103 protein-coding genes and 2 tRNA genes (2 of these 105 running past the window's edge) are annotated in these 113,002 nt (G+C 72.7%); 39 read left to right on the top strand and 66 right to left on the bottom strand.

The annotated features are described in order from the left end of the window. The 6 genes from OVA32_RS10535 to OVA32_RS10560 all read left to right on the top strand — a co-directional run. On the top strand, positions 1 to 536 hold the 3' portion of the coding sequence (locus OVA32_RS10535; RefSeq protein ID WP_020625510.1) for an acyl-CoA carboxylase subunit beta. 1,048 nt of this gene lie to the left of the window's left edge; the window shows 536 of its 1,584 coding nt (coding positions 1,049-1,584); its start codon lies off the left edge, out of view; the stop codon is at positions 534 to 536. Continuing rightward, positions 533 to 826 (top strand): hypothetical protein, encoded by a 294-nt coding sequence (locus tag OVA32_RS10540; protein ID WP_235187762.1) that lies wholly within the window; start codon positions 533 to 535, stop codon positions 824 to 826. Before OVA32_RS10535 ends, OVA32_RS10540 begins: the two co-directional genes overlap by 4 nt. 35 nt (positions 827 to 861) lie before the next feature. Beyond that, positions 862 to 2,550, top strand: coding sequence for a DUF885 domain-containing protein (locus OVA32_RS10545; protein ID WP_217564777.1), 1,689 nt, complete (start codon positions 862 to 864; stop codon positions 2,548 to 2,550). Beyond that, the gene (locus OVA32_RS10550; RefSeq protein WP_247298190.1) at positions 2,547 to 3,242 is read left to right on the top strand and encodes a Maf family protein; all 696 of its coding nucleotides are present in this window, start codon (positions 2,547 to 2,549) and stop codon (positions 3,240 to 3,242) included. The genes OVA32_RS10545 and OVA32_RS10550 overlap by 4 nt, the downstream gene beginning before the upstream one ends. 164 nt (positions 3,243 to 3,406) lie before the next feature. Then, entirely contained in the window at positions 3,407 to 5,263 is a 1,857-nt protein-coding gene (locus OVA32_RS10555; protein ID WP_267714381.1) for an acetyl/propionyl/methylcrotonyl-CoA carboxylase subunit alpha, read from the top strand. 171 nt (positions 5,264 to 5,434) lie between these two features. After that, positions 5,435 to 6,871 carry an MFS transporter gene (locus OVA32_RS10560; RefSeq protein WP_203552588.1) on the top strand — a complete coding sequence of 479 codons (1,437 nt, stop codon included), beginning with the start codon at positions 5,435 to 5,437 and terminating at the stop codon, positions 6,869 to 6,871. 116 nt (positions 6,872 to 6,987) lie between these two features. On the opposite strand, the gene OVA32_RS10565 is transcribed toward OVA32_RS10560, so the two are convergent. After that, positions 6,988 to 8,427 carry an NAD(P)H-quinone dehydrogenase gene (locus tag OVA32_RS10565; RefSeq protein WP_044659713.1) on the bottom strand — a complete coding sequence of 480 codons (1,440 nt, stop codon included), beginning with the start codon at positions 8,425 to 8,427 and terminating at the stop codon, positions 6,988 to 6,990. Positions 8,428 to 8,491: 64 nt separating this feature from the next. On the opposite strand from OVA32_RS10565, the gene OVA32_RS10570 reads away from it, so the two are divergent. The 6 genes from OVA32_RS10570 (at position 8,492) to OVA32_RS10595 (ending at position 14,222) form a co-directional block, all read left to right on the top strand. Continuing rightward, positions 8,492 to 9,337, top strand: coding sequence for a purine-nucleoside phosphorylase (locus tag OVA32_RS10570; RefSeq protein WP_044659714.1), 846 nt, complete (start codon positions 8,492 to 8,494; stop codon positions 9,335 to 9,337). Continuing rightward, complete coding sequence (locus OVA32_RS10575; RefSeq protein ID WP_044659715.1) at positions 9,337 to 11,067, top strand: phospho-sugar mutase; 1,731 nt, start codon at positions 9,337 to 9,339, stop codon at positions 11,065 to 11,067. Before OVA32_RS10570 ends, OVA32_RS10575 begins: the two co-directional genes overlap by 1 nt. Positions 11,068 to 11,087: 20 nt before the next feature. Next, a complete protein-coding gene (gene deoC / locus OVA32_RS10580) occupies positions 11,088 to 11,777 on the top strand; it encodes a deoxyribose-phosphate aldolase (RefSeq protein WP_036317356.1) in 690 nt (229 codons plus the stop codon). 58 nt (positions 11,778 to 11,835) lie between these two features. After that, a complete protein-coding gene (locus OVA32_RS10585) occupies positions 11,836 to 12,141 on the top strand; it encodes a hypothetical protein (protein WP_170747772.1) in 306 nt (101 codons plus the stop codon). 78 nt (positions 12,142 to 12,219) lie between these two features. Next, positions 12,220 to 13,287, top strand: coding sequence for an acyltransferase family protein (locus OVA32_RS10590; RefSeq protein WP_267714388.1), 1,068 nt, complete (start codon positions 12,220 to 12,222; stop codon positions 13,285 to 13,287). After that, on the top strand, positions 13,284 to 14,222 hold the full coding sequence (locus tag OVA32_RS10595; protein ID WP_210079204.1) for a low molecular weight phosphatase family protein: 939 nt from the start codon (positions 13,284 to 13,286) through the stop codon (positions 14,220 to 14,222). The genes OVA32_RS10590 and OVA32_RS10595 overlap by 4 nt, the downstream gene beginning before the upstream one ends. Positions 14,223 to 14,232: 10 nt before the next feature. Here OVA32_RS10595 and OVA32_RS10600 read toward each other — a convergent pair whose 3' ends face one another. Then, complete coding sequence (locus tag OVA32_RS10600) at positions 14,233 to 15,567, bottom strand: O-antigen ligase family protein (RefSeq protein ID WP_267714392.1); 1,335 nt, start codon at positions 15,565 to 15,567, stop codon at positions 14,233 to 14,235. A gap of 126 nt (positions 15,568 to 15,693) precedes the next feature. Between OVA32_RS10600 and OVA32_RS10605 the strand changes: the two genes are divergently transcribed. Next, a complete protein-coding gene (locus OVA32_RS10605) occupies positions 15,694 to 17,085 on the top strand; it encodes a polysaccharide biosynthesis tyrosine autokinase (RefSeq protein WP_267714394.1) in 1,392 nt (463 codons plus the stop codon). 108 nt (positions 17,086 to 17,193) lie between these two features. Here OVA32_RS10605 and OVA32_RS10610 read toward each other — a convergent pair whose 3' ends face one another. Beyond that, positions 17,194 to 17,754 carry a hypothetical protein gene (locus OVA32_RS10610; RefSeq protein ID WP_267714398.1) on the bottom strand — a complete coding sequence of 187 codons (561 nt, stop codon included), beginning with the start codon at positions 17,752 to 17,754 and terminating at the stop codon, positions 17,194 to 17,196. 304 nt (positions 17,755 to 18,058) lie between these two features. Here OVA32_RS10610 and OVA32_RS10615 point away from each other — a divergent pair, with 304 nt between their 5' ends. Together OVA32_RS10615 and OVA32_RS10620 are read left to right on the top strand one after the other, a co-directional pair. After that, positions 18,059 to 18,946 carry a nucleotidyltransferase family protein gene (locus OVA32_RS10615; RefSeq protein ID WP_101965783.1) on the top strand — a complete coding sequence of 296 codons (888 nt, stop codon included), beginning with the start codon at positions 18,059 to 18,061 and terminating at the stop codon, positions 18,944 to 18,946. Beyond that, entirely contained in the window at positions 18,936 to 19,268 is a 333-nt protein-coding gene (locus tag OVA32_RS10620; RefSeq protein WP_267714404.1) for a PqqD family protein, read from the top strand. The genes OVA32_RS10615 and OVA32_RS10620 overlap by 11 nt, the downstream gene beginning before the upstream one ends. 6 nt (positions 19,269 to 19,274) lie before the next feature. Here the strand turns inward: OVA32_RS10620 and mfd are convergent, their stop codons facing one another. Both mfd and OVA32_RS10630 read right to left on the bottom strand, forming a co-directional pair. Continuing rightward, positions 19,275 to 22,931, bottom strand: coding sequence for a transcription-repair coupling factor (gene mfd / locus OVA32_RS10625; protein ID WP_267714406.1), 3,657 nt, complete (start codon positions 22,929 to 22,931; stop codon positions 19,275 to 19,277). Then, positions 22,928 to 23,986 (bottom strand): MauE/DoxX family redox-associated membrane protein, encoded by a 1,059-nt coding sequence (locus OVA32_RS10630; protein WP_267714408.1) that lies wholly within the window; start codon positions 23,984 to 23,986, stop codon positions 22,928 to 22,930. The genes mfd and OVA32_RS10630 overlap by 4 nt, the downstream gene beginning before the upstream one ends. Positions 23,987 to 24,170: 184 nt before the next feature. Here OVA32_RS10630 and OVA32_RS10635 point away from each other — a divergent pair, with 184 nt between their 5' ends. After that, a complete protein-coding gene (locus OVA32_RS10635) occupies positions 24,171 to 24,698 on the top strand; it encodes a DUF2505 domain-containing protein (RefSeq protein ID WP_267714410.1) in 528 nt (175 codons plus the stop codon). An 83-nt stretch (positions 24,699 to 24,781) separates the two neighbouring features. Continuing rightward, positions 24,782 to 25,357: a low molecular weight phosphatase family protein gene (locus OVA32_RS10640; protein WP_267714412.1), complete on the top strand. Its 576-nt coding sequence runs from the start codon at positions 24,782 to 24,784 to the stop codon at positions 25,355 to 25,357. Positions 25,358 to 25,400: 43 nt separating this feature from the next. On the opposite strand, the gene pth is transcribed toward OVA32_RS10640, so the two are convergent. From pth to OVA32_RS10655, 3 genes are all read right to left on the bottom strand, one after another. Further along, positions 25,401 to 25,976: an aminoacyl-tRNA hydrolase gene (gene pth, locus OVA32_RS10645; RefSeq protein WP_127435006.1), complete on the bottom strand. Its 576-nt coding sequence runs from the start codon at positions 25,974 to 25,976 to the stop codon at positions 25,401 to 25,403. Positions 25,977 to 25,983: 7 nt separating this feature from the next. Next, entirely contained in the window at positions 25,984 to 26,622 is a 639-nt protein-coding gene (locus tag OVA32_RS10650) for a 50S ribosomal protein L25/general stress protein Ctc (RefSeq protein WP_267714415.1), read from the bottom strand. 185 nt (positions 26,623 to 26,807) lie between these two features. Further along, entirely contained in the window at positions 26,808 to 27,971 is a 1,164-nt protein-coding gene (locus OVA32_RS10655; RefSeq protein ID WP_267714417.1) for an O-antigen ligase family protein, read from the bottom strand. 315 nt (positions 27,972 to 28,286) lie between these two features. On the opposite strand from OVA32_RS10655, the gene OVA32_RS10660 reads away from it, so the two are divergent. Continuing rightward, positions 28,287 to 29,684: a polysaccharide biosynthesis tyrosine autokinase gene (locus tag OVA32_RS10660; RefSeq protein ID WP_020626568.1), complete on the top strand. Its 1,398-nt coding sequence runs from the start codon at positions 28,287 to 28,289 to the stop codon at positions 29,682 to 29,684. Positions 29,685 to 29,855: 171 nt separating this feature from the next. Here the strand turns inward: OVA32_RS10660 and OVA32_RS10665 are convergent, their stop codons facing one another. The 3 genes from OVA32_RS10665 to rfbB form a co-directional block, all read right to left on the bottom strand. Then, positions 29,856 to 30,614: a hypothetical protein gene (locus OVA32_RS10665; protein WP_267714419.1), complete on the bottom strand. Its 759-nt coding sequence runs from the start codon at positions 30,612 to 30,614 to the stop codon at positions 29,856 to 29,858. 70 nt (positions 30,615 to 30,684) lie between these two features. Further along, positions 30,685 to 32,118, bottom strand: a complete 1,434-nt coding sequence (locus tag OVA32_RS10670) for a bifunctional dTDP-4-dehydrorhamnose 3,5-epimerase family protein/NAD(P)-dependent oxidoreductase (RefSeq protein ID WP_267714420.1) — start codon at positions 32,116 to 32,118, stop codon at positions 30,685 to 30,687. A gap of 13 nt (positions 32,119 to 32,131) precedes the next feature. Beyond that, positions 32,132 to 33,127 (bottom strand): dTDP-glucose 4,6-dehydratase, encoded by a 996-nt coding sequence (gene rfbB / locus OVA32_RS10675; RefSeq protein ID WP_101967319.1) that lies wholly within the window; start codon positions 33,125 to 33,127, stop codon positions 32,132 to 32,134. Positions 33,128 to 33,295: 168 nt separating this feature from the next. On the opposite strand from rfbB, the gene OVA32_RS10680 reads away from it, so the two are divergent. After that, entirely contained in the window at positions 33,296 to 34,057 is a 762-nt protein-coding gene (locus OVA32_RS10680) for a capsular polysaccharide synthesis protein (protein ID WP_158183574.1), read from the top strand. A 37-nt stretch (positions 34,058 to 34,094) separates the two neighbouring features. Here OVA32_RS10680 and OVA32_RS10685 read toward each other — a convergent pair whose 3' ends face one another. Both OVA32_RS10685 and OVA32_RS10690 read right to left on the bottom strand, forming a co-directional pair. After that, positions 34,095 to 34,961: a capsular polysaccharide synthesis protein gene (locus OVA32_RS10685; RefSeq protein ID WP_158183573.1), complete on the bottom strand. Its 867-nt coding sequence runs from the start codon at positions 34,959 to 34,961 to the stop codon at positions 34,095 to 34,097. 36 nt (positions 34,962 to 34,997) lie between these two features. Then, a complete protein-coding gene (locus OVA32_RS10690) occupies positions 34,998 to 35,897 on the bottom strand; it encodes an alpha-1,2-fucosyltransferase (RefSeq protein ID WP_267714429.1) in 900 nt (299 codons plus the stop codon). A 103-nt stretch (positions 35,898 to 36,000) separates the two neighbouring features. Between OVA32_RS10690 and OVA32_RS10695 the strand changes: the two genes are divergently transcribed. Further along, on the top strand, positions 36,001 to 36,990 hold the full coding sequence (locus OVA32_RS10695) for a glycosyltransferase family 1 protein (protein ID WP_267714431.1): 990 nt from the start codon (positions 36,001 to 36,003) through the stop codon (positions 36,988 to 36,990). 70 nt (positions 36,991 to 37,060) lie between these two features. Next, positions 37,061 to 37,999, top strand: coding sequence for a glycosyltransferase family 2 protein (locus OVA32_RS10700; protein WP_267714433.1), 939 nt, complete (start codon positions 37,061 to 37,063; stop codon positions 37,997 to 37,999). Positions 38,000 to 38,002: 3 nt separating this feature from the next. Here the strand turns inward: OVA32_RS10700 and galE are convergent, their stop codons facing one another. Genes galE through OVA32_RS10725 form a run of 5 tightly spaced genes read right to left on the bottom strand, consistent with a single transcriptional unit; the run spans position 38,003 to position 42,513 of the window. Then, complete coding sequence (gene galE, locus OVA32_RS10705; RefSeq protein ID WP_170747896.1) at positions 38,003 to 38,971, bottom strand: UDP-glucose 4-epimerase GalE; 969 nt, start codon at positions 38,969 to 38,971, stop codon at positions 38,003 to 38,005. After that, positions 38,968 to 39,951, bottom strand: coding sequence for a glycosyltransferase family 2 protein (locus tag OVA32_RS10710; protein WP_267714437.1), 984 nt, complete (start codon positions 39,949 to 39,951; stop codon positions 38,968 to 38,970). Before OVA32_RS10710 ends, galE begins: the two co-directional genes overlap by 4 nt. Continuing rightward, positions 39,948 to 40,460 carry an acyltransferase gene (locus OVA32_RS10715; protein WP_267714439.1) on the bottom strand — a complete coding sequence of 171 codons (513 nt, stop codon included), beginning with the start codon at positions 40,458 to 40,460 and terminating at the stop codon, positions 39,948 to 39,950. The genes OVA32_RS10710 and OVA32_RS10715 overlap by 4 nt, the downstream gene beginning before the upstream one ends. Then, positions 40,457 to 41,434 carry a glycosyltransferase gene (locus tag OVA32_RS10720; RefSeq protein WP_267714441.1) on the bottom strand — a complete coding sequence of 326 codons (978 nt, stop codon included), beginning with the start codon at positions 41,432 to 41,434 and terminating at the stop codon, positions 40,457 to 40,459. Before OVA32_RS10720 ends, OVA32_RS10715 begins: the two co-directional genes overlap by 4 nt. Next, a complete protein-coding gene (locus tag OVA32_RS10725; RefSeq protein WP_267714443.1) occupies positions 41,431 to 42,513 on the bottom strand; it encodes a glycosyltransferase in 1,083 nt (360 codons plus the stop codon). Before OVA32_RS10725 ends, OVA32_RS10720 begins: the two co-directional genes overlap by 4 nt. A gap of 213 nt (positions 42,514 to 42,726) precedes the next feature. Here OVA32_RS10725 and rfbA point away from each other — a divergent pair, with 213 nt between their 5' ends. Further along, positions 42,727 to 43,596: a glucose-1-phosphate thymidylyltransferase RfbA gene (gene rfbA / locus OVA32_RS10730; RefSeq protein WP_095347406.1), complete on the top strand. Its 870-nt coding sequence runs from the start codon at positions 42,727 to 42,729 to the stop codon at positions 43,594 to 43,596. 104 nt (positions 43,597 to 43,700) lie between these two features. On the opposite strand, the gene OVA32_RS10735 is transcribed toward rfbA, so the two are convergent. The 13 genes from OVA32_RS10735 to OVA32_RS10795 all read right to left on the bottom strand — a co-directional run bounded on the left by OVA32_RS10735 (position 43,701) and on the right by OVA32_RS10795 (position 57,682). Next, entirely contained in the window at positions 43,701 to 44,564 is an 864-nt protein-coding gene (locus OVA32_RS10735; RefSeq protein WP_170747892.1) for a hypothetical protein, read from the bottom strand. A 42-nt stretch (positions 44,565 to 44,606) separates the two neighbouring features. After that, positions 44,607 to 45,749, bottom strand: a complete 1,143-nt coding sequence (locus OVA32_RS10740; protein ID WP_267714448.1) for a glycosyltransferase — start codon at positions 45,747 to 45,749, stop codon at positions 44,607 to 44,609. Positions 45,750 to 45,759: 10 nt separating this feature from the next. Next, positions 45,760 to 46,722: a glycosyltransferase family 2 protein gene (locus OVA32_RS10745; protein ID WP_267714449.1), complete on the bottom strand. Its 963-nt coding sequence runs from the start codon at positions 46,720 to 46,722 to the stop codon at positions 45,760 to 45,762. A gap of 16 nt (positions 46,723 to 46,738) precedes the next feature. Then, positions 46,739 to 47,776 carry a glycosyltransferase family 4 protein gene (locus OVA32_RS10750; protein WP_267714451.1) on the bottom strand — a complete coding sequence of 346 codons (1,038 nt, stop codon included), beginning with the start codon at positions 47,774 to 47,776 and terminating at the stop codon, positions 46,739 to 46,741. After that, on the bottom strand, positions 47,773 to 48,918 hold the full coding sequence (locus OVA32_RS10755) for an acyltransferase family protein (protein ID WP_267714453.1): 1,146 nt from the start codon (positions 48,916 to 48,918) through the stop codon (positions 47,773 to 47,775). The genes OVA32_RS10750 and OVA32_RS10755 overlap by 4 nt, the downstream gene beginning before the upstream one ends. Further along, positions 48,915 to 50,054, bottom strand: coding sequence for a glycosyltransferase (locus tag OVA32_RS10760; RefSeq protein ID WP_267714455.1), 1,140 nt, complete (start codon positions 50,052 to 50,054; stop codon positions 48,915 to 48,917). The genes OVA32_RS10755 and OVA32_RS10760 overlap by 4 nt, the downstream gene beginning before the upstream one ends. Beyond that, positions 50,045 to 52,288, bottom strand: coding sequence for an N-acetylneuraminate synthase family protein (locus tag OVA32_RS10765; protein WP_267714457.1), 2,244 nt, complete (start codon positions 52,286 to 52,288; stop codon positions 50,045 to 50,047). The genes OVA32_RS10760 and OVA32_RS10765 overlap by 10 nt, the downstream gene beginning before the upstream one ends. Next, positions 52,285 to 53,076, bottom strand: coding sequence for a cytidylyltransferase domain-containing protein (locus OVA32_RS10770; protein WP_230277890.1), 792 nt, complete (start codon positions 53,074 to 53,076; stop codon positions 52,285 to 52,287). Before OVA32_RS10770 ends, OVA32_RS10765 begins: the two co-directional genes overlap by 4 nt. After that, entirely contained in the window at positions 53,073 to 53,870 is a 798-nt protein-coding gene (locus OVA32_RS10775; RefSeq protein ID WP_145992803.1) for a hypothetical protein, read from the bottom strand. The genes OVA32_RS10770 and OVA32_RS10775 overlap by 4 nt, the downstream gene beginning before the upstream one ends. Before the next feature lie 263 nt (positions 53,871 to 54,133). Continuing rightward, positions 54,134 to 55,120, bottom strand: coding sequence for a CgeB family protein (locus tag OVA32_RS10780; RefSeq protein ID WP_134416356.1), 987 nt, complete (start codon positions 55,118 to 55,120; stop codon positions 54,134 to 54,136). Positions 55,121 to 55,122: 2 nt separating this feature from the next. Beyond that, the gene (locus OVA32_RS10785) at positions 55,123 to 56,184 is read right to left on the bottom strand and encodes an NAD-dependent epimerase/dehydratase family protein (RefSeq protein ID WP_134416354.1); all 1,062 of its coding nucleotides are present in this window, start codon (positions 56,182 to 56,184) and stop codon (positions 55,123 to 55,125) included. After that, positions 56,181 to 56,762, bottom strand: a complete 582-nt coding sequence (locus tag OVA32_RS11660; protein ID WP_134416352.1) for an acyltransferase — start codon at positions 56,760 to 56,762, stop codon at positions 56,181 to 56,183. Before OVA32_RS11660 ends, OVA32_RS10785 begins: the two co-directional genes overlap by 4 nt. Further along, a complete protein-coding gene (locus OVA32_RS10795) occupies positions 56,759 to 57,682 on the bottom strand; it encodes a glycosyltransferase family 2 protein (RefSeq protein WP_267714464.1) in 924 nt (307 codons plus the stop codon). The genes OVA32_RS11660 and OVA32_RS10795 overlap by 4 nt, the downstream gene beginning before the upstream one ends. 200 nt (positions 57,683 to 57,882) lie before the next feature. Here OVA32_RS10795 and OVA32_RS10800 point away from each other — a divergent pair, with 200 nt between their 5' ends. Beyond that, a complete protein-coding gene (locus OVA32_RS10800) occupies positions 57,883 to 58,977 on the top strand; it encodes a PqqD family peptide modification chaperone (RefSeq protein ID WP_267714466.1) in 1,095 nt (364 codons plus the stop codon). Between the two features lie 51 nt (positions 58,978 to 59,028). Here OVA32_RS10800 and lepB read toward each other — a convergent pair whose 3' ends face one another. The 13 genes from lepB to OVA32_RS10865 all read right to left on the bottom strand — a co-directional run bounded on the left by lepB (position 59,029) and on the right by OVA32_RS10865 (position 74,400). Next, complete coding sequence (lepB, locus tag OVA32_RS10805) at positions 59,029 to 59,781, bottom strand: signal peptidase I (protein WP_101967335.1); 753 nt, start codon at positions 59,779 to 59,781, stop codon at positions 59,029 to 59,031. Between the two features lie 2 nt (positions 59,782 to 59,783). Next, complete coding sequence (locus OVA32_RS10810) at positions 59,784 to 60,764, bottom strand: ribose-phosphate diphosphokinase (RefSeq protein WP_020627447.1); 981 nt, start codon at positions 60,762 to 60,764, stop codon at positions 59,784 to 59,786. Between the two features lie 118 nt (positions 60,765 to 60,882). Then, on the bottom strand, positions 60,883 to 62,376 hold the full coding sequence (glmU, locus tag OVA32_RS10815) for a bifunctional UDP-N-acetylglucosamine diphosphorylase/glucosamine-1-phosphate N-acetyltransferase GlmU (protein WP_101967336.1): 1,494 nt from the start codon (positions 62,374 to 62,376) through the stop codon (positions 60,883 to 60,885). 37 nt (positions 62,377 to 62,413) lie between these two features. Continuing rightward, a tRNA-Gln gene (locus OVA32_RS10820) sits at positions 62,414 to 62,485 on the bottom strand. A 64-nt stretch (positions 62,486 to 62,549) separates the two neighbouring features. Then, entirely contained in the window at positions 62,550 to 64,085 is a 1,536-nt protein-coding gene (locus tag OVA32_RS10825; RefSeq protein WP_257966157.1) for a sugar transferase, read from the bottom strand. 98 nt (positions 64,086 to 64,183) lie between these two features. Continuing rightward, the gene (locus tag OVA32_RS10830; RefSeq protein WP_185194666.1) at positions 64,184 to 66,025 is read right to left on the bottom strand and encodes an ABC-F family ATP-binding cassette domain-containing protein; all 1,842 of its coding nucleotides are present in this window, start codon (positions 66,023 to 66,025) and stop codon (positions 64,184 to 64,186) included. A 65-nt stretch (positions 66,026 to 66,090) separates the two neighbouring features. Then, a complete protein-coding gene (locus OVA32_RS10835) occupies positions 66,091 to 67,059 on the bottom strand; it encodes a 4-(cytidine 5'-diphospho)-2-C-methyl-D-erythritol kinase (protein ID WP_185194665.1) in 969 nt (322 codons plus the stop codon). Beyond that, on the bottom strand, positions 67,056 to 67,979 hold the full coding sequence (gene rsmA / locus OVA32_RS10840) for a 16S rRNA (adenine(1518)-N(6)/adenine(1519)-N(6))-dimethyltransferase RsmA (protein WP_144826170.1): 924 nt from the start codon (positions 67,977 to 67,979) through the stop codon (positions 67,056 to 67,058). The genes OVA32_RS10835 and rsmA overlap by 4 nt, the downstream gene beginning before the upstream one ends. A 60-nt stretch (positions 67,980 to 68,039) precedes the next feature. Beyond that, entirely contained in the window at positions 68,040 to 69,851 is a 1,812-nt protein-coding gene (locus OVA32_RS10845; protein ID WP_185194664.1) for an ABC transporter ATP-binding protein, read from the bottom strand. 33 nt (positions 69,852 to 69,884) lie between these two features. Then, positions 69,885 to 70,838, bottom strand: coding sequence for a TatD family hydrolase (locus OVA32_RS10850; protein ID WP_041104581.1), 954 nt, complete (start codon positions 70,836 to 70,838; stop codon positions 69,885 to 69,887). 119 nt (positions 70,839 to 70,957) lie between these two features. Continuing rightward, positions 70,958 to 72,445 carry an NAD-dependent succinate-semialdehyde dehydrogenase gene (locus OVA32_RS10855; protein ID WP_185194663.1) on the bottom strand — a complete coding sequence of 496 codons (1,488 nt, stop codon included), beginning with the start codon at positions 72,443 to 72,445 and terminating at the stop codon, positions 70,958 to 70,960. A 183-nt stretch (positions 72,446 to 72,628) separates the two neighbouring features. Then, complete coding sequence (gene rsmI, locus OVA32_RS10860) at positions 72,629 to 73,483, bottom strand: 16S rRNA (cytidine(1402)-2'-O)-methyltransferase (RefSeq protein ID WP_140764764.1); 855 nt, start codon at positions 73,481 to 73,483, stop codon at positions 72,629 to 72,631. Further along, positions 73,480 to 74,400, bottom strand: coding sequence for a glycosyltransferase family 2 protein (locus OVA32_RS10865; RefSeq protein ID WP_267714481.1), 921 nt, complete (start codon positions 74,398 to 74,400; stop codon positions 73,480 to 73,482). The genes rsmI and OVA32_RS10865 overlap by 4 nt, the downstream gene beginning before the upstream one ends. Before the next feature lie 44 nt (positions 74,401 to 74,444). On the opposite strand from OVA32_RS10865, the gene OVA32_RS10870 reads away from it, so the two are divergent. Both OVA32_RS10870 and OVA32_RS10875 read left to right on the top strand, forming a co-directional pair. Further along, positions 74,445 to 76,058: a dolichyl-phosphate-mannose--protein mannosyltransferase gene (locus OVA32_RS10870; protein WP_185194661.1), complete on the top strand. Its 1,614-nt coding sequence runs from the start codon at positions 74,445 to 74,447 to the stop codon at positions 76,056 to 76,058. 69 nt (positions 76,059 to 76,127) lie between these two features. Beyond that, a complete protein-coding gene (locus tag OVA32_RS10875) occupies positions 76,128 to 77,966 on the top strand; it encodes an AMP-dependent synthetase/ligase (RefSeq protein WP_185194660.1) in 1,839 nt (612 codons plus the stop codon). 77 nt (positions 77,967 to 78,043) lie between these two features. Here OVA32_RS10875 and OVA32_RS10880 read toward each other — a convergent pair whose 3' ends face one another. The 3 genes from OVA32_RS10880 to OVA32_RS10890 are packed head-to-tail and all read right to left on the bottom strand — an operon-like array spanning position 78,044 to position 81,219. Beyond that, positions 78,044 to 79,264, bottom strand: coding sequence for a TIGR01906 family membrane protein (locus tag OVA32_RS10880; protein ID WP_185194659.1), 1,221 nt, complete (start codon positions 79,262 to 79,264; stop codon positions 78,044 to 78,046). 47 nt (positions 79,265 to 79,311) lie between these two features. Next, a complete protein-coding gene (gene ahcY, locus OVA32_RS10885; RefSeq protein WP_225348319.1) occupies positions 79,312 to 80,871 on the bottom strand; it encodes an adenosylhomocysteinase in 1,560 nt (519 codons plus the stop codon). A gap of 45 nt (positions 80,872 to 80,916) precedes the next feature. After that, complete coding sequence (locus tag OVA32_RS10890; protein WP_020628239.1) at positions 80,917 to 81,219, bottom strand: DUF3499 family protein; 303 nt, start codon at positions 81,217 to 81,219, stop codon at positions 80,917 to 80,919. Between the two features lie 62 nt (positions 81,220 to 81,281). Between OVA32_RS10890 and OVA32_RS10895 the strand changes: the two genes are divergently transcribed. Next, positions 81,282 to 81,827, top strand: a complete 546-nt coding sequence (locus OVA32_RS10895) for a hypothetical protein (protein ID WP_227717921.1) — start codon at positions 81,282 to 81,284, stop codon at positions 81,825 to 81,827. A gap of 55 nt (positions 81,828 to 81,882) precedes the next feature. Here the strand turns inward: OVA32_RS10895 and OVA32_RS10900 are convergent, their stop codons facing one another. After that, complete coding sequence (locus tag OVA32_RS10900) at positions 81,883 to 82,410, bottom strand: WhiB family transcriptional regulator (RefSeq protein WP_144825396.1); 528 nt, start codon at positions 82,408 to 82,410, stop codon at positions 81,883 to 81,885. Between the two features lie 170 nt (positions 82,411 to 82,580). On the opposite strand from OVA32_RS10900, the gene OVA32_RS10905 reads away from it, so the two are divergent. Next, entirely contained in the window at positions 82,581 to 83,204 is a 624-nt protein-coding gene (locus tag OVA32_RS10905; RefSeq protein WP_020628242.1) for a hypothetical protein, read from the top strand. A gap of 27 nt (positions 83,205 to 83,231) precedes the next feature. On the opposite strand, the gene OVA32_RS10910 is transcribed toward OVA32_RS10905, so the two are convergent. Further along, positions 83,232 to 83,792: a GtrA family protein gene (locus OVA32_RS10910; RefSeq protein WP_078025753.1), complete on the bottom strand. Its 561-nt coding sequence runs from the start codon at positions 83,790 to 83,792 to the stop codon at positions 83,232 to 83,234. A 163-nt stretch (positions 83,793 to 83,955) separates the two neighbouring features. Between OVA32_RS10910 and OVA32_RS10915 the strand changes: the two genes are divergently transcribed. The 4 genes from OVA32_RS10915 to manA are packed head-to-tail and all read left to right on the top strand — an operon-like array spanning position 83,956 to position 88,615. Further along, complete coding sequence (locus OVA32_RS10915) at positions 83,956 to 85,161, top strand: 5-(carboxyamino)imidazole ribonucleotide synthase (protein WP_078025754.1); 1,206 nt, start codon at positions 83,956 to 83,958, stop codon at positions 85,159 to 85,161. Next, a complete protein-coding gene (gene purE, locus OVA32_RS10920; protein WP_002854497.1) occupies positions 85,158 to 85,715 on the top strand; it encodes a 5-(carboxyamino)imidazole ribonucleotide mutase in 558 nt (185 codons plus the stop codon). Before OVA32_RS10915 ends, purE begins: the two co-directional genes overlap by 4 nt. After that, positions 85,715 to 87,328 carry an LCP family protein gene (locus OVA32_RS10925; RefSeq protein ID WP_078025755.1) on the top strand — a complete coding sequence of 538 codons (1,614 nt, stop codon included), beginning with the start codon at positions 85,715 to 85,717 and terminating at the stop codon, positions 87,326 to 87,328. Before purE ends, OVA32_RS10925 begins: the two co-directional genes overlap by 1 nt. A 42-nt stretch (positions 87,329 to 87,370) precedes the next feature. Next, positions 87,371 to 88,615 carry a mannose-6-phosphate isomerase, class I gene (manA, locus tag OVA32_RS10930; protein ID WP_144825397.1) on the top strand — a complete coding sequence of 415 codons (1,245 nt, stop codon included), beginning with the start codon at positions 87,371 to 87,373 and terminating at the stop codon, positions 88,613 to 88,615. A 23-nt stretch (positions 88,616 to 88,638) separates the two neighbouring features. On the opposite strand, the gene glpX is transcribed toward manA, so the two are convergent. After that, positions 88,639 to 89,661, bottom strand: coding sequence for a class II fructose-bisphosphatase (gene glpX, locus OVA32_RS10935; RefSeq protein WP_144825398.1), 1,023 nt, complete (start codon positions 89,659 to 89,661; stop codon positions 88,639 to 88,641). A gap of 107 nt (positions 89,662 to 89,768) precedes the next feature. On the opposite strand from glpX, the gene OVA32_RS10940 reads away from it, so the two are divergent. From OVA32_RS10940 to OVA32_RS10950, 3 genes are read left to right on the top strand one after another with little or no spacing between them, the layout of a single operon-like run. Then, positions 89,769 to 90,359, top strand: coding sequence for a DUF4245 domain-containing protein (locus tag OVA32_RS10940; RefSeq protein ID WP_144825399.1), 591 nt, complete (start codon positions 89,769 to 89,771; stop codon positions 90,357 to 90,359). Beyond that, a complete protein-coding gene (locus tag OVA32_RS10945; protein WP_069941641.1) occupies positions 90,356 to 91,027 on the top strand; it encodes a carbonic anhydrase in 672 nt (223 codons plus the stop codon). Before OVA32_RS10940 ends, OVA32_RS10945 begins: the two co-directional genes overlap by 4 nt. A 55-nt stretch (positions 91,028 to 91,082) precedes the next feature. Next, positions 91,083 to 92,504, top strand: coding sequence for a class II fumarate hydratase (locus OVA32_RS10950; protein WP_044659622.1), 1,422 nt, complete (start codon positions 91,083 to 91,085; stop codon positions 92,502 to 92,504). 90 nt (positions 92,505 to 92,594) lie between these two features. Here the strand turns inward: OVA32_RS10950 and OVA32_RS10955 are convergent, their stop codons facing one another. Beyond that, positions 92,595 to 93,098, bottom strand: a complete 504-nt coding sequence (locus OVA32_RS10955; protein ID WP_036316321.1) for a prepilin peptidase — start codon at positions 93,096 to 93,098, stop codon at positions 92,595 to 92,597. A 344-nt stretch (positions 93,099 to 93,442) separates the two neighbouring features. Beyond that, positions 93,443 to 94,891, bottom strand: a complete 1,449-nt coding sequence (locus OVA32_RS10960; protein ID WP_095347540.1) for a PhoH family protein — start codon at positions 94,889 to 94,891, stop codon at positions 93,443 to 93,445. A gap of 227 nt (positions 94,892 to 95,118) precedes the next feature. On the opposite strand from OVA32_RS10960, the gene OVA32_RS10965 reads away from it, so the two are divergent. Next, positions 95,119 to 95,760 (top strand): rhomboid family intramembrane serine protease, encoded by a 642-nt coding sequence (locus OVA32_RS10965; protein WP_227717990.1) that lies wholly within the window; start codon positions 95,119 to 95,121, stop codon positions 95,758 to 95,760. On the opposite strand, the gene OVA32_RS10970 is transcribed toward OVA32_RS10965, so the two are convergent. Next, positions 95,739 to 96,512, bottom strand: coding sequence for an isoprenyl transferase (locus tag OVA32_RS10970; RefSeq protein WP_041105013.1), 774 nt, complete (start codon positions 96,510 to 96,512; stop codon positions 95,739 to 95,741). The genes OVA32_RS10965 and OVA32_RS10970 overlap by 22 nt on opposite strands. Positions 96,513 to 96,617: 105 nt before the next feature. On the opposite strand from OVA32_RS10970, the gene trhA reads away from it, so the two are divergent. Beyond that, positions 96,618 to 97,337, top strand: a complete 720-nt coding sequence (trhA, locus tag OVA32_RS10975; RefSeq protein WP_036334246.1) for a PAQR family membrane homeostasis protein TrhA — start codon at positions 96,618 to 96,620, stop codon at positions 97,335 to 97,337. A gap of 156 nt (positions 97,338 to 97,493) precedes the next feature. Here trhA and OVA32_RS10980 read toward each other — a convergent pair whose 3' ends face one another. After that, entirely contained in the window at positions 97,494 to 97,898 is a 405-nt protein-coding gene (locus OVA32_RS10980) for a hypothetical protein (RefSeq protein WP_036384966.1), read from the bottom strand. A 48-nt stretch (positions 97,899 to 97,946) separates the two neighbouring features. Further along, on the bottom strand, positions 97,947 to 98,939 hold the full coding sequence (mca, locus tag OVA32_RS10985; protein WP_095347542.1) for a mycothiol conjugate amidase Mca: 993 nt from the start codon (positions 98,937 to 98,939) through the stop codon (positions 97,947 to 97,949). Between the two features lie 115 nt (positions 98,940 to 99,054). Here mca and OVA32_RS10990 point away from each other — a divergent pair, with 115 nt between their 5' ends. The 3 genes from OVA32_RS10990 to OVA32_RS11000 all read left to right on the top strand — a co-directional run bounded on the left by OVA32_RS10990 (position 99,055) and on the right by OVA32_RS11000 (position 100,989). Then, positions 99,055 to 99,501, top strand: coding sequence for a DUF4307 domain-containing protein (locus tag OVA32_RS10990; RefSeq protein WP_002856530.1), 447 nt, complete (start codon positions 99,055 to 99,057; stop codon positions 99,499 to 99,501). Positions 99,502 to 99,759: 258 nt separating this feature from the next. Next, complete coding sequence (gene greA / locus OVA32_RS10995; protein WP_073115954.1) at positions 99,760 to 100,254, top strand: transcription elongation factor GreA; 495 nt, start codon at positions 99,760 to 99,762, stop codon at positions 100,252 to 100,254. A 96-nt stretch (positions 100,255 to 100,350) separates the two neighbouring features. After that, the gene (locus OVA32_RS11000; RefSeq protein ID WP_061866917.1) at positions 100,351 to 100,989 is read left to right on the top strand and encodes a GPP34 family phosphoprotein; all 639 of its coding nucleotides are present in this window, start codon (positions 100,351 to 100,353) and stop codon (positions 100,987 to 100,989) included. Positions 100,990 to 100,999: 10 nt separating this feature from the next. Here the strand turns inward: OVA32_RS11000 and ilvA are convergent, their stop codons facing one another. The 11 genes from ilvA to OVA32_RS11060 form a co-directional block, all read right to left on the bottom strand. Continuing rightward, a complete protein-coding gene (ilvA, locus tag OVA32_RS11005) occupies positions 101,000 to 102,331 on the bottom strand; it encodes a threonine ammonia-lyase (protein ID WP_061866918.1) in 1,332 nt (443 codons plus the stop codon). Beyond that, positions 102,331 to 103,548 (bottom strand): AI-2E family transporter, encoded by a 1,218-nt coding sequence (locus OVA32_RS11010; RefSeq protein ID WP_267714497.1) that lies wholly within the window; start codon positions 103,546 to 103,548, stop codon positions 102,331 to 102,333. The genes ilvA and OVA32_RS11010 overlap by 1 nt, the downstream gene beginning before the upstream one ends. Next, positions 103,545 to 104,516 carry an aldose 1-epimerase family protein gene (locus OVA32_RS11015; RefSeq protein ID WP_061866920.1) on the bottom strand — a complete coding sequence of 324 codons (972 nt, stop codon included), beginning with the start codon at positions 104,514 to 104,516 and terminating at the stop codon, positions 103,545 to 103,547. The genes OVA32_RS11010 and OVA32_RS11015 overlap by 4 nt, the downstream gene beginning before the upstream one ends. A 121-nt stretch (positions 104,517 to 104,637) precedes the next feature. Beyond that, positions 104,638 to 105,513 carry a Bax inhibitor-1/YccA family membrane protein gene (locus OVA32_RS11020; protein WP_036384970.1) on the bottom strand — a complete coding sequence of 292 codons (876 nt, stop codon included), beginning with the start codon at positions 105,511 to 105,513 and terminating at the stop codon, positions 104,638 to 104,640. 184 nt (positions 105,514 to 105,697) lie between these two features. Then, positions 105,698 to 105,774 (bottom strand) — tRNA-Leu (locus tag OVA32_RS11025). 91 nt (positions 105,775 to 105,865) lie between these two features. Beyond that, a complete protein-coding gene (locus tag OVA32_RS11030; protein WP_101967357.1) occupies positions 105,866 to 107,281 on the bottom strand; it encodes an NAD(P)/FAD-dependent oxidoreductase in 1,416 nt (471 codons plus the stop codon). Between the two features lie 53 nt (positions 107,282 to 107,334). Further along, the gene (locus OVA32_RS11665) at positions 107,335 to 108,933 is read right to left on the bottom strand and encodes a DUF501 domain-containing protein (protein ID WP_095353414.1); all 1,599 of its coding nucleotides are present in this window, start codon (positions 108,931 to 108,933) and stop codon (positions 107,335 to 107,337) included. Positions 108,934 to 108,983: 50 nt separating this feature from the next. After that, a complete protein-coding gene (locus OVA32_RS11045; RefSeq protein WP_095353413.1) occupies positions 108,984 to 109,802 on the bottom strand; it encodes an FtsB family cell division protein in 819 nt (272 codons plus the stop codon). Between the two features lie 136 nt (positions 109,803 to 109,938). After that, entirely contained in the window at positions 109,939 to 111,216 is a 1,278-nt protein-coding gene (gene eno, locus OVA32_RS11050) for a phosphopyruvate hydratase (RefSeq protein ID WP_095353412.1), read from the bottom strand. Positions 111,217 to 111,393: 177 nt separating this feature from the next. Continuing rightward, positions 111,394 to 112,200 (bottom strand): MazG nucleotide pyrophosphohydrolase domain-containing protein, encoded by an 807-nt coding sequence (locus tag OVA32_RS11055; RefSeq protein ID WP_002856555.1) that lies wholly within the window; start codon positions 112,198 to 112,200, stop codon positions 111,394 to 111,396. 7 nt (positions 112,201 to 112,207) lie between these two features. Continuing rightward, a protein-coding gene (locus tag OVA32_RS11060; protein WP_002856556.1) for an adenosine deaminase crosses the window boundary here: on the bottom strand, positions 112,208 to 113,002 show its 3' portion. It continues 417 nt past the right edge of the window; the window shows 795 of its 1,212 coding nt (coding positions 418-1,212); its start codon lies off the right edge, out of view; the stop codon is at positions 112,208 to 112,210.

Consider the following 113,002-nt stretch of genomic DNA (forward strand, 5'->3'; position numbering starts at 1 on the left):
CCGCGCGGTTCGTGCGCTTCTGCGACGCGTTCAACATCCCGATCATCACCCTCGTGGACGTGCCCGGGTTCCTGCCCGGCACGGACCAGGAGTTCAACGGCATCATCCGCCGCGGCGCCAAGCTGATCTACGCCTACGCCGAGGCCACCGTGCCGAAGCTGACCGTGATCACGCGCAAGGCCTTCGGCGGCGCATACATCGTGATGGGCTCCAAGAAGCTCGGCGCCGACCTGAACCTGGCCTGGCCGAGCGCGCAGATCGGCGTGATGGGCGCCCAGGGCGCCGTGAACATCCTGTACCGGCGCGACCTGAAGGCGACGGCGGAGGCGGGCGGCGACGTCGACGCGCGCCGGGCCGAGATCGTGGCCGACTACGAGGCCGAGCTGCTCAACCCATACCAGGCCGCCGAGCTGGGCTACGTGGACGCCGTGGTGCCCCCGCACGCCACCCGCGGCCAGCTCATCCGCGCCCTGCGCGCCACCCTGCACAAGCGCGAGGCCCGCCCCGCCAAGAAGCACGGGAACATGCCGCTGTGAGCGCCCTGCTGGGCCCGGGCGCCCCGGACGAGAACGACGAGTCGACGCAGGCCACGCCGCCGTCGGCCGACCCGCTGCAGCTCAGCGGCCCGGAGTTGGAGCCGGAGGAGATGGCCGCACTGGCCGCCGTCCTCGAGGCGGCCGCCGCGGCCCGGGCCGAAGCCGCCCGGCTCGCCGCCGAGGCCGCCGACCCCCGCCCCCTGGACCGCACGCTCCGCCGTCGCGGCGACCTGGGCCTGTGGGCCCGGCCCGGCCGCGGCCAGTGGCGTCAGGGCGCGGGCCCGCAGTGAGCCGGGACGCGGGCGCCAGCGCCTAGAGTGCCGGTATGACCCAGCACACCTCCGAGGCCGCCGCCGACGGCGCCCGCACCCCGTCCGCCATCGACGCGCTCGCCGAGCGCTACGTGGCCGACCTCCTCGCCCTGCATCCGGACACCGCCACCGAGCTCGGCTTCCCGGGCCGAGAGACCGAGTACACGGACTTCTCCCCCGCCGGCGCCCGCGCCGACGACGAGCTCAACGCCCGCCTGCTCGAGGACTTGGCCGCGCTCGAGCCGCAGGACGAGACGGACCGCGTCACGAAGGCGGCCATGCAGGAGCGCATCGGCCTCGAGCGGGAGATCCACGCGACCGGCCGCACCGAGCTGAACAACATCGCCTCCCCTGCCCAGGGCATCCGCGCGGTCTTCGACCTCATGCCCACGGACACCGCGGAGCAGTGGGGCCACATCGCCGGCCGCCTCGAGAACCTGCCGGCCGCCCTGCGCGGCTACACGGAGTCCCTGCTCGCCTCCCGCGACGCCGGCCACGTGGCCGCGGTGCGCCAGGTGGACATCGTGGTGGAGCAGGCCCGCGCCCACGGCGCCGCGGGCGGGTTCTTCCCGGGCCTGGTCGAGCGGGCCGAGGCAGCCGACGTCGTGGACGGCGCCCTGGCCGCCCGCATCCGCTCCGGCGCGGACACCGCCGCGCAGGCCTACCGCGACTTCGCGGACACGCTCGAGGCCGAGCTGCGCCCGCACGCCCCGGAGGCGGACGGCGTCGGGATCGAGTACTACCGGCTGGCCTCCCGCGTCTTCCTCGGCGCCGAGATCGACCTCGAGGAGACCTACCGCTGGGGCCAGGAGGAGCTGGCCCGCATCATCGCCGCGCAGCAGGCGGACGCCGAGCGCATCCGGCCGGGCGCCACGATCGAGGAGGCGCGCGCGATCCTGGACGCGGACCCGGAGCGCACCCTGAAGGGCACCGAGGCCCTGCGCACATGGATGCAGCGGCTCTCCGACGACGCGGTCGAGGCCATGAAGGAGCACTTCGAGATCCCGGCCCCGATGGACCGGCTCGAGTGCATGATCGCCCCCACCCAGGAGGGCGGCATCTACTACACCGGCCCCTCGGACGACTTCTCCCGGCCCGGCCGCATGTGGTGGTCCGTGCCCCCGGGCGAGGACGAGTTCACCACGTGGGCGGAGACCACCACGGTCTACCACGAGGGCGTGCCGGGCCATCACCTGCAGATCGCCACCGCCATGATGAACCGGGCGAACCTCAACCTGTGGCGCCGCAGCTTCTGCTGGACGTCCGGCCACGGCGAGGGCTGGGCGCTGTATGCGGAGAAGCTCATGGAGGAGCTCGGCTTCCTCGACGACCCGGGCGACCACCTCGGCATGCTGGACATGCAGCGCATGCGCGCGGCCCGCGTCGTGTTCGACATCGGCTACCACTGCGGCTTCGACGCCCCCGAGTCCGAGGGCGGCGGCGCGTGGACCCCGGAGAAGGGCTACGCGTTCCTGGCCAAGCACCTGATGATCTCCGAGGGCCAGCGCCGCTTCGAGTTCACGCGCTACCTCGGCTGGCCGGGGCAGGCGCCGGCGTACAAGGTGGGCCAGCGCATCTGGGAGCAGATCCGCGCCGAGCACGAGCAGGCCGAGGGCGCCGACTTCGACCTCAAGGCCTTCCACACCCGGGCCCTGCGCCTGGGCGGCATGGGCCTGGACACCCTGCGGGAGGCGCTCGCGTGATCCCGCACGACGACGGCGCGGCCGGCCCCGGCATGAGCCTGCGGCTGGTGCTCGGCTCGGCCTCCCCCGGCCGGGCGGAGGTCCTGACCCGGGCGCGGGTGCCGTTCCGCGTCGTCGTCTCGGGAGTGGACGAGGCGGCCGTGGGCGCGGCGGCGGGCGACCCGTCGCCGGCGGAGCTGGCGGGCCTGCTGGCGGAGGCCAAGGGCCGCGATGTGGCCGCCCGTGTGGCGGGCGCCGGCGTCGAGGCCCCCACGCTCGTGCTCGGCTGCGACTCCGTGTTCGAGTTCGAGGGCCGCGCCCACGGCAAGCCCTACGAGCCCGAGGTCGCCGTCGAGCGCTGGCGCGCCCAGGCCGGCCGGGAGGGCGTGCTGCATTCGGGCCATTGGCTGGGCCTGGTGCTGCCGGAGCCCGGGGTCGGGTCCGGGATGGCCGCGGAGGCGGGCGTGGTGTCCGCCGTCGTGCGCTTCGGCGCCGTCACCGAGGCCGAGATCCAGGCCTACGTGGCCACGGGCGAGCCGCTGCACTGCGCGGGCGCGTTCACGGTGGACGGCGCGGGCGCGGCCCTCGTGGACGGCGTGGACGGGGACCCCAACGCGGTGATCGGGCTGTCCGTGGCGTGGCTGCGGCGGGCCACGGCGGCCCTGGGCCAGGACTTCACCCGGTTGTGGGAACCCTCCAACGCGCAGCGCTGATCCGGCGCGACAGGGCCGCGTGCCTCGGAGGGTTCCGCCACAACGAGTAGGGTGCTGGTCAGAGTCGGCGCCGTCCCGCGCCTTTCGCCCCACCGGGTGAGGGGCACGACCCCGGACGTGGCGCCCGCACCCCCAGCCGTGATCGTCCGAGGAGTCCATCGCCCATGAGCATCGCCGACGCACCGCAGGCCTCGGTCGTCCCGCCCGTCGACCCCGCGGCGGAGCGCCGGTTCTCCCGGGTGCTGATCGCCAACCGCGGCGAGATCGCCGTGCGCATCATCCGGGCCTGCCAGGACGAGGGGCTGACCTCCGTGGCCGTCTACGCCGAGCCGGACCGGGACGCCCTGCACGTGACGCTCGCGGACGAGGCCGTGGCCCTCGGCGGGGAGACCGCCGCCGACTCCTATCTGGTGATCGGCAAGATCCTCGACGCCGCCGAGCGCGCAGGCGCGGACGCCGTACACCCCGGCTACGGCTTCCTCTCCGAGAACGCGGACTTCGCGCGCGCCGTGGCTGACGCCGGCCTCGTGTGGATCGGCCCGCCCGCCGAGGCGATCGACCGGCTGGGCGACAAGGTCTCGGCCCGCCAGCTGGCCACCAAGGTCGGCGCCCCGCTGGCGCCGGGCACCACCTCCCCCGTGACCGGCACGGAGGAGGTCGTCGCGTTCGCGGACGAGTTCGGCCTGCCGGTGGCCATCAAGGCGGCCTACGGCGGCGGCGGCCGCGGCATCAAGGTGGCCCGCACGCGCGAGGAGATCTCCGAGTTCTACGAGTCCGCGGTCCGTGAGGCCGTGGCCGCGTTCGGCCGGGGCGAGTGCTTCGTGGAGCGCTTCCTGGACAAGCCGCGCCACGTGGAGACGCAGTGCCTGGCGGACGTGCACGGCGACGTCGTCGTGATCTCCACCCGCGACTGCTCGCTGCAGCGCCGCAACCAGAAGCTCGTGGAGGAGGCCCCGGCGCCGTTCCTCACGGACGAGCAGAACGCCCGCCTCGTGGAGTCCTCCAAGGCGATCCTGCAGGAGGCCGGCTACGTCGGCGCGGGCACGTGCGAGTTCCTCGTGGGCCAGGACGGCACCATCTCCTTCCTCGAGGTGAACACGCGTCTGCAGGTGGAGCACCCGGTCTCCGAGGAGATCACCGGCATCGACCTCGTGCGCGAGCAGTTCCGCCTGGCCCGCGGCGAGGCCCTCGGCTACACGGACCCGCAGCCCCGCGGCCACTCGATCGAGTTCCGCCTCAACGGCGAGGACCCGGGCCGCAACTTCCTGCCCGCCCCCGGCCGGCTCACCACGTTCCGCATGCCCAGCGGCCCGGGCGTGCGCGTGGACTCCGGCGTGGTGGAGGGCGAGACCGTGTCCGGGGCCTTCGACTCCATGGTCGCCAAGCTGATCGTCACCGGTGCGGACCGCCGCCAGGCCCTGCAGCGCGCCGCCCGCGCCCTGCGCGAGGCCGAGATCGTCGGCATGCCCTCGGTGCTGCCCTTCCACCGCGCCGTGGTGCGCGACCCCGCCTTCGCCCCCGAGATCGCCGGCTCGGAGGAGCCGTTCTCGGTGCACACCCGGTGGATCGAGACGGAGTTCGCGAACCGCATCGAGCCGAGCGCCCTCACCCCGGCCGAGCCGGCCCCCCGCGAGGCGCGCCACACCGTGACCGTGGAGGTCAACGGCAAGCGCGTGGACGTCACCCTGCCCACGTGGGGCGAGGCCCTGCACACGATCTCCGGCGCCGCCCAGCGGGCCGGTGCGGGACGACGCCGGCCCCGCGGCAAGCGCGGCGCACCGGTGGCCGCGGCCGTCAGCACGGACGCGCTGACCGCCCCGATGCAGGGCACCGTGGTGAAGGTCGCCGCCGAGAACGGCCAGACCGTGGCCGAGGGCGACCTGATCGTGGTCGTGGAGGCCATGAAGATGGAGCAGCCGCTCGCGGCCCACCGCGCGGGCGTGGTCAGCGGTCTCGAGGTCGAGCCGGGCCAGACGGTCACGGCCGGCACGGTGATCGCCACCATCGCCGACGCGGAGTGAGCCGCCGGCGACGACGGCGGGGAGCGCCGGCGTCGTGGGCTGGTTCCACATGGTGGACGACGGGGACATGACTCTCGCAGATCGGCGCGACGAGGCTTAACCTGACACGCATCTTCGTCTCACATCGTGGTCGTTCGCGACCCCCTGTGCCCGTCATACCAGGGAGACACCATGTCCCACTCCACCCCGCCCGCGAACCCGGGCGCCCCCACCGATCTCACGTCGGACGCGGTCGCCACTGCGGAGGAGGTGCCCCGCTCGCGGGTCATCATCGCCTCCCTCGTGGGCACCTCGATCGAGTTCTACGACTTCTACATCTACGCCACGGCCGCCGTCTCGGTGTTCCCGCTGATCTTCTTCGCGGGCGGCGACGACAACACGGCCCTGCTGGCCTCCATGGCCACCTTCGGCGCGGCGTTCGTCGCCCGGCCGCTGGGCGCCGTCGTCTTCGGCCACCTGGGCGATCGCGTGGGCCGCAAGACCACGCTCATCGGCTCGCTGCTGACCATGGGCATCGCGACGTTCCTCATCGGCCTGCTGCCCACGTACTACCAGATCGGCCTGTGGGCGCCGGCCATGCTGACGCTGCTGCGCTTCTTCCAGGGCCTGGGGCTCGGCGGCGAATGGTCCGGCGCCGCCCTGCTGGCCACCGAGTACGCCAAGGACGGCAAGCGCGCGCAGGCGGCCATGTGGCCGCAGCTCGGCGCGCCGATCGGCTTCCTGCTGGCCAACGGCCTGTTCCTCGCGCTGGTGCTCGGCTTCGACCACGACTCCACGAGCCCGGTGCTCGACGGCCCGTTCCTCACGTGGGTGTGGCGCGTGCCGTTCCTGCTCTCGATCGTGATGGTGGCCGTGGGCCTCTACGTCCGCGTCAAGCTCGAGGAGACCCCGGTCTTCCAGCGCGCCCTCGACCGCGACCAGCGTGTGAAGGCGCCGCTGGGCGAGGTGTTCCGCCGCAACTGGTGGGAGCTGATCCTGGGCACCTTCGTCATGTACGCCACCTACGTGCTCTTCTACCTGATGACCACGTGGATCCTCTCCTACGCGATCGGCAAGCCGGCCAACGGCTTCCTGGGTGTCCCCTACGCCGAGTTCCTCGTGCTGCAGCTGGTCGGCATCCTGTTCTTCGCGGCGTTCGTGCCGGTCTCCGGCCTGCTGGCGGACCGCTTCGGCCGCCGCCCCACCCTGATCGTGATCTCGGTGCTCATGGTGGTGTTCGGCCTCTCGTTCGGCCTGTGGCTCGCGCCGGCGAACATGGGCGTGGGTGCGGAGCTGAACGTGCCGCTGATGCTGGCGTTCCTGGCCACCGGCATGACGCTCATGGGCCTGACCTTCGGGCCGATGTCCGCGGTGCTGCCTGAGCTGTTCCCCACGAACACCCGATACACCGGCTCCGGCATCGCGTACAACGTGTCCTCGATCCTCGGCGCGGCGCTGACCCCGTTCATCGCAGCCTGGCTGGTGCAGAAGTTCGATGTCGCCTACGTCGGCTACTACCTGGCCGCCGCCTCGGCGATCACCGTCATCGCGCTGGCCCTCTCCCCCGAGACCCGACACACGGACCTCGACACCGTCACCTCGGCCCGCGAGCGTCGCGCCGCACGCTGACCCCGCCCGGTTCCCCGCCCGGGGCCCCCGCCCGCACTGTCGAACGTGACATCGGGGGAATGGACGCTTTCGGTCGTGAGATAGGGCCTATCTCACGACCGAAAGTCGTCTCTGGGTCAGATGCGCACGTGCAGGCGGCGCGCCGCCTCCGCGATCGACCCGGACATGGACGGGTACACGGTGAAGGTGTCCGCGAGGTCGTCCACGTGCAGCTTGTGCGTGACCGCGAGCGCGAGCGCGTAGATCAGCTCGGAGGCGCGCGGCGAGACCACCACGCCGCCGATCACGGTGCCGGAGCCCTGACGGGCGAAGATCTTCACGAACCCCTCCTCCGCGCCGGACATCTTGGCGCGGGGGTTGGTGTGGAAGTCCAGTCGCAGCACGTCCGCCTGGTACTGGCCGGAGTCCACCTGCGCCTGCGAGACGCCCACGGTGGCGATCTCCGGCGAGGTGAAGATGTTCGAGGCCAGCAGGTGCGGGCGCAGCGGCTTGAGGGCGTCGCCGAGCAGGTGGGCCACGGCGATGCGCCCCTGCATGGCCGCCACCGAGGCGAGGGCGAGCTTGCCCGTGCAGTCGCCCGCCGCGTAGATGCTCGGCACGGACGTGCGGGAGACGCCGTCCACGAGCACGTGGCCGGAGCCGGTCAGCTTCACGCCCACGTCGTCGAGGCCGAGGCCCGCCGTGTTCGGCACGCCGCCGACGGCCACCAGCGCGTGGGAGCCCTCGATCGACGGGGTGTCCTCGGCGCCCTCGCCGGAGAGGTGCACGCGCACGCCGGTCTCGGTCCGCTCGACGGACTCGGCCCGGGAGCGGGAGACCACCCTGAGGCCGTTGCCCTCGAAGACCTTCTCGAGCAGCTCGGCGGCGTCGGCGTCCTCGCCGGGGAGCACGCGGTCGCGCGAGGAGACGAGGGTGACCTTGGCGCCGAGGCGGTTGTAGGCCGAGGCGAACTCGGCGCCGGTGACGCCGGAGCCCACGACGATCAGGTGCTCGGGAAGCTCCTTGAGGTTGTAGACCTGCTTCCAGTTGAAGATCCGCTCGCCGTCCGGGACGGCGGTGGGCAGCTCGCGGGGGCTCGCGCCGACGGCCACGAGGATCGCGTCCGAGGTGATGATCTCGGGCTCGGCGCCGGCGTCGGCGTCGTCGAGGGCGCGGACGGACACCTCGTGGGGGCCGACGACGCGGCCCACGCCGTCGATCACCCGGACGCCGACCCGCTCGAGGCCCGCGCGGATGTCCGAGGACTGCTCGTGGGCCAGGTTCAGGATGCGGTGGCCGACCCGGCCCATGTCCGCGTGGACGTCGCCCCCGCCGAGGTCGACGCCCAGGTCAACGGAGGCGCCCACGCGGCGCATCGAGTCGGCGGCGGCGATCAGCGTCTTGGAGGGGACCACGTCCGTGAGGACGGCCGCGCCGCCCAACCCCTGGCGCTCGACCAGGGTCACGCGGGCGCCCAGCTTCGCGGCCACCATGGCGGCCTCGTAGCCGCCGGGGCCGCCGCCGATGATGGTCAGGGACGGGATGAAGGTGCTGTTTTCCTCGCTCACGGGCTCCATTGTGTCCGCCGCGGACGGGAAAGTCCTAGCCCGCGCTCACGGGACACCGCCTAGACTCCACGACGTGACCGACCAGACCAGCATCCCCTCCCCCGACTCCCCCTTGACCGGCGACCATCCGGGCTTCGCCGAGGCCCGCGCGGCCGCCGACACCATCGCCCGGGCGACGGGCGTGGCGGAGCACCGCGTCGCCGTCGTCCTCGGCTCCGGCTGGGGCGAGGCCGCCGGCCTGATCGGCGACGAGGTCGCCGCCGTGCCGCTGGCCGAGGTGCCCGGCTTCCACGCCCCGAAGGTGCCCGGCCACAACGCGGTGATCCGCTCGGTCCGACTGCCGGACGGCACGCACGCCCTCGTCTTCGGCTCGCGCACGCACTTCTATGAGTCCCGCGACGCCCAGGCCGTGGCGCACACCGTCCGCACCGCCGCCGCCGCCGGGGCGCGCACCGTGGTGCTGACCAACGGCTGCGGCGGCCTGGACCCGGAGATCGCCCCGGGCACCCCCGTCCTGATCGCGGACCACATCAACCTCACCGGCGCCACCCCGCTCGTCGGCGCCACGTTCGTGGACCTGACCGACCTCTACTCCCCGCGGCTGCGCGCGATCGCCCGTGAGGTGGACCCGTCCCTGCGCGAGGGCGTGTACGTCCAGTTCGCCGGCCCGCAGTACGAGACCCCCGCCGAGGTGCGGATGGCGCGCACCCTCGGCGGCGACCTCGTCGGCATGTCCACGGCACTGGACGCGATCGCGGCCCGTCACGCCGGGCTGGAGGTGTTCGGCATCTCGCTGGTGACCAACCTCGGCGCCGGCATCTCGGAGACGCCGCTGTCCCACGCCGAGGTCGTCGAGGCCGGCCAGGCCGCCGGCCCGCGCATCGCGCGTCTGCTCGCGGACATCGTGGGGCGGCTCTGATGCCCGCGCATCCCCCGCACGACGACGTCGCCGCGCTCCCGGAGGACGTCCTCGCCCGGGCTGAGCGGTGGGCGGCGGAGGACCCCGACCCCGCGCACCGGGACACCCTGCGCGCCGAGCTCGACGCGGCCGCCGGCGTCGGCCCGGAGGCCGCGGCCGCCCGGGCGGTGCTCGCCGCGCGCTTCGCCGGGCCGCTCGCCTTCGGCACCGCCGGCCTGCGCGCCGAGGAGGGCCCGGGCGAGTCCCGCATGAACCGGCTCGTGGTGCGCCGTACCGCGGCGGGTCTGGCCGCCCACCTGTGGGACGGCGTCGGACGGGACGCTGCCCCGCCGCTGGCCGTCGTCGGGTACGACGCGCGGCGCGGTTCGGCCGCCTTCGCCGCGGACACGGCCGCCGTCCTGACGGCCGCGGGCGTGCAGACCGTCCTGCTGCCGGACCCGCTGCCGACGCCGGTGCTCGCCTTCGCGGTGCGCCATCTCAGCGCGGACGCGGGCGTGATGGTCACGGCCAGCCACAACCCGCCCGCGGACAACGGCTACAAGGTCTACCTCGGCGGGCGGCTCACGGACGAGGCGGGTCGCGGGGCGCAGATCGTCTCCCCCGCGGACGCGGAGATCGCCGCCCGCATCGACCACGCGGCGTGGGCCGCGGACATCCCGCTCGCCGACGACGGCTGGACCGTGGCCGGGCCGGACCTGCTGGAGGCCTACCGCGCGGCGGCCCTCGGCGTGCTCGACGACGACCGGCACGGCCACCGCGACCTGCGCGTGGTCTACACGCCCCTGCACGGGGTGGGCGGCGCCGTGGTCCCGGGCCTGCTCGAGGACGCCGGCTTCGGCCCCGTCCACGTGGTGGCCGAGCAGGCCGCCCCGGACCCGGCCTTCCCCACGGTCGCGTTCCCCAACCCGGAGGAGCCGGGGGCGATGGACCTCGCCCTCGCCCTGGCCGCCGAGGTGGACGCGGACCTGGTGATCGCCAACGACCCCGACGCCGACCGCCTGGCCCTGGCCGCGCCCGTCACCGACGCGGACGGTGCCCGCACGTGGCGGATGCTCTCGGGCGACGCCGTCGGGACGCTGCTGGGCGCGCACGCGATGCCGGCCCTGCACGCGGCCGGCCGCAGCGCCGCGAACTCCGTGGTCTCCTCCCCGCAGCTGGCCGCCCTGGCGGAGGCGAACGGGGTGAGGCACCACGTCACGCTGACCGGCTTCAAGTGGATCTCCCGCGCCCCGGACCTCGGCTTCGGCTACGAGGAGGCCCTCGGCTACTGCGTGGACCCGGACATGGTGCGGGACAAGGACGGCATCACGGCCGCCCTCATGGCCGCGGAGCTGGCCGCCGCCCTCACAGCGCAGGGACGCGGCCTGACGGACGCCCTGGCCGACGTCGACGCGGTCACCGGCGCCATGCCCAGCGCCCAGGTCTCGGTCCGCGTGGCGGACCTGTCCCTGATCGCCCGCACCATGACGGCCCTGCGTCAGCAGGCGCCGGCCACGCTCGCGGGGGAACCGGTCACCGTGCGCCGGGACCTGGCCGCCGGCGGGGACGGGCTGCCGCCGACGGACGCACTGCTGTTCGCCACCGACTCCGGCACCCGCGTCCTCGTGCGCCCCTCCGGCACCGAGCCGAAGCTCAAGTGCTACCTCGGCACCCGGGACGCCGACCCGGCCGCGGCCGCCGAGCGGCTCGAGGCGCTGCGCGCCGAGGTGACGGCCCTCGTGGGCGGCTGAGCCTCGGTAGGCTGGCGGACATGACCGTCTCCCTCACCACCGCCGAGCTGGCGAAGTACATCGACGCGACCGCCCTGAAGGCCGACACCTCGGAGGCGGACGTGCGCCGCCTCGTGGCCGAGTCCCGCGAGGCCGGGGTCAAGAGCGTCTGCATCAACCCCGTGTGGGTGCCGCTGGTGGCCGCCGAGCTCGCGGGCTCGGACGTGCTGACCTGCACCGTGATCGGCTTCCCCCTCGGCGCCAACGCCTCGGAGGTCAAGGCCTTCGAGGCCCGGCAGGCGATCGACGCCGGCGCGGACGAGGTGGACATGGTCCTCGACGTCGCCGCGGCCCGCGCCGGGGACCGCGACCGGCTCGTCGCGGACGTCCGCGCCGTGGCCGAGGCCGCGCACGCGGACGGCCCCGCAGGCGACGGCGGGGCGCTGCTCAAGGTGATCGTGGAGACCGCCCTGCTGGACGACGACGCGATCGTCCTGGCCTGCGAGGCCGCGGTCGAGGCCGGGGCGGACTTCGTGAAGACCTCCACGGGCTTCTCCACCGCGGGCGCCACCGTCGAGCACGTCGCGCTGATGCGCCGCACCGTGGGCGAAGGCATCGGCGTGAAGGCCTCCGGCGGGGTGCGCACCCGCGCAGACGCCCTGGCGATGATCGAGGCCGGTGCCACCCGGATCGGGGCCAGCTCCGCGCTTGCTATCCTGGGATCCGACTGACTCGCATCACTTCGGCCGGGCGTCCGCCCCGGCCGGGACCGCACCGAAGGAGCATCACGTGATCCGCAACGGCAAGGCTATCGACCACTCCAACGTGGGCGGCGTCTGGGGTTCCCTGATCGCCTTCATCGTCGCCTTCGGCGCGTTCCTCGGCTGCCTCTACGCCATGGGCTTCTGGTCGCTCGAGTCGGTCTGGATCCCCGGCCTGATCGCGCTGGCCCTGGCCACCGTGGCCTTCATGATCCCCCAGACGTTCCTGGGCCGCAGCGACACCGTGGACACCACCGCCATCCACACCCGTCCCGTCGTCGAGCACGCCGCCTCCGGCGCCCACGCCGTCGAGACCGGCGCCGCGCACCGCTGAGCCGTCCCGGAGCCGAGGATCGCTGACACCGGTCGTCCGGCCGCCGCGCGCCGAAGGGCGTCCACCCGCAACACGGGGGTGGACGCCCTTCGGCTTGTCTCCATCGCGGCGGTGGTGCTGGGTCACGCGTACCTGACGGACCTCACCTTCAGCCGGTACCTGGAGATCTGGCGGATGCCGCTGTTCTTCTTCCTCACCGGCTACTTCTGGACGCGCGGCCGCCCCTGGGCCACGGACGTGCGGGGCCGCTTCCGGAGCCTGATGGTGCCGTACCTGGTGTGGGCGGCGCTCATGTCCGTGGCCGCGTTCGCGTGGTTCGCCGACGACCCCGACCTCCTGAGGCGCCTGATGATCACCGGCTGGTACGGGGGCGCGGACCAGGAGCCCCCGTGGTGGGCGTTCTGGTTCATCTCCGTCCTGTTCTTCACCACGGTGCTGCGCCGATTCCTCGAGCGCTTCCCGTCCGCCGTCGCCTGGGCGGTGGGCCTGGCCGGGCTGGCGTGGGCCCACCTCGTGCCGGACTCCGCGATCGCCCGCACGCCGCTGGGCGTCGGGCTGGCCCTGCCGTGCCTGCTGTTCGTCCTCAGCGGCGAGATGTTCCGCCGCCACGTCCAGCCGCACGTGCGGCGCCATCGGACGCTCATCGGCGTCGGCCTGGTGCTGCTCGGGCTGGTCGCGGTCCAGCTGGGCCTGGAGGCGCCCAACATCAAGTTCGGCGGCTTCGGCACGCCGGTGCTCACCCCCGTCGTGGGCGTCCTGATGTCCGCGGGGATGGTGCTCGTGTTCGGTTCCACGGTGGAGAGACTGCTGCGCTCCTTCGCCCGACGCACCGGGACGGGTCAAGCCCTGCGCCGCGTCATCACCGCCCTGGTCCGGACGGGCACGGTGGTGGTGCTGCTGCACGGCTGGGTGCTGATGTGGGTCACGCGCCACGGTGTGGAGGACAACGCCGCCAAGTTCGCCCTCGCGCTCGCCCTCAGCTGGCTGGCAGGCCTCGCCCTGCTCGCCACCCCCCTGTCCAAGCCGTTCACGGGGGCGCGCCGCCGCTGGCACCCGGTGCACCGCCTGCGACACGTGGAGCCCCCGCACCCCGTCACGTCCGCGCTGCCGCGCGTCCCGACCGCCTCGGAGAGGACACACCCATGAGCAGGGATCATCGCCCCCCGATCCGCAATCCGTTCCTGCCGCCGACGCCGGAGGAGCCCGAGGTACCGACCCGCGACGGCGGCCACCCGGCGGGTGACGGCGGTGACGCCGGCGCCCCGGCGGCCGCCACGGCGCGGGAGGATCGCCTCGCCGAGTTCCGGCTCGGCCCGGCGTTCCTCCCCCACCCGGCCGACCCCGCCGCGCCGCGGCAGCATGCGACGCCGGCCGAGCGCGCGGTGGCTCCCGCGACCGCCGCGGCCGCTGAGCCGGCCTCGCCCGCCTCACCGGCCGACCGTGTCCCCGGCCCCCTGCCGAGCGCCCGCGTCCTCGTCGTGTGCACGGGCAACATCTGCCGCTCCGCCTACGTGGAGTACGCGCTGCAGGCGCAGCTCAACGCCCTGCTCGGCGACCGGGGCCGCGCGGTGGTCACGAGCGCGGGCACGGAACCGAACCAGGCGCTGACCGTCCCCGGCCCGCTGCTCGACCTCGCGCCGAGCCGCCGAGTCCGCGCCGCGTTGACGCAGCATCGACCGCAGCAGCTGACCGGGCGTTCGCTGGCGGACCAGGACCTCGTCCTGACCGCGACGGACGACCACCTGGACGAGGTGCTGCGTGAGGACCCCGCGGCGGTGCGCCGGACCTTCACGATCCTCGGCATGGGCACCCTCCTGCGCGACCACGGCGAGGAGCTCGCCGCGGCGGTCCCTCCGGGCGCGGGCGTCAGCGCGCTCGTCACGGCGCTGGCCGAGCTGCGCTCCCGCCTGATCGCCCACGGGGAGCGGCCGGACGCGGATCTGCCGGACCCGTTCCGCGGCCCCGCCGAGGGCTACGCCGCCATGGCGCAGACCGCGCAGCCGATCGTCGAGCTGCTGGCGTGGGAGATCGCCCGGGCCCTCGACGGGGACCTCGTGGAGGAGGAGCCGGCGGGGGCCTGACCGGCCGGCGTCAGAGTTCGGGGACGGCGTGCCCGCCGGAGGACGGGGCGTGCTGCCCCCGGCGCGCCGCGGCCAGCACTCGCCGGCGGCGCCGCTCGAGCACCTCGCTCTCGAGCGGGGCGTCCCGCTCGTCGAGCCAGAGGGTCACTCCGGCGGCGACGACGAGCATGCTCGGGATCGTGATGAACACCTCGCCCAGCTGCGTCGCGGAGACGAACACGACGACGGCCGCCGCCTCCACCGCCACGCGCGAGGGGGTGCGCAGCCGGGCGCTGAACAGGCGCAGCCCGAAGAACGCGTACGCGCCGAGGACGGCGAGGAGGAGCACGACGCCGCCCTCGGTGTAGAGGCCCGCGTAGGAGTTGTGGTAGTGCCACGTGGCGCCGCCGAAGTCCACGTACGCCGTGGTGAGGCCCCGGCCGTGCCACGGCGTCTCCGCGACGCGCACGGCCGTCTCGGCCTGGATGTTCGAGCGCAGCCAGTCCGTGCCGGTGCGGTCCGCGAAGAAGGCGATGCGGGCCAGGTTCTCCTCAGCGAACGCGACCGCCCAGGCGAGGACCGCCAGCAGGACCAGGCGCAGACCCGCCCCCATCCGCGGCGTCAGCCAGAGCCACAGGACGGCGCAGGCGAAGCCCGCCATGGAGGTGCGGGAGCCCGTGAGGAAGACGCACACCGCGGCGGCGACGAGCAGGATCAGCTTCCACCGCCGCGTCCGCACGAGGGCGAGCGCCAGGACCGGCATGGCCGCGTAGTAGAGGCCCGCCACGTTCTTGTCCGCGAGGACGCCGGTCAGGAAGCTGCCGTAGGGCGCGGGCACGAGGCCGGCGTAGAAGAGGGGCACGTTCAGGGCCATGGCGGCGCCGAGCCCGACGGCCAGCGAGCGCAGGCTGAGCCGGCCGCCGGCGATGCAGCCGACGAGCCCGACGAGGGCCGCCATCCGCACCCACCGGCGCAGCCACTCCAGGTCCGGGATGCCCTGGGACACGGAGACGATCGGGAGGAACAGCAGCACGGCGGCGGCGAGCACGGCGCTCAACCCGAGGGCGGAGACATCGCGGCGGGACCGTCGGCACAGCGCCAGGGCCAGCAGCAGGAGCATGCCCGCCTCGTTCAGCGGGAGCGCCACGGGGCCGAGGGGGAGGCTGAACGCCTCCATGGCCAGGAGGGCACCGAGCAGCAGTTCGGGGATGCGCAGGGGCTCGCGGGTGACGACGGCGTCCTGGTCGGCCGACCACGCAGAGGTGCCGCGGGCGGCGGCGCGGGCGTGCTTCTCGCGCTCCGCCTGCAGGGCCACGTAGCGGGGGTCGGAGTGCCGCGGTCCGTGCGCGCCGTGCCCCACCGTCATGACCGCTCCTCCGTCGCCCTGCCGGGGCGCGTCTCCGCCCCACGCCCAGCGTAGACGAGTGCGGCAGAACGGGCTGTCCCGCTTGTTAGAGTGAGCTGAGTCGCTGCCCTTCGATCCTGGGATCCCATGAACATCATCGATTTCCTCCGTGTGCTGCGTGCGAACCGCCTGGTGATCCTGGGGTGCGCCGCCCTGGGCCTGGCGTTGGGCCTGCTCTACTCGCTGCTGCAGCCCACGCTGTACACCGCGACCTCGACCGCGTTCGTCACGGTGGAGGGGGAGGCGAGCATCTCCGGCACCGAGACCGCCCAGACCCGCGCCCAGTCCTACATCCCGCTGATCAACAGCCGCACGGTGCGCGAGCGGATCGCGGCCGAGGGCTTGGACACCGCCGGCGCGACCATGAGCGCCGCCCTGGTGCCGAACTCGAACCTCATCACGGTGTCCGCCGTGGCCCCCGACGCGCAGCAGGCCGCCGCGCTGGCCAACGGGGCGCTCGTGGCGACCGCCGACGTGGCGAACGAGCTCGATCCGACGTCCAACGTCAAGGTCACGGCCATGGAGGACGCCCTCGTGCCGGCCACGCCCTCGAGCCCGGACCGCGTCCGCCACCTGCTGTACGGCCTGGGCGCAGGCCTCGTCCTCGGCCTGATCGTCGCCCTCCTGCGGCGGCTGCTGGACGTCAACGTGCGGACGACCACGGACGCCCAGGTGGCGGGCGGGGCCGGCCTGCTCGGCGCCATCCCCCTGGACCCCAGCATGAAGGCGGACCGCACGGCGCCGATGGCGCCCCTCTCCCCCCGCGCGTCGGAGGCGGTGCGCCAGCTGCGCACCAACCTGCGGTTCGCTGCGGTGGACGACCCACCCCGCACCATCGCGTTCACCAGCTCCAACCCCGGCGAGGGCAAGTCGACGGTGATCGGCAACCTGGCCCTGACCGTGGCGGCCACCGGCCAGCCGGTGATCCTCATCGACGCCGACCTGCGTCGCCCCCGCCAGGCCCTGCAGTTCGGCGTCGACGGCCGCGTGGGCCTGTCCGAGGTCCTCAACGGGGACGTCGCCCTCCAGGACGTGCTGATCCCCGTGGGCGAGGACGGGCTGCTCCTCCTGCCTGCCGGCCGCACTCCCCCGAACCCGTCCGAACAGCTCGGCTCCGAGCGGATGAGGGACCTGCTCACCGCCCTCGCCGAGACGCATATGGTGCTCGTGGACGCCCCGCCCGTGCTGCCCGTCACGGACTCCACCCTGCTCGCCACGGCGGTGGACGGCACCGTCCTGGTGATCCGCCACGGCAAGACCCGCAAGGAGCACCTCGAGGTGGCCCGGGACATGCTCGCGGGCGTCAACGCCCGGGTGCTCGGCGTCGTGCTCAACGGCACCCCGGCCTCCGGCGTGGGCTCGGACTACTACGGCGGGGGCTACGGCGCGGACGGCGGCAGCTACGACGCCTACTACCAGGCGCCCCGGGACGCCGCCGAGGCCGCGGCCGGGACCGCGGGCGACACGTCACGACGCTGACCGCGCCCGGCCGCAGGGCCAGGTCGTCGCAATGACGACGCGGGCACGGGGATGCAGAAGGGCCCCGCCTCTGAGGAGGCGGGGCCCTTCGTGGTGGTGCTCCGACGATCAGCAGCCCGCCGTGGGCGGGGTGGTCTCGAAGCAGTTGCTGAACTCGACGACGCCGTCGTTGCAGAGATCGGCACCCTCGGGAGCGCCCTTCGGCAGGGCCAGCTGCAGCTTGCCCTCGACGCAGCCGGACTCGTTGGCCGAGTTGCCGGTGTTGTTCACCACGTAGTAGTAGGTCTTGGACTGGCCCGACTGCAGGAGCAGCGCGGGGTCCATGGCGGCCAGTCGCTTGCCTCCCCTGCACGGGTTGGCGGTGTAGAGACGCGCCTCGCCGTTTCGGGTGGTATGACCGCCGAACACCACGGTCACCGTGCCCGGGTCGACGTACACGGGGGTGGGCGACGTGTTGGTGATGGTGATGGTGAAGCCGTAGGCCTGCTTGATGCCATCGGGGTGGCCACCGCCCGGGAACTTCTCGGCGGTTCCCGTGGTCACGGCGGCGCAGCCGGTCGGGGAGGCGGCGGCGAACGGGGCGGCGGCGACGGCGGCGACGGCCGGGACCGACCACGCGATGCCGGCGGTCACCTTGCGACGGGAGAGGGTGGAGGTGTTCTTCTGCATGGCTTCACTCGTTTCGAGTCGAGGTGTGGCTTTCGCGCCCGAACGGGGTCACGCGAGTGGACGGAGCACCGCGGGATACTCGGTGAGCATCGGCTGTGGAACTCTCCAGCTGAGTGTAGATGGGCCGCACAGCTCATTGCCAGCCCTCTCGCACATTCCTGGCGGGCGCGCCGCGTCGTGGCTCCCGGGACCATGCGGATCTCCTGCCACCGGTCCATGAATTCACCCGAAGTTCAACCTCGCCCAACAACGTATCAAGCACAGTCGACGACGGCCCTCCTTTCGCTCGACTAAGCTCGCGGCCATGGGGGAACATGCGACGGGACAGCGACCGGCCGCCCCGCCGTCCCTGGACCTCGAGGTCCGCGTCCGCCTCGCTCACGCCCGCATCACGCATCTGCTGGACCGGGCCGGCATCCGCGGCCTGCATCTCAAGGGCTACGCCACCGAGCCCGGCGTCTACCCCGACCACCGCCGCAGTTCGGACGTGGACCTGCTGGTCCCTCCGGCCGATGCCGACGCCGTCATCGCACTCCTGGGCTCCCACGGCTGGGAACCGGTCGCCACCTTCTCTCAGGGGTCGATCTTCCAGCACGCGGCCACGCTCTGGCATGACCAGCTGGGGTACGTGGACGTGCATCGGCTCTTCCCCGGCCTCGGCGCGTCCCCCGAGGCGGCCTTCGACGCCCTGTGGAGCGAGCACATCCACCTCGTGATCGCCGGCCGGTCTGTCCCGGTGCCGAGCCCGCGCCATCAGCGGCTCGTCGTGATCGTCCACGCGGCCCGCGACCCGTTCCGCGGTGGCCTCGACGTCCGGCACATCCGGGAGTCCCTCCCCGCCGAGAGCTGGGCCGCCCTGCGCGAAGAAGCCCACCGGCTGGACGCGGGTGCGGCCTGGCACGTCGCCACGGGCGAGGCCGCCGACGGCGCCGACACCCGGCAGCTGACCCTCTTCGCGGCGCTGCACGAGAGCCAGAGCGGTCTCGAACTGTTCCGCACCCGGTGGCAGTCCGCCGCCACGGTGCGGGAGCGGGCCGCCCTCGTGGCGCGCACGATCCCGGTGAACCGCCCCCATCTGCAGATGCGCCTGGGCCGGCCGGTCACCCGCGCGGACCTGTGGCGCGAGCAGGGCGCCCGGCTCGGCGCGCTCGCCGGCTGGGCCTGGACGAAGGCGGTGCGCCGTGACCGTTGAGACCACCGAGGGCTGGGCCCTCGCCCCCGACATCGCGTGGGCCCGCACCGCCGGCGGCCAGGCCGCCGTCATGACGCTCGAGGCCGGTCAGCCGCTGCTGTTGGGCGCCTCGGGCGACGTGATCTGGGACGTCCTCGTGGGCGGCCGCACCCCGGAGGACGACCTGGTCGCGGATCCGCCGGTGCCGCTGTCGACGACGGACGTCACGGTCCAGGTGGCGGAGGCGTTCGGCCTCGCCCCCGCCGACGTCGCGGCCGACGTCCACGCGTTCCTCGAGATGCTCGAGGCGCACGGCGTCCTCGTCCGCATGACGACGGCCTGACCTGTCTCAGCCCTCCGGCGCGAAGATCGCGTCGACCACCTGCTGCGCCCACTCGAGCAGCGGGACGTCCACGAGATCCTGGCCCATGACCGGCTTGGTCTTGGGCCGCGGGATGAGGACGCCGTTCAGGGCCGGCTTGACCTGGGCGCCCTTGTACATGCGGGTCAGGCGCATCTGACGGGACTCCGGCAGGTCCGCGGCGGGGCCGAACTTCACGTTCTGCCCCAGCAGCATCACCTCGGTGACGCCCGCGGCCCGGGCCCGGTTGCGGAACCGGGCGACGGCGACGAGCGCCTCCACCGGCTCCGGCAGCGGGCCGTAGCGGTCCTTGAGCTCCTCCACCACGGCGTCCACGGCGGCGTCGTCCGCGGCCTGGGCGAGGTTGCGGTACATCTCCAGGCGCAGCCGCTCCCCCGGCACGTAGTCGTGCGGCAGATGGGCGTTGACCGGCAGCTCCACCTTCACCTCGGCGGGCGCGGTGTCCTCCTCGCCCTTGAAGTCGGCCACGGCCTCGCCCACCATCCGCAGATACAGGTCGAAGCCCACGCCGGCGATGTGGCCGGACTGCTCCCCGCCGAGCAGGTTGCCGGCGCCGCGGATCTCGAGGTCCTTCATGGCCAGCTGCATGCCCGCGCCGAGCTCGTTGTGGGTGGCCACGGCCTTGAGGCGTTCGAGGGCCACCTCGCCGAGGGGCTTCTGCGGGTCGTACAGGAAGTACGCGTACGCCCGCTCGCGGCCACGGCCCACGCGGCCGCGCAGCTGGTGCAGCTGGGAGAGGCCGTAGCGGTGGGCGTCCTCCACGATCAGGGTGTTGGCGTTGGCGATGTCCAGGCCGGTCTCGATGATCGTGGTGGAGACGAGCACGTCGAACTTCCGCTCCCAGAAGTCCACCATGATCTGCTCGAGCCGGGCCTCGCTCATCTTGCCGTGGGCGACGGCGATCCGGGCCTCCGGCACCAGCTCGGCGATGCGCTTGGCCACCTTGTCGATGGTGGTGACGCGGTTGTGCACGTAGAACACCTGGCCCTCGCGCATCAGCTCGCGGCGGATGGCCGCGGTGACCTGCTGGTCCGAGTACGGGCCCACCGAGGTGAGCACGGGGTGGCGCTCCTCCGGGGCGGTGGCCAGCGTGGAGGTCTCGCGGATGCCGGTGAGGGACATCTCGAGGGTGCGCGGGATGGGCGTGGCGGACATGGCGAGCACGTCCACGTTGGTGCGCAGCTTCTTCAGCGCCTCCTTGTGCTCGACGCCGAAGCGCTGCTCCTCGTCCACGATCACCAGGCCCAGGTCCTTGAACTGCACCTGGTCGGAGAGCAGCCGGTGGGTGCCGATCACCACGTCCACCTCGCCGTGCGCGAGCCCCTCGACGACCTCCTTGGACTCCTTGGCGGTCTGGAACCGGGAGAGCGCGGCCACCTTGACGGGGAAGCCGGCGAACCGGTCGGAGAACGTCTGGTGGTGCTGACGGGCGAGCAGCGTCGTCGGGACGAGCACGGCCACCTGCTTGCCGTCCTGCACCGCCTTGAACGCGGCGCGCACGGCCACCTCGGTCTTGCCGAAGCCGACGTCGCCGGAGACGAGCCGGTCCATGGGGACGGCCGCCTCCATGTCCTTCTTGACGTCCTCGATGGTGGTCAGCTGGTCCGGCGTCTCGATGAACGGGAACGCCTCCTCCAGCTCGCCCTGCCACGGGGTGTCCGGGGCGAACGCGTGGCCGCGCGAGGCCATGCGGGCCGAGTACAGGCGGATGAGCTCGCCGGCGATCTCGCGGGTGGCGCGCTTGGCCTTGGACTTGGTCTGCGCCCAGTCCGAGCCGCCCATCTTGGACAGCGACGGCGTCTCCCCGCCCACGTAGGAGGAGATCAGGTCGAGCTGGTCGGTGGGCACGAACAGCCGGTCGCCGGGGGCGCCGCGCTTCGAGGGCGCATACTCGAGCACGAGGTACTCGCGGTAGGACTCCTCGGCGCCGGGGGCGGTGCGCGGGCCGCCGGTGACCTTGCGGCGCTGCAGCTCCACGAAGCGGGCGATGCCATGCTGGGAGTGCACCACGTGGTCGCCGGGCTGCAGGGTCAGCGGGTCGACGGCGTTGCGCCGCTTCCGGGCCAGCCGCGCCCCGGGGGCGCGCGTGCCCGCGGTGCGGTGCCGGCCGAAGAGGTCGTGCTCCGTGATCAGGGCGATCTGCGCGTCCGGGATCGTGAAGCCGGAGCCGACGGGCGCCGTCGCGATGGAGACCCGCCCCGGGGCGAGGTCGGCGGGCAGGGGCCCGTCCACCACGGAGGCCGTGAGGCCGGCCTCCGCGTTGAGCTCGGCGAGACGTCGGGCGGAGCCGGGGCCGTCGGTGAGGACCACGGCATGCCACCCTTCCGCGAGCCGGACGCGGGTGTGCGCGACCATGGCCTCGATGTCGCCCGAGAAGGTCTGCGGGACGCCGAGGGTGGCGCGCAGGGTGGCGGCGTCGGGCAGCAGCTCATCGTCCGAGACCAGCGCGGTGACGGACCAGAACCCCTGGTCCTGCTCGAGCGCGGCCGCGCGGAGTTCGGCCACCGTGAGGAACCCGCCCGCGGCGGACTGGTCCGCCCCGGCCACGTCCACCGGGGCGACCGCGCCCTGCGCGGCGCCGGCCCACGCGGCCTGGAGGAACTCCTCATTGGTGGCCAGCAGGTCGTCGGCGCGGCCGCGCAGGCGCTCGGGCTCCACGAGGACGGTCAGCGAGCCGGTGGGCAGCATGCGGGGCAGCGACGTCATGGCCTCGGCCAGCAGCGGGGAGAGGGACTCCATGCCCTCCACGGCCACGCCCTCGGCGATGCGGTCCAGCATGTCCGCGGCGGCGGGCATGGCCGGGATCAGCTCTTTGGCGCGCCGGCGCACGTGGTCCGTGATGAGCAGCTCGCGGCACGGGGGCGCGTACAGCTCGGAGGGGTGGCCCGAGCCGTCCTCCGTGGTGTCCTCGAGGGAGCGCTGGTCCGCCACGGAGAACCAGCGCATCTGCTCCACCTCGTCGCCGAAGAACTCGATGCGCACGGGGTAGTCCTCGGTGGGCGGGAACACGTCGATCAGCCCGCCGCGCACGGCGAACTCGCCGCGTCGGCTGACCATGTCCACGCGCGAGTAGGCGGCGTCCGCGAGCGCGGCCACCACGCCGTTGAAGTCCCGCTCCTCCCCCGTCCGCAGGGTCACCGGGCTCAGCTCACCGAGCCCGGCCACGAGGGGCTGCAGCACGGCGCGCACGGGGGCGACGACGACGCGCAGCGGGCCCTCCGCGTGCTCCTCCGGGTGGGCGAGGCGGCGCAGCACGGCCAGGCGGGCGCCCACGGTGTCCGAGCGCGGGGACAGGCGCTCGTGGGGCAGCGTCTCCCAGGACGGGAACAGCGCGGCGGCACCGGCGGGGGCCCAGGCGGCGAGGTCGGTCACGAGGTCCTCGGCCTCGCGGGTGGTCGCGGTGACCACGAGGACGGCGGCGCGCTCGCCGTGGCCCTCGGCCAGCGCCTCGGCCAGGACGGTCAGCAGGGGCGCGCGGGCGCCGTCGGGCAGGCCGATCTCCAGTTCGACGCCCCGGGCCTCGAGCGGCCGGGCGGCGGAGGCGGCGGCCGCCTCGAGCGCGCGTTCGGCGCGCAGGCGCGGCAGCAGCGGGGCGAGGACGGGGGTGGTCTCAGGAACGCTCATGCGCGGACCTCCGGGGTGGCGGTGGAGCCGTCCGTGGCGGCGGGCAGTTCGGTGGTCATGATCTCCCGGATCTCTTCGAGGAAGGCGAGGACGTCGTCGGCGCCGCCCACCGGGCCGCCGGCGGTGAGCCGGTCCGTGCCGAGCAGCACCGCGGTGGGGAACGAGTGCAGGCCGAGGGCCCGCGAGGCGGCGCCGGCCGGGTCGGCGAGCACGAGCGACGCGTCGACGGCGCCGCTGTGGATCGCCCCCTCGGCGCCGGGGGCGTGCTGGGGCATGAGGACCCGCAGCCGGACCGGCCCGAGCGCGTCCTTGAACTCGTCCAGCCGCTCGATCACCCGCGCGCAGGAGCCGCACCCCGTGGACAGGCGCAGGGCCACCACGGCCCCGTCCGTGACCAGCCGGTGCAGACCGGTGTACTCGCCGTCCGCGACCACGACGGCGTCCGGGAACGGGTGGCGTTCGGGTTCGGCACCGTCGGCCGGGTCGACGGCGGCCTCAGCCTCGGGCGTCGCCGGGGCGGCGTCGGGCGCGGCCGGGACGGACTCGCGCCCGGCCAGGAACGCGGCGGTCGCGAGCAGCACGGACACGAGCAGAGCCCACGCCCACGCCCCGGCGCCGAAGGCGGTGAGCGGCTGCCAGGCCAGGCCCGCGCCGTGCACCGCCAGCGAGACGATCCCCTCGGCCAGGGCCAGGACGGCGAGGGCCAGGAAGACGACGTTGCGGACCACGGTGGTGCGGGAGATCGGGGCGGCCGAGGTCTCGCCGAAGCAGCCGCACGAGACGCCGTCGTCCTGGGCCCGGACCACGAGCGCGAGGAAGGCGGCGAAGAGGGCCACGGCCACCAGGCCGACGACGGGACGCAGCAGGGTGAAGGGCTGCAGGAGGGCGACGGCGAGCAGCAGCTCGAGCCAGGGGAACGCGCGCGCCAGGGCGGGGGCCGCGAACGGGCGGGGCACCCTGAGTCGGGTGAACGTGGCCTGCACGTCCTCGCCGGAACGGAGCTTCGCCGTCCCGCTCAGGAGCATGATGAGGGCCACGGCCCAGAGTGCCGACATGGCGGACACACCTTCCAGGGGGTTCACGAGGGGTCGCGCGGCCGGTCCCGGCACCGTGCACGGGACCCGGGTCGCGGAGGCCAGCATATAAGGTGAGGAATGGACGCCCATCGCCGTCGGCGAACCGGTGCCGGCCCTCTCACGGCCCGCCGGGCGCGGTCCGACTTGACCCCGAGGAGACACCGTGGCCTTTTCCGCCCAGCAGCCCATCCCGCACCCGCCGTCGGCCGTGGCAGCCGCCCTGGCGTCCGAGGACTTCCACCGTTCCGTGGTCGAGTCCTTCGGCGGCTCCCTGGTCTCGTTCTCCGTGGAGGGCTCCCCGGAGGGCGCGATGACCGTGACCGCTGTGCGCTCCCTGCCCGCGGACCGCATCCCGGACCGTGTCCCGGACATGGCCCGCAAGCTCATCGGCTCCGCCCTCCAGGTGGAGCAGGTGGAGCGGTGGGACGCGCCCGCCGCGGACGGCTCCCGCACCGGCACCACCACCATCACCGTGCCCTCCGCCAAGTCTACGGCGGACGGCGCCCTCCGCCTGACCGCCGCTGGTGAGGGATCCCAGTTCTCCGTGGACGGCACCCTCGTCTGCCGGATCCCGCTGGTGGGCTCGAAGCTCGCGGCGAAGGCCGAGCCGATGGTCGGCAAGGTCGTCAATCACCAGGCCCGGGCGCTGTCCTCGTGGCTCGAGCGTGACGGCGGAGCCGCACACAGTTGATCTCGTTCGCCCGTCGTCCGGTCCCGACGCGTCCGGCTCCGCCTGCCCGGCGGGGGCGCCGGGCCCTTCCCTCGCCGGACGCCGTGCTCATCGTGTGCACCGGCAACGTGTGCCGCTCGGCCTATGCGAGCCGGGCCCTGCAGGGCCGGCTGGCGGTCCTGGCCCCCGGCCGGGTGGAGGTCGGCAGCGTCGGCTCCCAGCCGAACCAGGCCCTGAGAGTGCCCCCGCCGCTCGTGCGGCTCGGCGCCGAGGCCGGTGTCGCCGGCCTCGCGGACCATCGGCCCGCCGCGTTGCAGCCGTTCATGGTCGCGGAGGCGGATCTCGTGTTGGCGGCGGCTCAGGAGCACATGCGCTTCGCGCTGCGGGAGGTGCCGCAGGCCGTCGCGCGGGTGTTCACCGTGCTGGAGCTCGCAGCGCTGGTCCGCATCTTGGACGCGCGGGACGGACGGGACTGGATCCCCGCGGGCCGAGGAGTGCGTGCCTTCGCGGCGGAGGCGGCCCACCACCGGGCCCTCGCACGGTCGACCACCCAGCCCCTCGACGTCGTGGACCCGTTCCGCGGACCGGTGGAGGGGTACGCGGAGATGATCCGGATCATGGATCCCGCGCTGGAGACCATCGCGGATGCCCTGGCCCGTGCCGTGACCCCGACCCCCTGAGCGTGGGGCTGCACCCCCGTCGAGGATGTCGCGGGGCGGGAGGTCAGTGGAACGCCTGCTGGGCGGCCTCGAGACCGTCCGTGACGAGCTTCTCCACGGCGTCCGCCGCGCGGTCCACGTGCAGCGGCAGGACGTCCTGCTCGGGCTTCGTGAAGGGGCGCAGCACGAAGTCGGCCACGTCCATGCGGCCCGGGGGCCGGCCGATGCCGACGCGCACGCGGGCGTAGTCCTTGGTGCCGAGCGAGGCGGTGATGGACTTCAGGCCGTTGTGGCCGCCCTCTCCCCCGCCGCGCTTGAGGCGCAGGGTGTCAAACGGGATGTCCAGCTCGTCATGGACCACCACGAGGTCCTCGGGGCCGATCCCGTAGAAGGACGCCAGCGCGGAGACGGGGCGTCCGGAGACGTTCATGTAGCCGGTGGACTTCGCGAGCACGACCCGCGGTCCCCCGATGCCGAGGCGACCCGTGGCCACCACGGCGCCGGCCCGGTGGCGGGTGAACCCGACCCCCATGCGGGAGGCGAGCTCATCCGCCACCATCTGGCCGACGTTGTGACGGGTGCGCTCGTACTCGGGCCCGGGATTGCCGAGCCCGACGATGAGCGTGGTCCCCGTCGTCACGGCGTGATCAGTCCTCGGAGCCCTCGGACTCGCCCTCGGCGGGCTCGCCCTCAGCGGACTCGGCGGCCTGCTCCTCCTGCACGGACTCGTCGCCGAGGTCCTGCTCGACGACCTCCGAGACGGTGGCGATGACGATGTCGTCCTCGAGCTGCAGGGTGGTGCCGGCGGGGACCTGCACGTCCGGGGCGTACACGTGGTCGCCGGCCTCGCGGCCCTCGACGGAGATGGTGACGGCCTCGGGCAGGTCGGTGGCGTCGGCCTCGACCGGCACGGTGACGTAGTCCAGCACGTAGTCGTTGCCGGGGGCGACCTCGCCCTCGACATGCACGGTGACCTCGACGATGACCTTCTCGCCGCGGCGGACCTCGATGAGGTCCAGGTGCTCCACGGTGTCCTTGATGGCGTGGCGCTGGATGTCCTTGGGCAGGACCAGGTGCTCCTCGCCGGCCTCGTTCACGACGGTGAGCAGGGCGTTGGGGTTGCGGACGGCCAGGGTGGTCTCCTGGGCCGGCAGCAGCAGGTGCACGGGATCCTGGCCGTGGCCGTAGACGACGGCGGGGATCAGACCGGCACGGCGGGCCTGGCGGGCGGCACCCTTGCCGAAGTCGGTGCGGCGGGTGACCTTGATCTTGAGCTGGTCAGACATGATGCGTCCTCCTGTGGGGGTCTCGGCCGCGCAGCCGGGGGCGGCGCGGGATGCGGCCAGGAGGGGGCTTCAGTGCCGCAGCGGGCCAGCATGCTGACACGCGGCGGCGGCCTCGTCGATCACGGAGCGTGCGCTCCCTCGCCTGGGCAACCTGGACAGGATAGCACCGGTGATGCTCGGCGCGTTCAGCGGCCCGCGCGTCGGGACCGCTCGATGATGCGGTCCCGCTTGCGGCGGTGGGCCCGGTCCTTCGCGGGCGCGCCCTGGGATTCCTCATTCTCCTGGGCACTCAGCAGCAGGCCGCAGCCGAGGACGACGGCACCGAAGATCGTGATGAACACCTCACCCAGCTGGAGGGAGGTCACCAGGATGATGAGGGCGGCGGCCTCGACGGCCACCCGCGACGGCGATCGGTGCGTCCGGGCGAAGGGCCGCAGGCACAGCCACAGGTAGGCGCCCACCACCACGATCAGGAACGGCCAGCCGCCCTCCACCAGCAGCCCCAGATAGGAGTTGTGGAAGAACATGGTCACGTTGTCCAGCTCCACGAAGGCCGTGGAGAGGCCCTGGCCGAAGAAGGACGTGTCCGCGACCTTCTCCGCGGACGCCTGCTGGATCTCGGCCCGGAACCAGTCCGTGCCCGTGCGGTCTCCGAAGATGCCGAGGTCGGCCAGGTTCTCCTCGGCCCAGCTGACGAACCAACCCATGACGACCCCCAGTGCGATACGCAGGACCCGCCCCAGGTAGGGGCTCACGAGGATCCACACGACCGCGCAGAGCAGACCGGCCATCGAGGTCCGCGAGCCGGTGAGGAACGTCAGGGCGGAGCCGGCGCCCAGCACGAGGAGCTTGGGGCCCATGCGCTGCATGGTGGCCACGAGCAGCACGGGCAGGAGCGCGTAGAAGAGGCCGGAGACGTTCTTGTCCCCCAAGAACCCGGTGAGGTAGCCGCCGTAGGTGTCCGGGGCCAGGCCCGCGTAGAAGAGGGGCACGTTGATCAGTGCGCCGGCCGTCATCCCGTAGAGGACGCCCTTGATGTCGATCCGCTCGCTGGCGATGGCGTAGATCAGCAGGATCAGGAGCGCGATCCTCGTGGCGCGACGCGTGGGGTCGAGGTCGTTGTGCACGGTCACCGCGACGAGATACGCCACCAGGGCCAGTGCGACGAGGGCCAGCACGCCGTAGTGGGAGAGGTCCCGGCGGGGCTGCCGGAATGAGGCGAGGAGCAGCAGAAGGATGGCGGAGAACTCCGCGAACGGGATCGGCAGGCCGGGAGCGGTGAACGCATCCATCACCAGGCCGATGGCCAGCACGGCCTCGAACAGCCGCGGTGAGGCCGGCGTGACCAAGGGGTTCCACGGGGAGCGGGTCCACGCGGCCTGACCGTCCGGGACGAGGCCGAGTGGGGCGTGACGCCTGGCAGGCCGGGCCTCGGGTGGCGCGACGGCCCCCATGGCGCGGGCAGCCGTCCGGTCACGGGGCGTGCTCGGGCGCATGGTGCGGAACCTTTCGTGGACGCCGGGCAATACTCGGCTCAGCGTAGCGCGGTGGCGGGCCTCGTCCTCGGGGCCTCAGAGCGCACGGTAGGTGTTGGTACCGTGGACCTGTGCGTTTCCTGGCCACAACGGCCCGCGCATCCCCGTCCATGACCCCCGAGGTGCTCCGTGACGATCGTCGACTTCTTCCGCCTCCTGCGCGCCAACCTCCTGCTGCTCCTGGCAGCAGCCCTTGTGGGGGGTCTGTTGGGTTGGGGCTACTCCGCACTGCAGCCCCGGATCTACGCATCCGAATCTCAGGGGTTCCTCGCCGCCCGGGCTGCAGATCAGAGCCTCATCACCAGCAACCTGCCCGCCGAGAGCCGGGCTCAGGCCTACGTCGCCCTGATCAACAGCGAGGCCGTGCGTGAACGCGTGGCACAGGACACGGGGCAGGACGGCGACGGCTCGCTCTCCGCGGTGCTCGTCCCCGAGTCCAGCATGATCAAGGTGACCGCCACCTCGACCGATCCCGAGACCGCCGCGCAGCTGGCGAACAGTGCACTGCAGGCGACGGCGGACGTGGCGGCGGACGTGGACAAGAACAGCCCGCTGGAGGTCGTGCCGCTGTCCGATGCCCGCGTGCCCTCTGCCCCCGTGAGCCCTGACACCCGGCGCAACGTCCTCTTGGGCGCGGTGGCCGGACTGGGTGCGGGACTCGCCATCGCCGTGCTCCGTCGTCTCCTGGACGTGAAGGTGCGCAGCCGCGCCGACGTGAAGGAGATCACCGGCGCCGGCGTCATCGGGGCCGTCCCGGAGAACGCGTCCCTGACCCGCACGGGCGAGGAGGCCGTGGACCTCGACCCCCGGGCCGGCGAGGCCATCCGGGCGCTGCGCACCAATCTCAAGTTCGTCTCCGTCGACGAGCCGCCCCGCGTCGTCTCGTTCACGAGCGCGGACCCCTCCGAGGGCAAGTCGACCGTCGCGTCGAACCTGGCCCGCGCCCTGGCCCTGGCCGGCGAACGGGTGCTCGTGGTGGACGCCGACCTGCGGCGGCCCCGGCAGCACGACCTCTTCCAGGTGGCGGGCGACGTGGGCCTTTCCGAGGTGCTGGCCGGTGAGGTGCAGCCGGACGACGCCCTCGCGGCCACCGGAATCCCGAACCTCACGCTGCTCCCCGCCGGCCGGACGCCCCCGAACCCGTCGGAGCTGCTGGGCTCGAAGCGCATGCGGGCCCTGCTGAAGCTGGCATCGGAGGACTTCTTCGTCATCGTCGACTCCCCGCCGCTGCTGCCCGTCACGGACGGCTCCCTCCTGGCCACGGCCGTGGACGGGACTGTGCTCGTGGTGCGTCAGGGACGGACCCGCAAGGACCACCTGGAGGCGGCTGTGGAGAATCTCGCCGCAGTGGACGCGCATCTGCTGGGCGTCGTCATGAACGGCGTCGCGCGCTCCCAGCGCGGCGGCGGCTACTCCTACGGCTACGGGTACGAGAGCACGTACCACAAGTCCCATGACAAGTACCTGCAGGGAACCGGCAAGGGCGGAAAGAAGTCCCGTCGGGCCGCACGGGCGAAGAAGGGCTGACGCCAGTCCCCTCCACACGCTGGGGCCCCGCACCTTCCGGTGCGGGGCCCCACTACGTCTGTGCGAGCCGGCCAGTGCTGGCTGCGGCCCCGTCGATCACGGAGCGCGCGCTCCCTCGCCTGGGCAACCCCGACAGGACACCACCCGCACGACGGGGGCGGGTGGCCCGGTTCAGCTGCTCAGCTGCTGCAGATTTGCTGTGGCTTCGGCGTCCGGCGTGACCGCCATGCGCCCCTGAGCGCCGGGAACGTAGGGTCCGCTCGGCCCGTTGCGGCGTTCGAAGCTGAGTGTCATCGGCTGCTGCGGCCCGGTGGGCCCGTCCGGGTCCACGACGATCTCCCGGTATGTCCAGTAGTCCAGGGGCAGGCAACGGCTATTCTCCCACATGGAGAAGTTGACGGCCTTCACATGGAAGGTCTCGAGGTAGAGCCGCCCGTCACTACGGACGTCCGCCGGGTTGATGGTGCCGGTGTACGTCCAGGTGTAGGGGGTGTACACGAAACCGTCAGCCTTGGTCTGCGCGGCACCCCGCACGGGGCCTGACCACTTCGTCGAATGCCCGGTGGCCGCCTGCCAGGTGATCGGGTTCTGGGTCGCAGTATGAGTGCCACGCACCCAGTAGACGAGCTTGGCGCCGCTGTAGCTGGCGTCCTTGGAGACGTCGTAGAGGTAGAGCCCGAAGGGCGCACCGTCGGGAGTGGTGCCCGGGTTGGACGGCGCCGAGTTCACCTCGAGAGAATAGCGGCAACCGCCATGATTAGTTGGCGAGTTCAGCACCCAGCCGTTGATGCCGGGATCCTTGCGCAGCGAAACGGCGAAGGACGGCGCCGCCGAGACCATGGCCACGGCGGGGACAGACCAGGCCAGACCGGTGGCGACGGCGCGCCGGCTCGGGCCTGACGCGGGGGTGGAAGCGGAGCGAGCAGTCATGAGGGGCCTTTCGGGGCGAGATGTATGCCAGATGTATTTTCTCTGAGCAGACGCGATGTCCGCAAGAGTATCAGCGTGTGCCACCCGCCGTTTCTGACAGGTACGTCCGCAGGCGTTCGCGCTGGTCCGGGGCGGTGTAGCCGACGGCGGCCAGGGGCCCGAGGTCGAGGGCGCTGTTGGTCGGCCGCGGTGCCACGCCCTCCTTGCCGGCCAGGTACGCCGCGGTGGTGGTGGCGGAGACGCGGGCGGCGTCGTGGCCGGTGTCCTCGAAGACCCACCGGGCGACGTCGTGCCAGGTGACCACGTCGCCGCTGTTGGTCATGTGGAACGTGCCCGTGGGCGCATCCGTGGTGACCAGGTGCAGCAGGGCGTCGGCGAGGTCGTCGGCGAAGGTGAGGCGGCCGTGCTGGTCGGCGACGACGGCCGGGTCGATCCCGCGCTCGGCGAGGGAGGCCATGGTGGCCACGAAGTTCTTCCCCTCCCCGATCACCCAGGAGGTGCGGACGATCCAGTGCCGCGGCACGGTGCGCACCGCGGCCTCGCCGGCGGCCTTCGACTGGCCGTAGACGCCCAGCGGCGCAAGCGGGTGGTCCACCGGGTGCTCCTGCCCCACGGGGAGGGCGCCGTCGAACACGTAGTCGGTCGAGACGTGGGCCAGGGGGACGCCGGCCTCGGTGCAGCGGCGGGCGAGCTCGGCGACGGCGGTCGCATTGACGGCCCAGGCCTGGGCCCGGCCCTCGGGCGTCTCAGCGGCGTCCACCGCGGTCATGGCGGACGCGTTGACCACGGCGCGCAGGCCGCGGAAGTGCTCCCGCGGCCAGGACACCGGATCGGTCATGTCCCAGGTGTCCCGGCCATGGGCCTCGACCGGGATCCCCGCGGCCTCGGCGCGGGCCACCAGGGCGCGGCCGAGCTGGCCGCCGGCGCCGAGCACGAGGATCGGGGCGGGCGGCATGGGGGTGACGTCCGCGAGCATGGGGTGGGCGCGGTCCTTGTCCGAGAGCTCGGCGTCCTCGAGCGGGATGGGCCAGGTGATGGCCGCCGTCGGGTCCGCGAGGTTGAGGAACGTGTACTGGCCCTGCGCGTCGGCGGACCAGTGGTCGTTCACCAGGTAGGTGTAGGCCGTGTCCGGCTCGAGCGTCTGATACGAGTTGCCCACCCCGCGCGGCACGAAGACGGCCTTGTCCGGGCCGAGCTCCACGGTGGCGACGGCGCCGAAGGACGGTCCCTCGCGCAGGTCCACCCAGGCGCCGAAGATCCGGCCGTGGGCGACGGCCACGTACTTGTCCCAGGGTTCGGCATGGATGCCGCGGGTGGTGCCGACGGCGTCGTTGAAGGAGATGTTGTTCTGCACCGGGGCGAGCGAGGCCAGGCTGGGGTGCCCGGCGGCGAGGGCGCGGATCTTCTCCCGCTGCCAGTTCTCCTTGAACCAGCCGCGGTTGTCCCCGTGGACGTCAAGGTCGAGGACGAGCAGGCCGGGGATGGCGGTCTCGGTGATGCGCATCAGCGGTGCCTCCTCACTGACCCTGGGCGCGGTACGTGGCCTCGACGGCGGCCTTGGCCGGACGCCACCAGGCCTCGTTCTCGCGGTACCAGCGGACCGTGTCCGCCAGACCGGCGCGGATGTCCGTGAACTGCGGCTCCCAGCCGAGCTCGGTGCGCAGGGCGGTGTTGTCGATCGCGTAGCGCAGGTCGTGGCCGGGGCGGTCGGCCACGAGGTCGTAGTCGTCCGCGGGGCGGTCGAAGAGCTCGAGGAGGATCTCCACGATCTCCCTGTTGTTCCTCTCCCCGTCCGAGCCGATCAGGTACGTGCGGCCGATCTCGCCGCGCTCAAGGATGCGCAGCACGGCCGAGGAGTGGTCCTCCGTGTGGATCCAGTCCCGGACGTTGACGCCCTGGCCGTAGAGGCGGGGGCGGACGCCGTCGATCAGGTTGGTGATCTGGCGCGGGATGAACTTCTCGATGTGCTGGTACGGGCCGTAGTTGTTGGAGCAGTTGCTCAGCGTGGCCTGCACGCCGAAGGAGCGGACCCACGCGCGCACCAGGTGGTCCGAGCCGGCCTTCGAGGCCGAGTAGGGGCTGGAGGGGTTGTACGGGGTGGACTCGGTGAACTTCGCCGGATCGTCCAGCTCGAGGTCGCCGTAGACCTCGTCCGTGGACACGTGGTGGAACCGCTTGCCGTGCTTGCGCACCGCCTCCAGGAGGACGAAGGTTCCGACGATGTTCGTCTGGATGAACGGCGAGGGATCGTTCAGCGAATTGTCGTTGTGGGACTCCGCCGCGTAGTGCACGACGGCGTCCGACTCGGCGACCAGGCGGTCCACCAGGGCCGCGTCGCAGATGTCCCCGACCTCGAGAGTGACGCGGTCCTCCGGCAGGCCGGCGAGGTTCTCCCGGTTGCCAGCGTAGGTCAGCTTGTCCAGGACGACGACGTCGTGCCCGGTCTCGCGGACGACGTGGTGGACGAAGTTCGATCCGATGAACCCGGCGCCGCCGGTGACGAGGAGGTGCATGGGTCCAGGGTAGCGGGGACCCAGATGGAGGGGCGCTTGCACAGTGGACGGGCCGACCGATGATACAACCATGTCATGGTGATAAATCATGTCCTCGACTTTGCGCGTAGCACCAAACATCGCATCTGGGTCAGCGAGAAAGTCGCGGCACGTTGGGCAAAGGCGACAATGGAGGCCATAACAGCCCGAGTTCAGCCATTTCAATTCGACCCCTTGCGGTATCCTTCCCAGAGGTTTCTTCGATTTAACGAACCTGTTGAAGAAATTCTCGAGACGCCGCGGTGCATCTTCGCGCTCTGGACGGGCGAAAATACCATGCCAAAAATTCGATCTGCGAACCTCCAGAAGATCAGAGAGCAGGCCGGCGTCACTGTCCATCTCGTAACCCCAGACAACCTGTCCGACTGGGTAATGGAAGACCATCCGATCCACCCGGCCTACGAATACCTCTCCCTTACCCACCGGTCTGATTACCTCCGTGCTTACCTACTGCACCATCACGGGGGCGGATACACAGACATAAAGTCACCGCGGGGATCCTGGGACGTATACTTTGAAAATCTCAATAAAGACCCCGAGGCGTGGCTCCTCGGGTACCCCGAGGACTCCAAGGGCCGCATTCCACCGTACGGGGGCGCCCTAGAGAAGGACCTTCATCGACACTTCGCATCCGTCATGGGCACGATGGCCATGATCACCCGGCCGCGATCACCACTGACTTCGGAATGGTTCTCCGAGCTGGAGCGTCGACTAGATTACTTCCTTCCACTTCTAGAACGAGCACCCGGAGGAGTGCGGGATGAAGTGGCGCATTATCCAGTGGGTTGGACCCAGCTACTCGCAGACATCCTGTATCCGCTTTCCCTCAAGTACTCATCACACATCCGGCTCCATGAGAATTTCACGCCGCCGGACGAGCCCTACCGCTAAAACGTTGTCGTCCTAAATGGAACGACAAGTGACCGCATCAGCGATGTCCCCAGAGTTGAGGCTTGACCGACGGGTCGATGCGCACGTGGTCAAGGTAGCGCAGGCAGAGCGGTTCGAGGACCTGTGAGCCGATCCGTGTCCAGGGCACGGGATACCCCGGACTATCACCGAACTCATCGCCCGGGGCCTGCTGCAATAGTGACGAGTAATAGTCCAGGCGGCGCTCGACCTCTCCGATCCAGGCTTGAGTCAACGGCGTGTTGGCACGGGCGATAAGGCCGGAAATATGGATCAGACGCGAGAAATTCTCTCGCACCTCACGCCCTAGTCGCCCTTCGAACCACGCGGATTCGGATGATCGAGGGATACGGAACCCAACCACCCATGCGTCGGGATCTTCTGCGATACGCCTGAACCCTGGGCACCATGACGTCGGGTGCTTCTTGAGATCAGAATATCCGCCCCCGTGGTGATGAAGCAGGTACGCTCGCAGGTAGTCGGACCGGTGAACATACGACAACCTCTGGTAGCTGCGGTGTAGAGGATGTTCGTCAAGGACGTAGGAGTGCAGATTCGCCGGCGTCACGATACGGACGTCCACGTCCGGAGTGGCGCGGCGGATCGAGTCGAGGGCCGCCTTCCGATTCGGCGACATCTCGTTGTCTCCAGTCCACACGCACCAGATGACGCGGGGGACCTCCGCCTGAGGCGGGCCGACGGGGTCCGGAGTGTCCAGACTGACGAAATCCAGCGGGTAGTGGCCCGCATCAAAGACGTACGGCCAGAGCGCGGTGGCGCCGCGATAGCCCACGTCCTTGACCTCTCCTGCCGCGAACTTCGCCTTCTTCAACGCCACAAATCCGGCATGCTTCACCTGTCGAGCGGCATGGAGAACGCCTGCCATCTGTCATCTCCTCCGTACGGGTGGACCCCAGGACCTTCAGGGTACCCGGCCGCCGACGATTCTCCTGAGGTCCGGGGCCGCCTCCGGGCACGAGGTCATGAATTCGTCCTCCGGGACAGCTCGCCACTCCGGCAGCAGGAGCGGCGACTCCCCGCGTGCGTAGAGACGGTTGAAATGCAGGGGTGCCTGGACGGAGCGGGCGCGTTCCTCCGGCGGCAGGGAGCTCGCAAGGTAGCCGCCCCAGTAGGAGAACGTCGAGTTCGCCAGGACCAGGTGCCGACCGCCGGCGAGCTGCGCCAGGTCATTGAACATGTCGTGTTCGCCCGGAATCGTCCCCACGTCCCCCCAGGCCGAGAGGAAGCCGAGGTTCTCGCGGCACCAGCCGACATCATCGGAGACGAGAATGATTCGACCTACCTCGTCTCGAGGAATCCTCGCCACAGCGGCGCGGACGTAGCCGGGGATGTCGAACCCGTAGTTGGCCCGGTGCACCGGATCGGAGTAGTAGTCACCCCGGCGCACGTTCACGACGACGGCCCCGCGGTCTACCTGCTTCAGACGCGCCTGAAATCCGTTGCTCGTCAACAACCTCTCGCGCGTGAAGTCCAGGAGGTCACGAAAGAACCAGTCCTGGTAAGTCTGCTGGCCCCACTCGACCGTGCGCTCTTGCCGGAAGGACACATCGTCTTCCCGCACCGTGAGATCCCTGAGGGCGGGGAACTCTGTCAACCACGGCTCCATCTTGGGCTTGTAGCGCACCAGCCACGGACGTCCCGTTTCCCGGCGGCGCGCCCAGGCCGTGGCCCACAGGTAGAGGAAATTGCCACCGTTCATCGGCTCTGCCCCCCAGATCACTGGAGGGTCGGCGCGGCGCACCGTGGCCAGCACGCCGGCAGCAATGTCTCGGGGCGTCCTCATCCTCATCAGGCTTCGCATGGGTGGCCTCCTCAATTCCGCCGCCACAACAGACGTACTCGACCTCAGCGTACTGGCGAGGACCTCGCCCCCGACTGGATCGCGCGACGCCTAGGCTGGCCGTATGACCATCGACGTCCTCTACGTCCGTCCCGGCGGCAGCGGCTGGGGTCCCGTCGACGTCCTCGCGCGCCTGGCCGCCCGCCTGCTCGACGGCCGACTGGTCGAGGTCGAGGACCGCGGCGCCGCCTCGTGGGCCCAGCGCGCGTCCGTGCTCCTGCCGCGCGGCCGGCGGGCCCGCGGGCGCCGCCTCCTGGTGCTCGCCGGCAACCCCGCCGCCCTCGCCCTGGCCGCGCGCCGGGACCTGTGGTGGCCCGGGCACGAGTCCACGGCGGCCTGGATCGTCGACTCATTCTGGACCGACCGGATCGCCGGGATCGCCCGGCACCGGCCCCACTTCGACCGACTGTTCGTGACGGACCCGGACCTCGTCGATGAGTGGAGCTCACTGACCGGCCGCCCCGTGGACGCGCTGCCGTGGGGTTCGGACACCCTCGCCGTCGCCGCCGACGACGGCCCCCGCCCGGTCGACCTGCTGCGCCTGGGCCGCCAGCCGGAAGCCTGGGACGACGACGCCCGCACCGCCCGCGAGGCGCAGGACCGCGGCCTCGTGTTCCAGGGCCGGCCGCCGTCGTCGCCGGATCCGCTGCAGAACCAGGAGGCCGTCCGCACCGCGCTGGCGCAGGCGCGCCTCGTCCTCGCGTTCTCCAACCTCGTCAGCCCTGCGCCGTACACGCACCCGACCCGCGACTACCTCACGGGCCGGTGGACGGACGCCCTCGCGGCGGGATGCCGTGTGGCCGGCGTCGCCCCGCGGTCCGCGGCCACGCTCCTGTGGCCGGAGGCCACGCTCGAGGTCTCGCCCGACTCCCGCGCCGACGCCTGGCCCGTGCTCGCGGAGGCCGCCGCCGCCTGGACGCCGGAGCGGGCCGCCGAGCAGCGGCGCCGGGCCCGCCGGGAGCTGGACTGGCGGCTGCGCCTGCAGCGGCTCTGCACCGCGATGGGTTGGCCCCTCCCCCCGGCCCTCGACGCGGAGCTGGCCGCCCTGGGCTGAACGCCGCACCCGTCTGACCCTCCGACCCGCCCTGAGACCGACCTCCCCGCCGCACCCGACAGGAGACCCGATGCCCTCCCCCCTCGACCTCGCCCGCCAGGCCAAGCACCGCCTGTTCCTCCTTCGCCGGGCCCGGGAGGTGGTCCGCCAGGCGGCCGCCGTCCGCGGATCGGAGCGGTTCGCCCGCGAGTACGCCCTCGCCTCGGCTGGGTTCGACCTGCCGGAGCTGCCGGCGATGTCCGGCCCGTGCGCCGTCGCGATGGTCCGCGACGAGGCGGACGTGATCGAGCGCTCCGTGCGCCACCTCGCGGCCCAGGGGATCCCGCACATCGTCGTCGTGGACAACGGGTCGAAGGACGCGACGCCGGACATCCTGCGCCGACTGGCCGGGGAGATCCCGGGGCTCGTCGTCGGCGCGGACCGGGAGCCGGCCTACGTGCAGTCCGCCAAGATGACCCGGCTGGCCGACCTGGCCTCCGCCGCCGGCGCCACGTGGGTGGTCCCGTTCGATGCGGACGAGCTCTGGTTCGGCACCGAGGGCACGCTCGCCGAGGCCCTGGCCGCCGCCGACGCACCCGTGCTGCGCGCCGTCATGCACAACGCGTTCCCGGCGGCGGACGGTTCCGGCCCGTTGCTGGACACCACCGCACACTTCAACGTCAAGGTCGCGTTCCGCCCGCGCCCCGGGGCCGTCGTCGAGATGGGCAACCACGAGGTCCTGCGGCCGGGCGTCCGCGCGGAGGGCCTGCGCATCCTGCACCTGCCGTGGCGCTCCTTCGAGCAGTTCGCCCGCAAGAGCCGCACCGGCGCGCAGGCGATCGCGCTCGCCGACACCCCCGAGGACAAGGCGTACCACTGGCGCCGGCTCGGGGCCCTCGACGACGACGCCCTGCGCGCCGCGTGGGAGGCCCTCCTGGCCGGTCAGCCGCTCACGGACGCGGCCTGGTACCCGCGCGGGACGCTGCGCCCACTGCGCTCGGACGCCCCGACCCGCTGGGACGAAGTCTGAGCCTCAGCGCGTCTCGGGCGGCCGCCGGGCCTCCCACGCGGAGCGGACCATGTCCTCGACCGTGTGGCGGTTCTCCCACCCGAGATCGCGCGCCGCGAGGGAGCCGTCCGCCACGATGCGCGCGGGGTCCCCGGGACGGCGCGGCTCCACGACCGGGTCGACGTCGCGCCCGGTGACCCGGCCGACGGCCTCCATGATCTGCCGGACCGAGGTGCCCGCCCCGGAGCCGAGGTTGTAGACCGGGGCCAGGGCCCGGCCCTCCGCGAGCGCCCGGGCGGCGGCCACATGGGCCCGGGCGACGTCGGCCACATGGACGTAGTCCCGGACGCACGTGCCGTCCGGCGTGGGGTGGTCGGCGCCGAACAGGCGCGGGCGCTCGCCGCGGTCCAGGGCGCGGAACACGAGGGGGAAGAGGTTGTGGGGGCTCGTGTCGGACAGCGCCGGATCCGCGGAGCCGACCACGTTGAAGTAGCGCAGGCTCGTGTGCCGGAGCCCCGTGGCCCGGCCCTGGTCCGCGAGCAACCACTCCCCGATCAGCTTGCTCTCCCCGTAGGGGGACTCCGGGGCGGTCGCCGTCGCCTCCGTGACGCGCTCCACGTCCGGGGTGCCGTACACGGCCGCCGAGGAGGAGAAGACGATGGCGGGGACCTCGGCCCGCTCCATCGCCTCGAGCACGCCCAGGGTGCCGCGCACGTTCACGCGGTAGGTGTGCAGCGGCTCGCGGACGGACTCGCCCGCGAACTTGTACCCGGCCACGTGCACAACGCCGGCGGCGCCCACGCGCGTCAGGAACGCCGCCACCTGCCCGACGTCGCCGACGTCGGCCCGGAGCAGGGGCACGTCGGCGGGCACGAAGTCCACGAACCCGGTCGAGAGGTCATCGACGACGGCCACGTCCATGCCCGCCCCCTGCAGGGCGCGCACCACGTGGGCGCCGATGTACCCGGCCCCTCCGGTCACCACCCAGGTCATGCGGTGCCCCGGCCGCGCCCCCGACGGAGCAGCCGTGTCCTCCGGTCCGGCAGTCCCCGGCGGTATCGCACCATCCCCTCGAGGGCGCCGACATGAGCACCCACACGGGCGGACCAGGCGAGCTGTGCCCCCTCGTCACGCCGCGATGCCGGGAAGGCGGCCGCGCCTCGCACCACATCCAAAGCGGACCCTTTCAGACTGGGCCCTTGCATCGGGCTGTCACGATAGCGGGTCCGCAGGTAGATGCGACCGCACTGCTGGATGCGCTGCTGCCGGAACAGACTTCGCAGTTCGGACTTGAGCCGATAGTGGACGACCGCCTGGGGCACACTCACCACCCGCATCCCGGACTGCTGGGCCCGCCAAGCGAAGTCCGTCTCCTCCGTGCCACCCGGATACGCGGCGTCCATCCCCCCGAGGGCGAGGTACGCCGATCGGTGGATCGCGAAGTTGCCCCCGGCCACTGTCGGAAGATGGCCAGCGAACCCGCCGGGGTTCTCTTTCACCGCCGTCGGGCGGGCGAGCTCGTCGACCTCGGGGTCCGGTCCGATCTGATAGGCGGCGAGGACCTCGGGCGAGTTGAAGCGCCCGTGGTGGAGGACACCGGTGGCGATTCGAGAGGGATCGTCCGCGACGGCGTCTGTGAGGGATCGCACCCACGCGGGGCCCACAAGGTCATCAGCGTCGCAGAAGAGCAGGATCCTCCCCCGCGCTGCCCGAGCCGCCATGTTGCGCCCGTGGGAAGCGCTCGACGGCCCCGAGGCGTCGACAACCCGCACGGTGAAGGCGTGCGCGCCGGCCAGCGCTGCCTGCGGTGTGCCGTCAGTGCTGCCGTTGTCGGCGATGACGACCTCGAAGGGCGGGGCGTCCACCTGGTCGTCCAGGGCGGCGAGCTGTTCGGGGATCCACTGAGCGGCGTCCTTGGCAGGAATGAGGACGCTGACGAGCGGCTCGGCGGGATGTTCGGCCACCGCGGTCATGCCGCGCCTGCCTCGTCCAGGTCCCGGATGCGGCGGGCCGGCACGCCGGCGTAGAGGCCGTTCGGGGTGCAGTCCTTCGTCACAACGGCGCCAGCGGCGACGATACACCCGGCACCCACGGTGAGCCCGGGCAGGATGATCGCCCCCGCGCCAATCCATGTGCCGTCCCCGATGACCACGGGTTCAGGCCCGCCGTCACCGGCCCGGAGCTCGGGCCCGCCGAGGGAGTGCTTGGCCGTGATGATCATGGCGCGCAGGCCCACATACACGTTGCGTCCCAGGGTGACCGGCCCGTTGTCGATGTACACCTCCCGGTTGAGGTAGACGCCCTCCCCCAGGGTCAGGAGCGTCGGGTCCAGGATGCGGACATTCGCGGAGATCCAGACTCCCTGCGGGGCCCGCAGCCCGAACCGGTCCAGCAGAGCGGGCCGAAGCCGGTTGGGCACCAGCTCGGAACGAGAGAACAGCAGCGCGGCCCGCCGCACGATGGCGCTCCCGGGAAGCTTCATGCGCGCGTCTCCTCCATCTCCGGGCCAGCGTCCAGGCCAACGCCGACTGAGGCCGGCTCCACCGCGCCGGGGAACCGGGTCTGCAGACGGCCGACCGCATGGCCGACCGCAGTGTTCGCCCGGATCCACGCACCGGCCCAGTCCGGGGTCTTCCGGCCAAGCACCATGAGGGTAGCGCTGCCCACGGCGCGAGGCAGCTCTCGCCACGGACTGGGAAGGTGCGACCGGGAGCGCAGGCCGTAGCGCGCGGCTACAAGGGCGTGGGATCGGGCGGAGCGGCGGGCGAGACGGGCTCGGAGCCTCACGTCCCATTTGCCGCGGTAGGCGATGCGCACCGTCGGTGCACTGTCCACGGTCAGGCCGGCCAGCTGGGCCCGGACTCCCAGGTCGTTGTCCTCGTAGACCGTGCCCAGTGACACGTCGAAGCCCCCGACGCGCTCGTATGCCGCCCGCGTCATGCCGAAGTCACAGCCCATGACTACGGGGAAGGCGTTCGTCAGGTCACCCGGCTCGACCCCCGTCCACTCGTCCACATCGCCCAGGGCCGCTCGGATCCCGGCGAGGTCCTGGGCCATCTGCTCATCGGTCATCAGCACGGCCCCGCCGGACCAGAGATCGGACGATTCGAAGGCCTGCGCCCCGTTGCGCACCCACCAACGGGAGACCACGTCGTCCGCGTCGGCGAACAGAAGCAGGTCCGCTCGCGCGCGGGCGACGCCGACGTTCCGTGCGTACCCGGGTCCCTGGTGTTCGGCGGCACGGATCAGGCGCAGCGGAACGGGGAACGCGGGTGTGCGGTCCCGCACCAGAGCTGCGGTGCCGTCCGTGGAGTTGTTGTCCACCACCAGCACCTCGTAGGCCGGGGCACCGTCCTGATCAGCCAGGGAGTCGAGCTGGAGACCGAGCACCCGTTCCGCGTTGAAGGCGGGGATGATGACGGAGACGACGGGCCTCCGCTGACCGGCCGCACTCACGCCGACTCCTCCTCGAGGGCGACGGACCGGAAGAACGCGGCACGGCGCTCCATGAGGTCTTCGAAGGGTTCGGATCCCACGAGGGCAAGCCCCGCCTTCCGGGCGGCGTCCACTTCATCGGGGTGCTTGAGCAGGTGGGTCAGCCGGTCGTAGAGCGCGTCCGTATCCCCCCGGCGAACAGCCCAGCCGACCCCGTGCTCCTTGACGAGGGGGGTGAGGGTCTCGTTGTGGAAGCCGAGCACCGGTGCCCCAGAGCCCAGAGACTCGCTGTAGGTGCACGAGGGGTCGCCCTGCAGGTGGGGCAGCATCATCACGTCGATCTCGTTCTGAACGTCCGCGACCCACTCGGTGCGGAAGTCGCGGAACCCTCGGAAACGGACCGTGGGCGGGGCCGCGGCGCGGAGCTCCTGCTCCAGGGGCCCTCGCCCGAAGATGGAGAACGTGACCGGCAGGCCCGTGTGGTAGGCCCGGCGAGCCACCTCCACCACGAACTGGGGACCTTTGACGGCTTCATGCCGCCCGGAGAACCCCACGTGCAGGGGCCGTTTTCCGTCCCAGGCCGGGACACGAGCCGCCGCCGCCACATCAGCGCGGTGCAACCGGTGGTCACGATAGGACATCGACCGGCGGGCGAGCCGCGCGTAGGTCCGCGTCGCTGCCGGCCCGTTACACTCCACCCCGGCGGCCCGCCGCACCATGGAGCGGAATCGGAGTTCGGTGCGCGCCAGTCCGAGCGCCATGCGAGGAAGGACCCGCGCGGGCGCCTCCGCTCGGTGGATGTCCAGCCGAGTCCGGTAGGTGAGCTCCGTCGTCAGGATCGCGGGAGCGCCGATGTCGAGGATGGGTGCCGACGTGGGGACGAGCAGGCCTGTCACGAGGTCGAGGGGGTGGTCCCGCAGGTCGGCCAGGTCCGGCCGGACCTCCACGACCCTGAACGGCAGATCCGACGGCGGCCTCAGGTACCCGGTGCGGGGACGTTCCGCCAGTTCGGTCAGGCCCGGGGAAAAGACGAGGAACTCTCCGTTCCAGAGCCTGCCCATGGCGTCGAGCGCCTCGAAGGCACGCGTCTCTAAGGCCAAGTCCCCGCCGTGTCTCGCGAGGGGATACGGGAGCACCGAGCCCATCCGCAGGGCCTGGGACGACGACGACCCTTCGTTCATGAGACTCCTGTCCGCGTCAGGGGGCATTCAGCCCAAACTCGCAGACGTCCCACAGCGCGGACGTCCTTCGTGGGCGAGTCTAGCCATCGCCGGGGCCCTAACGGGGGGCAGAGGCCCCGTAGACTCAGCCCCATGAAGGGCATCATCCTCGCCGGCGGCACGGGCTCCCGGCTGCACCCGATCACCCATGCCATCTCGAAGCAGCTCGTGCCCGTCTACGACAAGCCGATGATCTACTACCCGCTGTCCACGCTCATCCTGGCCGGAATCAGCGACATTCTGGTGATCACCACCCCGCACGACGCGGAACAGTTCCAGCGGCTCCTGGGCGACGGCTCCCAGTTCGGGATCTCGCTCAGCTACGTCCAGCAGCCCTCCCCCGACGGCCTGGCACAGGCGTTCATCCTGGGAGAGGACCACATCGGCGACGAGCATGTCGCGCTCGTCTTGGGGGACAACATCTTCTACGGCCCCGGCATGGGCCAGCAGCTGCGCCGTCACGCCCAGGTCGACGGTGCCACCGTGTTCGGCTACTGGGTGGTGGACCCCAGCGCCTACGGCGTGGTGGAGTTCGACGACGCCGGCAAGGCCATCTCACTGGAGGAGAAGCCCGAGGAGCCCAAGAGCAACTATGCGGTGCCCGGGCTGTACTTCTACGACAACGACGTCGTCGAGATCGCGAAGGGCCTCAAGCCCTCGGCGCGCGGCGAGCTCGAGATCACCGACGTGAACCGCACCTACCTGGAACGCGGCAGCCTCAACGTGGAGGTCCTTCCCCGGGGCACCGCATGGCTGGACACCGGCACGTTCCACGACCTGAACGACGCGTCCAACTTCATCCGCACCATCGAGTCCCGTCAGGGCCTCAAAGTCGGCGCGCCCGAGGAGGTCGCCTGGCGCCAGGGCCTGCTCACCGACGACGAACTGCGCGAGCGCGCCGAGCCGCTCGTGAAGTCGGGGTACGGACGGTACCTCCTGGAGCTGCTGGAGTCCGGGCGGTGAGCGTGGCCGAGTCCACCCTGGCGGCCGCCCGATCTGCCCTTCCGTGACAAGGAGGGTCAGAGGAACTCAGGGGATTCAGCGCGAGAGTCGGCCGGTCACTGCGATCAGCGGTGCCCCCACAGTTGGGGCTTGAGCCGCGGATCGATCCGGATGTGCTCGCGATACTTCAGGGTGAGGGGTTCGAACACCTGCGACCCGATGCGCGTCCAGGGCACCGGATACCCAGGATTGTCTCCGTAGACGTTGCCCGGCGCTTGGGCCAGCAGCGAACCGTAGTAGTCGAGCCGGCGCTCCACCTCGGCCAGCCACTCCGACGTCAGCGGGCTTCCCGGTCGGACGATCTTGCCGCTGAATCCGAGGAGGAGACTGAAGTTCTTGCGGACATCCCGTCCGAGCGGGCCGTGGAAGTACGCCGCTTCGGAGGACCGTGGCACGCGATATCCGGTGACCCACGCGTCCACGTCCTCCTGCATCTCCTCGATGAGCGGTGCCCACGCGTGGTGGTGCTTCTTGATGCCCGTGAACGCGCCGCCGTGATGGTGCATCAGATATGCGTGGAGGTAATCCGAGCGATGGACATCCGACAGGTGCTCATAGGACGGATGGAGCGGGTGACCGTTCACCACCACCTCGTGCAAGGTATCGGGAGTGACCAGCCGGACGTCCAGATCGTGCTGGACCTCGCGGATGGACCGCAGGCAGGCGGCGCGATTGAAGGACATGGCATTCGTTCCTGACCAGACGCACCACACCACACGGGGAATCGGCCGGTCGGACTTCCAGGACGTGTTGCGACCCGTGAGGGCCGTGAAGTCCAGCTCATATCGGGCGGCGTCGTAGCGGGCAGGGGACACCGTCGAGTTCATCCGGTAGATGAGGTCCCGCCCCTCCGTCACCACATGTGCTCCGTGCTTCTGCGCCAGCCAGAGACGGTGCTTGAGCCGACGAGCGGAGTGGAGAAGGTCCATGCGTCCTGCCTTTCGGATCCTGTCGAACACTGCTGCATCTCGCTATTGCCTGCCTCGATGTGCGGGCCCAGCGGGCAGTTCCGCGACCAACGCACGGATCCGCCGCCCGAACTCCACTTCTGAGAACCGCGCGGCGTGCACCTGCATCGCCGCCCGGTCCCAGTCATGGGCCAGCAGACGTTCCACCCCTCCGGCCACCGCATCCACCGTCGGTTCCTCGACGAACACTCCGTTGACGCCCTCGGCGATCGTGTCCAGGTAGCCGCCCGCGTGCAGGGCCACGGTGGGCACGCCCCACGCGCTGGCCTCGAGCGGGGTGATGCCGAAGTCCTCGTGACTCGCGGCGATCAGGCCCTGCGCGTGCGCGTAGGCCCAGCGCAGCTGCGCGTCCGTGAGGTCCTGCGCGAACACCACGTCCTCGCCCGCGAGCGCCTTGAGCCGGGCCTCCTCCGGGCCCTTGCCGATCACCACGAGCGGTCGCCCCGCGCGGGCCGCGGCCTCGATGGCCACGTCCACGTGCTTGTACGGCATGAGACGGGCGACCGACAGCAGGAAGCCGTCCTCCGCCAGCCGTTCGGCACCGGGGATCGGCTCCTGCGGTCCCTCCGTGCTCACGGAGTGCGGCGGGAACACGAGGTCCACGCCGTCGAGCCCGTAGACGTCTTCGATCCGCTTCTTCACCACCGTGGAGTTGGCCACATAGCGTGATCGGCGCCGGACGGCCGCGCGGTCCCACCTGCGCAGACCCGGGCGCAGCACGCGGGCGATCCGGCCCTTGATGCTGTCCCGACCGTCCTCGCCCAGGTAATCGTCCAGCAGGTACACCCAGCGCGCCGGGGTGTGGCAGTAGACGAGCGTGGCGCCGTCGTAGCGGAATCCGTGCGCCCAGCCGGACGTCGAGACGACGGCGATCGGCTCCTTCACGTGCATCAGTGAGGAGGCCAGGGGCAGCAGCGGCAGTGCCCGCCGCGGGTCCTTTCGCAGCAGCCCCACCCGGTTGAGGGGTGAGGTGATGATGTGCGCGTCCTTGAATTCGGGGAACGTGCCTTCGGCGTCGTAGAACGTCGTGTAGATGGGCGCGTCCGGCCACAGCCGATGCAGGGCGAGCACCACCCGTTCCGCCCCGCCCTTCTGGGTGAGGTAGTCGTGGGCGATGGCGATCCGGCCGCGTGTCATGTCGATCATGGTGCTCCCCTCAGAACTGTCGGCGGGCACGTCCCGGCCGGGTGCGTCCGGTCTCCGCGGCGGCTTCGACCTGCAAGGCGATCAGTTTTCGTGCGACCGGGGCTGGCAACACGACAGCGGCACGCTCGACGACGGCGGAGCCGTACTGGATCGTGCGCTCCGTGCTCAGAGCAGCCACCGCCCGCACGGCGGCGCCCCACGGCCCGCCCGGGGCGCGGTCCCCGCCGAGTGCGTCCGCCCCGTGCTTGGCGATGAAGATCTGCCGGGCGGACCCGGAATGCAGAGCCCGGCGCGCCTTGGTGTAGGTGGTGACCGCCGCCGCGTGGTGACGGGTCTCCAGCTCCGGCCGGATCTCCACCGGATACCCGGCGACGTGGAGGCGGTAGCCGAAGTCCACGTCCTCCCAGCCATAGCGGCGGTAATCCGGGTCGTAGCCGCCGAGCTCCTCATGGAGGGCACGGGGGACGGACACGTTGCCCGCCCAGTGCCGCCACTGCTGCTCTGCCGGAAGGGCATAGGCATGGCGACGGTGCGCTTCGTCCTGGGCGTCACCGTAGACGCGCTGATAGGCGGAGTCCGGGAGGACATTGGCCGTCAATCCGATCACGCCGCCAGGCCCGCCCGCGTGCGCGGCCACGTGGTCCCGGATGTAGTGGGGCTCGGGCTCCAGGTCGTCGTCGGCGCGGATGAGGATGCGGCCGGACGTCGCGTCGGCACTGGCGTTGAGCGCGGCGACCCGTCCGCGGTTCTCGCCGAAGACGGTCCAACTCAGGTCCAGGCCCGGATGTTCTGCGGCCAACTGGGCGAGCACCGCTTCCGACCCGTCCACATCCCCGTCCACGACCACGTGGACCTCGAACGGCGGGGCGTCCTCCTGCGCGGCGAGGGCGCCGATCAGGCGCGGCAGCCGCTGGGCTCCGCCCCGGCTGGGGACGATCACGCTGGCCTCGGGGGTCAGGGGCGTCTCGGTCATGAGTCCTCCGCGGGGATCATAGGGACAGGTCATCCAGGAGCTCGGCGACGGCGGCGCGGCCAGCCTCGGGAGAGAACAGCGACGCCCAGCGGCGCCGCTGGGAGTGGGCCACCTCGCCCAGGTCGATCGCTCGTACCGCCCGCAAGCAATTCGCGAGCGCGGCGGCGTCGCGCTGCGGAACAACGAAGGGGTGATCGCTGCCGACCACCTCGGGAACGGCCCCCGCATCGGAAGCCACCACCGGAACGCCCGCGGCCATCGCCTCGGCCGTCACCAAGCCGAAGACCTCGGCCCACTGCGACGGCACGGCCAGCACGTCCACGGAGGTCAGGAACTCGCCGGTGTCCTGCCAGCCGAGCACCTGGACGTCCTCACCGGCTGCCTTCAGGGCGGTGGCGAGCCGCTCGGCTTCGTCCTCCGCCACGAACCGGCTCTCCCCCGCGATGCGGAACACGAAAGCACCCGGGTCGGTCCTCCGCAGCAGCGCGGCAGCCTCCAACAGGGTGACGATGCCCTTGCCCTCGGACAGCCGTCCGAGGAAGCCCACGGTCACCGGATCATCGGCACCGCGGGCCGGACGTGTCTGCGGTGCCGTGGGGGCCGGAACCCAGTTGTGGAGTACGCGCGCCCCGCGGATCCGGTTTGCCGCGAATCGGGACGGCACGAGGACCGCGAGCGCGCCGGGGCGCGCCAGGGCGGAGAACACGCGCAGAACCGGCTTCTCGGGCACCTGATGCAGGTGCACGATCCGGCGCGGCCGGCCGGCCAGGGCCGTGGCCGGCAGCAGCCCGTTGCACCAGGCGACGTCGTCCCCGCCTCGGCCGCGGTCCCAGGCCCGGAGAGCACGCATGTACCCCAGTCGTCCGGGCCCACCCACGCGGACCACGTCGAAGCCGTCCGCGGCCAGACGATCGGCGGTCTCGGCCGGGTGCGCCGGGGCCACGACGCCCACGTCCCGCCCCAGCTCGCGCAGGGCCGTGGCGAGGTGGTGCAGCATCACCTCGCCGCCACCCACTTCGCCCTGGTTCGCCAGGATCCAGATACGTCCGGTCATCGGGCCGGCTCCAGGGAACGGGGATGTCCGGTCCGCGCTTCCACGACGGAGCGGACGCGGGTCAGCCCCCGCTTGGCCGCGCGGCCGAGGTGCTCCTCGCCGTACTTCTGCAGGGCCCAGGCGAGCACGGAGACCACGGCCAAGGCCACGAGCATGGCCATGTTCCGGCCTACGTACGGCCATAGAGCATGGATGACCAGATAACCGGGAATGACGTGGATGATGTACAGGGAGTAGCTGATCCGGCCGTAGAACTGGAAGGGCGGCGTTGTGAGGAGCCACGTCCTTCGTCGGAGGGCCACAGCAGTGAACAGGGTCGCTGCTGCCAGCACCCAGAGACCAAGGGTCATGTCGCGCAAGACGAAGGGGCTCACGACAGCCGATAGATAGGCTGCGGCCACCGCTCGTCGGTGGCGACCCGTCTCCCGTGCCAGGAACACCACCATGCCCAGGACGAACATGGGCGCATACTCGGCAACAGTGATGTTGTTGACGAGTTTGACCCACGTGGGGTCCCCCGCTGCGCGTGGCGCCGCGGCCTGTGACGTCACAGCCACCACCGTCCAGGACAACACAGACCAACCCAGGCATGCCCACAGGACCAGACGGTCCGACAGGCGACACCGGCTGAGGATGAGGAGGGTCAAGACAAGTGCGTAGAACTGCATCTCGACCGCCAGGGTCCAGTAGACGTCGACCACATCGTCGACCAGCAACCATCGTTGGACCATCGTGAGGTTGACGATGATCTGCCCCGGACTCAGCGAGTACCCCGGCACCTGAACGAGGGCGAGGATCACCACGGCGAATGCAAGCGAGAGCCAGTACGGCGGGTACAGCCGGGCGGCTCGGGAGATGACGAAATCGCTGGGACGCGAGGCCCGGCGCGCGGTCATGAGGATCACGAAACCGCTGATCATGAAGAACAGCTGGACCCCCGTGCCACCCCAGACGAAGTCATGAAAAGCGGGGGGATCGTCGCGGTAGTGGAAATTGTGCGTACCGCCGAAGTGCGAGAACACCACGGCCAGCGCCGCGATCCCCCGAAGACCGTCCAGCTCCCGGAACCGAGGTCCCGGCACTCGCTTCTCGGCCGGGGCCACCGAGGCCGCCCCCGGCTCGTTCGGGCTCGCCGCGGTCATCGGTGCCCGCCCTTCCCCACCCGGCGCCCGAGCACCTCGAGGGTCGCCTCGGCGGTCGCCCGGGCCATCGTCTCCACGTCGCCCACGCGCACCTCGCCCGGGCCCTCGGCGGCGGCACGCACGACGGCGTCGGCGATGGCCGCCGGCGTGGTCTCGTGGACCAGGCGCTCGGGCGGCAGGATCTCCCCGTTGCCGCCCACGTCCGTGGCGACGGCGGGCAGGCCCGCGGCCGCAGCGTCGAGCAGGGTATAGCTGAGGTTCTCCCACGCCGAGAGCTGCACCAGCACGTCGTGCTCGGCCATGGCCCCCCACGGCTCCACGAAGCCGGGCAGGTCGACCGCATCCGCGACGCCGAGGTCCTCGGCCTGAGCGCGCAGCTGCCCCTCCAGGGGACCCGAGCCGGCCAGCGTCAACCGCGTCCCGGGGTCGCGCTCCAGCAGGGCGGGCAGCGCGGCGATCAACTGGTCCAGGTTCTTCTCGGGGGCCAGCCGGGACAGGGAGAGGATCCGCAGCCCCTCCCCCGGTGCGCGCCGCTGCCCCGCGGCCGCGGCCCGCACCGCGGACACGTCCACCCCGTTGCGCACCACGGTGAGGGGCGCCCCCGCACCCCACTTGCGCCGGAGCACGTCCGCGGTGGACTGCGCCACCGCGATCACGAGATCCGTGCCGCGCAGCCGGGCGCGGTGCGCGGCGTTCTTCACCCGGGCCGCCGCGGCGCGGTTGTACAACCCGTCGTCCGGGGCGATTCCGTGCTCGGTGCTGAGCAGCGCCGGCGCACCGGGCCGCCGCCGGGCCCGCCCCGGGCCGAGCGCGGTGAACGCCGCGAGGTCGGCGTAGGCCAGGTGCGTGTGGACCGCGGCCGGGCGCAGAGTGCGCACCGCCGTCCGGAGCGTCCGCACCGAGGCGGCCAGGCCGGCGTCGGGACCGACGTCCCCGGTGAACACCGCCGCACCCTGCTCGCGCAGGCGCTCGGCGAGCGGCCCCTCGGGGCAGAGCACCGCCAGACGCAGACCGGGCAGGCCCACGCGCGCGACGTCGAGGACGTGCCGGGCCACGCCGCCGAGGTCGGCGACGGGCACCACCCAGAGCGTCAACGGGGCCGGGGTGGCCGTCGCCGCCGTCGGGATCACAGCCACTGCTCCAGGCGGTCCAGGGCCGTCCAGAACCCATCACCGTTGTTGATGTGACCCTGCCAGATCTCCGGGATGAAGCTCACCCCGGGGGCCAGGCGGTCCAGCTGCTCGCACAGCACGGGCCAGTCCACGTCCCCCTCGCCGATCTGCGGCCCCTCCCCGTCCACACCGGTGGCGTCCACGAGGTGCAGGTGGATGGTGTGCGGGGCCAGCTTCTCCACCATCTCGGAGAAGGGGATCCCCAGGAACGTGGCCGAGAGCTTGGAGTGGGAGATGTCCAGGCACAGGGGCACCCCCGTGGCCTCCACGAACGCCACGGTGTCGTCCGGGTCCATGAAGAGGTTGTGGTACTGCTGACCGCCCATCAGCCACGGGAACGGCGGCAGCGTCTGCGCGGCGATCCGGATGCCGGAGGTGTCCAGGCGCTGCACGGCCTCGGCGATGCGCTCGTACTTCGGTAGCCGCTCCTCCGGGCGGATGTGCCGGTCCAGGGTGAACCCGCCCATGGTGATGACCATGATGGGCTCCTCCTCGTTCGGGAACCAGCGCTTCAGGTCCCGGGTGATGTCGATCGTGCGCTGCACCTCGGCGATCGAGCGCTCCCACACGGCGTCGTCGTCGCTGGCCAGGTCCACGAGGAAGTCACCGGAGAAGATGTCCGGCAGGTGGGTGGTGAAGCCCATCGGCATGGGCTCGCTGAACACCGAGTCGATGTCGATCTCGAGGTCCTTGTAGGAGAAGTGGAACTCCAGGAAGTCCGGGGTGCAGTCCTTCGTCAGCGCCTCGACGTCGTGGTAGCGCACCGGCAGACCCCAGGGGCGCCGGAACTGGAACTGGCGCCCGGTGGGCACCGTGTCCGTGAGGTCGCCGGCGAAGAAGAAGTCGCCCTCGGCCATCTCGCGGTGCAGCGTGCGCCCGACCAGGCGCGGCAGCTCGTTCGGCTGCAGGCCGCGGCCCGGGGATTTCACGGTCACGTCGTCGGCGGTGATCGTGACGCCGGCCTGCAGCGGACGGGCCGCCACCAGGGACTTGGCCAGGTTGATGCGGTTCATCGCCTCGCCCGTGGAGACCACGCGCTCGGTCCCGACGCCGATCGACTCCTCGATGTCCCGGGTCTGCCGGACCATCTGCGCGAACTCCTCCGGCAGCAGGGAGACCTTGTGGTCGTTGCCCTCGAGCCCGCGGTCCACGGTGAAGTGCTTCTCGATGATCGCGGCACCCCGGGCCACCGCGGCCAGCGCCACGTGGAAGCCGCGCTCGTGGCCCGAGTAGCCCACCGGCGTCTGGGCGATCTCCGCGAGCCGGTCCAGGTAGGCCAGATTCACGTCCTTGTAGGGGGCGGGGTACGTCGACTGGGCGTGCAGCATCGCGAAGGGGACGCCGAAGGAGCGCACGAGGGCCACCGACTCGCGGATCTCCTCCTCCCGGGACATGCCGGTGGAGAGCACCATCGGCAGGCCGGAGGCGGCCGCGTCCCGCAGCAGACCGTGGTTCGTCAGATCCGCCGAGGCGATCTTCACGCCGTCCACCGGGTACTCCCGCAGCACCCGCATGGACGGGGCGTCCCACGGGGTGCACATCAGGGCGACGCCGGTGTCCCGGACGTGGTCGAACACCCGCACCATGTCCTCGGCGGAGAGCGAGAACTTGGCCAGCTCGTCCAGGGTGCGCTGGGCCCCCAGGTCCTCGCCGGCGGTGGCCGCACCGGACTGCCGGTACAGGGCGTCCATGTCCCGCAGCTGGAACTTCACGGCGTCCGCGCCCGCCTCGACGGCCAGGTCCACGAGACGGCGGGCCAGGTCCACATCGCCCTGGTGGTTGTTGCCGATCTCCGCGATCAGGAACGCCGGGTGGCCCTCCCCGATCCGGTGCCCGCCGATCCGCAGCTCCGCCTCCCGGTTGATCGCCAGGGCCGTCAGGCGGCCGCGCTCGTCCAACAGCGGCAGGTGCAGCGCCCCGGCGGGCAGGGCCTCGCGCATCTCGGCCGGGGAGGCGCCCAGGGGCGCCGTCGCCGGGTCGTGATGGGCGACGTCGACCGCGGCCACGTCCAGCGACGCCTCCGGATGCGCCACGAGCCAGCGGCGCACGTCCCCGTCCGTCAGCGAGCCGACGAGGAAGCCGTGGGAGTCCACCACGAACACGGTGCGCTCGCGGTTGTCGGTCATCTTCTGTAGGGCGGCCAGGAGCGAGTCCTCGGGGAAGACGAGGTAGGGGGTGAGCCTGCGTTCGATGATCACTGCGCGCCTCCGGGGGTGCGGTTCGGGCCGGTGGTGGGGGTCTCGGCGGTGCGCGGGGCACCGAGGTCGGGGCGGTGCTGGAGCACCTTCTGGACCGCCAGGTACTGGTCCATCTGCTGCTCGGCCAGGGCGAAGTCCAGCTCGGTGTCGATGTCCACGCCCTCGAGGTCGTCGAGCTCCAGCATGCCGATCCGGCCGCCGAGCCGGTTGTGCAGCCGGTCATAGACCCAGGGGCGCGTCACATACAGCGAGCCGTTCTCGCGGAACCGCAGGTCGGCGCGCGTCATGTCCTGCCGGCGCTTGCGCGCCGTGACGTCGAAGTCCGGGATCGGCTCCCCGTCGGGATCCTCGGGATGGCGCCACAGGAACGGGGACACCGGGACGACGCCGACCAGCGAGTCCACCCCCGTATCCCGGAACTGCCGCACGGCGCGGTCCAGGGTGCCGGGCAGGCGCAGCGGGCTGGTGGCCTGGAGCAGCATCACGCCCTCGGGTTCGACGCCGGCCGCGCGCTCGGCCGCGAGCACGTGCTCGATCACGGGCTCGGTGGGGGTCGAGTCCTGGGCCAGGTGGGCCGGACGCAGGCCCGGCACGTCCGCGCCGTAGCGGAGGGCGACCTCGGCGATCTCGGCCGAGTCCGTGGAGACCACCACGTGCAGGTCCTCCTCCGCCTCGAGGGCGGCCTGGATGGTCCAGGCCACGAGCGGATGGCCGCCCAGGAGGCGGATGTTCTTGCCGGGCAGCCCCCGGGACCCGCCGCGCACGGGGATGACGCACAGGATGCTCACGCGGACTCCTCTCCAAAGATGTCACGGGCGATGGCCCGCGCAGGCTCGATCACTGGGCGGACAGGAGCGGGAGTGCGCTTGGGCTGGTCGGCGGCCGAACGCCCTAGCACCCACGGCGCCATGCCGTAGCGCTCCCAGAACTCGCTGAGCCAGGCGGGAGGGGCGGAGTGGTGCACCCAGCCACCGCGTCCCTGGGCTGCCGCTTCGAGGACACCCGTCGAGAACAGTGCGACGACGTCGGCTCCCATCTCAGGCAGAGGGCGTCCGCTGGTCTCGAAGCGGGTGCCGCCGCGTTGCATGAGGTGGTGGGTGGCTCGGCTCAGCATGTCCCGTTCCGAAGGGTGCGGACGGTAGAGCACGTGCGGCTCGGCACGGAGGAACGCCAGCGTCTGCTGCGTGGCGGACCACCGACCCAGCTCTCGCCCGTGGAGCTGTCCCAGGAAGACCGTCGGACCCGGTTGGGCGGCCGGCGACTGGGGGTCCGAGGCTTCCCACAGGATCTGCGATCCCACCATCCGGACGGTCCGCCCCGGGCGGCCACCGGTCCAGAAGGCCCCGTCCTCGTGCGAGAACGCGTACAGCGTCACCTCGTCAGGCAGAGGCGGCGTGAACGGTGTGAGCAGGCCGTGTTGCACGACGATGTACTCCACGCCCCGTGCCGCGGCCCAATCCTGGGCCAGCTCCCCGGCCCGTAGGAAGTGGCCGAGGGACAGCACGGCACGGACCGTACCGTCGAGAACGGACAATTCATCGGCAAAGGTGATCGAACGGTCTTCGACGGGGTCTCCGAGCATGGCCTGGACCGCAGGGACCAGGTGCGGAGGGCACAGGACCGCCACGTTGGCACGCGGCCCCAACGCCACCGGACGCAACCCGGCCGCGATGCCGGAGAGCGTCGCGGAGTCGAGGGCAGCGAGCACCGTCGGCGCCGTTCCGTAGAGAAGGAGACGCAAGGCCGGGTCGACGAGACGGCCGCGGCCGCGCACTGCAACGACAGCGCGCCGGAGCGCGGAGGGCCGTGCCCACCGACGCCAGTCCTCGAGGGAATCGGGATGGTTCAGGCCCACAGCGCTTCCACCTCTCGCATCCGGTGCACGAGGGTGTGTTCGGCCAGGGCCCGGCGTCGCCCTGCTTCGGCGATGCCGCGGGCCCACGCCGGTTCGCGGATCACCCGCTCCGCGTGCTCGGCCAATTCGTCGCCATCGGTGAACACCAGGACTTCTCTGCCCGGCTCGAAGTGCACGTCGACGTCCGCGCGGTCCACCAACTGGAGGGCGCCCACTCCACACGCTTCGAAGGTGCGCATCGTGAAGCCGTCCTGGTGACCGTGAATATTGAGAGTGGCCTCGCTGCCGGCCATCACCCCGTATGCCTCGTCACGCGCCAAGGTGCGTCCCGCAGGAACACCCGAAGGTCGCCAGTGACGCGACGCGAGCACATCCGCGGGATGCCTGGACCAATCCCGCCCATAGGCGCGCACAGGCATGCCGGCGGCGACGAGACCGGCCAGCAGGGCTTCGCGTTGCGGGTATCGGGCCCCGATGAATGTCACAGCGCCGGTCGGGCGCCGGTGGAACGCCAGCAGCGAGTCGTGGCCCAGCGGCAGGTGACGCACCGTATCCGCCGTCCCCGCCAGCGACGCCGCGTCGGCCGCACTGTAGGTGGCGACGACGGGCATCGCGGCGAGCTGTTCGCGGGTATAGGCCATGCGGTCGATCTCGTCATAGAGCCAAGTCACCCGCGGGCCGTTCCACCGGTCAACGGCAGCCCACCAATCGTCCCCCAGACGATCGCCCTTCACCACCAGGAGGGCATCCGGGCGTTCACGATCCAGGACCGCCGCCGCACGCCGGCCCTCCCAGTCCGCCCAGCGTGCGGTCCACTTCCCCGGCAGGTCGTGCAGAGCCTTGTTGCGGACGCGCTCGGCCAGAGTGTCTGCCGCGTCGTACGCGTGCACGGAGACGCCATGGCCCAGGTGTTCCAGGGCGGCCCCCATGGCGGCCAGATAGCCGTGGAAACGAGGCCCGATGATGAGGACGCGCATGCTCAACTCTCCGCGAGCCCGCGCTCGGTCAGCTCTTCCAGTGCACGGTCCCACAGCCGCGGATCAGCGGCCTCCAAGTCCCACGAATGGGAGATGAAATCTGCGATGGCCTCCTGGGAGGTCAGACGCGGGCGCGGCATGCCCAGGCTCCATGCGTGTGTCATGTCCGCGCAGGCATGGTCGATGTCACCGGCGCGGTGGACCTCCACATGGGTGATCTCGACCTCTGGGCCGCGGCCCGCAGCTCGCGCGGTCTCGGCCAGCTCGTCCAGATCCATACGGACCCCTGTGCCGACGTTGGCGATCACGGGCTCTCCGCGGCGGGGGGCTTCTAGCGCCCAGACGATGGCCGCGGCGACGTCCGACACATGCACGAAGTCCCGCGTCGCCGTGCCGTCCCCGTAGACGGTGAGCGGCAGCCCCGCCTTGAGGCGGGCTAGGAACGCCGCCAGCACACCGGTGTAGGGGTTGTGAAGCGCCTGCCCCAAACCAACGACGTTCTGCGGGCGCAGAATGGCGAGGCGGCCGTCCGCGAGGGCGGTGCGGGCAATCTCCTCGGCCTCGGACTTGGTCTCGCCGTACACGGAGAGGGGCACGTGCGGCTGGTCTTCGCCCGAGGGCACGAACAGGCCGTCCGGGCCGAAATCCCTGCCGTCCGAGGACGCCAGCGGCGACGTGGCCACGAGGCCCTCGCCGTACACGGCGCGAGAGCTCAAGAACACGAGAGGAAGTCCTCGCGAGGCGGCGAACTCGGCCGCGAGCCGCGTTCCCTCCACATTGACGCGTCGGTAGCGGTCCTGCTCGTACATCGACTGAGCCGTCCCGGTCTCCGCCGCCAGGTGGATGACACCTCCGACCTCCGGCAGATCTGCCCAGGACGCCGGATCGCTCACGTCGCGGCGCAGGACGTCCCCGGGGAACCGCGCGGCCGCCCCTTCAGGATCGGCGTGCACCTGCTGCTCGAGTGTGTCAAGCGCGACCACCTCGTGGCCGCGTCGCGTCAGCGCCCGCGCCACGTACTGACCGATGAAGCCGGCCCCACCGGTGATGAGGTAGTTCGTCATGACTGCTGCTCTTCTCTGATCGCTGGGGTGTGCTTGACACCGTTCTTGAGGATCTCCGCAGGGACACCCGCGACGACCGCTCCGGCAGGGACATCCTTCGTGACGACGGAGCCGGCGCCCACGACCGCGCCGTCGCCGATCGTGACGCCGCCGAGGACGATGGCGTACTGACCCACAAACACGTCCCGTCCGATCATGATCGGCCCCCCGTTGGTGACGGCCATCCTTGCCGCGGGGTTATGGCCCCCCGCGCCCACGAACACCCCGTCCGCGAGCATCGTCCTGGCACCCACGACGACCCGATCGACGCCGTGGATGTGAACACCGTGGCCGCAGTAGACGCCATCACTGATCTCGACGGATCCGTCGCCCTCCGCCTCGAGCCAGATCCCACCGTAGAGGGCACACTCCGATCCGACCGAGATCCGGTCGGTCCCTCTGACCTTCAACGGCGCAACTATCACGCTGCCCCGGCCCCAGTCGCGGAACGCTCGGCGGTACAGCGTCGCAGACAGCACCTGGCCGCGTTTCCACGCGAGCCGGGGTGGCAACTCCACGAGGCGAGAGGCAAATGTCATCGGCGCCGCCCCTTCCAGACCAGCGCGTGCTCGTCCCGGAGCACGGCGCGGGCGTCCACGTCCACACCCCGGGCCTGCCGGAGCACGTTCACGGCGAAGTTCGCCCCGGTGGCCGCGGTGAGCGCGGCCTTGAGGACCCGGGGGTGACCGAACTTCCGGGCGTAGCGGTACCGGGAGTCCACCAGCCAGCCGCGCCGGCGCAGCGGATCGGAGGATCCGCCGGATGCGTGCGGCACACGGACGGCCGGGACCACGATCGACGGCACGCCGCGCTCGCGCAGGCGCCGCTGCAGATCGACCTCCTCGGAATTCATGAAGTACTCCTCGTCGAACCCGCCGACGGCGCGGACCTGCGCCATCGGCAGGAGCAGCACGGCGCCCATCACCCAGTCGACCGCCACGGGCGAGGCGGACCGGGCCGCCGCGACGTCGTGCCCCACGGCCTCGTGAAGCACGTCCAGGTGACGGAAGCGGGCCAGCGGCGTCAGCCACTCGACGGTCTGGTGCAGGACCGTGGGGAAGTGCCGCCCGGACCACTGCGGCGTGCCGTCCTCGTTGACGACCTGCGGGCTGACCACGGCCGGCTGGTACGGGGCGGCCGCCGCCACCAGCGCGTCGATCTGCGCCCCCGTGATCTCGGCGTCCGAGTTGAGGACCAGGGCCAGCTCGGTGGTGACCGCGGCCAGGCCGGTGTTCACGTTCGCTCCGAAGCCGCTGTTGCGCTCGCGGCGCACCACGGTCAGACGCGGATCGTGCGCCTCGGGGTACGGGGTGGGCGAGGCGTCGTCCGAGACCACGACGGCGACCAGCGCGTCTCCGGGATCGGTCAGCAGGCGGTCGACGAGGGCGAGGGTGGGGGCCGGATCGCCGTAGTGCGGGATCACCACGGTCACCGCCGCCGTGGGCGACTGGGCTGCCATGCGGGCTCCTCCCTCGGCTCGGATGGACGGCGCACTCAGCGCCCGAGAACCTGTGTCGAGTATAGGGAGGCTCTGGCGAAGACCCGTGCCAGCCGGTGGGGCGGCGCCATGGCCGCCCGCACGGCTCTCAGTACACTGACCGGACAGCCACGGGATGGAAAGGGTGAGCCATGCCCGGCGCCCAGGGGGAGGACGAAGCCATGAGCGAGACCACCGCGTTGCGCATCGGCACCGGTCTCGATGCCGTGACGGTGAGCGGCCTCACAGGAGACGAGCGCGCGGAGGTCATCGCGTCCTGGGCCCGGTGCGGTGTGGAGTTCGTGCAGCCGCCCGCCGACGCGGATGCGCACCGCGACGCCGACACCGCGCGTCCGTGGCTCCAGTGGCACGAGGACCTGGTGTTCCTGGCGACCTCACGGGCGATCGAGTCCGCCCGCGGCACCCACCTGCTGTTCCATGCCGCGTGCCTCGCCGCACCGGACACCGGGGCGGCGATGGTCCTGGTGGCGGCGTCCGGGACGGGCAAGACGACGGCCACGCGCCGGCTGGGACCCCATTTCGCCTACCTCACCGACGAGACGGCGATCATCGCACCGGACGGCCTGACCGTCACGCCCTACCCCAAGCCGCTGTCCCTGCTGGGGTCACGGGGGGTGCGCCCGAAGACCCAGCGAGGCCCGGACGACCTGGGTCTCGGTCCGACCCTCCCCGACGCCCGGCTGGCCCGGATCGCCGTGCTGGACCGCGTGCGGGATCCGGCAGGCCCGGTGACGCCGCGGGCGGAGGCCATAGAGCTCGTGGCTGCGCTGGGGGCGCTCGTCCCCCAGACGTCCTCCCTCTCCCTGCTCCCCCGCGGTCTCGTGACGCTCTGCCGCGTCCTCGACGCGGTCGGCGGCGCCCAACGCCTGGTCTACGCCGAAGCGGAGGACCTGCGGGATGTCGTCGACGGCCTCCTGGCGGCCCCGCCCACGCCCGTCACCCCCGCCTGGGGGGCGCTCACCGAGGAAGAGCTGCGGGCCTCAGTCGGTGCGGCGGTCCCGGGCGCGGTGTCCCGCTGCGCCGTCGACGACGGCATCCTGACCGACAGCGGCCGCCTGGTCCTGCTCGCCTCGGACCGCCTGGTCGTGCTCGAAGGTCTGGGCCCGTCCGTCTGGCTCCTGCTGGACGAGCCGCGGACGGCCGCCGACGTGGTGGCCTGCCTCCGCACCGAAGGACCCGTGCCCGAGGACGCCGAGGCCCGGGTGCAGGAGGCGATGGACGCCCTGATCGCCGTGCAGCTGGCCACGGCCGGCTGAGCCGGCCCGGCCCGGAGACGGCCGGCGCCCAGGGCCCGCCCCCTCAGGAGATCAGTGCCCGCCCCAGTGCGTGGGCGGCCAGACGGTCACGAACACCTCGCCCACGATGTCCTCGCGGGTGACGAAGCGGGCGCAGTCCCCGGCCTGGTCGGCGGGGATGCCGCGGCACGCGATCACGGAGTCGGCCGAGTTGGAGCGGTGGTCGCCGAGCACGAGCATCGAGTCCTCCGGCACGGTGACCGGGCCGAAGCAGCGCGCGGACATCACCTCGGACTCGCAGTCCAGCTCGTCCCGGAGGAACGGCAGGTCGTTGTGGATGTACGGCTCGTCCAGGGGCTCCCCGTCCACGGTCACGGCACCCTCGGCGGTGCAGCACTCCACGGTCTGCCCCGCGGTGCCGACCACGCGCTTGACCAGCGCCTGCTCGTGCGAGCGGCCGATGCCGGTGAGGTCGCCGAACGTGCGGACGGCGTTCTCCACGGCCCCCTCCGGTGGCATGGGGTGCGCCCAGTCCTCGTTGGCCGTGAAGACCACCACGTCCTGGGAGTCGGCCATCCCGTCCGGGTAGGCGGTGCGGTTGACCAGCATGCGGTCCCCCACCTCGAGGGTGTTCTCCATCGAGCCGGACGGCACCGAGTACACCTTCACCCACAGGGCCTGCACCACGGCGACGACCGCGATGGCGACCACCACGTTCAGCAGCAGGGAGGCCCAGAACGGCAGGCGCGGACGGCGAGGCTGCGGCGCGGCGCCCGCCTCGCCGTCGACGTCGTCCCCGTGGGCCGGCTCGAGGCGCTCGGCCATCGTCAGGCGACGCCGTCGAACAGGCTGGTGACCGAGCCGTCCTCGAAGACCTCGCGGATCGCGCGGGCGATCAGCGGGGCGATCGAGAGCACCGTGAGGGTCTCGAAGCGCTTCTCCTCTGGGATGGGCAGGGTGTTGGTCACCACGACCTCGCGGGCACCGCACTCGCCGAGACGCTGGGCGGCCGGGTCCGAGAACACCGCGTGCGTGGCGGCGATGATGACGTCCTTCGCGCCGGCGTCCTTGAGGATCTGCACAGCGCCGGCGATGGTGCCACCGGTGTCGATCATGTCGTCGATCAGCACGCAGACGCGGCCCTCGACGTCCCCGACCACGGTCTTGGACTCGGCCTTGTTCGGGACGGTCAGGTCCCGGCTCTTGTGCACGAAGCCCAGCGGCACGCCGCCCAGGCGGTCCGCCCACTGCTCCGCCACGCGCACGCGACCGGTGTCCGGGGAGACGACCGTGACCTCCTCGCCCTCCACGCTGGAGCGGATGTGGTCCGCCAGCAGCGGGATGGCGAACAGGTGGTCCACCGGGCCGTCGAAGAAGCCCTGGATCTGGGCGGTGTGCAGGTCCACGCTCATCACGCGGGAGGCGCCGGCGGTCTTGTACAGGTCCGCCACGAGACGGGCCGAGATCGGCTCGCGGCCGCGGCCCTTCTTGTCCTGGCGGGCGTACGGGTAGAACGGCGAGACCACCGTGATGCGGCGGGCGGAGGCGCGCTTCATGGAGTCCACCATGATCAGCTGCTCCATGAGGTGGTTGTTCAGCGGCGCCGGGTGCGACTGGATGATGAACACGTCCTTGCCGCGCACCGACTCGCCCGAGCGCACGTAGATCTCGCCGTTGGCGAAGTCGTAGGCGCTCATGGGGAGCAGCTCGGTGCCCAGCTCCTCGGCGATCTCCTGCGCGAGCTCGGGGTGGGCGCGGCCCGTGGCCAGCACCAGTCGCTTGTCCTCGCTGCGGCTCAGCTCCGTCATGACGTCCTCATCATCCTTCGTGGTCTCGCGTTCCAGGACCGACAGCGGTGGGCGCCCGGCGTCGGCGTCGGCCGCCCGTGGCGGCCCGGTCCTCGCACCCATCCTAGGGCGCGAGGGATCAGCCCTCGGCGTCCGCGACCGTCGCCCCGGCCGCCTCCGCGGCCTGCGCGGACGTGCTGCCGGGGCGCTTGGCGGGCACCCAGCCGTCGATGGTGCGCTGCGCCACGGCGTTCAGCGCCAGGGCGCCGGCCGGCACGTCGTCGCGGACCACCGCGCCGGCACCGGTGTAGGCGCCGTCGCCCACCGAGACCGGGGCCGTGAACACCGTGTTCGAGCCGGTGCGCACGTGCGCGCCGATCACGGTGCGGTGCTTGGCGACGCCGTCGTAGTTGGCGGTGATGTTGCCGCAGCCGATGTTGGTGTACTCGCCGATCTCGGCGTCCCCGGCGTAGCCCAGGTGGGAGAGCTTGGCGCCCCGGCCCACGGTCACGTTCTTGGTCTCGTAGAACGCGCCGATCTTGCCGTCCTCCCCCAGCACCGTGCCCGGGCGCAGGTAGGTGAACGGGCCGACGGTCGCACCCGCGCCGATCACGGCCTCCGTGGCGTCGGTGCGCTTCACCACGGCGCCCTCCCCCACCTGCGTGTCCGTGAGCGTGGAGTCCGGGCCGACGACGGCGCCCGTGGCCACCGACGTCGTCCCGTGCAGCTGGGTGCCGGGCTTGAGCGTGACGTCCGAGGCGAGGGAGACGGTGACGTCCACCCACGTGGAGGACGGGTCCACGACCGTGACGCCCTCCTTCATCCAGCCGCGCAGCACGCGGTCGTTGAGCTGGCGGCCCAGGTCGGAGAGCTGCCGGCGCTCATTGGCGCCCTCGACCTCCCACACGTCGTCCGTGCCCACCGAGGCGACGCGGCCGCCCTCGGCGCGGGCCATGCCGAGCACGTCCGTGAGGTACTTCTCACCCTGCACGTTGTCCGTGGAGATCTCCGGCAGGGTGCGGCGCAGCAGGGCGGCGTCGAAGGCGTAGATGCCGGAGTTGACCTCGCGGATCGCCACGAAGGAGTCGTCCCCCGTGGACTCGGCGTGGGCGAGGGCGTCCTTGTGCTCCATGATCCGCTCCACGAGGCCCTCGGCGTCGCGGACGATGCGGCCGTAGCCCGTGGCGTCCTCGAGGGTGGCGGTGAGCACGGTGACGGCGTTGCCGTCCGCCTCATGCTCCGCGACGAGGCGGGCGAGGGTCTCCGGGGTCAGCAGCGGGACGTCGCCGTAGGTCACCACGACGGTGCCCTCGAGGCCCGCGGGCAGGGCGGCCAGGCCCCGCTCGACGGCGCGGCCGGTGCCCGGCACGTCGTCCTGGTCGGCGATCGCCAGCGCGTCGATGCCCAGCTGGGCCGCCACCGTCTCGATGTGCTCGGCCACGCGGGCCCGCTCGTGCCGGACCACGGCCACGAGGTGCTCCGGCGCGAGCGACCAGGCCGCCGCGAGCGCGTGGCCCACGAGGGAGCGCCCCCCGATCGCGTGCATGATCTTCGGCGTCGTCGACTTCATGCGGGTGCCCTGGCCCGCGGCCAGGACGATCACGGCGGAGGGACGGGCGGACGGCTGGGACATGGGGGCTCCTGCACCGGTGGAGGTCAGAGGACGGGTGTTCCGCCCCTAGGATTCGAACCTAGACTGCACGGCTCCAAAGGCCGGCGTGCTGCCATTACACCAGGGCGGAGCGCCGGACCCCAGGGGGCGGCGACGACGCCCCATTCTTCCACACAGGTCGCGCGGATCCGGGGTCAATAGGCGCCGTCGGCGGCGACCACGGCCTTGACGGTCCGGCCCAGGATCACGAGGTCGCCCAGGATGGACCAGTTCTCCACGTAGTAGAGGTCCAGGCGGACCGCCTCCTCCCACGGGAGGTCGGAGCGGCCGGAGACCTGCCAGAGGCCCGTGATGCCGGGCTGCACCAGGAAGCGGCGGTGCACGTACTGCTCGTAGGCCTCGACCTCATGCGGCAGGTGGGGCCGCGGGCCCACGAGGGACATGTCCCCCCGCAGCACGTTCACGAGCTGGGGCAGCTCGTCGATGCTGGTGCGGCGGATGAGCTTGCCGACCCGGGTGATGCGCGGGTCGTCCTTCATCTTGAACAGCACGTCCTCATCCCCGCCGTCCGAGACCAGCCGCTGCCGGATCTCCTCGGCGTCCACCACCATGGAACGGAACTTGAGCATGGTGAACGGCCTGCCGCCGAGACCGATCCGCTCCTGCCGGAACAGCACCGGCCCGCCGTCCGTGGCCTTGACCGCGATCGCAACGGCGATCAGCAGCGGCGAGATGGCGATCAGGCCCAGACCCGACGCGACGACGTCGAACGCCCGCTTGGCGAACGCCTTGCCCTCGGAGAGGCGCGGGGTGGAGAGGTGGATGAGCGGCAGACCCGCGAGGGGCTGCGTGTGGAGGCGGGGTCCGGCGACGTCCACGAGGGCGGGTGCCATGATCAGGGAGACGCCGCGCTCCTGCAGCTCCCAGCCCAGTCGGCGGACGTCCGAGGGGACGAACGGGTGGCCCGAGGTGATCACCACGGCTTCGACGTCGCGCTCCTCCACGTGGGCGACCACGTCCTCCACGGTGTCCAGGTCCGTGGAGACCGGTATCGGGAGGTAGTCCTCCTGCCGGGTCTTGTATCCGGGGAGGGCCGCGGCCACGGGGGCGTATCCGGCGCCGGCCTCGGAGTCGAGGGCCTCGAAGATGTGCCGGACGGCCTTCGGGCCGCCGACGAGCAGGAGCCGCCGCCGGAACCTGCCGCGGTGTCGCTGCCGCGCCACCCACCCGCGCACGAGGAACCGGCCCAGCAGGAGCAGGAGCACGCCCAGCGGCAGAGCCAGGCCCACGTAGCCGCGCGCCACTTCGAGACCTGCCGCATAGGCGAGGATCGCGACGGTGCCGAAGAGGTACAGGGTGGCCTGCAGGACCCGCTTGTACTCCTCGGTGCCCACCCCCAAGATCCGGATGTCCCGGGAGCCTTGGATGGTCAGCGCGAGCACCCAGGCCGCGCTCAGCGCGAGGCTGATGACGCTGTAGTCGACGAGTGCGGCGCCCGGGAGGGTGGTGCGCCGCGGTCCGCCGAAGCGGAGCTGGGCCGACACGAAGGTGGCGAGCAGGACCGCGACCACGTCCACGACCAGGACGAGTCGCGGAAGGCCTCGCTCCCAGGGCCGGCCCAGGACACGGCCGCGGGCGGTCGAGCCCATGCGGAGCGTGGTCGACTCGTCACCGGGGCTCGCGATCACGGCCTGCTCCTCCGTCCTGACGTGGGGGATGGTCCACGTCATGTGGGCCGGGCATGGTGCTGTGCCCCAACCCTCGATTATAGGGCGGAGACAGCAGCCGGCTGTGACACCTGCCGCATTCTCCTGTGAGCCCCCGCCGGTCAGCCCCCTTCGGCGAGTTCGGCAGCCTGCAGCCACTCCTCCTCCAGGACGTCCAGCTGTGCGTCGAGGTCCTTCAAGTCGGCGGAGGCCGCGGTGAGGGCGTCGAAGTCCTGCGCCTGCCCCAGCTCGGCCATCCGCGCCTCGAGGCCGGACCTGCGGTCCCGGAGCCGGGTCATCTGCTTCTCGAGCCGGGCCATCTCCTTGCGGGCCAGCCGACGCTCCGCCTCGGTGGGCCCGGTGTCCTCCTCCGGCCCGCCCATGCCCGCGCACGTCCCGACGACGTCGTTGCGGCCCCGTACCGGGCCGGCTCCCCGGGCCGGGCCGCCGGCCTCGTCCATCGCGGCGCGCAGCTCGAGGTATTGGTCCACCCCGCCCGGCAGGCCGCGGACCTTGCCGTCCCCGAGCAGGGCGACCTGGTGGTCGGTGACACGCTCGAGCAGGTACCGGTCATGGGAGACCACCACGAGGGTCCCCGGCCACCCGTCCAGCACGTCCTCGACGGCGGCCAGGGTGTCCGTGTCCAGGTCGTTGGTCGGCTCGTCGAGCATGAGGACGTTGGGCTCGCCCACGAGCAGGCGCAGCAGCTGCAGGCGCCGGCGCTCGCCGCCCGAGAGCTCGGAGACCTGAGTCCACTGCCGGGAGGTGCCGAAGCCGAGCATCTCGAGCAGCTGGCCGGAGGACATCTCGCGGTCGCCGACCTGGAAGGACGAGCCTTCGCGGGCCATGACTTCGGCGACGCGCAGGTGGGCGACGTCGTCGAGCTCCTTCACGTCCTGGGTGAGGGTGGCCGAGACCACCGTCTTGCCGCGCTTCAGCCGCCCCGAGTCCGGAGCGATGCGGCCGTCGAGCAGGCGCAGCAGGGTCGACTTGCCCGCACCGTTGACGCCGACCACGCCGAGCCGCTCGCCGGGCGCCAGGCGCAGGGTGACGTCGTCGAGGATCGGCTTCTCCCCCAGCGTCAGGCTCACGTGCTCGAGGTCGAGGACGTCCTTGCCGAGCCGGGCCGTGGCCATCTTCGCCAGGGACACCGAGTCACGCGGGGCGGGGACGTCCTCGATGATGGCGTTGGCCGCCTCGATGCGGAACTTCGGCTTGGACGTGCGCGCCGGGGCGCCACGGCGCAGCCAGGCGAGCTCCTTCTTCACGAGCTGTTGACGCTTCTGCTCCGTCACCGCCGCCTGCCGGGAGCGCTCCGCGCGCGCGAGCACCCACGCCGCGTAGCCGCCGTCGAACGGGTCCACCGTGGCGTCGTGCACCTCCCACGTGCGCGTGCAGACCTCGTCGAGGAACCACCGGTCGTGGGTGACCACCACGAGGCCGCCGTCGGTGGGGCGCCAGCGCTGAGTCAGGTGGCGGGCGAGCCACGCGACGCCCTCGACATCCAGGTGGTTGGTGGGCTCGTCGAGGAAGAGGACGTCGTCGTCCCCGGCGAGCAGACGGGCCAGGGCGACGCGCCGGCGCTGGCCGCCGGAGAGGCCCCGCACGGACTGCTCGAGGTCGAAGCCGTCGAGGAGACCACCCAGGACGTCCCGGACCTTGGGGTCCGAGGCCCACACGTGGTCGTCCACGTCCCCGACCACGGCCTGACGCACGGTGTGCTCCGGGTCGAGCCGGTCCTGCTGGTCCAGCACGCCCACGCGGACGCCGCCGCGGCGGGTGACGCGGCCCGTGTCGGGTTCCTGGAGGCCGGCGAGGATGCGCATGAGGGTGGACTTGCCGTCGCCGTTGCGGCCCACGAGTCCGATCCGGTCCCCCTCATCCACGCCGAGGGAGAGGCCCTCGAGGACGGTGCGGGTTCCGAAGGCGATGCCGATGTTCTCGGCGCCGAGCAGGTGGGCCATGGAGGAGGTGGTCCTTTCCGGACGGAGGAGGGGTGGTCGGGTGCGGCGGGGTGCGCCGCCGGGTGTCACAGCACGTGGGCGCCGGGCACGGGGCCGTGGACGGGGAGGGCGCGCACGCCCGTGCGCTCCTCGATGGCCGAGGCCAGCCGCAGCGCGGAGGCCTCGTCCTGCGCCACGAAGAGCAGGGTGGGGCCGGAGCCGGAGACCATGCCGCGCAGCGCGCCTTCGTCCATACCGAGGTCGAGGACGTCCGAGAGCTCGGGGAACAGGACGACGGCCGGGGTCTGCAGGTCGTTGTCCATGGCGGTGGCGAGTTCGAGCGGGTCCGCCGCGGTGAGGGCCCGCAGGACGGCCTCGTTCACCTCCGGGCGCGTCGGCCCGTCGGGCAGGTGACCCTCCCGGCGCAGCTCGTCCAGGGTCTGGAACACCACGGGGGTGGACAGCCCGGCGTCCGCCGGGACGAGGACGAGGTGCACCGGGGTGCGGGCCGCGACGGGGGTCAGCTCGGCCCCGGTCCCGAGCCCGACGGCGGCGCCGCCCAGCACGCTGAAGGGCACGTCCGCACCCAGCGGGGCGGCCAGCTCGGCGAGCTCGGCGCGGGTGTGCCCGGTCTCCCACAGGACGCTGCACGCGAGCAGCGCGGCGGCTGCGTCGGCGGAGCCGCCGCCCATGCCGCCCGCGACCGGGACCTGCTTGGCGACCTCGAGGTGGACGCCGTGGCTGTCAGGATCGAGTCCGAGGGTGTGCCTCAGGTGTGCGGCGGCGCGGTGCGCGAGGTTGCGCTCGTCCCAGGGCACGTCCTCGGTGTCCACCAGACTGATGTGGCGGCCCGACGGGCCGACGGTGATCCTCCCGTCCGTGCGCGCGATCGCCGTGACGGTCTCCCGCAGGCTGACGGCCAGGTACACGGTGGCCACGGGGTGGTAGCCGTCCGCGCCGGGCGGCCCCACCCGCAGGGACAGGTTCACCTTGCCGGGGGCGCTGACCGTGACGTGCCGGGCCGTGGGGTCGAGGCCGAGGTCCTCCGTCGTCATGCGCTCACCTCCTCCGCCGCACGCCGCGGGCCGTGCTCGGCGATCCGCGCGAAGGCCGCGATGTCCAGGGCCTCGCCGCGGGCGCGCGGGTCCACGCCGGCGGCCACCAGGGCGTCCTCCGCCGCCTGCGGCGACCCCGCCCAGGAGGCGAGCGCGGCGCGCAGGGTCTTGCGGCGCTGGGCGAAGGCGGCGTCCACCACGGCGAAGACCTCCCGGCGGGACGCGCCGCCCGCCGGCGGCTCGCGCCGGGTGAAGGCGACCAGCCCGGAGTGGATGCGCGGAGCCGGCCAGAACACCTGGGTGCCGATGGTGCCCGCCTTGCGCACGTCCGCGTACCACGCCGCCTTGGCGGACGGGACGCCGTAGACCTTGGAGCCGGGCCCGGCCGCGAGACGGTCCGCGACCTCCTCCTGCACCATCACCAGGCCGTGCCGCAGCCCCGGCAGGACCGCGAGCGCGTGCAGCAGCACGGGCACGGCCACGTTGTAGGGCAGGTTCGCCACGAGCGCGGTGGGGCCGCCGGCCGCGGCGGCGGGCCGGACCTCGGCCAGTGCCTGCTCGCTCAGCGTCATGGCGTCCGCGTGCAGCACCGCGAGGGCGTCCTCGGCCCCGGGGCGGAACTCGGCGGCGGTGCGCGGCAGGCGGGCGGCGGTGACCGGGTCGATCTCGACGGCGGTGACGGCGGCGGCCGCGTCCAGCAGGCCGAGGGTGAGCGAGCCGAGCCCGGGGCCGATCTCGAGCACGTGCTCGTCCGCGGTCACGTCCGCGGCCTGCACGATGCGCCGGATCGTGTTCGGGTCGATCACGAAGTTCTGGCCCCACTGCTTGGTGGGACGCAGGTCCAGCTCGGCGGCGATGCGCCGCACGTCCGCGGCGCTCAGCAGCGGGGCGGGGGCGGGGTGCGGGGAGGGCTGGACCATGCCCGCGAGTCTATCGGGGCGCCGGACGGGGTAACCGGGGCGCAGCGGCGCGGGCTCCGCTCAGGTGGAGAGGTCACCGAGCCGGACGAGCTCGCGGAACTCGGGGCTCGTCTCCTGCAGCCCGGCGAACGTGCCCTGGCCGATGATCCGCCCCTGGTCCATCAGCACGATCTGATCGCAGCGCTTGACCGTGGAGAGACGGTGGGCGACCACGATGACCGTGATCCGGCCGCGCAGCGACTCGATCACCTCGGTGACCCGGCGTTCCGTGAGGTTGTCGAGGGCCGACGTCGCCTCATCGAGCACGAGGAGGCGGGGGCGCCGGAAGAGCGCGCGCGCGATGCCCAGGCGCTGGCGCTGGCCGCCGGAGACGCCCACGGCCCCTTCGCCGATCACGGTGTCCAGGCCGTCGGGGAGCTCGTCCAGCCACTGCCCCAGCTGGGCTTCGCGCAGCACGCGCTCCACCTCGGCCCGGTCCGCTGTCTGGGCGGCCTCGACGTCCAGGAGCACGTTGTGCAGCACCGTCCCGTTGACCACGGTGACGGACTGCGGGACGAACGCCACGTTGTCCCACCAGCCGCGCGGGTTGGCCTCGAGCTCCACCCCGTCCACGTAGACCCCACCGCGCTGGGCGTGGTGGAAGCCGATGACCAGGTCCACCAGGGTGGTCTTGCCGGCACCGCTGCCGCCCACGAAGGCGTACGAGGACCCGAAGGGGATGCGCAGGTCGATGTCGCGCAGGACCGGCTCGGTCTTGCCGGGGTAGGTGAAGGACGCGTCCCGCACCTCGATGGACTCCTCGAACGTGATGCGCTCGTAGGGCCGGTCCGCCGCGTGCAGGACCGGCTGCGCGGCGGCGAGCTCCGCCGTCGTGCGCTCGAAGGCCGGCCAGGAGGTGCGGATCTCGTTGGTGGTGGCCATGAGCGCGGCCATGGACGGCAGCACACGGAAGCCGGCCATCGCGAGCAGGGCGAGCGAGCCGAACGCCTCCCCGCCGCGGCCTTGGATGAAGGCCACGGCCACGAGCGCCGCGATGGCGGCCACGAAGGCGACCTCGAGCACGTAGCGCGGCATCATCGTGAGGATCATCTTGAGCCGCGTGGCTTCGGCGCTCTCCGCGCGGGCGGCCCGGTACTCCTCCATGAAGGCCGAGTCGTTGCCGCGGATCTTCACGTCCTTGTAGTTCTCCAGGCCCTGCAGCGCCGCGGTGTTGGCCCGCTCCCCCGTGGTCACCAGGGTCCAGCCCAGACGCGAGGCCGGGCGGCGGATCACGGTCTTGATCACCCAGGCGACGGCGAGGAAGTACAGGGCCATCCCGAGCCCCGTCAGCGGCATGGAGACGCCCACCACGATCGCCACCGCGACGAGCGTCACGGCCTCCGTGAGGAACGTGACGGACGCGTTCACCACGCCCGTGTACGCCATGCTGGAGGTGCCGGTGACGTTGTTGACCAGGGTGCCGACCGTGCGCGTCAGGTGCAGGCCGTAGTCGGCCCGGAGGTAGTAGCGCAGCAGCGTGGCGGACGTGCGGATGAGGTTCTGGTTGGTGAACCCCATGGTCCACCAGCGGAACGCGAGCACCAGGATCGCCTTGAGCAGGAAGGCCACCACGATCACGACGGCGAAGGCCACCGTCTGCTCCGGCACCGTCACGGCCCCGAACCGGGCCAGCAGCCCCTCGAGCGCCGGGGAGCCCAGCTCACCCGAGGTCAGCAGGCTGACCAGCGGGATGATCGAGGCGAGCGCCACCATCTCGAGGCCGGCCACGAGGACGGACCCGAGGACCACGAACACGAGGCGGATCCGCATGGGGCGGTCCACCAGGTACTGCGTTCCCTCGGGCAGCCGGGCTTTGAGGAGTCGGGTCAGCACGTCGCCCATCCTAGGGGCCGGGTCTGGATCGGCTTAGAACGCCCCGTACACCCGGGCGGTGTTCTCGCTCACCGCGCGGGCGAGGGCCGCCACGTCGTCTCCGCGCGTCTCCGCCATGCCCCGCAGCGTCAGCGGGATCAGGTAGGGCGCGTTGGGGCGGCCCCGATGCGGATGCGGTGTGAGGAAGGGCGCGTCCGTCTCCACGAGCAGCAGCTCGGCCGGGGCGATCCGCAGCGCCTCGCGCAGCTCGTCGTTGGCCTTGAAGGTGACGGGACCGGCGAAGGACATGTGCCAGCCGTGCTCGGCGCACGTGCGGGCCAGATCGGGCCCGCCGGAGAAGCAGTGGAACACCACGTGCGGGGGCAGCCCGCCGTCGGCCGCCTCCTCGAGCAGGATCCGGACGACGTCGTCGTGCGCGTCCCGGTCGTGGATCTGCAGGGCCGTGCCGAGTTCGCGGGCGAGTCGGATGTGCCGGCGGAAGGACTCCTGCTGCGCGGCGTGGCCGGCCTCGTCCTGCGTCCGGAAGTAGTCGAGGCCCGTCTCGCCGACGGCGCGCACGCGGGGGTGGCGGGCGAGCTCCGCGATCTGCGCGAACGCCTCCTCGAACTCGCCGCGCTCGGCCAGGCGGGCCGCGTCGTTGGGGTGCAGCGCCACGGCGCCGAGCAGGCGGGGCTCGGCCTCGATCGCCGCGATCGTGAACCGGGCCGAGGCGACGTCGCAGCCCACCTGGACCGCGCCGGTCACGCCCACGGCCTCCGCCGCGTCCATCGCCTGGTGGACGTCCACCCGGACCAGGCCGTCGCGGAAGTCGAGGTGCGTGTGGTTGTCCACGACGGGCGCCGGCAGCGGCTCCGGTGCGGGCGGGTACTCGAGACGACGCTTGCGACCCGACTTCTCCTCGTGGGCGTCCCGGCGCGGGCCGCCGTCGTCGTCCGGCTGCTGGGCGGGGGCGCGGTAGGCGAGCGGGGTCTCGGATGCGTGGGCCATACACCCCACTCTAGGGAGCCGAGCCCGGCCCCCCGACACGCCTCGGGGGCGGTATCGGGTGGTATCCACGTCGGATACCACCCGATACCGCCCCCGGAGGACACGGCTCGGCGCGAGGGTCAGGCCTTCGTGGCCGCCCACGGGTCGGCGATGCCGATGTACTGCACCGTGGTGTACTCCTCGATGCCCTCGGCGCCACCCTCGCGGCCCAGGCCCGACTGCTTCACGCCGCCGAACGGCGCGGCCGGGTTGGAGATGACGCCCACGTTGTAGCCCATGAGGCCGAACTCGATGCTCTCGGCCACGCGGTACATCCGGGCCTGATCCTTCGTGAACACGTAGGAGGCGAGGCCGTACTCGGTGTCGTTGGCCATCTCGATGGCCTCCTCCTCGGAGGAGAAGGTCACGATCGGGGCCACCGGGCCGAAGATCTCCTGCTGGAGGATCGGGTTGCCCTTCTCCACCTTGATCGCGGTCGGCGCGTAGAAGTAACCGTCGCCCTCGATCTTGTAGCCGCCGGTGAGCACCTCGCCGCCGGCCGCCACGGCGTCCTGGACGAGCTGGTCGATGTCGTCGCGCGCGCCCTCGTCCACGATCGGGCCGAGGGTGGACTCCGGGTCGGTGCCGCGCAGGGGCTTGAGCGCCTCGAGCTTGGCCACGAACTTCTGCGTGAACTCCTCGGCCACGTCCTCGTGCACGAGGAAGCGGTTGGCGGCGGTGCAGGCCTCGCCCATGTTGCGCATCTTCGCGGCGAAGGCACCCTCGACGGCGGCGTCCAGGTCCGCGTCCTCGAAGACGATGAGCGGGGCGTTGCCGCCGAGCTCCATCGAGGTGCGCAGCACGTTGTCCGCCGCGTCCTTCATGAGGCGCACACCGACCGGGGTGGAACCGGTGAAGGACACCTTGCGCAGCCGCCGGTCCTGCAGGATCGGGGTGGAGATCGACGAGGCGGAGGAGCCCGCGACGACGTTGAGCACGCCCTTGGGCAGGCCGGCCTCCTGCATCACCTGCGCGAACAGCTGGGTGGTCAGCGGGGTCAGCTTGGCGGCCTTGAGGACCATGGTGCAGCCGGCGGCGACGGCGGGGCCCACCTTGCGGGTGGCCATGGCCAGCGGGAAGTTCCACGGGGTGATCAGCAGGCACGGGCCCACCGGGCGGTGGTGCACCTGCATGCGCAGGGTGCCCTCGGGCACGGTGAGGGTGCGGCCGTAGTGGCGGCCGGCCTCCTCGGAGAACCAGCGCAGGAAGCCGTTGCCGTACGTGACCTCGCCGCGGGCCTCGGCGAGCGGCTTGCCCATCTCGAGGGTCATCAGCAACGCGAAGTCCTCGGCGCGCTCGTTGATCAGGTCGTAGGCGCGGCGCAGGATGTCGGCGCGCTCCTTGGCCGGGGTCCGGGCCCAGTCGGCCTGCGCGGCGCAGGCGGCGTCGAAGGCGGCCATGGCGTCGTCGGAGTTCGCGTCCTGCAGGCTCGCGATGACCTTGCCGGTGGCCGGGTCCTTCACGTCGAAGGTCTTGCCGGAGGAGGCATCGCGCCACTCGCCGTCGATCAGCAGGCCGGTGGGGACGGACTCCAGCAGCGCCTTCTCGCGCTCAGCGGTCACGGTCATGATGCACCTCTTTCGGGGTCGGTGGTCGGAGGCGGCACGCCCCGCGTCCCTCAGGGGAACGGGTGGACGGCCACGGGTATTCCGACGCCGTCCGGCGGCGGTCGGCAGCGGCTCCACGGCTGATCCTAGCCAGGCCCCGGGGCCGCGCCCCCGCGCATGAGCATCTGTGTAGCCGGGGACGTGTCAGCCCCGGGCCGCGAGCACCGCCTGGTAGAGCTCCCGGCTCCGCATCCCGTGGGCTCCGGCCACCGCGGCCACGGCCTCCTTGAGCCGGGTGCCGGACTCCACCAGCACCGCCACCTCGGCGACGGCGTCCGCCTCGGACGACTCCCCCTCGGCGCCGGGCGCGGGCGGCCCGATCACCAGCACGATCTCCCCGCGGATCCCCTCCCCCGCGTGCCGCTCCGCAGCCCAGGCATGCACCTCGGCCGCGGCGCCGCGCACCACCTCCTCGTGCAGCTTGGTGAGCTCGCGGGCCACGCACACCGGCCGCTCCGCACCGAGGACCTCCACGACGACGGCCAGCGCGTCCGCCAGACGCTGCGGCGACTCGAAGGCGACCACGGTGCGGGCCTCGGTCAGCAGGGAGGTGAGCCATCGCCGTCGTTCCCCGTCCTTGCGGGGGACGAAGCCGTCGAAGGCGAAGCGGTCCGTCGGCAGGCCGGACAGCGCGAGCGCGGTGGTCACGGCGGACGGCCCGGGCGCGCAGGTCACGGGCAGCCCCTCGGTCACCGCGGCCGCCACGAGCCGGTACCCCGGGTCCGAGACCGTGGGCATGCCCGCGTCCGAGACCACCGCCACCGTGGCACCGCCCCGCACCTGGTCCAGCAGCCCCTGGGTCGAGGCCGCCTCGTTGTGCTCGTGATGGGCCACCACCCGGCCCGCCGGGGTGACGCCCAGACCGGCGCACAGGCGCCGCGCGGTCCGGGTGTCCTCGGCGGCGATCACGTCCGCCTCCGCCAGCAGCTCACGCAGGCGCGCGGACGCGTCCCCGAGGTTGCCGATGGGGGTGGCGGCCAGGACGATGCGGCCGGTCACGCCGCGCCGCCTCGCCCGTCGAGGAACGGCAGACGAGGTTCGCCCGCCTTCCCGGTCTTCACCCACCTGCGGTAGCCCCGCCAGCGGCCAGCCCGCACCGCGGCCTCGCGAAGGATCCATTTCGGGAGACTCCTGAGTCCCCGCGCACGCGCCGTGCGGACGGCGTCGGCTGGCAAGGCCGCCAATGCAACCACGAACTGCGACTCAGCCAGAGGGGTGCCCTGGGCCTCATGGCCGCGCGACCAGAGGACGGCCTCCGCCTGGCCGGACGAATGGATCTTGCGAAGCTTCGCCTTCAGCCCGGTCGTCTCACGGAAATAGAGGACCAGCCCTGGGTGGGGCGCGATCGTGTGGCCCGCCGCGAGGAATCGCGCAGACAGGTCAGAGTCCTCGACCCCATACGGCGGGAGGGACTCATCGAACCCACCGACGGCTTCGAACAATTCGCGCCGGACGGCCACATTGCCACTCAGGATCCCCCGCCCGTGGAGGATGCCCGGGTTGAGCAGCCGCCCCGAGTCCTTGCCGCGTGGGTCGAGGATCCTGACCGGACCGGTCACTATCGGTGCGATCTCGCGCACTCCGCGGAACGCCTGCTCGACCCAGTCGGGAGCGACCCGGTCATCGGCGTCGCACATCGCCAGTACCTCGCCTCGGGCGGCGGCCGCGGCTGCGTTCCGGGCGTGGCTGGCACCCTGCACCCGAAACGCATCGACGACCGCCAGTGGGACGGGGAACGAGTCCGCACGCGCGCGTACCGCGTCCGGGCTGCCGTCCGTGGAGCGGTTGCCCCCCACGATCACCTCCCAAATGAGGTCGGTGCGCTGGGCGGCCAGCGCGTCGAGCTGCTCATGGATGAGCTCGCCCCCGTTGTGCATCGGAATGATGACGCTGACGTCCACGGATTCCACGGTCATGCCCCCAGCCTAGAGAGTCCTTGCGTCCCCCTAGCATGGAGCCCGTGCCCGCCACCGCCCTCGCCTCCCGCCCCGCCGCCGTCACGGTCGACGACGGCCCCTTCGGCGCCGCCGCCCTGCGCGCCCGCCTCGGGGTGAGTGCGGCACCCCTGACGCGGTGGCACTGGATCCTGCCGCTGCTGGTCACGGCGATCGCCGGCGTCCTGCGGTTCACGAACCTGGCCCACCCGGACCAGCTGATCTTCGACGAGACCTACTACCCCAAGGACGCCTACTCCCTCCTGGAGTCCGGCTACGAGCGGCGGTGGGACGAAGACGTCAACGACGCGTTCGCCCGCGGCGAGGCGGAGCCGCTCGAGGGGGCCGCCTACGTGGTGCACCCGCCGCTGGGCAAGTGGCTGATCGGCCTGGGCATGCTCGCGTTCGGCCCGGACAACGGGGTGGGCTGGCGATTCAGTGCCGCGGTGGCCGGCACGCTGTCCGTCCTGCTGGTCGCCCTCGCCACGCAGCACCTGCTGCGCTCGGTGTCCCTGGGCGCGGTCGCCGGGCTGCTGCTGGCCGTGGAGGGCCACCACCTGGTGATGTCCCGCATCGGGCTGCTGGACATCTTCCTCTCGTTCTTCGTGCTCGCGGCCTTCGCCGCCCTGCTGGCGGACCGCGTCCACGGGCGGCGGCTGCTCGCGGAGCGGCTGGCCTACGACGTCGCCCGGCGGGGACGCGACGCCCTGGCCAGCGGGCCGTGGCTCGGCTGGCGCCCGTGGCGACTGCTCGCAGGCGTGCTGCTGGGCGCCGGCTGCGCCGTGAAGCTCTCCGGGCTGGCGTTCATGGCGGCCTTCGGCCTGCTCACGGTCCTGTGGGACATGTCCGCGCGCCGGACCGCCGGGGTGCGGCACTGGGCGTGGGCCGGCGTCGAGAAGGACGGCCTGTACGCGTTCGTGGCCGTGGTGGGCGGCGGCCTGGTCGCCTACCTGGCCTCGTGGACCGGCTGGTTCGTCACGGAGGGCGGCTACTACCGGGACTGGCACCGGGACAACCCGCCGGAGGGCCTGCTCGCCGGGCTGGTCCCCGGTCCGCTGCGCTCCCTGTGGCACTACCACGTGGAGTCCACGACCTTCCACCAGGGCCTCACCAGCCCCCACGACTACGCCACCAACCCGTGGACCTGGCCGTTCATGGGCCGGCCCGTGAGCTACTACTACGAGGGTGCAGAGCCCGGCGAGGGGATCTGCCCGGCGGACGCCGCGGGCGCGTGCTCGTCGGCCATCACGGACATCGCCAACCCGTTCGTGTGGTGGACGGGCCTGGCCGCCGTCCTCGTGTGCGTGTGGCTGCTGGTGCGCCACCGGGACTGGCGGGCCGGCGCCCTGCTCGGCGCCTACGCGGCCGGGCAGCTGGTGTGGTTCCTGTGGCCCGAGCGGACCATGTTCTTCTTCTACACGATCGCCTACGAGCCCTTCCTCGTGATGATGATCGCCCTGGCGCTCTCGCTGCTGCTGCGGCCGGGTCGCCGGCCCGGGCCCCGCTGGGGCTCGGCCCTGGTGCTGGCGTACGTGACGATCGCCGTCGCCGTGTCCCTGTTCTTCCTGCCCGTCTGGATCGGCGACGTCATCTCGTACGACCAGTGGCGCTGGCGGATGTGGTTCAGCAGCTGGATCTGACGGCTGCGTCCCCGGGCGCGGGTGTGCCCGACCGCGCGCCGCACGCCCGGAAGTGGATACCCTCGGACCGTGCAGAACCAGAGCCCCGTCCATGAGTCCGCCACCGAGCTCGTCGGCATGCCGCCGGCGGACTCCAACATCACGGACCTGATCGTCGCCTCCTGTGCCGACCGGCCGGACGCCCCCGTGTACGCCCTGCGCAACGGCGCGGGCGGCTGGGTGGACGTCCACTTCACCGCGTTCCTGACCCAGGTGCGCGCCGTGGCGGCCGGCCTCATCGCCCGCGGCGTCCAGCCCGGGGACCGGGTGGGCCTGTTCTCCCCCACCTCCTACGCGTGGGCCGTCCTCGACCAGGCCGTGTGGTTCGCCGGCGCCGTCTCCGTGCCGATCTACGAGACCTCCTCGGCCCACCAGGTGGAGCACATCGTCACGGACTCGGGGCTGCGGGTGGTCGCCGTCGGCAGCGAGGAGCTCGGCGAGCGCGTCGCCGAGGCGGCCGGGCACGCGGGCGTGGACGTGGCGACGTTCCTGCTGACGGACGCGGGGCTGGCGGAGCTGGCCGAGGCCGGCGAGTTCGTGTCGGACGACGCGGTCGAGCACGCCCGCTCCCTGGCGACCCTCGCCAGCCCCGCCTCGATCGTCTACACCTCCGGCACCACCGGACGGCCGAAGGGCGCCGTGATCACGCACGGCAACTTCGTGGGCGCGGCCATCAACGTGCTGCACTTCGCGCGCGAGGTGGTCCAGTGGTCCCCGGAGACGACGACGTCGCGCACCCTGCTCTTCCTCCCGTTGGCCCACGTGCTCGCCCACGCCGTCCAGGTCATCTGCCTGTACGCCCGCATCCAGGTGGCCCACTCCGGTTCCCCGGCCACGCTGCTCGGCGACCTCGCCTCCTTCCACCCCACGTGGCTGCTGGCCGTGCCGCGCGTGTTCGAGAAGGTCGAGGCCGGTATCGAGGCCAAGGCCCAGAAGGGCGGCACCGGGCCGATCTACGCGGCCGCCAAGCGCACCGCCATCGAGTGGTCCACGGCCGTGGACGAGGCCGAGTTCGGGGACGGCCCCGGGCCTTCGGCCCTGCTGCGCGCCCGGCGCGCGCTGTTCGACCGGCTGGTCTACCGCAAGATCCGGGAGGCCCTCGGCGGCGAGGTGATCTCGTGCGTGTCCGGCGCGTCCGCCCTCTCCCCGGAGCTGGTGCACTTCTTCCGCGGCGCCGGCATTCCGATCGTGGAGGGCTACGGCCTCACGGAGACCACCGCGCCGGCCACCGTGAACATCCCCGGCGCGCACCGCGTGGGCACCGTGGGCCTGCCCGTGGCCGGGGTGACGGTGAAGATCGCCGAGGACGGCGAGATCCTCATCCGCGGCCCCGTGGTGTTCGACGGCTACCACGGCATGCCGAAGGCGTCGGCGGAGGCGATGGAGGACGACTTCTTCCGCACCGGGGACATCGGTGCGCTGGACGAGCACGGCTTCCTGCGGATCACCGGCCGCAAGAAGGACGTGATCATCACCGCCGGCGGCAAGAACGTGTACCCCACGCCCATGGAGGAGGCGCTGCGCCAGCACCGGCTCATCGAGCACGTCGTGGTGGTCGGCGAGAACCGCCCGTTCGTGGGCGCCCTCATCACCCTGGACACCGAGGCCTTCACCCAGTGGGCCCTGGACCGCGAGCTCAGCCTCACTCCGGCCGAGGCCGCGACGGACCCCACCGTGCTGGCCTCGATCCAGGAGGCGGTGGACCAGGTCAACGCGGGCGTCTCCCGTGCCGAGTCCATCCGCCGATTCCGGATCCTGGACCACCCGTTCACCGAGGACTCCGGGCACGTCACCCAGTCCCAGAAGCTCAAGCGGGCCCAGGTGATCGAGGACCACGCCGAGGACGTCGAGGCCCTCTACCGCCGCTGACCCCGCGCCCCCGGACGACGACGGGCCGGGAGGACGCCGCGTCCTCCCGGCCCGTTCCCGGTGCCGTCCGGCGGCGGTCAGCGCACCACGGCGTCGTCCTCCCGGGCCCACCGCAGGCGGGTGCGCAGCAGCTGCTCGCGGTGGTCCGCGCTCAGCTCACGACGGCGGCGCGTGGGCCACGTGAGCACGAGCGTCACGAGGGACGCCAGCAGGGTCACGAGCCCGACCACCACGGCCGCGTCCACCCAGAACTGCTGGGGGTAGAGGCGGATGAGAGCGTCCCGCACGGAGAACGTCCACGTGCCGTCCGCGAAGAACAGCGAGTGGAACCCGGCGAAGAACGTCTCCCAGCCCAGCACCGCCAGGACCGCCAGCGCGATCACCGCGAGCGGCAGCCACACGGCGCCGGCGAACAGGCCGCGGCGCACCCCGCCGGGGCTGGTGCGCAGCAGGGACGCGATGAGCAGGGCGCACACCACCACGAGCACCACGAGCGCCGCGGTGGCGATCCACAGCACGGTCTTCACGTCCGTCATGTGGTCGACCTCGACCTCGGTGAACAGCGGCGCGCCCTGGTGCGTGAGGCTGCTGAGATACCGAGGCCCGGCCAGGTTCGTCACGTAGTCCAGCCCGGCGGAGCCGTAGTGCATGCGGTCGGCGAGGGTGAAGCCGAACCGGTCCGCGGGGAACCCGGGCCGGTGGTACTCCAGCCACAGGAACACCGGGCTCGCCACGAGGCGGACGGCGGCCAGCAGCAGGGCGAGCGGGGCGAGGACCGCCAGCAGCACCTGCGCCAGGCGCGGGCCCGCCTTGGGCAGGCGCGCGCGCTCCTCCGGCGTGGGGCCCTGCAGGGCCGCCGCCTGCGCCACGGGGGCGGCGGTGCCGTCCTCGGGGTAGCGGTCGACCGGGGCGGCCGTGCTCGACCCCGCCGTGCGGGCCCCGACGGCGGCGCTCAGCGGGCCGAGCTCGTCGGCGCCGGGCAGCGGCCGCCGGTCGCCCTCGGGCACGGCCCGGGAGGCGACGATGTCGCGGTCGGCGTCCGCGGCCGGGCGTCCGGCGTCGCGTCGGTCCGCGGCCGCCGCGTCCCCGCCGCGCAGCGCGGCGAGGTCCTCGGGGCTGAGCGCCGAGGTGTGCTGGGCGCCGCCGTCGTCGTCCCGGCCCATGGCGGGCAGCGCCTGGGTGCGGTTCGGATCGTCGGCGGCGTCGTCCTGGACGAACGCGCCGTAGTCCAGCCCGGATTCGAAGTCCTCCGCCCCGGCGCGCTCGTCGCGCCCGCGGCCGGCCTGATGGGAAGCCATGCTCGTGCCTCTCTCGAGTGGGTCCGTCCGCCCGCGGGCGCCGGGGATCAGTAGCGGTAGTGGTCGGCCTTGTAGGGGCCGGCCACGTCCACGCCGAGGTACTCGGCCTGGGCCTTGGTCAGCTCGGTCAGCCCGACGCCGAGGGCGTCCAGGTGCAGGCGGGCGACCTTCTCGTCCAGCACCTTGGGCAGCGTGTAGACGCGCTTCTCGTAGTGCTCGCCGGTCAGGGCGCCGGTGCCCGTGGAGCCGCCGAAGAGCTCGATCTGGGCCATCACCTGGTTGGTGAAGGACGCGCTCATCACGAACGAGGGGTGGCCGGTGGCGTTGCCGAGGTTCAGCAGGCGACCCTCGGAGAGCACGATGATGCTGCGCTCGGCCTCCGTGCCGCCGTCCAGGGTCCACTCGTGGACCTGCGGCTTGATCTCGGTCTTCACGACGCCGGGGATGCGGGCCAGGCCGGCCATGTCGATCTCGTTGTCGAAGTGGCCGACGTTGCCCACGATGGCCTTGTCCTTCATGGCGGCCATGTGCTCGGCCATGATGATGTCCTTGCCGCCGGTGGTGGTGACGAAGATGTCGCCCTCGCCCACCACGTCCTCGAGGCGGGCCACCTGGTAGCCGTCCATCGCGGCCTGCAGCGCGCAGATCGGGTCGATCTCCGTGACGATCACGCGGGCACCCTGGCCGCGCAGGGCCTCGGCGGCGCCCTTGCCGACGTCGCCGTAGCCGCAGACCACGGCGACCTTGCCGCCGATCAGCACGTCCGTGGCGCGCATGATGCCGTCCGGCAGGGAGTGGCGGATGCCGTACTTGTTGTCGAACTTGGACTTGGTCACGGCGTCGTTCACGTTGATCGCCGGGAAGAGCAGGCGGCCCTCCTGCGCCAGCTGGTAGAGGCGCAGCACGCCCGTGGTGGTCTCCTCGGAGACGCCGCGCAGGGTGCCGGCGGTGCGGGTCCAGTGCTGCGGGTCGCGGGCCAGCGAGCGGCGCAGCGTCTCGAGGATGATCCGGTACTCCTCGGGGTCGTCCTCGGTGGCGCTGGGCACGGCGCCCGCGGCCTCGAACTCGACGCCCTTGTGCACCAGCAGGGTGGCGTCGCCGCCGTCGTCCAGGATCATGTTGGGGCCGCGCTCCGGATCCTCGTCCGCGCCCGGCCAGGTGAGGATCTGCGAGGCGGTCCACCAGTAGTCCTCGAGGGACTCGTTCTTCCAGGCGAACACCGGCACGCCCTGCGGGTCCTCGGGGGTGCCCGAGCCCACGACGACGGCGGCGGCGGCCTCGTCCTGCGTGGAGAAGATGTTGCAGGAGGCCCACCGGACCTCGGCGCCGAGGGCGATGAGGGTCTCGATGAGCACGGCGGTCTGCACGGTCATGTGCAGGGAGCCGGCGATGCGGGCGCCCTTGAGCGGCTGGGCCTCCCCGTACTCCTCGCGCAGGGACATCAGCCCCGGCATCTCGTGCTCGGCCAGGCGGATCTGGTGGCGGCCCGCCTCGGCCAGGGACAGGTCCCGGACCGTGAAGTCGAACGAGGCACCGGGCACGGTGGTGCGGTTGGCGAAGGCCGGGTCGACGTCGGGGGTGCGGAACTCTGCGGAGGTCTCAGTCATGCCCTCCAGCCTAGCGAGGCCCCGGACGGCACGAGACGCGCCGCGTCAGTCCCCGTCACGCACCACGCGCAGCCCGGGGCGGGCCGGCGGGACGGCCATGGGCCGGGTGGGGACCGTGCGCACGCCGCCGTCCGCGTCGACGGCCTCGTAGTGCTCGGGCAGCTCCAGCCGCAGCACCTCCCAGCCGCGCGGGGCCGTGGTGCGCCGAGCGTGCTCGCCGCAGAGGTCGTACGTGTGCGGCTCCGCCCGGCGCGACAGGGGCCCGATGACCACCTGCGAGTCCGCGTAGTTGTACGTCAGCGTGGCCAGGGCAGGGCTCTGGCATCCGGTCTTGCTGCAGCGTCGCATGGGTCCCACGCCCGCCACCCTACTCGGCGGACGGCCCGGGGCGGTGGCCTACCATGGCGCGCATGACCGCGTCCGCCTCCTCCGATCCCCTCGACCCCCTGCCGTTCCGGGCGGGCGACGCCGCGGGGGCCGAGCCGGGTGTCGAGGGCGGCCCGGCCGAGGCCGGCGTCTCCTCCCCCGCGGGGCGCGGCGGCCGGGACCGCCGTGGCCGAGGGCTGCGGCATCCGCGCCCGTTCGGTGCGCGCTCGGAGCGGGGCCGGGGCGAGGCGCTGCTGACCGCCGTCGAGAAGGCGGTGGACCGGCTGGGCTCCCTGGACGCGCCCGGGCTGCGCCACGTGACCGCGCGGGTGGAGCGCATCCCGGACCGGCTCGACGAGCGACTGCGCGAGCTGCACGCCGGCCGGGAACGGGATGAGGAGGCGCTGTTCGCGCGGGCCGAGCGGCAGGGCCGGGACGGGGTGCTGATCACCCTGTTCGAGCGGCCGCTGCGGGACGCGGCCGACCCCGCCGACCTCGAGGGGGCCGTCTACGGGGTGGCGCTGAGCCGTTGCGCCGACGCGCTGGGCGTGGACCCGCAGGTGCTCGACCCCAGCTGGGGCCGCGGCTGAGCCCGGACCGGGCGGTCCGCACCGGGCACCGCGCCCGACGGACGGCCGCCGCGCGTCAGGCGCGGGCGCGGCGCAGGCGGCGACGCTCGCGCTCGGAGAGCCCGCCCCAGATGCCGAAGCGCTCGTCGTTCGCCATGGCGTACTCCAGGCAGGCGTCCTTGACGGTGCAGGCCTCGCACACGCGCTTGGCGTCCCGCGTGGAGCCGCCCTTCTCCGGGAAGAACGCCTCGGGGTCCGTCTGCGCGCACAGGGCGTCCGCCTGCCAGGCCAGCTCGCCCTCGACGGGCTCGGTGGTCACGCCCGGGATGGCGGCCCAGTCGGCGGAGACGGGCACGGCCTCGACCGGACGCGCGTCACCGGGGAAGAGGGCGGTGACGGTGGCGGCCGGGGTGCCGGTCTCGCCGTCGAGGTCGTGGGCGGTGAGGAAGGCGGTCGCCTGATCCTCGAGGCTCACGCCGGAGACGTCGGCCTGCGGGTCGGCGGGGTCGAGGAACCAGTCGCTGGGGACGCTCCGCGGACGAGGCGCCGGCGCCTGCGCGGGATCGGCCCGGTGCGTGTCCTCGACTCGCTGGGTCTGCTCCATGTGTGACGCCTCTTCCCGGGATCGACGTGGCGGTGTGGGCCGGGTGACCATGCGGTCCGCGCGGGTGCCGGGCAAGCCGGCGGGCCCCTCCTGGCGGGACCATTGGCCCGGGTTCATTACAGCGGTGTGATTCATGCCGAGTCAAACCGAACGGGTGCCACACTGGGCCCATGGTCTCCCTCTCCGCACCCCGGTCCACCGGCCCCCTCGTGCTCCGCCTCGCCTCCTCCCCGCGGCCCGCGCTCGTCCAGGAGCCGGGGGCCCCGGACGAGCCCGGCGCGGTGGACCAGCGCATCGAGCTCTCGGGCCGCGTGACCGTGAACTGGGCCGCCAAGTTCGCGGGCCTGCTCGGCGCCGAGGGCATCGGCGCGGGCGACGCCGTCGCCCTGGACCTGCCCGTCCACTGGCTCTCCCACGCCCTCGCCCTCGGCGTGCTCTGCGCCGAGGCCGAGCCCGCCCTCGAGGGCGACTCCCCCGCCGCCGTCCTCACGGACCGGCCCGAGGCGTGGCCGGACCCGTCCGTGGCCGTGTTCGCCGTCGCCCTGCCGCGCGGCCTCGAGCCCGAGTTCGACGGCCCAGCCGTCGACCCGGCCGTCGTGGACGTGGCCGCCGAGATCCGCGCCCAGCCGGACGCCCTGCCCGGCCCCGTGGACCACGTGCGGCCCGCGTCGATCCCGGCCGGGGCCGACGTCGCCCCGGACGACGACGGCCCGCGCCCCCGCCTGACGTGGGCGGGAGTGCGGGCCGCGCTGGAGGCGTGGGACGCGGGCCGGGCGGTGACCGTGCGCCCCTGACGGGGCGGCGGGGTCAGGCGGGGACGCTCAGACCCCGGCGTCGGGGGCGCGGTGCCGGCCGTGCGGAGGCAGCTGGTCCTCGCGCAGCACGGGCATCTGGCCGGTGATGATCGCGAGGTCGTTGGCGAAGCCGGGCTCCACGTCCAGCTTCTCCTTGAACACCCAGAACCGGTAGGCGAAGTAGCGGAACACGGTGCCGAAGAACAGGCCGATCACGTTGCCGGCGATGAACAGGCCGGTCGGGTCGGTCACGCCCATTAGGTACTGCGCGATCGCCACGCAGCCGGCCTGGATGCCCAGCCCGATCGCGTTCATGATCAGGAACATCACGAGCTCGCGCGTCTTGTTCGAGGAGCGCTTGTCCCGGAACGTCCAGTAGCGGTTGGCGACCCAGCTGAACAGGGTGGCGACGACGCCGCCCACGATCTTGGCCTTGACGTTGGACCCCTCGAGCGGGCCGGTCATCATCCACCAGAAGACGAGCGAGTCCACCACGAACGCGGCCGCACCGACGGTGCCGAACTTGGCCACCTCCCGCCACAGCAGGGAGGCCATCCCGGTCAGGCGGCCCCAGAGATCGGACAGCATGGGCGTGGACTCCTCGGTTCGGGACGGGGGGTGTGCACGCGGGGCGGACCCGCGCAGGGCTGGGGAACACTGTAGCCGCGCCCCCGGCGCGCGACCTCCCCGGATCCGGCATCGGCCACCCCTCCGTGACGGAGTTCTCAGCCGGTCCGACTACCCTGTCCGGGTGACTTCCCCTCGACTCGGTGTGATCGGTGGCGGGCAGCTGGCCCGCATGATGGCGGGCGCCGCCGCGGAGCTCGGCGTGCCCTTCCGCGTGCTCGCGGAGGCCCCGGACGCGTCAGCGGCCCAGGTCGCCCCCCACGTGGTCGGCGACCACACGGACCTGGCGGACCTGCGCGCGTTCGCGGCCACGGTGGACGTGGTCACCTTCGACCACGAGCACGTGCCCACCGAGCACCTGCGGGCCCTGCAGGAGGCCGGCGTCGCCGTGCGCCCCGACCCCGAGGCGCTGCAGCACGCCCAGGACAAGCTGGTCATGCGCGCCGCCGTCGAGCGGCTGGGCCTGCCGAACCCGGCGTGGGCGCCGGTCGACGACCTCGAGGCCGTCCTCGCCTTCGGCGACGAGCACGGCTGGCCCATGATCCTCAAGACCGCCCGCGGCGGCTACGACGGCAAGGGCGTGCTCAAGCTCGACGACGCCGACGACGCCCGCGCCTCCGCCGCGGACGGCACCCTGGCCGCGTGGCTCGGCGCCGGCATCACCCCGCTGCTGGCCGAGGCCCTCGTCCCCTTCTCCCGTGAGCTCTCCGCGCAGGTGGCGCGCACCCCCTCCGGTGAGGTGGCCGTCTACCCCGTCGTCGACTCGGTCCAGGTGGCCGGCGTGTGCGACCTCGTGGTCGCCCCGGCCCAGGACCTCGACCCGGCCGTCGCCGCGGCCGCGACCGCCGCGGCCGTCCGCCTCGCCGAGGAGCTGGACGTCACCGGCATGCTCGCGGTCGAGCTGTTCGAGACGCCGGGGGTCGGCCCGGGCTTCCAGGTGAACGAGCTGGCCATGCGCCCCCACAACTCCGGACACTGGTCCATGGACGGCGCCGTCACCGGCCAGTTCGAGCAGCACGTCCGCGCCGTGCTCGACCTGCCGCTGGGCGAGACGGCCCCCCGCGGGGCCGGCGTCGTGATGAAGAACGTCCTCGGCGGCGCCCGCGAGGACCTGCACGCCGGCAGCGTCGCGGCCCTCGCCGCCCACCCGCAGGCCAAGGTCCACCTCTACGGCAAGGACGTGCGCCCGGGCCGCAAGGTCGGTCACGTCAACGTCGTCGCGGACCACGGCCTCAGCCTCGAGGAGGCCGTGCGGACCGCCGAGTCCGCCGCCGCACTCCTGCGCGACGACGCCCCCACCACCGGCACCGAGACGGAGGCCCGCCCATGACCGCCACGCCCCAGACCCCCGCCCAGCCCCTGCAGGACGACGCCCCGGTCGTCTCCGTCGTGATGGGCTCCGACTCCGACTGGCCCGTGATGAGCGCGGCCGCCGAGGCCCTGCGCGAGCTCGACGTGCCCGTCGAGGTCGGCGTGGTCTCCGCGCACCGCATGCCCCACGAGATGGTGGAGTTCGGCGCCCGCGCGCACGAGCGCGGCATCCGCGTGATCGTGGCCGGCGCGGGCGGCGCGGCCCACCTGCCCGGGATGCTCGCCGCCGTCACCCCCCTGCCCGTGATCGGTGTGCCCGTGAAGCTCAAGAGCCTGGACGGGATGGACTCCCTGCTCTCGATCGTCCAGATGCCCGCCGGTGTGCCGGTGGCCACCGTCTCCATCGACGGCGCCCGCAACGCCGGCCTGCTGGCCGCCCGCATCCTCGCCTCGGCCGACACCGCGGAGGGCGACCGCCTGCGCGCCGCCCTCGCCGAGCACGCCGACGAGCTCAACGCCCAGGCCCGGGCCAAGGGGGCCCGCCTGCGCGAGCGGATGGCCGCCGACCGCTGATGTCGTCCGCCACCGGATCCGTGCCCGCCGGTCACGCGCAGCCCGACCCGCTCCGAGATCCACGCGTCGCCTCCCCCACCGAGCGCACCCGCCGGGCGCTGATCCTCACCGCCCTGACCCTGCTGGTCCCCGGCGGCGCCCAGCTCGTCGCCGGCAGCCGCCGGCTCGGCCGCGTGGCGCTGCGGGTCACCGTCACCGTGTGGGCCGTGCTGATCCTCGGGCTGCTGTGGTGGCTGGTCTCCCGCGCGAGCCTGATCTCGCTCATGGCCCGGGACGGCGTGCTGCTCGGGCTGGCGGTGGTCCTGGCGGCGCTGGCGGTGGGCTGGGCAGTGCTGTGGGTGGACACGTTCCGGCTGATCCGGCCGCACCTGCTCGCCCCCGGCGCGCGGAAGATCACGGCGGCGGTCACCGCGCTCGCGCTCGTGCTCACCAGCGGCGCCCTGCTCTACGGCGGCTGGGCGGCGAACACGAGCCGCGGGGCGCTCGGCGAGGTCTTCCAGGAGGGGCCGGCCGTCCCGGAGGCCGAGGGCCGCTACAACATCCTGGTCCTGGGCGCGGACGCCGGCGAGGGCCGCCAGGGGCTGCGCCCGGACTCCATGCACGTGGTCTCCGTGGACGCCCGCACCGGCGCCATCGTGATGTTCTCCCTGCCCCGCAATCTCCAGAACGCGCCGTTCGTCGAGGGCTCCCCGCTGTGGGACGTGTACCCCAACGGCTTCGACTGCGGCGACGAGTGCATCCTCAACGCCCTCTACACGGACGTGGAGGAGCATCACGCAGACCTCTACCCGGACGCCGAACACCCCGGCGCCGAGGCCATGAAGGACGCCGCCGGCGGCATCCTCGGCCTGGACGTCTCCGGCTACGCCCTCATGGACATGGGCGGCTTCGCCCAGCTGATCGACGCCATGGGCGGGGTGGACGTCGTCAGCGGCGGCTACGTGGTGCACCGCGGCGTCCGGCCCGACGGCGCCTGGGGCAACATCTGGTGGGAGCCGGGCACCCACCACTTCAACGGCGACGACGCGCTCGCCTTCGCCCGCTCCCGGCACTGGTCCACCGACTACGCCCGCATCCGCCGGCAGCAGTGCATGCAGGCGGCGATGCTGGAGCAGTTCAGCCCCGCCACCGTGCTCACCCGCTTCGAGGGGATCCTCGCGGCGGGCCAGCAGATCGTGACCACCGACCTGCCGCAGTCCCAGCTCGGCACGTTCGCGGACCTCGCCGAGCGCTCGCGCGGCCAGAAAATGCGGCGGCTGACCATCGGCCCGCCCGACTTCGGCGACACGGGCACCCACTTCACCACCTACCCCGACTACGACCTCGTCCACCGCCGCGTGGACGAGATGCTGGCCGACGAGTCCGTGACCGCCGGATCGGAGCCGACCGGGGTCTCGGCGACGCCGCTGCTCACCGTGCTGGCCGTCGTCGCGCAGGAGACCCAGACCCCCGACGTCGACGAGGACGACCCGGCCACGTGGCCGGCCCCGCCGACCCGCACCGACGGCGAGCCCTTCACCGCTGAGGACCTGATGACGGCCGAGGACCTGGGCCAGGAGGACGTGCTGAACCACGCGTCCTCGACGAACGGGCTGTGCGTCCCCGCCCCGTGAGGCGCGGCGCGCGGGCCGACGGGCTGACCTAGGCTGGGGCGCATGCACGTCCTGAAGCCCGTGATCCGTGACTACGCCTGGGGCTCCCCCACGCTCCTCGCCGACCTGCAGGGACGCGAGCCCACCGGCCGCCCCGAGGCCGAGCTGTGGCTGGGCGACCATCCGGGCGCCCCGTGCGTCGCCGTCGTGGCGGACGGCGCCCGTGTCGGCCTGGACGAGGTGGTGGCCGCGGACCCGGAGCGCTGCCTCGGGCCCGCCGCGCCGGAGGGCCGTCTGCCCTTCCTCATGAAGCTGCTCGCCGCGGGCGCCCCGCTGTCCATCCAGGCGCACCCCACCCTGGAGCAGGCCCGCGCGGGCTTCGCCGCGGAGGAGGCGGCCGGCGTGCCGGTCGACGCCCCGCAGCGCAACTACAAGGACGCGAACCACAAGCCGGAGATGCTGCTCGCGCTGACCCCCTTCGCGGCGATGTGCGGCTTCCGCTCCCCCGAGGTCTCCTCGGACAGCTTCGAAGCCCTGGCCCGCGCCCTCACGGAGCGGGCGGACGGGGACACGTCCGCCGTCGCCGTCGCCGCCGCCCGGATCAGCCAGGCCCTCGCCGCCGGGGACCTCGAGGACGCGTTCACCTCGATCCTCGACCCCGACTCCGTGTGGGGCGCCCCCGGCGCCGTGGCGCAGGTCGTGGACGTGCTGCGGGCTGCGCCGGACCTGGCCGAGCGCGACCCCTCGCTGGCCACGGCCCTCGAGGCCGCCCAGCACCACCCGGACGACCCCGGCGTGGTGGTGGCCATCCTGCTCAACCGCGTGGACCTGGCCCCGGGTCAGGCCATCCATCTGCCCGCCGGCAACGTGCACGCGTACCTGCACGGGCTGGGCGTGGAGGTCATGGCGGCCTCGGACAACGTGCTGCGCGGCGGGCTCACCCCGAAGCACGTGGACGTGCCCGAGCTGCGCCGCGTGGTCACCTTCGAGGCGCTGCCGGTGCCCTCCACCGAGCCCGAGCGCGTGGCCGACTCCGTGGTGGCCTTCCGCCCGCCGTTCGAGGAGTTCGAGCTGCTCCAGGCCACGCTCGAGGACGACGCCGTCCATGGGCTCGACGTGCACGGGCCCGGGATCGCGGTGGTCACCCGCGGCACGGCGAGCCTGGCCCTGGCAGGCCAGGAGATCGAGCTGGGCCCGGGCGAGGCCGTGTTCCTGCCCGCCGCGGAGACGGCGTCCGGCCCGCTGGCCGTCCGCGCCGCGGCCGGCGCCCCGGCGACGGTGCACGTGGCCGGCCTGCCGCGGGGCTGAGCCCGGCAGGCCGGCCCGCAGGCTCAGCGGGCGTCGCGGTCCTCCAGCCACTTCGACCACTTCTTCACGTCGTGGTCGGCGTCCACGGTGCGGACCGTGCCGGATGACGAGCGCATCACGATGGACTGCGTGTGCACGCGGCCGTCGGCGAAGCGCACACCGCGCAGCAGGTCGCCGTCGGTGATGCCGGTGGCCGCGAAGTAGCAGTGGTCGGAGGTGACCAGCTCGTTCGTGGTCAGCACGGCGTCGAGGTCGAGGCCGGCGTCGAGGGCCTTCTGCTTCTCGGCGTCGTCGGTGGGGGCCAGGCGACCCTGGATGATGCCGCCGGTGGCCTTGATCGCGCACGCGGTGACGATGCCCTCGGGGGTGCCGCCGATGCCCATCATCATGTCCACGCCGGTGCCCGGGCGGGCGGCGGCGATGGCGCCGGCGACGTCGCCGTCCAGGATGAACTTCACCCGGGCGCCGGCCTGGCGGATCTCCTTGACCAGGCCCTCGTGGCGGGGGCGGTCCAGCACGCACACGGTCACCTGGGAGACGGGCTTGTCCAGGGCCTTGGCCACGAGGTTCACGTTCTGCTTCACCGGCAGGCGCATGTCCACGAAGTCGGCGGCCTCGGGGCCCACCACGAGCTTGTCCATGTAGAACACGGCCGACGGGTCGAACATGGTGCCGCGCTCGGCCACCGCGAAGACGGAGAGCGCGTTGTTGTAGCCCATGGCGGTCAGGCGGGTGCCGTCGATCGGGTCCACGGCCACGTCCACGGCGGCGCCGGAGCCGTCGCCGACCTGCTCGCCGTTGAACAGCATGGGGGCCTCGTCCTTCTCGCCCTCGCCGATCACCACGGTGCCGTCCATGGCCACGGTGTCCATGAACGCGCGCATCGCGTCCACCGCGGCGCCGTCCGCCTTGTTCTTGTCCCCGTAGCCCACCCAGGGACTCGCGGCGATGGCCGCCGCCTCGGTCACCCGCACCAACTCCATGGCCAGGTTGCGGTCCGGGACGTGATTCTCGTAGCCGGTCTTCTCCGAGGACGCGCTGGTCATCGCTGCTCCGATCCTTGCTCGCGGCGCTCCGTCCGCACGAGACGGGGCGTGAGGGCGGCTCTGCCCCGGTCCTCATCCTACGGGGGCGGCCTCCCGTGGGTGGCACAATGCTGACCGTGAGCTCCGCCGACCCCCACGCCCCCGCCCCCCGTCCCGTCCTGACCGCCACGCAGGCGCAGCGGGCCCGGCAGCCGTGGATGGCCATGGTGCTCTCCCTGGCGGCTCTGCTGGCGATCGTGGCCGTGGTCCTCCTGCTCAACCCGGAGCCGCCGCAGCGGCCCCGTGAGGACCGCGTCGACGTCGCCGCCGAGGCCGCCACGGTCCCCCACGACGACGGCGACCTGCCGGCCCTGGCGCCCGAGGTGCCGGAGTCCTGGTACGCCAACTACGCCCGCCTGCAGAAGCTGGACGGCGTCTCCACGTGGGACGTCGGCTGGGTGGTGACGGACACGGTATTCGCGGGCCTGCAGCAGGCCGAGGACGTCGACCCCACCTGGGTGAGCCTGCGGGTGGACCACGTCCCGACGTCGGAGACGATCGAGATCGACGGGATCGCGTGGGACCTCCACGCCGATCCGAAGAAACCGGAGCGACGGCTCGTGGCGGAGGTGGACGGCAGCACCGTGGTGCTGACCACCACCGGCGACCGCGCCGTCCTCGAAGACCTGGCGCACGGCGTCGCGAAGGAGACCCGATGACCCCCCACACCCGCCCCGAGACGACGCCGGCCCCCGACGTCGTCGTCCCCACCTCCGACCTGACCCCCGCCGAGGCGTGGGAGGTCCTCGTCGAGGGCAACCGCCGCTTCGTGGCGGGCGAGCCGAGCCACCCGAACCAGAACGCCGAGCGGCGCAGCGACCTGACCGCCGGTCAGGCCCCGGTCGCCGTGATCTTCGGCTGCGCCGACTCGCGCCTGGCGGCCGAGATCATCTTCGACCTCGGCCTCGGCGACGTGTTCGTGGTGCGCACGGCCGGCCACGTGATCGACGACGCCGTGCTGGGCTCCATCGAGTACGGCGTGGACGTGCTGGAGATCCCGCTCGTCATCGTCCTGGGCCACAACTCGTGCGGCGCCGTCACGGCGACGGTCGAGTCCTACATCTCCGGCACCATGCCGCGCGGCTTCGTGCGCCCCCTCGTGGAGCGCATCATCCCGTCCGTGCTGGCCGGGCGTCGCCGCGGGCTGGAGGAGGTCGACGAGTTCGTGGCCGAGCACGTGGACCAGACCTGCGACCACCTCCTGGAGACCTCGCAGTCCGTCCGCGCGGCCGTCGAGTCCGGGCGCACCGCCGTCGTCGGGCTCACCTACTCGCTGTCCGAGGGCACCGCGCGACCGGGCCGCGTGCACGGCGACCTGGCGGTCTGACGACGTCGGGCGTCCGGTGCGGCACCGGGCGCCCACGCCGTCCTAGGATGTGACCATGACCGCAGAGAACACCGATCAGCAGTTCCGCATCGAGCACGACACCATGGGCGAGGTGAAGGTGCCGGTGAACGCGCTCTACCGTGCACAGACCCAGCGCGCCGTGGAGAACTTCCCGATCTCCGGCAAGGGCCTCGAGCCCGCCCACATCCACGCCCTCGCGCAGGTCAAGAAGGCCGCGGCCAAGGCGAACGCCGAGCTGGGCATCATCTCGCAGGAGCGCGCGGACGCCATCGTCGCCGCCGCGGACCAGGTCATCGCCGGCGACCACGACGACCAGTACCCGATCGACGTGTTCCAGACCGGCTCCGGCACCTCCTCCAACATGAACACCAACGAGGTGCTCGCCACCCTCGCCACCCGCGCACTGAAGGAGGCCGGCTCCGAGGACGAGGTGCACCCCAACGACCACGTCAACGCCTCCCAGTCCTCGAACGACGTGTTCCCGACCTCCGTGCACGTGGCCGTCACCGCCGCCCTCGTGAACGACCTCGTCCCGGCGCTGGACCACCTGGCCGTCTCCCTCGAGAAGAAGGCGGAGGCCTTCGCCGGCGTCGTGAAGTCCGGCCGCACCCACCTCATGGACGCCACTCCGGTGACCCTGGGCCAGGAGTTCGGCGGCTACGCCGCGCAGGTCCGCTACGGCATCGAGCGCATCCAGTCCGCGCTGCCGCGCGTGGCCGAGGTCCCGCTCGGCGGCACCGCCGTGGGCACCGGCATCAACACCCCGAAGGGCTTCTCCGCCCGCGTGATCGAGCTGCTCGCCGAGGAGACCGGTCTGCCGCTGACCGAGGCCCGCAACCACTTCGAGGCCCAGGCCAACCGTGACGGCCTCGTGGAGGCCTCCGGCCAGCTGCGGAACATCGCGTTCTCGCTCATGAAGATCAACAACGACCTGCGCTGGATGGGCTCCGGCCCGAACACCGGCCTCGGCGAGATCGCCATCCCGGACCTGCAGCCGGGCTCCTCGATCATGCCGGGCAAGGTCAACCCCGTGATCTGCGAGGCCGCGATCATGGTGTGCGCCCAGGTGATCGGCAACGACACCACCGTCGCCCTGTCCTCCACCAACGGCGCGTTCGAGCTCAACGTGGGCATCCCCGTGATGGCCGCCAACCTGCTCGAGTCCATCCGCCTGCTGGCCAACACGACGCGCGTCATGGCGGACAAGATGATCGACGGCATCGAGGCCAACGAGGAGCGCTGCGCCTTCCTCGCCGGCGCCTCGCCGTCCATCGTGACCCCGCTGAACAAGGTGATCGGCTACGAGGCCGCCGCCAAGATCGCCAAGCACGCCGTCGCGAACAAGATGACCGTGCGCGAGGCCGTCGTGGACCTCGGCTACGTCGAGCGCGGCGAGATCACCGAGGAGCAGCTGGACAAGGCCCTGGACACCATGTCCATGACCCACCCGGAGTGATCCGGCGGATTCGGTGAGCGGCGCGACGCCGCCTCCCGGGCCACGACGCCGAGCGGCCGTCCTCCCGTGCGGAGGGCGGCCGCTCGACGTTCACGCCAGCACCAGCACTCCGGCGGCCGCCGCCACCATCGCCGGCCCGAACGGCAGCGCCGTTCGCCCCGTCGCCCGGCCCGCGAGGACCAGCAGCCCCGCCACGACGCCGCCGAGCAGGATCGCGCCCACCCCGGCGGCGAGCACCGCCGTCGGACCGAGCACCCCCGTGTACACGCCCAGGCCGCCGGCGAGCTTCACGTCCCCCATCCCGAGGCCGCCGCGGCTGAGCACGTGCAGCGCGAGCATCGCCACGGTGTAGCCGAGACCGCCCAGCAGGCTGCAGAGGGCCAGGTCACCCCGGCCCGCCAGCAGCGCTCCCCCGGTCATCATCGCCAACCCGCCCAGCGCCAGCCGCAGCGTCCATCGGTTCGACAGCCTATGCTCCCGCAGGTCCGTGCGCACGAGCACGCCCGAGCACACCGCGAACCACGCCAGCCCCAGGGTCCACAGCACCGCCGTCGCCGGCGCGCCGTGCGTCCACGCCCATCCCACTCCGCTCATGCGCCCAGCCTAGGCCGGGCGGCGCACCCGCCGGGCCGCCGTCCACAGGCGATCAGGCCACCTCGCGTTCACGGTCCGGCCACCCGGTGTTCTGCCGACAGCGCAACCGGGGCCGCCCATTGCGACGACCCCGGGCACGGGTCTACTCTGAAGTCACGAGCTTCCAGCCGTCTCATGGACGTACGGGGCTCACACAGACCCCATGGCCTCAATCCCGTTTCAAAGGGGCCATGGTGGCGGGCTTCCTCGGTCCCCCATCCCCCCCTCCGCGGGGCCGAGCACCCCCGCCGGGGGCCGCTGCTTCGGCAGCGGCCCCTTTTTCATGACCGACCCCGCCGCCCGGCTCAGGCTCGGCCCTCCTCCAGCAGGTCCGTGACCAGCGCGGCGATCGGCGAGCGCTCGGAACGGGTCAGCGTCACGTGTCCGAACAGCGGGTGGCCCTTGAGGCGCTCCACCACGGCCGCGATGCCGTCGTGCCGGCCCACGCGCAGGTTGTCCCGCTGGGCGACGTCGTGGGTCAGCACCACCTTCGAGTTGCGGCCCATCCGGCTCAGCACCGTGAGCAGCACGTTCCGCTCGAGCGACTGCGCCTCGTCCACGATCACCCACGCATCGTGCAGCGAGCGGCCGCGGATGTGCGTCAGCGGCAGGATCTCCAGCATCCCGCGGTCCACCACCTCGTCCACCACGGACGGGGAGACGAGCGCGCCCAGGGTGTCGAACACGGCCTGCGCCCACGGGCCCATCTTGTCGCCCTCGGAGCCGGGCAGGTAGCCCAGGTCCTGGCCGCCGACGGCGTACAGCGGGCGGAACACGACCACCCTGCGGTGCTCGCGGCGCTCCATCACGGCGTCGAGGCCCGCGCACAGCGCCAGCGCGGACTTGCCGGTGCCCGCGCGGCCGCCGAGGGAGACGATGCCCACGCTCGGATCCGTCAGCAGCTCGATGGCCAGCCGCTGCTCTGCGGAGCGGCCGTGCAGGCCGAACACGTCGCGGTCCCCGCGCACCAGGCAGGCTCGGCCGCCCTCGCCGACCCGGGCCAGAGCGGAGCCCCGGGGCGCGGTGAGCACCAGCCCCGTGTTGACCGGCAGGCGGTCCGCCTCGGCCGGGGCCTCCTCCGGCCCGGTCTCGACGCCCGTGCCGGTCAGGGTCCCCAGCGGGACGCCGGCCAGGTCGACCTCGCCGTCGTCGTAGAGGGCGTCCAGCCGCTCCTGCGCCACGCTCAGGGAGACGGTGCCGTGCCAGCCCGAGTCACGCACGAGCTCGTGGCGGTACTCATCCGCGGCGAGGCCCATGGCCGCCGCCTTCACGCGCATCGGCAGGTCCTTGGACACGACCGTCACCGTGGCGCCCTCGTCCGCGAGCGCCTTCGCGACGGCGAGGATGCGGGAGTCGTTGTCCGTGCCGCGGATGCCCAGGGGCAGCACGTCCACGGACACGTGGTTCAGTTCGATCCGCAGCGTGCCGCCCTCGGGGGTGATCGGCACGGGCTGGTCCAGCGCGCCGTGGCGGCCGCGCAGATCGTCGAGCAGGCGCAGGGCCGTGCGCGCGTAGTAGCCGAGGTCGGGGTCGGCGCGCTTGGCCTCGAGCTCCGAGACCACCACGAGCGGCAGGACCACCTCGTGCTCGGCGAAGTGCAGCAGGGCGCGCGGGTCCGAGAGCAGCACGGACGTGTCCACCACGTAGGTCCGCAGGCCGGTCGCCTCCGCCGCCCCCGCCTCGGCACGCGCCTGGCCCGGCCGGCTCGACGGCTCCTGCCGGGTCTGCGCGTGCTCCACGAGCTCTGCCACCATGTCTGCCTCCTGTGCCGGTGAACCGTGCGGACGGGGGTCCGCCCACGGTCCACGCTAGGAAGCGGCGTCGTCCGCCGGGTCCCGGCACGGTGAACCCGGGATGAAGTCACGGTGACGGTCCGTCCGGGCTCCGCCACGGCCCCGGCGTCCCGCGCTCCCTACACTGGAGACGCGCCGCCGACGTCCCGACGGCCGCCCGCTCCCCGTCCACAGGAGGGCCCTTGAGCATGCACCGCCCGTCCCCCGGCCTGCCCGATCTGCCGGGCGGCCCGGCCCCCGCCCCGACCCTGGCCGAGCGCGCCGGCGGCCGCCTGCTGGGCGCCGTCGCGCCCACCGCCGTGCTGATCGCGGCCATGTGGGTCGCGCAGTTCGTGCTGATCTTCCTCGGCCGGGTGATCATCCCCGGCGTGGGCCTGATCCCCCGACGCCTCGACGGCCTCGACGGGGTCCTGTTCTCCCCCGTGCTGCATGCCGGCTGGGCCCACTTGATCGGCAACACGACGGCGCTGCTCGTCCTCGGTCCGCTGGCCGCCCTGGTCTCGCGCCGGCCGGTGGCCCTGCTCGTCTGCGCCTGGCTGGGCTCGGGCCTGCTGACCTGGGTGATCGGCACCCCGGGCGTGCACATCGGCGCCTCCGGGATCGTGTACGCGCTGATCGCGTTCCTGATCGTCTACGGGGTCGCGGTGCGGCGGATCGGGGCGGTCGTCGTCTCCGTGCTCGTTGCCCTCACGCACCTGGGCTCGAGCCTGATCGGCCTGCTGCCGGCACCCGGCATCTCGTGGACCGGCCACCTGGCCGGGGCCGTCGTCGGGGTGCTGCTGGGCCTGTGGTGGGGCCGCGCCGACCGTCAGGTGCCGAACCGGCGCTGACGGCTGCCGTAGTCGCGCAGGGCACGCAGGAAGTCGACCTTGCGGAACGCGGGCCACATGGCCTCGCAGAAGTAGAACTCCGAGTACGCGGACTGCCAGAGCAGGAACCCGGAGAGCCGCTGCTCCCCGGACGTGCGGATGACCAGGTCCGGGTCCGGCTGGCCGCGCGTGTAGAGCCGGTCCGCGATCTGCTCGACGGTGACGGACTCGGCCACCTCCGCCGCGCTGTGGCCCAGGGCGTGCTCGTCCCGCAGCAGCTCGCGCACGGCGTCGAGGATCTCCTGGCGGCCCCCGTAGCCCACGGCCACGTTCACGTGCACGCCGTCGTGGCCCTTGGTCTGCTCGGCGACCTCGGCGAGCCGTCGCGCCATGGGCTCGGGGAGCAGGTCCACCGCGCCGACCGGCTGCACGCAGACGGGGGCGCGGCCCTCGGCCGGCTGGGCGAGGCGCTCCGCCGTCGTCTGGATGATCTCCAGGAGCGGGGCGAGCTCCTCCGCCGGACGCCGCAGGTTCTCGGTGGAGAGCATGTAGAGCGTGACCACGGGGATGCCGGCCTCGTCGCACCAGCCGATGAAGTCGAGGATGCGCTCAGCTCCGGCCTGGTGGCCCTGCTGCGTGGACGCCCCGAACGCGCGGGCCCAGCGACGGTTGCCGTCCACCAGCACGCCGATGTGCCGGGGCAGGCGCTCCGGGTCCAGGCCGCGCGTCAGCCGCCGCTCGTACAGGCGGTAGAAGGCCTCGGGTCGACCCACGGCGCGCTCCCCTCTCGGACGGTCCTGCGAGCCTCCAGGATACGCGCGCGGCACACAGCGACCATCCCGTGCCCCGGCCCCGGGCCGACCGACGACAATGGAGGCATGGACCCCGTGACACCCCTCCCCGACGCCGACGCCGCCCGCCGCCTGCGCTGGCGCATCGAGCGCATCCGCGACCCCGAGCATCCGCTGTACAAGCCCCGACTGCGGGGCTGGACCCACGCGGTCATGGCGCCGCTGACGCTCGCGGCCGGCATCGTGCTCATCGTGCTCGCGCCGACCGCGACGCTGCGGTGGGCCAGCGCGGTCTACGCCGTGACGGGCCTGCTGCTGTTCGCGGTCTCGGCGACGTACCACCTGGTGCAGTGGAACGAGGTGGTCTCCCGTGTCCTCAAGCGGCTGGACCACACGAACATCATGCTGGTCATCGCCGGCACCTACACGCCGCTCTCCCTGGCCCTGCTGCCTCCGGACCGGGCGCGTGTGCTGCTCACCCTGGTATGGGTGGGGGCCGTGGCCGGCGTCGGGTTCCGGGTGCTGTGGACGGACGCCCCGCGCTGGCTCTACACGCCGGTGTACGTGGTGCTGGGGCTGGCGGCGCTGCTGTACCTGGGCGACTTCTTCGCCGCGGATGCGGCGGCGGGGTGGCTGATCGTGGCCGGCGGCGTCGCGTACATCACGGGCGCGGTCTTCTACGCGCTGCAGGCCCCCACGATCCACCGCGAGTGGTTCGGCTTCCACGAGCTGTTCCACGCCTTCACGGTGGCCGGCTTCGTGTGCCACGCCGTCGCCATCTACCGGGCGGTGCTCGTCGTCGCCTGAGCGTGTCGAGGAAGGGGGTCTGCGCCCCGCCGGGCAGCGCCGAGGCCCGCAGACGCGCCGCTACGGTCATGCCGTAGCGGCGCGTCTGCGGGCCTCAAGGGTTCGGGCGTGGAGTCTCCGGCGTCGAGTCTCGGGCGTGCACGGGCCCGACGACGGTCAGTCGCGTCCGGTGTCCGGGGCCTGGGGCTCCGGGGCCGGCTCCTGGAGGTACCCGGGGTACTTCTCCTGCAGGCGGCGCAGCCGGTCCTCGGAGTCCGCGTCCAGGTGCTCGCCGCCCGCGCGGACCTCGTCCGGCAGGTGCTGCTGATGGCGCTCCACGAGCATGGCCTCGGCCTCCGGGGAACGCTGCTGGACGCGGCGCACCGAGCGGACCATGACGCGGAGGACGATGATCGCCATGACCACCATGAGCGCGGTGAACAGGAACCCCTCGATGCCGGGGGTGACCTCCGCCTCCTCGAGCCCGGGGCGCAGCGTCGGCTCCGGGACGGCGGGCACCGGCGCGGGGCTCGCGGCCGCGAGCGCGGTGAGGACGAGGGGAAGGCCAGACAGGGGTGTCACGCCGCCCCACTCTACCGGCCCCGGCCGCTCGGCCCGAGCCGGGGCGGCTCAGCGCAGGCCGGCGAAGAGGTCGTGCTCCGGCAGCTCGGAGGGCACGCGCGAGTCGATCAGCGCGAAGTCCTCCCACGGCCAGGCGCGCCGCTGCAGGTCGTGGGGCGCGTCGAAGAACATGCCGTCGGGGTCGATCTGCGTGCGGTGCGCCCGCAGGGCGGCGTCGCGCTCGTCGAGGAAGCCGGTGACGTCCACCTGCGTGGTGACGTCGTGGTCTGCGGTGACCCACGGCGGGATGACCTCCGGGTCGGGCACGTCCTCCCCGGCTTCACGGCGGCGCAGCACCTCGCGCATCGCGTCCATCGCATCGAACATCATCAGGCGTCGGGCGAACGGCACGTCCTCGCCGTCGGCCTCGGCCACCGCGGCCATCGTGCGGAACTTCCGCGGGTTGAACCCGCAGTCGTAGTAGACCTTCGAGACCTCCCACGCGGGCCCGGCCTCGGGGTACTTGTCCGCGAGGCCGGCGGCCCGGTAGGCCTCCATCGTCACGGCGTGGGCCTGCAGGTGGTCCGGATGCGGGTAGCCGCCGACCTCGTCGTAGGAGATGAGCACGTGCGGGCGGAACCGGCGCACGAGCGAGATCAGCGGGGTCGCCGCATCCTGGAGCGGGACCTCGGCGAAGCAGTTCGCCGGGAGGGCGGGCAGCGGATCCCCCTCGGGCAGGCCCGAGTCGAGGAAGCCGAGCCAGGCGTGCCGGATGCCGAGGATGCCCGCGGCCTCGGCCATCTCCTCGCGGCGCACGGCCGCGATGTCCCGGTCCGCCCGGGTGGTGTCCCCGAACGACGGGTTGAGCAGGGTGCCGGCCTCGCCGCCGGTGCACGTGACGACCATGACCTCGGCCCCGGCCGCCGCGTAGGCGGCCATCGTGCCGGCCCCCTTCGAGGACTCGTCGTCCGGGTGGGCGTGCACCGCCATGAGACGCAGCCCGGTGGAGGGCGGCAGGGCGGTGCCTGCGGCGGGCTGGGCCTGGGGGGTCTGATCGGTCACGGGGATCGCACACTCCTGTCCGGATGGCGGGGCCGCCGCGGGGGCGGCGGCGTGAGGGGTCCAGGCCGACGTCGTCATCGGCCTCCGGCGGCGGGCAGCGGCTAGGGTGGAGGGGATGTCTCACCACGCCCCCGCGGTCCGCGCGCAGGACCCCACATTAGCCAACCGGTACGGCACGGACCACACGCGTCCGGGCCGTCGTCGGCTGTGGGCGGGCCTCGGCGGGCTCGGGCTGGTCGTGGCCGTGCTGCTGTCCGTGTGGATCGGCCTGAACATGTCCGTGGGCGCCATCGAGTACAAGGACGTCGGCTTCACCATCGAGGACGACGGCCACGCGACCGTCACCTTCCAGGCCTCCGTCCCGGAGGGCGTGCAGGCCGAGTGCGATGTGCTCGTCACCGACTCCCACGCCGCCCCCGTCGGCTTCCGCACCGTCCGCCTGGAGACCCTGCCGGCCGACCGGCGGGACTCCCCCTCGGACGCGCAGCAGCGCTACACCGTGGACGTGCGCACCGTGGTGCGGGGCGACTCCGGCGTCGTCGAGACCTGCCGCAAGGTCTGAGCCCTCCCGGAGTGCTCCGCCCTCGGCGTAGCGGCCGCCGTTGGTGTGACGCACGCCGCCCGGATAGACTCGTCGGAGCATTCCCGCCCCGCCGGTGAGTCAGGCAGGCGTCGCACGGAGCCCTCGGGGCACGCGCGCCCTCCTGATCGGCGGGGTCTTTCGCATGCGGGCGCGTCCGCCGGACGCGGATCGCGCGCCAGACCCGGTGCGCCGCGCCCCGGACTCCGCATCACCCGAGACAGAAAGGCGGAACAGAGCATGACCACCAGCCAGTCCGACGCCCCGTGGCTGACCCAGGAGGCGTACGATCGCCTCTCCAAGGAGCTCGAGTACATCTCCGGTCCCGGCCGTCAGGAGATCATCGAGCGCATCGAGGCCGCCCGCGATGAGGGCGACCTCAAGGAGAACGGCGGCTACCACGCCGCCCGCGAGGAGCAGTCGAAGAACGAGGGCCGCATCGCCGAGCTGAAGCACCTGCTCGAGACCGCCCGCGTGGGCGAGGCCGCCGAGAACGACGGCGCCGTGCACCCGGGCACCGTGGTGACCGCCGTCGTCGCAGGCGACGAGATGACGTTCCTCTTCGGCAACCGCGAGATCGCCGCGGACGACGAGTCGCTCGAGGTCTACTCCGAGCGCTCCCCGCTCGGCGAGGCCATCAACGGCGCCAAGAAGGGCGACAAGGTCTCCTACACCGCCCCGAACGGCAAGGACATCAAGGTCGAGATCAAGGACGTCCAGCCCTACTCCGGCTGACCCTCCCCGGCCCCGACGACGGCCGCGGTCCCCTCGAGGGGCCGCGGCCGTCGTCCGTCCCGGGCCCCACCGCGCCCCCGTTGCTACTCTGGCCCCATGCTGACCGTCGAGAAGGCGCACCTGCTGCTCACCCGCGAGGACGGGCTCTCCGAGAGCCCCTCCCACCACCGCGTGGCCCTCGCGGCCGCCGCGCTGGCCGACCACCGCTCCGCCGGGATCGTGACCCTCGAGGACGTCCCCGTGGACCGGGCCCGCGTGCTCGTGACCGCGGCCGGCACCACCGGCGACCCCGTCCTGGACTCCTCCCTCGGACAGGTCGACGCCCTGGCCGGCCGACCGCTCGTGTCCACTGTGGCGGCCGGCAAGCCGGACCTGCGCAAGGCCGTCGTCGCCCATCTGACCGAGACCGGCCGCCTCACCGAGCGCAAGGCCTTCCTGGCCACCCGGCACGTCCCCCGGGGCACCGAGCGCACCGAGCTGCTGGCGCACCTGACCGCCGTGGTCCTCGACGAGGCCGAGCCCGCCGACGAGGACGTGCTCCTGCTCGGCGTGCTGCAGCACCTCAACCTCGCCCGACGCCTGCTGCCGGGCTCCCACGAGCGCTACGACCGCCGCGAGATGGTCCGCCGCATCGAGACACTGACGCGCGAGGACCTCCTGGTCCAGGCCGTGCGCCGCGCGGTGGGCGGGACCTCCGGCACCGTCACCGCGGCCGCCGCCGGCTCCGCGGCCTGAGCCGGCCCGGTCAGGGCAGCGGGGCCGGGCTGTAACCGGCCGCGCGCAACGCCTCCAGGACCTGGGCGGAGTGCTCGGCGCCGCGGGTCTCCATGTCGATCGTGATGTGCGCGCCGCCCATGGACAGCTCCGGGCCGACGCGGGTGTGGTCCACGCGCACCACGTTGGCGTCCGTGTCCGCGATGATCCGTGAGATCGTGGCCAGCTCGCCCGGGCGGTCCCGCAGCGGGATGCGCACGGTCATATAGCGCCCCGCGGCCGACAGTCCGGCCTGGATGGACTTCAGCATGAGCATCGGATCGATGTTCCCGCCGGAGAGGATCACGGCGGTGGTGCCGAGCTCGAAGCCCAGGTCCGCCGTGCGGCCCGCCAGCAGGGCGGCCACCCCGACGGCGCCCGCCGGCTCCACGACGAGCTTGGAGCGCTCGAGGAGGTGGACGAGGGCCGCGGCGATCTCGTCGTCCGTGACGGTCACGACGGCGTCCACCAGCTCGGCGGCGATCCGCAGCGGCAGGGCCCCGGGCCTGCCGACGGCGATGCCGTCCGCGATGGTGGACACGCTCTCCAGCACCTGGACGCGGCCCTCCTCGAGGGAGCCGGGGAACGCGGCGGCGGTGGCCGCCTGCACGCCGATGACGCGCACCGTGCGCCCACGACGCCGGGCGGCCTCCTTGAGGGCCACGGCCGTGCCGGCGATGAGCCCCCCGCCGCCGATGCCCATGATCACGGTGTCCACGTCCGGCAGCACGTCGAGGATCTCGAGGCCGACGGTGCCCTGGCCCGCGATCACGGCCGGGTCGTCGAACGGCGGGATGAACACGGCACCGGTCTCCGTGGCCCACCGCTGCGCCTCGGCGAGGGACTCGTCCACGGTGGAGCCGTGCAGGACGACCTCGGCGCCGTGGTCCCGGGTGGCCTGCAGCTTGGGCAGGGCGACGCCGTGCGGCATGAAGATGCGGGCGCGGATGCCGAGCTTGGCGGCCGCGAGGGCGACGCCCTGGGCGTGGTTGCCGGCCGAGGCGGCCACGACGCCGCGGCCGCGCTCCTCCTCGCTCAGCTGCGCCATCCGCACGTAGGCGCCGCGGACCTTGAACGAGCCGGCCCGCTGCAAATTCTCGCACTTCAGGTGCACGTCCGTGCCCACGGCCCGGGAGAGCGCCCGGGAGTGCTGCAGCGGGGAGAGCTCGGCGATCCCGCGCAGCGTCTCGCGCGCCCGCTCGATCTCCTCGAGGGTGACGGGCAGCGCCGTCGGGGCCGGCGGGCCGCCGGCGGGCCGCACCCACCGGGGCGACGGCGTCGGGACGGTCCGGTCCGGGGTGTCCGTGGCCTGCGCCGCGCCCATCAGGCGCCGTCCCCGTGCCGGGTGCCCGCGTCGGCCTCGGAGGCGAGGGCGGCGTCCTCGTGCGTCGAGGGGCGGTACCGGTGGGAGCCGGCCGCCTCGTCCTCCGCGCCGCCCGGTTCGAGGGCGTGGTCCGTCCGCTCCGTGAGCTCCTCGGGGGTGTCGGCGGTGAGGGCGCGGACGAAGCTGTTCACGAAGGCCAGCACCGGCACGGCGAACACGGCGCCCGCCAGGCCGAGGACGGTGGAGCCGGCGGCGACGGCCAGGAACACGGCCAGCGGGTGCAGCGCGACGGCCTTGCCCATCACGAGCGGCTGCAGGACGTTCGACTCGATCTGCTGCACGAGCAGCACCACGCCCAGCATGAGCAGCGCGTTGACCAGGCCGTTGGACATCAAGGCCAGGAGCACCGCCATCGCGCCGGTCAGGGTGGCGCCGATCATCGGGATGAACGAGGCCAGGAACACGAGCACGGCCAGCGGGATGGCCAGCGGCACCCCGAGGATCAGGGCGCCGATGCCGATGCCGACGGCGTCGATGAACGCCACGAAGATCTGGACCCGCACGTAGGAGCCGAGGGACTGCCAGCCGGAGCGGCCCGCGCGGCCCACGGTGGCCCGGTGCGCCTTCGGCACGAAGATCAGCAGGAAGCGCCAGATGCGGTCGCCGTCGTAGAGGAAGAAGATCAGGGAGAACAGGGCGATGAACAGGCCCGCACCGATGTTGACGGCCGTGGAGCCGAACGTGACGGCGCTGTTCATGACCGTGGCGGAGTTGTCCCGCAGCGTCTGCCACAGGCCCTCCAGCCCGGCACCGGAACGGGGGATCTCCACGCCCACGCCGGCCAGCCAGGCGATCGTGTCGTCGACGGCCTGGCCCAGCTGGTCGCCCAGTTGGGCGAAGCCCTGGACGATCTGCTGACCGGCGAGCCCCATGAGGCCCACCACGACGACGACCAGCAGCAGCACGCACAGCAGGGCGGCCGCGACGCCCGGCACCTTGATGCGCCGCATCGCCTGGAACACCGGGGCCAGCAGGGTGGCCAGCAGCGCGGCCACGAGGATCGGGATCACCACGAGGCTCACGAAGCCCAGCAGGTACACCACGACGCCGATGCCGATGACGACGGCCACCAGCCGCCAGGACCAGGCCGCGGCCACCGTCAGCCCGTAGGGCACGTCCTTGTCGATCTTGGTCTGGGCCGCCAGGGTCGAGCTCACGCGCGATCCTCCTCGTGTGGGTGGTCGGGGACATGGGGGGTCAGACCCCACTGGACGCTCCAGCGGGCGTGCGGGGCGAGCCGGTGCAGGCCCTCCCCCGAGTTCAGGGCGTCCGCGGGAGCGGTGAGCGGCTCCACCGCGAGTGCCGTGTCACGGCCGGGCAGCCGGTCCGTGACGAAGACGTGGGTGTAGGCGAACGCGTGGTCGGTCCACAGGGTCACGGCGCGGCCGTCCGCGGCGAGCAGGGTCTGGCGGTGCCGGCCGTCGGCGTCCGGGGTCAGGCCGGTGAGGCACACGTCCAGGGCGGCCTCGCCCACGGCCCGGCCGCGGCGGAAGTCCAGGTCGGTGCCGTCCACCGGCAGGGTCTCCACGGGGATGAGGTCCTCCCCCGTGCGGATCCAGGCGTCCGCGGGCACGCGCAGGCTCAGCTCCGCCGTCGGGACGTCCCCGATCCGCAGGAACGGGTGGGAGCCGACCGCCACGGGCACGGTGGCGTCCGTGTGGTTCTGCACCTCGGCGGTGACGGTGAGGCCGCCGTCCGCCTCGAGCTCGTACGTGACGCGGTGGGTGAGCCGGAACGGCCAGCCGTGCTGGGGGTGGATCTCACCGCGCAGGGTCACCGCGTGGGCGGAGAACGTCTCGGTGACGAAGTGGGTGTTGCGCAGCAGGCCGTGGCTGGCGTGGCCGCGCGCGGGTTCGGTGACGTCCAGGCGCTGCTCGACGCCGTCCAGGATCCAGCGGGCGCCGGCGACGCGGTTCGGCCACGGGCTCATCTGGATGCCGTTGGCGGCGGGCGGGACCACGTCCTGGCCGTACGGCTCGGTCAGGTCCACGCCGCCCACGCGGTACCTGCGCAGGGCACCGGCCAGGCCGACGACGACGGCCTCCGCGGACCCGCGGTGCAGGCGGTGCTGGGTGCCGGTGGCGTCCGGAGCCCCGAAGGCGGGCAGGTCGCTGGTCTCGGTCACGGGACCTCCTGAGTGGCGGCGAGGGACCCCCTCAATCTACGCCCTCGCGGACGCAGACCGCCCCGGCCCTGTGCAGGACCGGGGCGGCGGTGCGGGTCTCCGTGCGGGGACGGGGCGCCGGTCAGTCGTTGCCGCGCAGGATGGCGACGATGCGCAGGATCTCGATGTACAGCCAGATCAGGGTCACGGTCAGGCCGAAGGCCACGGACCAGGAGTACTTCTGCGGGGCGCCGTTCTTCACGCCCACGGCGGCCATCTCGAAGTCCATCGTCAGCGAGTACGCGGCGAGCAGCACGGCGATCGCGCCGATGATCAGGCCCAGGCCGCCCTCACGCATGTTGCCGATGCCGGTCCAGGTGAGGACCAGGTTGACGAGCATGAAGACGAGGTAGCCGATCATGGCGCCCATGACGATCTTCGTCATGCGCGGGGTCGGGCGGAACTTGCCCGAGGTGTAGAGCGCCAGCATCACCGCGAACACGGAGAAGGTGCCGAGCACGGCCTGCACCACGATGCCCGGGTAGGCGCCCTCGAAGAACGCCGAGATGCCGCCCAGGAACAGGCCCTGCGCCACGGCGTAGGCCATGATCAGCACGGGCGAGGGCTCGCGCTTGAACGCGTTGACCAGGCCCAGCACGAGGCCGGCGATCGCGCCGATGATCATCAGGCCCGGCGAGAACCAGCCCACGGCGCCCGCCACCACGACGAGCACGAGCATCAGGCCGGTCTTGCCGACGACGTCGTTGAAGGTCATCCGGCCGGTCTGCTCCGGGCCGGCGGAGGGCGCGCGGAAGGCGTCCTCCATGGACTGCTGGTGCGCGTACTGCTGGGCCGCCTGGCCGGCGCCGAACGCCTGGGCCTGGCCGTACGGGCTCTGCTGCTGGCCGTACGGGGACTGCGCGGACTGCTGCCCGCCCTGGTACCAACCGGGCTGCGCCTGTCCGCCGCCCTGCATCTGCTGCTGGAAGTTCTGAGAGTTCATGACCGGATTCGCCACGGCTCACTCCTTCGGGTCGAGTCGGCCCGGTCGCACGCCGCCGCAGTGAGCCGCGTTCGTGCCCCGGGGTTCAGCACGATCCTATCGGGAGGTCTGTGTCCGCGCGCGGGGTCGGAGCGTGGATCCGCGCCGGTTCACCGGCTGTTCACGGTGGGCGCAGAAGCGAGGCGCGCGGGGAGACGCGTGGTGCCCCCGGCGGGACTCGAACCCGCAACACGCCGATTTTAAGTCGGCCGCCTCTGCCAGTTGGGCCACGGGGGCGTGGCGGGCCCGTGGACGCGGGCCCGGGTGCGGACGACGCCGGCCCCGCCCGATGCGCTCGGACGGGGCCGGCGGCCCGCTGGCTGCGGGATCAGCCCTTCGAGGACTCGAGGGCCCGCTGCCGCTCGAAGCGGCCGGGCTCGAGCTCGACGCCCGCGGCGCGGCGGAACGGGTTGAACGGGGTGTCCAGGCCCGCCACCGAGGTGGAGTCACGGCCGAACAGGGTCTCGGCGACCCAGCCGGACAGGATGCGGAACTTCCGCTCCAGGGTGGGCATCGCGTAGCCGTGGTAGCCGCGGTGGGCCAGGAACGCCGGGATGCCGGCGATCTTGGTGCCCAGCGGGTTGCCCACGCCGCGGCCGAAGCCCAGCCCCGCCACGGTGCCCAGGGACTTGTGCACGTACTCCTGCACCTCGCCCTCGCCGTGGCGCACGGCCATGTAGTTGGCGGCCAGACGCTTGGCCTGACGGATGGCGTGCTGGGCGTTCGGGACGCAGAAGCCGCCCGGGCCGGCCCCGGTCAGGTCCGGCACGGCGGAGACGTCGCCGCAGGCCCACGCACCCTCGAGCGCGCCGGCCTCGCCGTCCTTGATCTGCAGGGTGGGGGTGGCCTCCACGCGGCCGCGGTCGTCCACCGGGAAGTCGGTGCTCTTGACCACGGAGTTGGCCACCACGCCGGCGCACCACACGAGGGTGTCCGCCGCGAAGGTCTCCGCCTCCTCCTTGGAGGGCATGGCCACGAGCTTCATGACGCCGTCCGTGGCGTCGCCCAGCGAGGTGTTGAGCAGGACCTCGATGCCGCGGTCCTTCAGGTGCCCCACCACGCCCTGGGCCTGCTCCTCGGAGACCTCGGGCATGATGCGGCCCATGGCCTCGACGAGGACGATCCGGATCTCCGACTGGGAGAGGCGCTCGTTGCGCTCCACGGCGTTGCGGATGAGGTTCTCCATCTCCGCGATGGCCTCGATCCCGGCGAAGCCGCCGCCCACCACCACGAAGGTCAGGGCACGCTTGCGCTCCTCGGCGTCCGTCATCAGGGAACCGGCGTCCAGGCGCTCCAGGATCTGGTTGCGCAGCTGGACGGCCTCCTCGACCGAGCGCAGACCGATGCCCTGCTCGCCCAGACCCGGGATCGGGAACACGCGGGTCACGGCGCCCGCGGTCATCACGATGTCCTGGTACGGGATCTCGAACTCGTCGCCGCCCTCGCCGCGCACCACGGCGGTGCGGCCGGCGTGGTCCACGGACACGACGGCGCCGCGGACGACCTCGGCGTCCTTGAGGTGCGTCTGCAGGTCCACGTTCACGTGGCGGCCCTCGATGTGGCCGCCCACGACCTCGGGCAGGAACGGGTAGTACGTCATGTACGGGCGGGGGTCGACGACGGTCACGACGCCGCCGCGCTCGGCGACCTTCTTCTGCAGCTCGCGGGCGACATGGAACCCGGCGTAGCCGCCGCCGACGATCAGCAGGCGCGGCTTGGGAGACAGTTCAGGGGTGAGAGACATACCGCCAGTCTACGCACGCACGGGCCCGGCCCCTCCACTCTCCGCCGTCGTGGTCAGGACCGCAGCGAGAGCACGATCCCGTCCAGGATGTCGTGCTCGCTCGCCCAGGCCTCGGTGACGCCCGCGACCTCGGCCACCCGCTCCAGGACGGTGCTCCACAGCAGCGCGCCCGCGCCGATCACGTCCACCCGTCCCGGGTGCATGAACCCCCGCTCGGCGCGTTCGGCCCGGGTCGCCGCCACGAGGCCCTCCGCCGCCGCGCGGAACTCGGCGATCGGCAGGCGCGCACCGTGGATGGCCTCGGGCTCGTACGTGCTGAGCCCGAGGGCCTCGGCGGTCACGGTGGTCACCGAGCCGGCCACGCCGACCACGCGCGCCACGCGTTCCAGCGGCAGGCGGGCGGCGGCGTCGTCGAGGAGACGGAGCGCGTCTGCGCGGGCCGCGGTGACCTCATCCGACGTCGGGGGGTCGGAGCGCAGATGACGCTCGGTGAACCGCACGCAGCCCATGTCCAGGCTGACCGCGCCCACGACCTCGCCCGCGGGCGTGCCGACGACCAGCTCGGTGGAGCCGCCGCCGAGGTCCACGACGAGCACGAGGTCCTCCGGGCCCAGGTCCGCGGTCTCGACGGCGGAGACGGCGCCCGCGAAGGACAGGCCGGCCTCCTCGGCGCCCGAGACGACCTCCGGCTCGACGCCGAGCCGCTCCCGGACGCCGTCGACGAACGCGGCCCGGTTGGAGACGTCCCGGCTGGCGGAGGTGGCCACGAACCGGACCCGGCCGGCGTGGTGGCGCTGGACCAGGCGGGCGTACTCGTCGACCGCCGCGAAGGTGCGCTCCAGCGCGGCGTCGGAGAACGCGCCGGTGGCGTCCACGCCCTCGCCCAGGCGCACCACGCGCATCTCGCGCACGACGTCGGCCAGCGGCGCCGCCGGGTCGGCCCCGGCGCCGGTGGTCTCGTCCGTCCCGGCCGGCCGGGAGATCAGCAGGCGGATGGAGTTCGTGCCGCAGTCCACGCCGGCCACCGTCACCTCCTTCAGCGCGGCGACGCGCTCGAGGTGCTTCACGTGCCGGGAGAGGTCCTTCGTGGGCACCGCCGCGGCCTCGTCCCACGCGCCCTCGCACGCGCAGACCTCGGGCGTCCACCACGGGGCCACCAGGGCGATCGCCTCGTCCCCGAGCGGGTTCACCCCCGGCCCGGCCGCGAGCGCGTGGCCCACGAGGGCGTGCAGGCACTTCACGCGCTCGGGCATGCCGCCGGCCGAGACCCCGGCGATCTCCGGGACGGGCCCCGTGCCGGCCTCGGCCCCGACCCGGTCCCGCTCGGCGATGTAGGCCTCGTGCGCCGCGCGGTGCGCGGCCGCGAGCGCGGGGTCCTGGGCGAGGCGGTCGTTCATGCGCGCCATCTCCCCGTCCGCCTCCACGCGCGAGACCGCCGCCGTCAGCACGGGGTGGGTCAGGTAGAAGGTCGTGGGGAACGGGATGCCGTTGGAGAGCCGCGGCGCGGTGGTGGCCACGAGGGGGTTGCCGCACACGCAGCGGGCGCCGATCTCCACGACGTCCCGGACCGGGCGGCCGAGCTGGCGGGACAGGGTGTCCAGGTCCTTCTCGGTGACGGTGCGGTCCTGGGCGGGGCGGGGGCTGACGGTCATGGTGTCCTCGGGGGTGCGGGGGTGGTGCGGGCGGGGGCGGGACGCGGGGCTCACTCGAGCCCGGCGCGGACGGCCGAGTCCCACAGGCCCTCGGCCCACGGCAGGCGGGTGTTGACGACCTCGTCCGCGCCGGCGGCGGGCGTGTCCTCGGTCTCGGTCGCGGTGTCGGTCTCGGAGGGCCGCCCCGTCACGGAGTACAGGGTCTCCCCCGGCATGACCAGCTCGAGACGCTCACGCGCCTGCTGGGTCACGTAGGCGGGATCGTCCCACAGCTGGATCCGCCGTTCGTAGTCCTCGCGCTGGGCCTGCATGGTGGCGATCTCCTCGCGCGCGGCCGAGATCTCCAGCTGCTGGTTCAGGAACGCGCGCAGCGTGGGCGCCACCAGGACGGCGGCCACCAGCAGCACGGCGACGACGATGAGCGAGCGGCCCGTGATCTGCCGGGCCGGCACCGGCTCCGGCAGCGGGGCCCGACGGCGGGCGGCCGTGGCGGCGGCGGATGCGGCGCGGCGGGGGGCGGGCCGGGGCCGACGCCCGGCCGGGCGGGCCGGAGCCGTCCGGCGCGGGGGTGCCGACGGGGACGCGGGGGCGGCGGTGTCCCCGGCGGGGGCCGTGTCGGCCCGGTCCGCGTCCGGGTGCCCGTCCAGGTGTCCGGGGTGACCGGCCTGGCGGCGCTCCTGGACGCTCTGCAGGTCGATGACCTCGGCGTCCGTCGCCGCGGGCGCCGGCGTGGGGGCCGCAGGGGTCGGCGTGGGCGTGTCCGCCTCCGGGAAGGCCGTCGTCGGGGCCGCCGGGGCCGCGACGGCGGTCCGGCGCGGGGCGCCCGTCGTCGGGTCGACACGGGGCACGCGGGGGCGGCGCGGACTCATCGCGGACTCCTTCGGACGCGTGGCGGGGACCCTCCCAGCCTACTGCCCGCCCCTGACAGGATCCTGGTCGCGCCGGGACGGGCGCGGGCCCGCCCGGAGGGATCCGGGCGGGCCCGCGCGTCGTCGTCGGGGACGGTCAGCCGCGGAAGCGCGGGAAGGCGGAGCGGCCCGCGTAGACGGCGGCGTCGTCCAGGTCCTCCTCGATGCGCAGCAGCTGGTTGTACTTGGCCACGCGGTCCGAGCGGGCCGGGGCGCCGGTCTTGATCTGGCCGGCGTTGGTGGCCACCGCGAGGTCCGCGATGAACGTGTCTTCGGTCTCGCCCGAGCGGTGCGAGATCATGCAGTGGAACATGTGGCGCTGGGCCAGGGCGATCGCGTCGAAGGTCTCGGTCAGGGAGCCGATCTGGTTGACCTTCACGAGCAGGGCGTTGCCGGCCTTCTCGTCGATGCCGCGCTGCAGCCGCTCCACGTTGGTGACGAACAGGTCGTCGCCCACCAGCTGGACGCGATCGCCCAGCTGCGCGGTCAGGTGCTGCCAGCCGTCCCAGTCGTCCTCGTCGAGCGGGTCCTCGATGGAGACGATCGGGTAGTTGTCCACCAGCTCGGTGTAGTAGGCGGCCATCTCCTCGGCGGAGCGCTGCTGGCCCTCGAAGGTGTAGGAGCCGTTGTCGAAGAACTCGGAGGAGGCGACGTCCAGCGCCAGCGCGATGTCCTCGCCCAGGCGGTAGCCGGCCTTCGTCACGGCCTCGGCGATGAGGTCCAGGGCGGCGCGGTTGGACTCCAGGGACGGGGCGAACCCGCCCTCGTCGCCCAGGCCGGTGGACAGGCCCTTCTCCTGCAGCACGGTCTTCAGGGCGTGGTAGACCTCGGTGCCCCAGCGCAGGGCCTCGCGGAAGGACGGGGCGCCGATCGGGGCGATCATGAACTCCTGGATGTCCACGTTGGAGTCCGCGTGGGCGCCGCCGTTGAGGATGTTCATCATCGGCACGGGCAACACGTGGGCGTTCGGGCCGCCCAGGTACTTGTAGAGCATGAGGTCGGAGGCCTGCGCGGCGGCCACGGCGACGGCCATCGACACGCCCAGGATCGCGTTCGCGCCCAGCTTGCCCTTGTTGGGGGTGCCGTCCAGGTCCCGCATCGCGCGGTCCACGGCGCGCTGGTCCGCGGCGAACTCGCCCTCGAGCTCCTCCGCGATGCCCTCGACCGCGGCGACGGCGTCCAGCACGCCCTTCCCGCCGTAGCGCTTCTTGTCCCCGTCACGGCGCTCGACCGCCTCGAACTCGCCGGTGGACGCGCCCGAGGGCACGGCCGCGCGGCCCAGGGAGCCGTCGGTGAGCAGGACCTCCACCTCGACGGTGGGGTTGCCGCGCGAGTCGAGGATCTCGCGAGCGTGGATGGCGTCGATCAGGGCCATGGACGGGTCTCCTTCAATCGAAGTCGGAAGTCGTGCCCGCGGCGTGGACACGGCCTCAGCCTAGCGGGGACCTCCGGTTCCGGTCGGCCGCGCGCCGGCGACAAGACCGCCGTTCCCCCCTGCTGCGATGTCGCTGGGGCGCGGTCGGGACTGCGGCCGGGCCGGAGCGGCGTCGCGTCAGCCGGACGGGCGCAGCGCCGCCCAGTCCCCGGCACGCACCCGGGCCACCGTGGCGCGCAGGGCCCGTTCGGGGTCCAGCCCCGCCGCCCGGGCCCGGCGCACCAGCGTGAACAGCTCCGCCCCGAGCGCGGCCTCGTCCGGCCACCCCGCCGCCGGGCGCTCCCCCGCCTCGGCGGCCGGCGCGGGGACGTGCGCGGCGAGCGGGTCCGGCTCCTGCCGAGCCGCGCGGTCCACCACCTTCGCGGCGGCGGCCAGCGCCGGCAGCCGGGCCGGGATGTCGCCGACGTCGAGGCCCGGGCCGGTGCCGCCGTCGTCGTGGGCCGGGGCGGCGGGCGAGAGCCCCGCGGCCGCCCGCTCCCGCGCCTTGACCCGCTCCCAGGCCAGTTCGACGGCCTCGGCCGTGACGGCGGCGAGCTCCTCGGCCGGGCGCAGGCCGCCCTCGGGGGTGAGCACGAGCGGGTTGCGCCGGATCATCTTGGCCGTGAGGGCGTCGGCGGCGTCGTCCAGGCGGAACCCGGCCGACTCCGCCGGGGCGCCCGGCGCCCGGGAGACGGCGGCGTGCAGGACCACCTGGAACAGGACGTCCCCGAGCTCGGCGGCCAGGGCGGGGTACGCGCCGTCGGCCCGACGCGCGGGCACGTCGGCCCACGCGGCGGCGTCGCGGGACTCGATCTCCGCCACCGCCTCGTACGCCTCCTCCACGAGGTACTCGGCGAGGTCGGCGTGCGTGAGCGCGGCCGTCCAGGGGCAGTGGTCGCGCAGGGCCTCGACCACCGCCACCAGACGGTCCACACTCGCGCTCACGGGAGGATCAGTCGTCCTCGTCCTCGTCGTCCAGCTCCTCGAGGACCGGGCCCACGGCGTCGCCGGAGATGACCTCGCCCCAGCCGGCCACGAGGATCTCGGCGAGGTCCTCGCGCTCGTCCACGGACAGGAAGGCCGCCTCGGCGGCGTTGAGCTGCAGGTCCAGCAGTTCGGAGAGCGAGTAGCCGAAGGTCTCGGCGAGCAGGTAGAGCTCGTCGGTCAGGGACACGTCCGAGACGAGCCGGTTGTCCGTGTTCACGGTGACGCGGAAGCCGAGCTGCACGAGCAGGTCGATGGGATGGCCCGCGATGCCCGCCGCGGCGTCCACCGCGCCGGTCTGCAGGTTCGAGGACGGGCAGACCTCCAGGGCGATCTGCCGGTCCCGCACCCACGCGGCGGTCTCGCCCAGGTCCACGAGGCCGGTCAGCTCGTCCAGCTGCTCGCCGTCCTCGTCCACGCCGCCGTACTCCACCGAGATGTCCTCGGCCAGGCGCACGCCGTGGCCCAGACGCAGGGCGCGGCCGTCCACGAGGGCCGAGCGGACGGAGTCCAGGCCGTCGCCCTCGCCCGCGTGCACGGTGACGGGCAGGTGGTGGGCGGCCAGCCACGTGAAGGTGTCGGCGAAGCGGGAGGGCGGGAACCCGGCCTCGGCACCCGCGATGTCGAAGCCCACGACGCCGGCCTCGCGGTGGCGCACGGCCAGCTCGGCGATCTCCTGGGCCCGGTCGGCGTGCCGCATCGCGGTGACCAGCTGTCCCACGCGGATCACGTGGCCCGCGGCGTCGGCGGCCTCGACCGCCTC

Source organism: Micrococcus sp. SL257, assembly GCF_026625585.1.
In the GTDB taxonomy this organism is placed as follows: Bacteria; Actinomycetota; Actinomycetes; order Actinomycetales; family Micrococcaceae; genus Micrococcus; species Micrococcus luteus.

Bases quoted from the DNA above. Each gene is read 5' to 3' on its own strand.
- OVA32_RS10545 (WP_217564777.1), top strand. From the start codon at position 862: ATGACCCAGCACACCTCCGAGGCCGCCGCCGACGGCGCCCGCACCCCG.
- OVA32_RS10555 (WP_267714381.1), top strand. From the start codon at position 3,407: ATGAGCATCGCCGACGCACCGCAGGCCTCGGTCGTCCCGCCCGTCGAC.
- OVA32_RS10560 (WP_203552588.1), top strand. From the start codon at position 5,435: ATGTCCCACTCCACCCCGCCCGCGAACCCGGGCGCCCCCACCGATCTC.
- OVA32_RS10565 (WP_044659713.1), bottom strand. From the start codon at position 8,427: ATGGAGCCCGTGAGCGAGGAAAACAGCACCTTCATCCCGTCCCTGACC.
- OVA32_RS10575 (WP_044659715.1), top strand. From the start codon at position 9,337: ATGCCCGCGCATCCCCCGCACGACGACGTCGCCGCGCTCCCGGAGGAC.
- deoC (WP_036317356.1), top strand. From the start codon at position 11,088: ATGACCGTCTCCCTCACCACCGCCGAGCTGGCGAAGTACATCGACGCG.
- OVA32_RS10595 (WP_210079204.1), top strand. From the start codon at position 13,284: ATGAGCAGGGATCATCGCCCCCCGATCCGCAATCCGTTCCTGCCGCCG.
- OVA32_RS10600 (WP_267714392.1), bottom strand. From the start codon at position 15,567: ATGACGGTGGGGCACGGCGCGCACGGACCGCGGCACTCCGACCCCCGC.
- OVA32_RS10605 (WP_267714394.1), top strand. From the start codon at position 15,694: ATGAACATCATCGATTTCCTCCGTGTGCTGCGTGCGAACCGCCTGGTG.
- OVA32_RS10610 (WP_267714398.1), bottom strand. From the start codon at position 17,754: ATGCAGAAGAACACCTCCACCCTCTCCCGTCGCAAGGTGACCGCCGGC.
- OVA32_RS10615 (WP_101965783.1), top strand. From the start codon at position 18,059: ATGGGGGAACATGCGACGGGACAGCGACCGGCCGCCCCGCCGTCCCTG.
- mfd (WP_267714406.1), bottom strand. From the start codon at position 22,931: ATGAGCGTTCCTGAGACCACCCCCGTCCTCGCCCCGCTGCTGCCGCGC.
- OVA32_RS10630 (WP_267714408.1), bottom strand. From the start codon at position 23,986: ATGTCGGCACTCTGGGCCGTGGCCCTCATCATGCTCCTGAGCGGGACG.
- OVA32_RS10650 (WP_267714415.1), bottom strand. From the start codon at position 26,622: ATGTCTGACCAGCTCAAGATCAAGGTCACCCGCCGCACCGACTTCGGC.
- OVA32_RS10665 (WP_267714419.1), bottom strand. From the start codon at position 30,614: ATGACTGCTCGCTCCGCTTCCACCCCCGCGTCAGGCCCGAGCCGGCGC.
- OVA32_RS10670 (WP_267714420.1), bottom strand. From the start codon at position 32,118: ATGCGCATCACCGAGACCGCCATCCCCGGCCTGCTCGTCCTCGACCTT.
- rfbB (WP_101967319.1), bottom strand. From the start codon at position 33,127: ATGCACCTCCTCGTCACCGGCGGCGCCGGGTTCATCGGATCGAACTTC.
- OVA32_RS10680 (WP_158183574.1), top strand. From the start codon at position 33,296: ATGGAGGCCATAACAGCCCGAGTTCAGCCATTTCAATTCGACCCCTTG.
- OVA32_RS10685 (WP_158183573.1), bottom strand. From the start codon at position 34,961: ATGGCAGGCGTTCTCCATGCCGCTCGACAGGTGAAGCATGCCGGATTT.
- OVA32_RS10690 (WP_267714429.1), bottom strand. From the start codon at position 35,897: ATGCGAAGCCTGATGAGGATGAGGACGCCCCGAGACATTGCTGCCGGC.
- OVA32_RS10695 (WP_267714431.1), top strand. From the start codon at position 36,001: ATGACCATCGACGTCCTCTACGTCCGTCCCGGCGGCAGCGGCTGGGGT.
- OVA32_RS10700 (WP_267714433.1), top strand. From the start codon at position 37,061: ATGCCCTCCCCCCTCGACCTCGCCCGCCAGGCCAAGCACCGCCTGTTC.
- galE (WP_170747896.1), bottom strand. From the start codon at position 38,971: ATGACCTGGGTGGTGACCGGAGGGGCCGGGTACATCGGCGCCCACGTG.
- OVA32_RS10710 (WP_267714437.1), bottom strand. From the start codon at position 39,951: ATGACCGCGGTGGCCGAACATCCCGCCGAGCCGCTCGTCAGCGTCCTC.
- OVA32_RS10715 (WP_267714439.1), bottom strand. From the start codon at position 40,460: ATGAAGCTTCCCGGGAGCGCCATCGTGCGGCGGGCCGCGCTGCTGTTC.
- rfbA (WP_095347406.1), top strand. From the start codon at position 42,727: ATGAAGGGCATCATCCTCGCCGGCGGCACGGGCTCCCGGCTGCACCCG.
- OVA32_RS10735 (WP_170747892.1), bottom strand. From the start codon at position 44,564: ATGGACCTTCTCCACTCCGCTCGTCGGCTCAAGCACCGTCTCTGGCTG.
- OVA32_RS10740 (WP_267714448.1), bottom strand. From the start codon at position 45,749: ATGATCGACATGACACGCGGCCGGATCGCCATCGCCCACGACTACCTC.
- OVA32_RS10745 (WP_267714449.1), bottom strand. From the start codon at position 46,722: ATGACCGAGACGCCCCTGACCCCCGAGGCCAGCGTGATCGTCCCCAGC.
- OVA32_RS10750 (WP_267714451.1), bottom strand. From the start codon at position 47,776: ATGACCGGACGTATCTGGATCCTGGCGAACCAGGGCGAAGTGGGTGGC.
- OVA32_RS10755 (WP_267714453.1), bottom strand. From the start codon at position 48,918: ATGACCGCGGCGAGCCCGAACGAGCCGGGGGCGGCCTCGGTGGCCCCG.
- OVA32_RS10775 (WP_145992803.1), bottom strand. From the start codon at position 53,870: ATGCTCGGAGACCCCGTCGAAGACCGTTCGATCACCTTTGCCGATGAA.
- OVA32_RS10780 (WP_134416356.1), bottom strand. From the start codon at position 55,120: ATGCGCGTCCTCATCATCGGGCCTCGTTTCCACGGCTATCTGGCCGCC.
- OVA32_RS10785 (WP_134416354.1), bottom strand. From the start codon at position 56,184: ATGACGAACTACCTCATCACCGGTGGGGCCGGCTTCATCGGTCAGTAC.
- OVA32_RS11660 (WP_134416352.1), bottom strand. From the start codon at position 56,762: ATGACATTTGCCTCTCGCCTCGTGGAGTTGCCACCCCGGCTCGCGTGG.
- OVA32_RS10795 (WP_267714464.1), bottom strand. From the start codon at position 57,682: ATGGCAGCCCAGTCGCCCACGGCGGCGGTGACCGTGGTGATCCCGCAC.
- OVA32_RS10800 (WP_267714466.1), top strand. From the start codon at position 57,883: ATGAGCGAGACCACCGCGTTGCGCATCGGCACCGGTCTCGATGCCGTG.
- lepB (WP_101967335.1), bottom strand. From the start codon at position 59,781: ATGGCCGAGCGCCTCGAGCCGGCCCACGGGGACGACGTCGACGGCGAG.
- OVA32_RS10810 (WP_020627447.1), bottom strand. From the start codon at position 60,764: ATGACGGAGCTGAGCCGCAGCGAGGACAAGCGACTGGTGCTGGCCACG.
- glmU (WP_101967336.1), bottom strand. From the start codon at position 62,376: ATGTCCCAGCCGTCCGCCCGTCCCTCCGCCGTGATCGTCCTGGCCGCG.
- OVA32_RS10825 (WP_257966157.1), bottom strand. From the start codon at position 64,085: ATGACGTGGACCATCCCCCACGTCAGGACGGAGGAGCAGGCCGTGATC.
- OVA32_RS10830 (WP_185194666.1), bottom strand. From the start codon at position 66,025: ATGGCCCACCTGCTCGGCGCCGAGAACATCGGCATCGCCTTCGGAACC.
- OVA32_RS10835 (WP_185194665.1), bottom strand. From the start codon at position 67,059: ATGACGACGGAGGACCTCGGCCTCGACCCCACGGCCCGGCACGTCACG.
- rsmA (WP_144826170.1), bottom strand. From the start codon at position 67,979: ATGGTCCAGCCCTCCCCGCACCCCGCCCCCGCCCCGCTGCTGAGCGCC.
- OVA32_RS10850 (WP_041104581.1), bottom strand. From the start codon at position 70,838: ATGGCCCACGCATCCGAGACCCCGCTCGCCTACCGCGCCCCCGCCCAG.
- OVA32_RS10855 (WP_185194663.1), bottom strand. From the start codon at position 72,445: ATGACCGTGACCGCTGAGCGCGAGAAGGCGCTGCTGGAGTCCGTCCCC.
- OVA32_RS10865 (WP_267714481.1), bottom strand. From the start codon at position 74,400: ATGACCGTGGAATCCGTGGACGTCAGCGTCATCATTCCGATGCACAAC.
- OVA32_RS10880 (WP_185194659.1), bottom strand. From the start codon at position 79,264: ATGGCTTCCCATCAGGCCGGCCGCGGGCGCGACGAGCGCGCCGGGGCG.
- ahcY (WP_225348319.1), bottom strand. From the start codon at position 80,871: ATGACTGAGACCTCCGCAGAGTTCCGCACCCCCGACGTCGACCCGGCC.
- OVA32_RS10890 (WP_020628239.1), bottom strand. From the start codon at position 81,219: ATGCGACGCTGCAGCAAGACCGGATGCCAGAGCCCTGCCCTGGCCACG.
- OVA32_RS10895 (WP_227717921.1), top strand. From the start codon at position 81,282: ATGACCGCGTCCGCCTCCTCCGATCCCCTCGACCCCCTGCCGTTCCGG.
- OVA32_RS10900 (WP_144825396.1), bottom strand. From the start codon at position 82,410: ATGGAGCAGACCCAGCGAGTCGAGGACACGCACCGGGCCGATCCCGCG.
- OVA32_RS10905 (WP_020628242.1), top strand. From the start codon at position 82,581: ATGGTCTCCCTCTCCGCACCCCGGTCCACCGGCCCCCTCGTGCTCCGC.
- OVA32_RS10910 (WP_078025753.1), bottom strand. From the start codon at position 83,792: ATGCTGTCCGATCTCTGGGGCCGCCTGACCGGGATGGCCTCCCTGCTG.
- purE (WP_002854497.1), top strand. From the start codon at position 85,158: ATGACCGCCACGCCCCAGACCCCCGCCCAGCCCCTGCAGGACGACGCC.
- OVA32_RS10925 (WP_078025755.1), top strand. From the start codon at position 85,715: ATGTCGTCCGCCACCGGATCCGTGCCCGCCGGTCACGCGCAGCCCGAC.
- manA (WP_144825397.1), top strand. From the start codon at position 87,371: ATGCACGTCCTGAAGCCCGTGATCCGTGACTACGCCTGGGGCTCCCCC.
- glpX (WP_144825398.1), bottom strand. From the start codon at position 89,661: ATGACCAGCGCGTCCTCGGAGAAGACCGGCTACGAGAATCACGTCCCG.
- OVA32_RS10940 (WP_144825399.1), top strand. From the start codon at position 89,769: ATGCTGACCGTGAGCTCCGCCGACCCCCACGCCCCCGCCCCCCGTCCC.
- OVA32_RS10945 (WP_069941641.1), top strand. From the start codon at position 90,356: ATGACCCCCCACACCCGCCCCGAGACGACGCCGGCCCCCGACGTCGTC.
- OVA32_RS10950 (WP_044659622.1), top strand. From the start codon at position 91,083: ATGACCGCAGAGAACACCGATCAGCAGTTCCGCATCGAGCACGACACC.
- OVA32_RS10955 (WP_036316321.1), bottom strand. From the start codon at position 93,098: ATGAGCGGAGTGGGATGGGCGTGGACGCACGGCGCGCCGGCGACGGCG.
- OVA32_RS10960 (WP_095347540.1), bottom strand. From the start codon at position 94,891: ATGGTGGCAGAGCTCGTGGAGCACGCGCAGACCCGGCAGGAGCCGTCG.
- OVA32_RS10965 (WP_227717990.1), top strand. From the start codon at position 95,119: ATGCACCGCCCGTCCCCCGGCCTGCCCGATCTGCCGGGCGGCCCGGCC.
- trhA (WP_036334246.1), top strand. From the start codon at position 96,618: ATGGACCCCGTGACACCCCTCCCCGACGCCGACGCCGCCCGCCGCCTG.
- OVA32_RS10990 (WP_002856530.1), top strand. From the start codon at position 99,055: ATGTCTCACCACGCCCCCGCGGTCCGCGCGCAGGACCCCACATTAGCC.
- greA (WP_073115954.1), top strand. From the start codon at position 99,760: ATGACCACCAGCCAGTCCGACGCCCCGTGGCTGACCCAGGAGGCGTAC.
- OVA32_RS11000 (WP_061866917.1), top strand. From the start codon at position 100,351: ATGCTGACCGTCGAGAAGGCGCACCTGCTGCTCACCCGCGAGGACGGG.
- ilvA (WP_061866918.1), bottom strand. From the start codon at position 102,331: ATGGGCGCGGCGCAGGCCACGGACACCCCGGACCGGACCGTCCCGACG.
- OVA32_RS11030 (WP_101967357.1), bottom strand. From the start codon at position 107,281: ATGTCTCTCACCCCTGAACTGTCTCCCAAGCCGCGCCTGCTGATCGTC.
- OVA32_RS11665 (WP_095353414.1), bottom strand. From the start codon at position 108,933: ATGACCGTCAGCCCCCGCCCCGCCCAGGACCGCACCGTCACCGAGAAG.
- OVA32_RS11045 (WP_095353413.1), bottom strand. From the start codon at position 109,802: ATGAGTCCGCGCCGCCCCCGCGTGCCCCGTGTCGACCCGACGACGGGC.
- eno (WP_095353412.1), bottom strand. From the start codon at position 111,216: ATGGCCCTGATCGACGCCATCCACGCTCGCGAGATCCTCGACTCGCGC.